The following is a 108,120-nucleotide window of genomic DNA, read 5'->3' on the forward strand; positions in this document are numbered from 1 at the left end:
CCGCGGCCGTGGCAGGTCGATGGAGAAGGTCTGCTTCACAGTGGCCGGTCCGGCGGTCATCACCACGACCTTGTCGGCCAGCGCGATGGACTCCTCCAGGTCGTGGGTGACGAAGACGACCGAGGCGCGCGTGCCCTCCCACAGTTCGAGCAGTTCGTCCGACATCAGCGCCCTTGTCTGCACGTCGAGCGCCGAGAACGGCTCGTCCATGAGCAGGATCTCGGGGTCGTTGACGAAGGTCGCGGCGAGTGCGACGCGTTTGCGCTGGCCGCCGGAGAGCTGGTGCGGGTAACGGTCCTCGAAGGCCGCGAGTCCGACCCGGGCCAGCCACTCGCTCGCCCTCCGCTTCGCCTCCGCCTTGGGCACGCCCCTGAAGCGCGGGCCCGCCATCACGTTGGACAGGACCGTGCGCCAGGGGAAGGTGGCGTCCTGCTGGAAGACGAAACCGACCTTGTCGCCGACGCCGCGCACCGGCTCCCCGGCGACCAGCACCTCGCCCTCGGAGGGTTCCTCCAGGCCGCTGACCAGGGTCAGCGTGGTCGACTTGCCGCAACCCGTGGGGCCGACGACCGCGACGAACTCCCCCCGGCCGACCGTGAGATCCAGGTTCCGGACGGCGGTGTGCAGGCCGCCCGACGGAGTCCTGAACGTCTTGCTCGCGCCCCGCAGTTCGATGGCGGGGCTGGTGTCTGCGCTCATGGCCGGGGACGGTAGATCCGGTTCCGGATGCGGCATCAGTCTTGTGAGCGCATACCGTTCTTTTGCTCGCAAGGGCCTGTTGTGCTCGTTTTCCCCGGGTTACAACAACGGAGCCGAAACACGGGCCTGACGCCCGCGTGGCCTTGACGGAAAGAGGCCCGATGATTGACGTCCTGGTCGTGGACGACGACTTCCGTGTCGCCGAGATCAACGCCAAGTACGTGGGGAAGGTACCCGGCTTCCGGGTGGCCGCTCGTGCGCACAGCGCTGCCCAGGCGCTGGCGCGGGTGCAGCGCGGAGGCATCGATCTGATGCTGCTGGACCACTACCTGCCCGACCAGACGGGCCTCGAACTCGTCCACCGCATGCGGGACCAGGGCCACGGCACCGACGTCATCATGATCACCGCGGCCGGGGACGTGGCGACCATCCAGGCCGCCATGCGCCTGGGCGCCCTGCACTACCTGGTCAAGCCCTTCACCTTCGCCGCGCTGCACACCCGCCTCGACTCCTATGCCGCCCTGCGCCGCACCGTCGAGCGGGTCGGCAGCGGCCGCGGCGTCGCCGCCCAGGAGCAGGTCGACCGGATCTTCAGCGCGCTGCGTACCACCCCGGTCTCGACGCCCCCTGGTCTGCCGAGCGGTCACTCGGAGCCCACCACGGAACTGATCTGCCGTGTCCTGCACCGCGCGGACCATCCGCTCTCCGCCCACGAGGTCGCCGCCGAGACGGGCCTGAGCCGCTCCACGGCCCAGCGCTACCTGCGCCGTCTGGAACAGTCCGGTCGGCTGCGCCTCTCCCTCCGGTACGGCGACACGGGCCGGCCGGAGCACCGCTACGCGTGGGTGGCACCGTAGCCGCCGCCGGCGGGAGGGGCGTGCGCCTCACGCCGCTCCGGCCCCGGTCAGCGACCGCACCTCGGTCTCCGCGTGCCGGGCCTCGTCCGGGACCTCCGCCGAGGTGACCGTGCCCAGCCAGCCCGCGAGGAAGCCCAGGGGGATCGAGACCAGACCCGGGTTCTGCAGCGGGAAGTACTGGAGGTCGACGCCCGGGAACAGCGAGTCGGGGCTGCCTGAGACCACCGGGGAGAGCACCACGAGCACCACGGCCGGAACGAGACCGCCGTAGACGGCCCACACGGCGCCACGTGTGGTGAAACCGCGCCAGAACAGGGAGTACAGCAGCACCGGAAGGTTCGCCGACGCGGCGACCGCGAAGGCGAGGCCCACGAGGAAGGCGACGTTGAGGTCCCTGGCCAGCAGGCTGAGGGCGATCGCCACCACGCCGACGCCGACGGCCGCGACCCGGGCCACGGCCACCTCGCTGCGCGGCTTGCCGCCCCGGCGCCGCAGGGACGCGTAGAGGTCGTGGGCCACGGACGCCGAGGATGCGAGCGTGATGCCGGCGACCACGGCGAGGATCGTGGCGAAGGCGACCGCGGCGACGATCGCGAAGAGAACCGTTCCCCCCGTGGACCCGGCGCCACCGCCCAGATCGAGCGCCAGCAACGGAACCGCCGTGTTCCCGGCCGCGTTCGACCCGCGCACCGCGTCCGGCCCCACGATGGCGGCCGCGCCGAATCCCAGCACGATCGTCATCAGGTAGAAGCCGCCGATGAGCCCCACGGCCCAGACGACCGAGCGGCGTGCGGCGCGCGCCGTGGGCACGGTGTAGAAGCGGGACAGGATGTGCGGCAGCCCCGCCGTGCCCAGTACCAGGGCCAGGCCCAGGCTGATGAAGTCGAAACGGGCGGTCCAGTCCCCTCCGTACTTCAGCCCCGGCGCCAGGAACGCCTCGCCGTGCCCGCTGCGCTCCGCGGCCGTGAGCAGCAGCCGGTCAAGATCGCCGTGGAAGCGCACCAGGACGAGCGCCGTCAGCGCGATGGTGCCGCCGAGCAGCAGGACGGCCTTGACGATCTGGATCCAGGTGGTCGCCCGCATCCCTCCCAACGACACATAGATCACCATGAGCGCCCCGACACCGATGACCGTCCACGCCCGTGCCGCCTCGCTCGTACCTCCGAGCAGCAGCGCCACGAGGCTTCCGGCTCCGACCATCTGCGCCACCAGATACAGAACGGACACGGTCACCGAGGAGGTTCCCGCCGCGATCCGTACCGGCCGCTCCCGCATCCGCGCCGCCACGACGTCGGCGAGGGTGAACCGGCCGCAGTTGCGGACCAGTTCCGCGACGAAGAACAGCACCACCAGCCACGCCACGAGGAATCCGACGACGTAGAGCAGCCCGTCGTAGCCGAACAGGGCGATGAGCCCGGTGACCCCCAGGAAGGAGGCGGCCGACATGTAGTCGCCCGCGATGGCAAAACCATTCTCCATGGGTGAGAAGAGCCGCCCGCCCGCGTAGAACTCCTCCGCCGAGCCGCGCCTGTGACGGCTGACCCACGTCGTGATCGCCAGCGTGACCGCGACGAACGCGCTGAACAGCAGGAGCGCCAGCGTCTGGTGTCCACCTGTCACGAGGCACTGCCGTTCACGCCACGCGTCAGTTCCTGCGTGTCCCAGCGCAGTTCCAGCGCCGCCCGGTCCCGGCGCAGCCGCGCGTGCCGCGCGTACGCCCAGGTGAACAGGAAGGTGGTCAGGAACTGCCCGAGCCCGGCCAGCATCGCCACGTTCACCGCTCCCGCCACGGGCCGGGCCATCAGCTCCGGTGCGGTCGTGGCAGCCACCACGTAGCCCACGTACCAGGCGAAGAAGGCCGCGAAGGCCGGCACCACGAACCTGCGGTATCGCCGCCTGACCTCCTGGAAGGCCTCGCTGCGCTGCACCTCCAGGTACACGTCGGCCGCCGCGACCCCGGCCTTCCCCTCCCCGCGCGCCGACGGCACCGCCGCCGGAGCGGGCGCCCCGGCACCGGTCGACTCGCCCCAGCCGGAGGCGAGCGCGTCGTACCAGGGGTCGTCGTACCTGAGCTGTCCGGCCTCCTCGGCCGGGACCGGGACTTGACGGTCGAAAGGCCCGACCGAACTCTCCTGACCAGCCCCGACTCCGCGGGGACGGCCCTTGCTTGGCTGCATGCCCAAGGATGGACAGAACGGGAAGATCCCCGACTCTTCTTCCCCTCCCTCTTCACCCCATCAGGTGACTCAACCCGCTGGTGGCCGCACCAGCCCCTGCACGTACGCGTAACGCACCGCCTGCGCACGGTCCTTGAGCCCCGTCTTGGTGAACATGTTGTTGATGTGCGTCTTCACGGTCGCGGTGGAGACATGCAGCCTTCGGGCGATCTCCTGGTTGCTGAGCCCCTCGGCGATGAGGACCAGCACCTCCGTCTCCCGGGCGGTGAGCCCGTCCGGCGCCTCCCGGGGCGCGGCCGGTCTGGGGTCGGCCTCCGTCAGGCGCTCCAGGAGCCGTCTCTGGATGCCCGGCGAGAGTCCCGCGTCCCCGGACAGCACGCTGTGCACCGCCCGCACGATGTCCTCTCCGCCCGCGTCCTTGGTGAGATAGCCGCGTGCCCCCGCCGCCAGCGCCGGGAACAGCGAGTCGTCGTCGGCGAACGTCGTGAGCACCACGACCTGCGTCCCGGGGTGCTCCGCGCGGATCCTGCGGGTCGCCTCCACGCCGTCGCAGCGGGGCATGCGCAGGTCCATGAGCACTACGTCCGGGGCGACTTCCCCGACCAGCCGCACCGCCTCCTCCCCGTCTCCCGCGGCCCCGACGACCTCGATCCCGGGCAGCAGGCCGAGCAGCATCACGATGCCCTCCCGCACCACCGTCTGGTCGTCCGCGACCACCACCCGAGCGGTTCTCCGCTCGGCCTCCTCGGTCATGCCGGCACCTTCAACGTCACCACAAACCCCTCCTTTCCCGGCCCCGCCTCGAGCGAGCCGCCCAGCAGCTCGGCACGCTCCCGCATGCCGAGCAGACCGTACCCGGCGCCCGTCCCGGTCAGCTCGCCCGGCGAGCCGCCCGAGTCCCGTACGTCCAGGGTCACTTCGTGCGGGCGGTAGTCGAGCCGAAGGCGCACCTTGGCGCCCGGGGCGTGCTTGCGGGCGTTCGTCAGAGCCTCCTGGGCTGCTCTGCGCACGGTCTGCGAGGCCTCGGCCGGCAGTGTCCTACGTTCACCCGTGATGGTGATCTCCGCGCCGTCGGACGTACCCACCAGCTGGTTCAGGAAGTCCTCCAGCGGGGTCAGCTCGCCGCGCAGGGCGGAGAGCGCCTGGCGTGTCTCGGCGAGCCCGCCGCGCGCCATCTCCCGTGCCGCCACCACTCGTTGGAGGATCTGCTCCCGTTCCCCGCCGCGCTCGATGAGCAGCCGGGCCGCCTCCAGGTGCACGAGCTGGGCCGAGAGGCTGTGGGCGAGCACGTCGTGGATCTCCCGCGCTATGCGGGCCCGCTCCGCGAGCGCCGCCGTCTCCGCCTCGGCCGCCCGCGCGACCCGCTCCTGGGCGAGCAGCCGCTGGGCGCTGCCACGCGCCTCGGCGTCGAGACGCAGTGTGTAGCCGGCCAGGGCGAGGCCGACGCCGCTCACCACGGTCGTCAGGGGGTCGCTGTCGTTGACGAGCCCGTACGAACCGAGTGCCAGGCCCGCGGCGGTGAGGGCGATGGCGGGTGGCAGCCGCTCCAGTGCCGAAACGGCGCAGCCGCACCATACGACGAGGGCCGCCACCTCGAACCCCGACAGCTGCGCCGCGACGGCGACGCCTTGGAGCAGCGCGAGCGACGCCAGCGACGGCCACAGCCGGTGCTGGAGCGTGGTCCGGAAGAACGCCCAGGCGAGCAGTGCCGCCAGGAGCACTCCTCCGGCCCCGGCAACCGTCTTCCAGCCGCCCACGCGGCTGTCGGCGAGAGTGCCCCACAGCAGCACGCCGAGTACCAGGGTCCGCACCGTCCAGGCCAGCAGGCACCGGGAGCGGGAGAGCCCCTCACGGCCCAGCGCCTCCCGGGAAGGCCAGCGTGTCCAGACGTTGTCCTTCACACGCGCTCCTTCCCCGCAGGCCGGGTCGTGCTGTCACCGTACGCTCCGCTCGACATCGCGTCAGCGCGCAGGGACTGGGCTCGCCAGGCCAGGATTCCGGACCGGACGAGCAGAGTGCCGGCGAGCCCCAGCAGCAGGGCGGAGCTGTCCTGCTGGACGCCGACCGCCGCACCGAGGGCGAAGAAGCCGACGCGCAGTCCGATGCCGACGGCCCAGACTGCGGCGCTCGCCTTGCTGCTCCGGCACCAGACGGAGCCGTCCGGTTCCGACCAGATGCGGGTGGTCCAGGCCCAGCCGGCGCCGGTGGCCAGGCCGACGAGCAGTTCGGCGCTGAGCAGCAGCGCCGAGGCAGTGGGGTGCTGGGAATCGAGTATGCCCGGCTCGCGCAGCGCGACAACGGTCAGGATCGCGGGCAGGAGCCACCAGCGGCGCTCCCCGTCTATCCGGTCGGCGCGGAACTGCCGGGCGATCACCAGGACGGCCACGGCCACGATCACCAACGCGTCGACGAGCCCGGACATCACAGCCTCCGTGGGCGAGCAAGGGAGCGCCGGCAGCGGGTGCTGCCGACGCCTTCGACGCTACGGAAAATGCCAGGTCACAGGATCGGATCCCGGGTGGATCATGGGTGGAGTCCCGACGGGCGCATCTCCACCCAGAGGTGGAGATGCGGTCCGCGGGCAGCCGAAGCCGACGCGTGTTCCGGCGCTGACCGAGCCCTGCGGCAACGCCTCACACGGACATCGCCGTGCCGCTCCTGAACGAGCGCGGCACGGCGGTGTCCACGAGACGGCAGACGGGGCAGCATGCGCAGGTGGCGCAGTTCACGCCGTGGTCCGGCACCGTCGGACCACGGCAGGCTGAGACCAGGTCACTGACGCCCCAGCCCGCCCGGCGCAGCCGCTACGCGTCGATGCGGGACCGGTCCAGCGTCGCCGCGGAGTTCGAGATGAACTCCTTGCGCGGAGCGACGTCGTTGCCCATCAGCAGGTCGAAGACCTGCTCGGCCGCTTCCAGGTCAGAGAGGTTGATCCGGCGCAGGGTGCGGTGGCGCGGGTCCATGGTCGTCTCGGCCAGTTGGTCGGCGTCCATCTCACCGAGACCCTTGTAGCGCTGGATCGAGTCCTTGTAGCGGATGCCCTTGCTCTGGAACTCCATGAGCTTGTCGCGCAGTTCCCGGTCCGAGTACGTGTACACGTACTTGTCCTGGCCCTTCTTGGGCTGGACGATCTCGATCCGGTGCAGGGGCGGCACCGCGGCGAAGACCCGGCCGGCCTCGACCATGGGCCGCATGTAGCGGTGGAACAGGGTCAGCAGCAGCGTGCGGATGTGGGAGCCGTCGACATCGGCGTCGGTCATCATGATGATCTTGCCGTAGCGGGCCGTGTCGATGTCGAAGGTCCGGCCCGAACCGGCTCCTATGACCTGGATGATCGCGCCGCACTCGGCGTTCTTCAGCATGTCGGTCACGGACGACTTCTGGACGTTGAGGATCTTGCCCCGGATCGGCAGCAGCGCCTGGAACTCGGAGTTCCGGGCGAGCTTCGCCGTACCGAGCGCGGAGTCGCCCTCGACGATGAACAGCTCGCTGCGGTCGACGTCGTCGCTGCGGCAGTCGGCGAGCTTGGCCGGCAGCGAGGAGGACTCCAGGGCCGTCTTGCGCCGCTGCGCGTCCTTGTGCTGCCGAGCGGCGATGCGCGTCCGGGCGGCGGCGACGGCCTTCTCCATCACGACCCGGGCCTGCTGGGCGGCGTCCCGCTTCGTGGAGGTCAGGAACGCCTTCAGTTCCTTGCTGATCACGTTGTTCACGATGCGGCGGGCCGCCGAGGTCCCCAGGACTTCCTTGGTCTGGCCTTCGAACTGGGGCTCGGCCAGGCGCACGGTGACGACCGCGGTCAGGCCTTCCAGGGCGTCGTCCTTGACGATGTCGTCCTCGGCGACGCGCAGGAGCTTCTTGGCCCGCAGCACCTCGTTCATCGTGCTGGTCACGGCCTGCTCGAAGCCGGCCACGTGGGTGCCGCCCTTGGGAGTGGCGATGATGTTCACGAACGACCTCAGGGTCGTGTCGTACCCCGTGCCCCACCGCAGCGCGACGTCGACGTCGAGCTCGCGGGTGACCTGGGTGGGTGTCATCTGGCCATGCTCGTCCAGGACCGGGACGGTCTCTCTGAACGTGCCCTGACCGGAGAAGCGGAGGACGTCGCAGACCGGCTTGTCACTGGCCAGGTACTCGCAGAACTCGCTGATCCCGCCATCGAAGCGGAAGGACTCCTCGCCCTTGCTGCCGCCCTCGCCGAGCCCGTACTCGTCGCGCACGACAATGGTCAGGCCGGGCACCAGGAACGCGGTCTGGCGGGCGCGCTGGTGCAGCGCCTCCAGGGAGAGCTTGGCGTCCTTGAGGAAGATCTGGCGGTCGGCCCAGTAGCGCACGCGCGTGCCGGTGCGGGTCTTGGGGATCTTCTTGGCCTTGCGCAGGCCGCTCTTGGCCTCGAACTTGGCGTCCGGGCCGGTCGCGGCGAAGGCGCCGGGGACGCCACGCCGGAAGCTGATCGCGTGGGTGTGCCCGCCGCGATCCACCTCGACGTCGAGGCGGGCGGACAGGGCGTTCACAACGGAGGCGCCGACGCCGTGCAGACCGCCGGAGGCGGCGTACGAGCCGCCGCCGAACTTGCCGCCGGCGTGCAGCTTGGTCATGACGACCTCGACGCCGGAGAGGCCGGTCTTGGGCTCGACATCGACCGGGATGCCCCGGCCGTTGTCCCGGACCTCGACCGAGCCGTCGTCGTGGAGGATGACCTCGATGTGATCGCAGTAACCGCCGAGGGCCTCGTCGACGGAATTGTCGATGATCTCCCAGAGGCAGTGCGACAGGCCGCGGCTGTCGGTCGACCCGATGTACATGCCCGGGCGCTTCCGCACGGCCTCGAGCCCCTCGAGGACGAGCAGGTGCCGCGCGGTGTAGTTGGAACCGTCCCGGTCTGCTCCTGCCAGCAGAGCTGTGGACGGCACGGACGTCTCGGCGGTCACGCGGTTCGCTCCTCGCTGAATTTCAGATGGGGCCCTCTTGGGTAAGGGCGCGACTTCAGTCACCGGTGAGAGGGTACCGAGGCCTGGTAGAGCCGCTGTAACGCCACCCTCGTCGGAAACTCACACTAGTCCAGACTCGCATGCATGTTCGATCCCTCGATGGAGTGAAGTACACATCACGTTCCCTTCCAGGCATGAACCATTTAGGCTCCGGGCACGTCCTCATGAACAACCGGCAACCCAGCCGGGAGGACCGACCACCGATATAACGCGAAGCCCCGTAAGACACATAGACACGCAATACGGCACATTCGCCGCCAACCGGCAGCAGACAGCCGCCTCGCAAAGATTTTTTCGAGGAGAAGCCACGAGCGGGAACGTTTTGGGGCTGGTTGGATGTTGACCCTGGTACGACAGCTCGTCGAGCTAGAGAAGAGGCGACGTGACTACTGTTCTGACCCCTGCGAGCCAGTTGACGGCCGCTGATCGCTGCGACCGCTGCGGCGCCCAGGCGTACCTGCGCGTCGTCCTGCTCAGCGGCGGAGAGCTGCTCTTCTGCGCCCACCACGGGCGCAAGTTCGAGCCGGAACTCAAGAAGATCGCCGCTGAGATACAGGACGAGACGGAGCGGCTCACGGCCGCTCCCGCGACCGCCTCCGAAGAAGAGCGCTGACACCTCGCGTCCGACGACGAGCCAGCCGGCACAGGCCGGTGAACGGGCGGCTGCCTCTGTTCGAGAGGCAGCCGCCCGTCCTCGTCCCCACAAGTCCTCAGCAGGCCCTGCCGTACGCCCGGCCCCGCGTCCTCACACCCGTGGCCAGCCGAGCGTCCGCATGATGTCGGACACACGCATGTACACCCCGGGGCTGCCGGCCCGTCCGCAGCCCGTCCCCCAGGAGACGAGTCCGATCAACCGCCCCTGGGCCACCAGCGGCCCCCCGCTGTCGCCCTGGCAGGCATCCCGGCCTCCCTCCGTCTCCCCGGCGCACAGCATGCTCCTGGCGTCGTAGGTGCCCTCGGCACCGCCCGGGTAGGCGTCCTCGCAGAGCGCGTCGGGGAGTACGCGCACGCGTGCCGCCCGCAGGCCGCCGGGGTACTCGCCGGCGCCCGAGATGTCGCCCCAGCCGTACACGGTCGCGGTCCCGCCCACTTCGTACGCGGGGTCACCGTCGGCCGCCATGCCGATCACCGAGCCGGCCGGAAGAGGTTCGGCCAGGGTCAGTACGGCGAAGTCCCCGAAGTTGCTGACACCGTCGTACGCCGGGTTCACCCAGCTGTCTCGCACGGCGATCTCCTGACCGCCTCGATCCGAGAGCAGGTCCGTGCGCCCCGCTATGACCTTGAGATCACGGACCCGCTCCGGAGGCCCGCCCAGGACGTCTTCGTCCAGGCAGTGGGCCGCGGTGAGCACGGTGCTGCGGCCGACCGCCACACCGCCGCAGAACTGCCCCGCGCGCGTACCTCCGAACCGGTCACGACTGGACAGGGCCACCGTCCACGGGCTCTCCGACGCGTCGACGGGAAATCCGCCTATGACCACACTGTCGGCGGCCACAGGGGCGGTGGAACCCATGGATACGGCGGATGCCGCGGCTGCCAGGACCAGTGACCGGGCCAGGGCTCGGACTAGGCGACGACGCATACGTACTCCTCACTCCGTGGGGTCGGTGAGACACCCAGGGTGATTCACCCGGAGACACCCCGCACCTGCGGAGAGACGGCAGCACGAAGGCCCGGTCCCCTCGGGGAACCGGGCCTTCCGCGTCGTACTACCTCGACTAGTCGAGGTAGTCGCGCAGCACCTGCGAGCGCGACGGGTGGCGCAGCTTCGACATGGTCTTGGACTCGATCTGGCGGATGCGCTCGCGCGTGACGCCGTACACCTTGCCGATCTCGTCGAGGGTCTTCGGCTGACCGTCGGTGAGACCGAAGCGCATCGAGACGACGCCCGCCTCGCGCTCGGACAAGGTGTCCAGGACGGAGTGCAACTGCTCCTGGAGGAGCGTGAAGCTGACCGCGTCGGCCGGGACGACCGCCTCGGAGTCCTCGATGAGGTCACCGAACTCGCTGTCGCCGTCCTCGCCGAGCGGGGTGTGCAGCGAGATGGGCTCGCGGCCGTACTTCTGGACCTCGATGACCTTCTCCGGGGTCATGTCGAGCTCCTTGGCCAGCTCCTCCGGGGTGGGCTCGCGGCCCAGGTCCTGGAGCATCTGGCGCTGCACGCGCGCGAGCTTGTTGATGACCTCGACCATGTGCACCGGGATACGGATGGTGCGGGCCTGGTCGGCCATGGCGCGGGTGATCGCCTGACGGATCCACCAGGTGGCGTACGTGGAGAACTTGTAGCCCTTGGTGTAGTCGAACTTCTCGACCGCGCGGATCAGACCGAGGTTGCCCTCCTGGATCAGGTCCAGGAAGAGCATGCCGCGGCCGGTGTAGCGCTTGGCCAGGGAGACCACCAGACGGAGGTTGGCCTCCAGCAGGTGGTTCTTGGCGCGGCGGCCGTCCTCGGCGATGATCTCCAGCTCGCGCTTCAGCTTGGGCGCCAGCTTGTCGGCGTTGGCCAGCTTGTCCTCGGCGAACAGGCCCGCCTCGATGCGCTTGGCGAGCTCGACCTCCTGCTCGGCGTTGAGCAGGGGGACCTTGCCGATCTGCTTGAGGTAGTCCTTGACCGGGTCCGCGGTGGCACCGGCGGCCGCGACCTGCTGCGCGGGCGCGTCGTCCTCGTCCTCGTCGGACAGCACGAAGCCCGCGGCCTCGGTGCCCTCGGGCTCCTCGCCGGCCTTGCCGGGGGCTGCTTCCTCGAGCACCTCCTCCTCGAGGAGCTCGACGTCGTCCTTCTTGGCGCTGGTCTTCTTGGCCGCCGTCTTCTTGGCGACGGTCTTCTTCGCGGCCGCCTTCTTGGCGGTCGTCTTCTTGGCTGCCGCCTTCTTGGCGGGCGCCTCTTCCTCGACGGCGGGCTCGGCGGCGGGTGCCGCCGGCGTGGCGGTGGCGGTGGCCTTCCTGGTGGTCACCGCCTTGGCCGCGACCGTCTTGGTGGCGGTGCGCTTGGCGGGACTCTTCGCTGCGACGCTCTTTCGGGTGCGCTTGGGCTCTGCGGCACTGACCATCAGCGTCACACCCTCTTCCTCGAGGATCTGGTTGAGGCTGCGCAGTACGTTCTTCCACTGAGTGGCCGGAATCTGGTCAGCTTCGAAGGCCCGACGCACGTCATCGCCGGCGATCTGCCCCTCAGCCTTTCCCCGCTCAATGAGCGCCATGACAGAGACGGACTCGGCGATCTCCGGCGGGAGCGTACGGGATGTGCTGGCCGACACGAACAACCTCTCGGAACGTTGGAAAACGGCTTCCGGCACCGTCCACAGGGGACAGGAGCCGACCGCCGGCTTGGGGATGGGCCGACGGCGCGGGCGGGGGCCGGGAAGATGCACAGCGCCATGAACGGCGTCCGTATTCCCTCCGCGGCTGTCACCTCTTAGGTCATCGCGTTCTTCCCGCGAGCGTTACGCCCAATCTGCGTGGCCCGAGTCACACCCCGTAAGCGAATAAAAACGGTCAGACGCGGGCAGAGGCGGTCACCTCTGTTACGACCGGCCGCTCCGGTGGATCCACGATGCGCGCGTGGCGCACCGCACCAGGGCGGCCACGGCCCGTTCGCGCCGTCGGACCCCGCGGGATCACCGAAGATCCCGCGGGGTCCGACGGGAGGCGGTTCACCGATCGGGCACTGCCACAGGAGGGGGGTGGCACACCCGGCCGCGCCGCCCGCGGAACGCGGTCAGTGCTCGCGCGGGGCGGGCACCACCCGTTCCACCTCGGGGTGGACCGTGAGGAGTTGGCGCATCGCCGCCTCGGCCGCGGCTCCGTCACCGGTGGCGAGGGCGTCACAGATGCGGCCGTGGTGCGCCAGCGACGCCTCGTTCGGCCGGTCACAGCCTGTAACCGGGCCGCCCGAGACCTGGAGGGCCGCGGACACGATCCCGGAGAGGTGCTCCAGCATGCGGTTGCCCGCGATCTGGATGAGCAGCGAGTGGAACTCGGAGTCGGCACGGGAGAAGGTGAGCGCGTCACCCTGGGCCATCGCGTGCCCCATGATCTCGACCATGTCCACGAGACGCTGCTGGATGTCCTCGCGCCCGTGCCCGGCGGCGAGGCGGGCGGCGAGCGGCTCGATCGTCCACCGCAGCTCGCTCAGCTCGCGGCGCTGGTCGTCGCGCTGCGGCCCGAAGGCCCGCCACTCGATGATGTCCGGGTCGAGGAGGTTCCAGTCACTGACGGGGCGCACGCGCGTGCCGACGTTCGGGCGGGCGCTCACCAGGCCCTTGGCTTCCAGGACGCGGAGCGACTCGCGGACGACGGTGCGGGAGACCTCGAAGCGCTGGCCGATCTCCTCGGGCACCAGTGGGCGGTCGGCTCCCAGGTCTCCGGAGACGATCATCTGACCGAGCTGCTGGACGAGTTGGCCGTGCAGCCCGCGTCCGCGGCTGCCCCCGGCTCGTCGGCCCACACGGCCGAGCTCGGGGTCCGCGCCGTCCCAGGCAGGGGCCCCGACACGGTCGACGGCGGGCGCCTCGGCGTAGGGGTAGCGGTCGAGTTCGCCCGGGCTCGCGAGGCCGGAGTCAGCGGAGCGGGCGGCGGTCATCATGGTGTGCGCAAGGGTACTCACGCATCCTTTGTCGGCGCCGTCTCCAACTCCCTTGAGGTCTTTGGTGAAAAGCACACGAAAGGGTGATCGCTCACCCCGTCGCAATTGACGCCTTATCGGAAAGAAATGGGCGCTCTGCGGGGAGTTGTGCGCATGGCCGGACGAAGCGTTACGGACAGTCGTCACCGGAATCTGCTCCGCATCGTCGTGAGCAGATACGCGCAGAGCAGAGCGGTCAGCGACAACGTCAGTGCGCCGCCGACCGGTTGGGAGATCACCCTGAGCGCGGTCTCCAGGTAACGCTCTCCCCCGAAGGGCCACCTCGGCAGGAGAGCCTCTCGCAGCCGCGTCGGAAGCCCGGCCGCGGTCCGTACGGACGGTCCGTCCAGGAGCCAGTGCACGACGGGTACGACGAGGAGGGGTACGGCGGCCACCGCGGCGAGCCCGGCCGTGGTGGACCGGAAGACCCCTGCGGCCAGTACGCCCGCCCAGGCGCAGCCGACCACGAGCCCGAGCCAACTCGCACTCAGCGCGATCCAGTCGGCGGGAACCTGGGCGAGTTCCCGTCCGTAGACGAGATAGAGCACTTCGGCGTCGCAACCGACGGTGAGGACGGCCAGCACCAGCGCGGTGACCGAGGCGACGAGCAGTTTCGCGGCGAGCAGCCCCAGCCGGCGGGGCACGGTGCCGCGGTCCGCCGCCAGGGCGGGGTGGCGGAATTCATCGCCGAAGGCCAGCGCGCCGAGCAGTCCCGCGCCGAGCGCCGCGGGCGGCAGAGGCAGTTCCCGCGGCCACGCGGCCAGCAGGCGCGGCTGCGGGGTGTGCCCGATACGGGCGAGCACGACGGCGGTCACGGCGGATACGACGAGCACGACGGCCCCGGTGAGGAAGCCAGTGCCGATCCCGGCGGCACGGCGGATCTCGTAGCGGAGGGGGCGCAGGGGGCTGGGGGCGGGGCGGACGGAGATGGGGGGCGGCAGAGGAGGCAGAGCGTCGAGCGTGCGGGCCGTGCGGGCAGGGGCGGGGCGGAGCGCACGGGGCGGTGAGGTCGAGGCCGTCGCCTTCTGCGGCGAGGCTGCGGCGTTGCCCGGGTCGTCGGCCATGAGGACGTCGGAGCGCTCGTGCGGCTCGGTGGAAGGCTGCGCCTGACCGGAAGAGGGTGCCGATCCGTCGGAGGCCCGTCCCTGGGTGTCCGTGGCTGGTTGCGGCTCAAGTGTGGGTCGCGGCTCGGCGGGCGCGGTCCCGGGGGTCGCGGCGGCCGGCAGAGGCGTGCCGAGGGACGGTTCCGGCTCACCGGCCCGGGGGGCAGCGATGGCCCAGTGCGCGTCAGGAGTGCGTTCTGGCCCGACCGTGGCGTGCTCCGGCCCCACATCGGCGCGCTCCTGCTCGGCCCCGTCACGTTCCCGACCGACACCGGGTCGTCCTGGATCACCCCCGTCACGTCCGACACCGGATCGTCCTGGATCACCCCCGTCACGTCCCAGACCGACTCCGGCGCGCTCCGGCTCGACCCCGGCGTGTTCCACCTGCTCGGCGTACCTTCCCGATGCACCGCCCCGGCAGCGGTCATCCACTTCTCCCTGCGCCGCATCGACGAAGCGGCGGCCGGAGCCCGGCGCACCCACCGGAGTGGCACCCACTCCGGGCCCCATGTCTCCGACTTCCTCGGCGAGTTGATGGACGACGATGCCGTTCCGGAACGCGGTCTCGCCGATGTCCGCACACGTACTGCCGTACACGGAGAGGCGGTTGCCGCCCTCTCGCACGACTTCGACGGAGCGCTGCGCGGTGCGGGCCTGCTTGGCCAGGAGAGCCGCCAGGCGGGCCGCGTGCGGGCTGCGGACGGCGACACGGGGACGCAGGCGGGTGCGGGAGAACTCGGCGGCCTCCTGGTCGGCCACGAGCCTGCCCTGCTCCAGCGTGACGACCCGGTCGGCGGTGCGGGCGGCCTCCTTGGGGTCGGCTGTGGTGAACAGGACCGTGCCGCCGTGGGTTGCGTGGGCACGGAGCACGCCGTGCAACCAGTTGGCCTCGCGGCCGGACAGCCCGTCGGCAGGGTCGTCGAGGACGAGGGTGTGCGGGTCGGCCAGGAGGGCGCAGGCCAGGCCGAGGCGGCGGTCCATGCCGCGTGAGAGGGTGCCGAGGCGTTCGTCGCGCAGGCTCACCAGGCCGACCGTCTCCAGGACTTCGTCGGCACGCCGGACCGGCACCCCCGCCGCGGCGCACAGCATGCGCAGATGCCCCCGGACGGTGCGGGCCGGGTGGCCGGGCACGTCGCCCAGCAGCACGCCGACCTCACGTGAGGGGTGGGCGATGCGATGCAGGGGGCGGCCGCGGAAGTAGGTGACGCCACGGCCCTGTTGGAGTTCGAGCATGAGTCTGAGGACCGTCGTCTTGCCGGCGCCCGGTGCCCCCAGCAGCGCGGTGACGCGGCCCGCTCGCGCCTCGAAGGAGACGTCGTCGGCTGCGGGCGGAAGCTCTTTGCGGGGGTTGCTGGTCAATCCGAAGGCCTGGATCACCCGAAGCAAGATAGCGCGCTATGTCCGGTTTTTCGGGCACCCCAAGGCCTATCTCGGGTACAGCGACGATGCCTTGCCGGAACTGCGGGCCGATCGCGTTCCGGACCTGGCGACGATCGTGCCCTCGCTGGGGCCGCCGGTCATACCTCGGGGCGCAGCATCGGGGGGTTGAGCAGAGTCGCGCCACCGGCACGGAAGAGCTGCGCCGGGCGGCCGCCCTGGCGTGTGGTCGTCCCGCCGGTGGGGACGAGGAAGCCCGGGGTGCCCGTGACCTTGCGATGGAAGTTGCGCGGGTCGAGCGCCACGCCCCAGACCGCCTCGTAGACGCGGCGCAGCTCTCCGACGGTGAACTCGGGCGGGCAGAAGGCGGTGGCCAGCGACGAGTACTCGATCTTGGAACGAGCGCGCTCCACGCCGTCGGCCAGGATCTGCGCGTGGTCGAAGGCGAGCGGCGCGACCGGCTCGGCGTCCCGCCCGTAGCCGCCCTGCTGCAGCAGTTCCTCGACCGGGGCCCAGCGCGCGTTGCTGGCGTCGCCGCCTGCCCTGGGCGCGGGCAGGTCGGGAGCGAGGGCGAGGTGGGCGACACTGACGACCCGCATTCTGGGGTCCCGCTTGGGGTCGCCGTAGGTGGCGAGCTGCTCCAGATGTGCGCCGTTGTCCTGCGCGGGGACGGACGGGTCGTGGACACGCAGTCCGGTCTCCTCGGCCAGCTCGCGTGCCGCGGCCTGCGCCAAGTCCTCATCGGCCCGTACGAAGCCACCGGGGAGCGCCCAGCGCCCCTGGAACGGCGGTTCCCCCCTGCGTACCGCCAGCGCGCACAGGGCATGGCGGCGCACGGTCAGCACGACCAGGTCCACGGTGACGGCGAAGGGCGGAAAGGCTGACGGGTCGTAGGGCATGCCGCGATCATAGTCGTCTGCCTGACGATAAACACTCCCTTCGGCGTCGCTTCGCTTACTGATCCACTTCGGTGCGGTACGGGCTGCGGTGTCTGTGCCCGGTCATCCGGCGGTGGTCGGTCGTACCAGGTCACACCCCCAGTTGCAGTCCGTCGGCTGCCTCCTCGACCATGGCGAGGCCGAGTCGGCTGACCCGCACGGAGAAGGGTGCCCCGGCCACCCGCAGCCCCATGAGGCCGATCTCGCCCAGAGGGGCGCTGCGCACGGGGCGCAGGGTGACCGTCCCGGCCGGGGCGTCGGGGCGGATGCCGGCAAGCGTGGTCAGCAGCAGGACTCCGGCGGCCGCCGACGTGGCCGCCGGGCGGCAGGCCGCCGGGTGCGGGAGAGGGGCGCTCCCCTCCGTGCGCTGTTCCCCCGCGTACATCTCGGGCAGGCGGTGGCCGAAGGCCTCGGCGGCTGCGAGGACGCCGCGCAGCAGCGAACTCGCCTCCTTCTCGTAGCCCGCGGCGGCCAGACCGGCGACGGCGAGTGCCGTCTCCTGGACCCGTACGGCCCCGGCGCGGTGGCCGAACGGGTTGTATCCCGCTTCCTTCGCGCCCAGACCGCGCATGCCCCAGCCCGAGTCCATGACCGGGCTGCCGAGCAGCCGGGCGAGGTGCTCCGTTTGAACCTTGTCGAGCAGACCGGGTGCCGACGCGCCCCCGCCCAGCAAGCCGGTGTCGAGCAGGTGCACGGCGGCCGCGCCCAGGTGGGGTACGGGTCTGCCGTCCGGGGCACGGGCCACGGCAGGCCGGCCGCCTCCGAGGTCATCGACCCAGAAATCCTTCCGGAAGGCGGTCCGTAATTCCTGCGCCCATTGCCGGAGCGCTGTCGCCCCTGTGCGTCCGCAGGCGTCCAGCAGATCGGCGCCGAGCAGGGCGGCGCGGTGGGCGTGGGCTTGTGTCTCGCAGCGGACGGGCCCGCCGCGTTGCGGGTCGCGCAGGTAGGTGTCGTCACCCGCGGTGGTCCGCAGCCAGGTCAGGCAGCGCTCGGCGGCGGGCAGCAGTTCCTCCGTCTCCTGCTCGGAGAGGCCCCAGCGGCGGGCCTCTCCGAGCAGCGCCGGGAAGAGCAGCGTGGCTTCGGTGCCGGTGCAGTGGGGCGGAAGGTGCGGCCCGGCGTCCCGTCTCGGGCCGGGGATCATCCCGGACTGCGGTCCTCCCGTGATTTGGGTCCGGGCGAGGATGCGCAGGGTCCCCGCGGCGAGGCCGGTGCCGAGGGGCAGGGCCATCCGTGCGGCGACGAGCGCGTCGGCGGGGGCCAGTCCGCAACGCCAGGGTGCCCCGGCGGCGAGGTGGGTATCGGCGGGGTTGGCGGCGTCGCGCAGCAAGAGGGCCTGGAGGTCCTCAATGCTGGTCCGTAGCAGCGCGGGGACTCTGGGATCGTCGCCTTCCGCGCGTGCCGCGGCGAGGGGGCTGGTCGCCGCGCGGCCCACGGCTCGCAGGGGACCCGCTCCGTCCGGCCGCACCCTCAGTTCGACGCTTCTGCTCCCTCCCGGCGGCAGGTCGAGCTCCCACCGCAGCAGCCCGGCCGAGGCCAGGGCGTCCGAGGGAGGCGGCGCGGCCGTGACGGACGCGTTGCCGGTGGCGCAGGACCAGCGCAGGCCGGAGTCGTGGACGCTGGCGGGGAGTTCGGGGCCCGCGCTGCCGGAGGCGATCGCCCCGAGGTCGGCCAGGTCCGTGCCCAGGGACACCTCGACCGGCAGGCGCAGCGGCCGGGGAGCCGCGCTGTGCAGGGTGATCCGCTCCGTACCGTCCGCGTACCGGTTCCGTTCCACGAGCACGTCCGGGTCGGGACCGGCCTGCGGGGAGGTGCGGAGCGTGCCCACGAACCTGGCGCAGTCGGCCGTGGCCATCCGTGCCTGGACTGCGAGGGGTTCCCGCCCGGCCACGCGGATCTCGCACCGGGAGAGCACCCGTCGGCCGGCGCGATAGAACCCTTCGAGACCCCGGCCGGTCATCTGCCCTTCCTCCGTCGAGATGGCCAGGCCGGGAAGGGCGACACAGATCAGCACGGTGTGGGCGGGCGGCAGGTCGGCGGACCAGCGCAGCCCGGGGATCGTGGCACCCCGGGGCGGGGGCGCCTGCCCCGGGGGCGATGGAGGCCTGCCCTGGGCAGGGGGCGGCGAGGCCGAGCCGTGACCAGGGGGAAGACCGGGGCGACGGCTCTGGGCCGCCCATCGGGCAGACGGACGGTCCGTGCCGGGCGGGTCGGGCGGTCGTGGGGCCGGCCCCGAGGGTGGTGAGCCGGGCGAGACAGGTGCGGCCGGCGAGGTGCCTCCAGGGAACCTGGGACCGAAACCGTCGACCCGGGCCGCCGGTCGCGGAGCGACATCCTGGTCCCCCGGCCGCGGAGTGCCGGACCCGGTCAGGTCACGGCTTGGCCGGAGGGGCGGCGGGGGTACGTCCGGGGAACGGCGGTCGTCGGCGGCGGAGGGCGGAGTCGGCTGTTGCATGGGAAGGCTTCCTCTGCGCTCTGTGCGCCTCGATCGAGTTCGGCGCCGGTGCCGGAGGGCTCCGACGGGGCAGGGGCAGTGCGGCGTCACGGCCCGTCCAGCCGTTCCGCCACTCAGGTGAACGGCGTGGACGTCCTCCGAGTCACGCCCGTGCACCTGCCCCCTGCGCCTCCCGGCCGCCAGGCGGACACTCACTCCTCCCCCTCCGCGCTGCGGCCGGACTGCCCACCTTCCCGCCCGGTGTCTGCGCAGGGCATGGCCGCCTTGCGCGCCGCACGCGCACGCGTACCTCCTGTGCGCGCACTCTTGGATCCCGCCGAACCCGCCTGCGTGGCACGCCCGGGGCGCGTTTGCGCTTCCGCAGCAGCGGCAGGGCGCGCGGTACCCGTCGGCGTACGCCGGTGGGACGGCCGCGTGCTCGGGTCAGGGCCTGCCGCCCGGGCACGGGCAGGGGCACCGCCGGACGCACCGGCGGGACGGGGGCGGCGTCGACGGCGCGGGGGCACCGCCGCGGGTGAGGGCTCTGACTGGGGCTCAGTGCGCGGCTCGGGGTGCGGCGCCAGTTCGGGCAGGGCTGTCCCGCGCCTGGCGACTTGGTCGCCGTCTGCCTGTGCCTCAGGGCCGACCGGTGAAGTGTCAGTGCCGGGCACTCGTGTGGCGCTGCCGGTGGTCCGAGCCTCGGTGTCGTCCTCCCGAGTGACGGAGCCGCCCGCCCGAGGTTCGGCGCCGAGCGCTCGGGTGGCGCTGCTGATTGCCCGAGCCTCGGTGCCGTCCTGCCGTGCATCGGCGCCGTTCGCCCAACCCTCGGCGCCGTCCTCCCGAGCAACCGAGCCGTCCTCCCAAGTGACGGAGCCGCCCGAGCCCGATGCGGTTCCGTCCACCCCCGCTTCCGAGCCCTCGGTCAGCGCGCGCCCACGGCCTTCCCGCTCCGCTCGCAGGCACGTGCGGATCGACTCGGGGTCGAGTCCGTCGTTGCAGGCCTGGTGCAGCAGCCGGGCGAAGAGGTAGTCCGGGTCGGCACCCAGGGCCATGGCGAGGGCTTCCCGGGCCTCCAGTTCGTCGCCGGTGGACCAGGCGACCCAGCCGGCGAGGGTGAGCGGTGCGGCGGCGTGTTCGCCGTACGGCCCGACGCAGCGGCGGGCCAGGGTCCGCCAGAGGCGAAGGGCGCGTGCGGCCTCGTCGCCCTCCATCCACTCGGCCGCTCGGTCGCGGGTCGCGCGGTCCTGGAGGCCGAGGATCAACCGGGCGGCCTCATCGTGCCCGAGCAGTTCGTCGTCGCGGATATCCGCCAGGAGCACGCCTGAGACGGGCTGTGCCTCGGCGAAACGGTCCAGGGCCTTCCCGGCCAGTTCCAGCGTTTCGTCGGCCACCTCGGCGCGGCCCGCGTCGTCCAGGATCCTCGGGACCAGCGCCATGCTGGCGGTGTCCAGGGCCGCTTCCTGCTGGAGGGCGGCGGCGTTCTCCCAGGGCTGCAGCCGGGCCCGCAGCTCTCGCAGCGTGCCGCGCACCTGGATCCCTGCGTAGGTGGCCGCGGCGGCCAGCACGGACGTACCGGGCAGGCCCATGGGGGCTCCCTCACGCGGGCAGCATGCCGCGTTGTCACAGCAGTACGACCAGTAGCGGCCCTCCGAGATGCACAACGCCTCGACCACCACAACGTCCAGAGATCCGCACTCGACGCGCAGCCTGTGGGCCAGGGGCCTCAGCCGCTCCATCACCTGCTGCCCGGACTGGCCCTTCTCCGGTTCCTGGCACAGGAAGGCGACCATCGACTCGGGGCGGGCCCCTCGGCGCTCGCTGCCTTTCACCAGGCCGTGGGCCAGTTGCCTGGCCGCGGACGGCCAGTCGTCCGGGTTCGCGGGGATGCCCAGCCGGGCCCGGCCCCCGAACCGCCCTCGACCGTCCCTGTCGTGCAGGGCGACCAGAACGATGCTGTCCTCGGGGCGGTATCCGAGCAGATACGGCAGTGCGTCGGCCAGTTCGGCCGGGGTGCGCAAGGTGACCTGGTGCTCGCCGCCGTGGCCGTCGGACGCGGGACCGAGGGCGTACGGCCCGGCCGGGTCGCTCCCCGGCCTCGCGTGTCCGCTTTTCTCATGCCCACCCCGCGCCTCAGGCCCGGTGATGTCGCCGTTTTCGGAGGATCCAGTCGCTTCGCTGTGATTCGTCATGCGGAGACGATCTCGCGGAATCCAAACCTCCGCTTGGCCCTGTGGATAAGTCCGATCAGGGACACGTCACTCGAGGTCGGAACGGCATCCGATCGCACGGTCCACCGCTCCGGCTGTCAGTGCCGTCCTGTTGTATGGAACGCATGGAGCACACGAGCAACGCGGATCTCAGGGCGGCGGCCGACGCGGTCCTCGCCCGTCTCGTCGGGGACGTCTCGGGAGCGGCCCGGCTGCGCGAGGACCAGTGGCGGGCTATCGAGGCGCTGGTCGCCGACAGACGCCGTGCCCTGGTCGTCCAGCGCACGGGCTGGGGCAAGTCCGCGGTGTATTTCGTGGCGACCTCGCTGCTGCGGGCGCGGGGCAGCGGTCCGACCGTGATCGTGTCCCCGCTGCTCGCGCTCATGCGGAACCAGGTCGAGGCAGCGGCACGGGCCGGCATCCACGCCCGGACGATCAACTCCTCCAACACCGAGGAGTGGGAGGCCGTCCAGGACGAGATCGCCGCGGGTCAGGTCGACGTCCTGCTGGTGAGCCCCGAGCGGCTCAACAACCCGGACTTCCGGGACGAGGTGCTGCCCCGGCTCGCGGCCGCCACCGGGCTCCTGGTGGTGGACGAGGCCCACTGCATCTCCGACTGGGGCCACGACTTCCGGCCGGACTACCGCCGGCTGCGGACGATGCTCGCCGACCTCCCGCCCGGTGTGCCGGTGCTCGCGACCACGGCCACGGCCAACGCGCGCGTAACGGCCGACGTCGCGGAGCAGCTCGGCACCGGCGGCAGCTCGGACGCCTTGGTGCTGCGGGGTCCGCTGGACCGGGACAGCCTGAGTCTGAGCGTGCTGCGGCTGTCGGACGCCGCCCACCGGATGGCCTGGCTCGCCGAGCACCTGGACGAACTGCCGGGTTCCGGGATCATCTACACGCTCACCGTGGCCGCCGCCGAAGAGGTCACCGCCTTCCTCCGGCAGCGCGGGCACACGGTCGCGTCGTACACGGGCAAGACGGAGAACGCCGACCGCCAGCAGGCCGAGGAGGACCTGCTCGCCAACAAGGTGAAGGCGCTGGTCGCCACCTCCGCGCTCGGCATGGGCTTCGACAAGCCCGACCTGGGATTCGTGGTGCACCTCGGCTCGCCCTCCTCCCCCATCGCCTACTACCAGCAGGTGGGCCGAGCGGGGCGGGGTGTGGAGCACGCCGAGGTACTGCTGCTCCCGGGGAAGGAGGACGAGGCGATCTGGAAGTACTTCGCGTCGCTCGCCTTCCCCTCGGAAGACCTGGTGCGCCGCACGCTGGACATCCTCGCGCACGCGGAGAAACCCCTGTCCCTGCCCGCCCTGGAGCCCCTCGTGGAGCTGCGCCGCTCCCGCTTGGAGACCATGCTCAAGGTCCTCGACGTGGACGGGGCGGTCAGGCGGGTCAAGGGCGGCTGGATCGCGACCGGACAACCGTGGACGTACGACGCCGAGCGGTACGCCTGGGTGGCGCGTCAGCGCGAGGCCGAGCAGCAGGCCATGCGCGCGTACGCGTCGACGACGGACTGCCGCATGGAGTTCCTGCAGCGCCAGCTGGACGACGAGGCCGCCAAGCCGTGCGGTCGCTGCGACAACTGCGCGGGTCCGCGCTTCGCGGCGGACACCTCCGCGGAGGCGCTCGACGCCGCGCGCGTGGACTTGGGGCGGGCGGGTGTCGAGGTGGAACCCCGCCGGATGTGGCCCACCGGTCTGCCGGCGATCGGAGTGGACCTCAAGGGACGCATCCCGGTCGGCGAACAGGCTGCGCCGGGACGCGCGTTGGGGCGGCTGTCGGACATCGGCTGGGGCAACCGGCTGCGGCCCATGTTCGCCCCCCAGGCCCCCGACGAATCCGTGCCGGACGACGTGGCGAAGGCCGTCGTGGAAGTGCTGGCCGACTGGGCCAAGGGCCCTGGAGGCTGGGCTGCGGGCGGACCGGACGCCCAGCCCCGCCCGGTCGGCGTCGTCACGGTCGCCTCCCGCAGCCGGCCCCGCCTGATCCAATCCCTCGGGGCGCACATCGCCGACGTCGGCCGGCTGCCGCTGCTGGGGACCGTCGAGTACACGGGCGACGCGCACCCGGGTTCCCGGAGCAACAGCGCCCAGCGCCTCAAGGCGCTCGACGGGGCCTTGGTCGTGCCGCCCGCCCTGGCATCCGCCCTCGCCGAGTCCGGAGGGCCGGTCCTCCTCGTGGACGACTACACGGAGACCGGCTGGACCCTGGCGGTCGCGGCCCGCCTGCTCCGACGCTCCGGCGCGCAGGGGGTGTTGCCGCTGGTGCTGGCCGTCCAGGGCTGACGGCATGGCCGGGCCAGCGACCGTCCCGCTCCCACCCGCCGGTGCCCTGCCGGGCACAGAGTCCGGGCCGGGTACGGGACACCGGCCGCCTGCCCGCTTGCGCACGACTCTGGACGCCGCACGCCCCCATGGCGTACGAACGTGTCGTGCTCGAACGCCCCATGGGTGGCCCGGCAGCGCACGGGGTGGGGATATTAGCCGCGCATCATCTGATAACGGTCGGCTGCCTCAATTGCTCGTTGCCGCATTCAAGTTCGACAGGAAGAATTGAAGTCCGCTCCCGCACGGAACGCCCGCTCCTCCGGCTGGGCTTCGCTGCGGTGCGCGCTCCCAGGAATCCGACCCCGCCCGCAGTGTGGGCGCGTAGCCGAAGGGAGGACCGTGACCTTCGGATTCGCTCCGGCCTCGGCAGCGGCGTCGACGTCCGCCGCTTCCGCCAACCGCATGCTCGAACCCGCGGAATGGGCCGCCGCCGGGATCCCGCTGCTGCGTAACCCCCGTGAGGTGGTCAGTGGACTCCACGCCCGGCACCATCCGCAGCCGGCGACCGCTGTCATCGCCGTGCTCGACCCGGACGAGCGGCTGCGGGCGAGCGCCTCGTTCGTCCGCCGCCCGGCCCCGGCCGACGGCTGGATGTTCCGCAACGTGCTGCTGGCCCAGCTCCGCCGGGTCATCCCGCACGATCTGCGGCGCCGCACACCGGTGCGGACCGCGGTGCTGCTCTACTGCCGCGAAGGCGATGCCCGCTGGACGGAGGAGGACGGCGCCTGGATGTGGGGGCTGCGCGACGCCTGCACCCTGCACGGGCTGCGCTGCGGGGCGTACATCACGCTGACCCGTGACGGCTGGCAGGTCCTCGGCGAGGGCCGGGGCGGACGCCGTCCTCACTCGGGCTCGGCACCGGAGCCGTTCGACACCTCGGAGGCACCGCCACCGCCGCCGCGCACCGGTGGCGCCGCCTCCGAGGTCCTGCGCCGCGCGGCGGCGGCACGCTGAGACTCGGGACGGACCGCGTCACGGCACAAACCCAGGGCCCTGCCCATAGCCGTACGGCCCAATAGCCGTACGGCACGCACGATCGACGCCGGGGGCGGTCGCAGCGAGCGGCCCGAGCCTTCCCCCGGCAACTCGGCCCGACGGTCGCAGGCGACCCCGGCGAGCAATTCCCGGGGCACGGACCGACAGTCGTAGTGACCTCCTCGAGCAGCGCCCGGGCCAAGACCCACCTCACCCGAGGTACGCCCGACCGGCTGTTCTCGCGTCACCGCAGAGCGGCCCCTGACGAGTCCGCGTGTGCTCCGACCCGGCCAGGGCAGCAGACCGCGCCTCTCGAACCCACAGGCCAGTACGCAGCCCCGTGGCACCGGCCCTCGGGCACGTCGAACCGCCCACCGTGCGGGACCCCGCCGAAGCGGCGCCCGAAGTCAACTCCCAACGCCGTGCCGGGCGCTGCGGAACCGGCTCAGACGCCCGCGCCCAGCACCGAGTTGATCCGCTGCGGATCACCGCAGACGATCAGCAGGGCGCCGGCCCGGGAGTGGGCCAGGGACAGGGCGCTCGCGGCTGCGGCCTCGGTACCGCCGTTGACGGCGACCACGACCACGGGGCGCGCCGCGGCGCGGGCCGCGACGGTGGCGTCCGTGTAGAAGACGTCGTCTCCGGCGTCGTGCTGGGCCCAATAGGAGGTTTCGCCGAAGGACAGCTCGTGGGCGGCCCACGGGTGCTGTTCGCCGGTCGTGATCACCAGGACGTCGCCGGGTGCGCGACCGGAGTCCAGCAGCAGGTCCACGGCCTCCTCGGCGGCGTCGAGCGCACCCTCGACGGAAGCCGGGATCAGCTGGATCTGCGGGGTGGTCGCAGGGGCGGCACTCGACGGGCCGGGCTTGGCGGCGGCCACCTCACGCGGCGTACGTTGCACCGGCGGCGTCGGCCGGACAGGGCCGGGACGACCGGGACGCGACGGAGCCGCGGGACGGGGGCCGGGTACGGGGCGAGGGGTCGGCGCGGTGCGGCCGCTGGCCGGAGTGGCGCGGGGACCCTGGGCACTCTCGTGAATCTGAGGCTCCTCGGGAATGAGAGGCATGGGTTGATATTTATCAAACGTTGGTACGACCCGCGTCGGCGGGTGGCGCGTGCGTGCGGACGAAACCGTCAGAAATCGAAGCCGAGCTGGCCCTCGATTTCCGGAACGCTTCCGTCCGTACTGCTGCGGACCTTCTTGAGGTGCCGCCACTGGGGCAGCGCATCAAGATACGCCCACGACAACCGGTGGTAGGGGGTGGGCCCCCGCTCCGCCAGTGCGGCCTTGTGCACGGGTGAGGGATACCCGGCGTTGTCCGCAAAACCGAAGTCTGCATGGTCGATACCCAGTTCGGCCATCATTTTGTCGCGCTGGACCTTGGCGATCACCGAAGCCGCGGCGACCGCCACGCACGACTGATCACCCTTGATCACCGTACGGACCCGCCAAGGCGCACCGAGATAGTCGTGCTTGCCGTCGAGGATGACCGCGTCGGGCCGGACCGGCAGGGCGACCAGAGCACGCTCCGCCGCGAGCCGCAGCGCGGCCGTCATCCCCAGATCGTCTATCTCCTCCGGGGAGGCGTGCCCCAAGGCGTACGACGTCACCCACTTGCGCAGCTCCTCGGCGAGTTCGGTGCGCCTCTTGATGGTGAGGAGCTTCGAGTCCGTGAGGCCCTCGGGCGGTCGACGGAGTCCGGTGATCGCCGCGCAGACGGTGACAGGGCCGGCCCACGCGCCGCGCCCCACCTCGTCGACACCTGCAACGATCTTCGCTCCGGTCGTGGCTCGAAGGGAGCGCTCGACGGTGTGAGTAGGCGGTTCGTACGGCATGGCGCCCCTAGGTTACGCCGCCCGGAACCGCCCGCGACACCCTGGCCTCCCCGGGCGGGGTCACGACCCCCGCCGGCCGCCGTCAGGCGCCGCTCGGCCGCAGCAGCGGAACCACCAACTGGTCGATCATCTCCTCGATTTCCTGGTCCTGCCATTCACAGCCGCACATCTTGGACGGGTACATCATCATCGCCGGGATGGCGTCGAAGACGTACCCGTTCGCGGCGTCCGGACGCACTTCCCCTCGCTCGACCCCACGCTCGACCACTTCCCAGAACATCCTGATGGTGGGCCCCACGACACCGTCGAAGATCACGGCATGGAGGCGCTCGGCCTGCATCGTGTCGCATTCGTGAATCACGGAGCGAAGCGCGAACCCGGGTCGGGAGAACACGGCGTCGCGCGCCCTCAGGCACAGCACCAACAGGTCCCCGCGCGCGCCTTTCCGCACGGCGTGCGCAGGCGCCCCACCAACGAACCAGGACAGCGAGCAAGACTTCCATGACCACCCCCGTTGCGCTCCCGCCTGTACCTCAGATCCACCTGGGCCTCTGACGGCTCACACTGCGGATGTCACGACAACGCGCGACCGTTCACGGAGAGTTCCCGGAGTGTACGGAGAGTTGCGACCGCTAGGCCGACGTGGGCACCCAGTCGGGAAGCGGCTCCGTCCGCTCCAACCACTCGGCGGGCGGCGTCCCCGCCTTCCCCGAGGCGATCACACCGCCCACGATGGCGCAGGTCGTGTCGACGTCCCCGCCGGCCTGGGCCGTCGTCCAGAACGCCTGCTCGTAGTCGCCGAGGCTTCTCGCGGCCGACCAGAGGGCGAAGGGCACGGTGTCATGGGCGGTCGTGCGCCGTCCGCAGCCCAGCACGGCCGCGACCGTCGCCGCGTCGCCGTAGTCGAGCATGTCCCGAGCCCGGCGCAGCCCCGCGCCGACCGCGCTCTTCTGCGGCACCAGCTCGATGACCCCGTCGAGGAGGGCCCCGGCGCCGGGCGGGCCGCCCGGTGCGGCGGCGAACGCGGCGGCTGCGGCGACAGCCATGGCGCCGACGACGGCCTCGCGGTGCTGGTGGGTGGGATAGGCCGAGATCTCCGCCTGGTGGGTCGCCTGCTCCGGGTCGTCCGCGTACCAGGCACCCAGGGGCGCGATCCGCATCGCGGCGCCGTTGCCCCAGGACCCCTGTCCGTTGAAGAGCCCGGCGGCGAGTTCGCGCCAGTCGCCGCCCTCGCGGACGAGCCGCAGGAGGCGGTTGACCGCGGGACCGTAGCCCCGGTCGACATCGTGGTGCTCGGCGAGGGAACGGGCCAGGGCGTCCTGGTCGATGCGGTGGTGGGCGGCCAGGACGGCGACGACGGAACACGCCATTTCCGTGTCGTCGGTCCACTGCCACGGCCCGGACGGCACCTCGCGCCGCTTCAGCAGCGGGTAGTTCACCGGCACGAAGTACTGGGAGCCCAGGGAGTCCCCCACGGACAGTCCGCGCAGGGCTGCCAGGGCGCGGTCCAGGCGCGCGTCGAGGGAGGAGTCAGCGGTCATCGCCCTGCCACTCTATCCAGTGATCCCGTACGGCTCGGGATCTCGCCAGCGGTCGAACGGCCGGTCAAGCGTGTACTTGCCGTCGTCTCCCAGAACGAGCATCCGCACCTCGCCGTTCCCCGGGTTCGACAGCGACTCGAACTCCGCGACCGTCCAGTGGAACCACCGCATGCAGAACAGCCGCATGGCCAGGCCATGGGTCACGATCAGCACGTTCGGCGGGTGGTCGGGGTCCTCGAAGCTGCGGAACAGGCTCTCCAGGAACCCGCCGACCCGGTCGTAGACGTCGGCGCCGGACTCGCCCTGGGCGAATCGGTAGAAGAAGTGGCCGTACGCGTCGCGGTAGGCCTTCTGGAGGCGGACCTCGTCCCGGTCCTGCCAGTTGCCCCAGTCCTGCTCGCGCAGCCGGGGTTCCTCGCGGACGCGTATGAGTCCGGGGTCGAGGCGAAAGGCCCGCAGCGTCTCGTGCGTACGGCGGTACGGGGAGACGTAGACGCTGACGCGCTCGTCGCCGAACAGTTCGCGCAACCGGTCGCCGGTCGCCGCCGCCTGCCGCCGGCCGCGCTCGGTCAGCGCCAGGGCGTGGTCGGGTTCACGCTCGTACACGGAGTCATCAACATTGCCCGTTGACTCGCCGTGCCGGACAAGGACGATGCGCCGTGGTCGTGCCATGCCAAAACCCTAGATCGGGTGAGGGCCCATCGAGCACACGTACCGCGCCCTTGGAGCGTAGGTCACACAGATCCTGCAGCCACAGGCCACATTGACCGCGCACGCGTTCGAGTAGACATCATCTGGAATCACACCGTCCAGCTCGGCTCCATGTCCACGACGTCCCCGGTGAGCGCCGCCACGTCCGCCTCCGTCTGGGCCCTCAGGGCGAGCCGTTCCACTCGCTCGGTGCGGTACTTGCCGTGCTCCGCGGCCGAGCGCCACATCGACAGCACCAGGTACTCGTGCCCCGGCGCCTCGCCGAACAGCCCGCGCACCATCCCGGGCGAACCCGCCATGGCCGGGTTCCACACCTTCTCCTGCATCAGCACGAAGTGCTCGGCCCGCTCCTCGTGGACCCGGCACAGCGCCACCCGCAGCAGGTCGGCGTCCGTGAAGCGCGGTTCGAAGCCCGTCTTCACATCGAAGCGGTAGTCGAAGAGCCTGACCTGCGCGTCCTTGAAGGTGCCCGACTGGGCCGACGCGAGCCGGTCGTGGGACCGCGCCATGAACGAGTCGTAGAAGGCACGGCTCTCCCAGAACGCGAAGATGTGCGCCACGTCCGGCCGCCCCCGGCTCCAGCCACCCCCCTGCCCGCGAAACCCCGGCTCCCCCAGAAGCCCCGCCCACTTCCGCTGCCCCCGCTCGAAACCGCGGCGGTCCACCACGGTGCAGCGAATCCACTTGACCAGCACCGCGCCATGGTAAGGCCACGGAGCGTGGCGCCGGTCACTCTCGGCTGGACCGCTCCCCCACGCGCGCACCCGTGCGCGTGGCAGGATGGACAAACAGTCGTGAGTGCCCGGCAGTTGAGGCGAACGGGCGGGTCGGTACGGGGAAGGGGACGCTGGTGGACGGGCTCAACAAGGGACTTCGCAAGGTGGAGATCGCGGTGCGGTGGGATCCCAGTCCGGCGGGACAGCCGTCCACCGACCTGGACCTCGTCGCGGCGACCTATCCGGCCGTCGACCCGCACGGCGATCCCGCCTACGTGGTGCACTTCGACAGCCGCTCCCCCGACGGCACCATCTACCTCAACCGGGACAGCAAGGACGGCCAGGGCTTCGGCTACGACGAGGTCATGACGCTCGAACTCGACCGGCTCGACGGCCGGTACGCGCGCGTGGTGGTGGGAGTCGCCATCCAGCAGCGCCCGGCGGAACGCACCTTCGTCAGCGTGGTCAACCCCGGCCTGCGCATCCGCGAGGGATACGACGTCCTCGCCGAGGACGACTTCGGCGGCGTCCTGGGAGCGACGGCGGCGACGGTCGCGGAGTTCACCCGGGACGGCTCCGGCGCGTGGACCTTCCGGCCCGGCCTCCACGGCTTCGAAGGCGACCCGGTGTCCTTCGCCAGGACGATGGGCGCGGCACACCGCCCGTAGGCCACGCGCCGCCAACGACAAGAGGGGCACCGTCCCGTGGACCGTGCCCCTCTGTCATCTCCTCAGGCTCTCGGCATCAGCTGCAGCCGCTGGTCGAGCCGCAGCCCTCGCAGATGTAGCAGGAACCGGCGCGCTGCATCTTCGTACCGCAGGAGAAGCACAGCGGGGCGTCCGCCTGGATGCCCAGCTGCATCTCGACCAGTTCGGCACTGGTGTGAGCCTGCTGCGGGGCGGGCTTGGTCGCCTCGTCGTTCTTCGGCGCGGTGACGGCCTTCAGCTCCTGGGCCCGCGGGGCCGACTGGGCCAGGCCCTCCACGTCGACCTCGTCCTCGTTCGGCTCGTACGAGCCGGTCTCCAGGTGACGCTGGCGCTCCTCGGCGGAGTGGATGCCGAGCGCGGACCGCGTCTCGAAGGGCAGGAAGTCCAGCGCCAGGCGGCGGAAGATGTAGTCGACGATCGACTGCGCCATCCGCACGTCCGGGTCGTCCGTCATACCGGCCGGCTCGAAACGCATGTTCGTGAACTTCGAGACGTACGTCTCCAGGGGCACGCCGTACTGGAGGCCGACGGAGACCGCGATGGAGAAGGCGTCCATCATGCCCGCGAGGGTCGAGCCCTGCTTGGACATCTTCAGGAAGACCTCACCGAGACCGTCGTCCGGGTAGGAGTTGGCGGTCATGTAGCCCTCGGCACCGCCGACGGTGAAGGACGTGGTGATGCCGGGACGTCCCTTCGGGAGGCGCTTGCGGACCGGGCGGTACTCGACGACCTTCTCGACCTTGGTCTCGACGACGGCGGGCTCCTCGGCCTTCTTCTCCTCCTTCTTCTTGGCGGAGAGCGGCTGGCCGACCTTGCAGTTGTCGCGGTAGATCGCGAGGGCCTTGACGCCGAGCTTCCAGGCCTCGAAGTAGATCTCCTCGACCTCCTCGACGGTCGCCGTCTCCGGCATGTTGACCGTCTTGGAGATGGCGCCGGAGATCCAGGGCTGGATCGCGGCCATCATGCGGACGTGGCCCATCGGGGAGATGGCCCGCTCGCCCATGGCGCAGTCGAACACCTCGTAGTGCTCGGGCTTGAGACCAGGGGCGTCGATCACGTTGCCGTGCTCGGCGATGTGGGCGACGATCGCCTCGATCTGCTCCTCCTGGTAGCCCAGGCGGCGCAGGGCCTGCGGAACGGTGCCGTTGACGATCTGCATCGAGCCGCCGCCGACCAGCTTCTTGAACTTGACCAGCGCGAGGTCGGGCTCGACACCGGTGGTGTCGCAGGACATCGCGAGGCCGATGGTGCCGGTCGGGGCGAGCACGGACGCCTGGGAGTTACGGAAACCGTTCTTCTCACCGAGGCGCAGCACGTCTCCCCAGGCCTCGCTGGCGGCGGCCCACACCGGGGTGTCCAGGTCGTCCATGCGGACGGCCTTGTCGTTGGCGTCCGAGTGCTGCTTCATGACGCGCTTGTGGGCGTCGGCGTTGCGGGCGTAGCCGTCGTACGGGCCGACGACCGCGGCCAGCTCGGCGGAGCGGCGGTACGCCGTACCGGTCATCAGGGAGGTGATGGCGCCGGCGAGGGCGCGGCCGCCGTCGGAGTCGTAGGCGTGGCCGGTGGCCATCAGCAGGGCACCGAGGTTGGCGTAGCCGATGCCCAGCTGGCGGAACGCGCGCGTGTTCTCGCCGATCTTCTGCGTCGGGAAGTCCGCGAAGCAGATCGAGATGTCCATCGCGGTGATGACCAGCTCGACGACCTTCTGGAAGCGCTCGGCCTCGAAGGACTGGTTGCCCTTGCCGTCGTCCTTCAGGAACTTCATCAGGTTCAGCGAGGCCAGGTTGCAGGACGTGTTGTCCAGGTGCATGTACTCGCTGCACGGGTTCGACGCGGTGATCCGGCCGGACTCGGGGCAGGTGTGCCAGTTGTTGATCGTGTCGTCGTACTGGATGCCGGGGTCGGCGCAGGCCCAGGCGGCCTCGGCGATCTTGCGGAAGAGCGCCTTGGCGTCGACCTCCTCGATGACCTCGCCGGTCATCCGGCCGCGCAGCCCGAACTGGCCGCCTTGCTCGACCGCCTTCATGAACTCGTCGTTCACACGGACGGAGTTGTTGGCGTTCTGGTACTGGACGGACGCGATGTCGTCGCCGCCCAGGTCCATGTCGAAGCCCGCGTCGCGCAGGACGCGGATCTTCTCCTCTTCCTTGACCTTGGTCTCGATGAAGTCCTCGATGTCCGGGTGGTCCACGTCGAGGACGACCATCTTGGCGGCTCGGCGGGTGGCGCCACCGGACTTGATCGTTCCTGCGGAGGCGTCGGCTCCGCGCATGAAGGAGACCGGGCCGGAGGCGTTGCCACCGGAGGACAGCAGTTCCTTGGAGGAGCGGATCCGGGAGAGGTTCAGGCCGGCGCCGGAGCCGCCCTTGAAGATCATGCCCTCTTCCTTGTACCAGTCGAGGATCGACTCCATGGAGTCGTCGACGGACAGGATGAAGCAGGCGGAGACCTGCTGGGGCTGCTTGGTGCCGACGTTGAACCAGACAGGGCTGTTGAAGCTGAAGATCTGGTGCAGGAGGGCGTACGCCAGCTCGTGCTCGAAGATCTCGGCGTCGGCGGGCGAGGCGAAGTACTTGTGGTCCTCCCCGGCCTTCCGGTAGGTCTTCACGATGCGGTCGATCAGCTGCTTGAGGCTGGTCTCGCGCTGCGGGGTGCCCACGGCACCGCGGAAGTACTTGCTGGTGACGATGTTGACCGCGTTCACCGACCAGAAGTCGGGGAACTCGACGCCGCGCTGCTCGAAGTTGACCGAGCCGTCGCGCCAGTTGGTCATGACGACGTCACGGCTTTCCCAGGCCACCTCGTCGTAGGGGTGGACCCCCGGGGTGGTGTGGATGCGCTCGACACGCAGGCCCTTGCTCGCCTTGGTGCTCCTGGCGCGGGAACTCCGTGCCGGACCGCTCGCCGTCTCTGTCATGCCGCCTCCCTGTACGGGCGAAAACGCCCTGAAGTGCCCCGTTGTTCCCGTGGCACGGTGTTCTGTCTGGTGTTGCGGACACCCACTCACATCGCCCGCAACAGGTCTTCACATCGCCGCCGCCCGGCCGGGCCCGGAGCTGCCGCCCGGGTCCGGCCCGCCGGTCAGTCGGCGGCGCCTGCGGGCTCGGGGACCTGTGCCGTCCCTCCGGGCCCGCGGTCGTCTTCCTGGCTCCCCGCGGCCGTGTCCTCGCGGTCGCCGTCGTCCGCGTCGGGGCGTCCCGTCTCTTCTCTGAGCTCCGCGATGGCCGCCTCGAAGTCCTCGAGCGAGTCGAACGCCCGGTAGACGGAGGCGAAGCGCAGATAGGCGACGAGGTCGAGCTCCTGCAACGGGCCGAGTATGGCCAGCCCCACGTCGTGGGTGGTCAGCTCGGCGCTTCCGGTGGCCCGCACCGCTTCCTCGACCCGCTGCCCGAGCTGGGCGAGCGCGTCCTCGGTCACGGGCCGCCCCTGGCACGCCTTGCGCACCCCGTTGATGATCTTCGTACGGCTGAAGGGCTCGGTGACTCCGGACCGCTTCACCACCATGAGCGAGCACGTCTCCACGGTCGTGAAACGACGGGAGCAGTCAGGGCACTGGCGGCGCCTGCGGATCGACGTGCCGTCGTCGGTCGTACGACTGTCGACGACACGGCTGTCGGGGTGCCTGCAGAAGGGGCAGTGCATGAACTCCAACCCTCCTCACAGCAGACTCAATAGCCTCGCGGGCCTCTTGCGCCCCACGAAGCAGCCCCAAGCATAGGCGATGACCATGGGCACTCAGACCCGGGGGACCACAACTTCTGGGCTGCTGCCGCAATCCAACCACTAGATGTGGGGGATGGCTCATACATCCACGCAGTGCGCGCGTGTCGCGCGAGTAGACGCAGGTAGCGCGTGGCGGACGATGTCGCGTCACCCTCGCACGCCTTCCACGGCACCGCCGTTCACGGCCTCATCCGACTGCGGCCGCATCCCTTGATGCACAGCAGTATCGCTACGGCGCATGCGGAGATACCGTGGGCGCCGCGAGGAGGGGACGTGGGACTCCCGCACAGATGAGCGCTGACCCCGGGGCAGGGGAATGCCGGATGGCAGACTGGGGCAGCAGTCCACGAGGCGATCACCCCGGCGGTGAAGAGTACAGCAATGGGCCCTTTTGCCCGCCAGGTGACGCGGCCGCCAATACACCCGGACACATGATCGCGTCCGGTGATTCGCGTTTTTTCACTCGAACGTGTGTTTGGCGCAACCTTTCGAAAGCAACTACCGTTGGCTAGCAGGGAGACCATCGAGAGGGGCCGACGTGACCACCACCGCAGACAGTGCCGCCATCACTGCCCAGGACCGCTCCCAGGGCCGACTGGAGCCGGTGCATGCGATGAACGAAGCCACGAACCCTGAGGGGCACAAGCGCTCCCTGCCGGGCCGACCTCCCGGCATCCGGGCGGACAGTTCCGGGCTCACCGACCGCCAGCGCCGCGTGATCGAGGTCATCAGGGACTCCGTGCAGCGACGCGGCTACCCGCCGTCCATGCGGGAGATCGGCCAAGCCGTCGGCCTCTCCAGCACCTCTTCCGTGGCACACCAGCTGATGGCACTGGAGCGCAAGGGCTTCCTGCGCCGCGACCCGCACCGCCCGCGCGCGTACGAGGTGCGCGGTTCCGACCAGGCCGCCTCGGTGCAGCCCACGGACACCGCGGGCAAGCCGGCCGCGTCCTACGTCCCGCTGGTCGGCCGCATCGCCGCCGGTGGCCCGATCCTCGCCGAGGAATCCGTCGAGGACGTGTTCCCACTCCCCCGCCAGCTCGTCGGCGACGGTGAGCTGTTCGTCCTGAAGGTCGTGGGCGACTCCATGATCGAGGCCGCGATCTGCGACGGCGACTGGGTCACGGTGCGCCGCCAGCCGGTCGCCGAGAACGGCGACATCGTGGCCGCGATGCTCGACGGAGAGGCCACCGTCAAGCGCTTCAAGCGCGAGGACGGCCATGTCTGGCTCCTGCCGCACAACGCGGCGTACGAGCCGATCCCCGGCGACGACGCGACCATTCTCGGCAAGGTGGTGGCCGTACTGCGCCGCGTCTGACGCGCGACCTCCGACGCCGCGCGCCGCGTCGGGCGGGCCCAGTAGGCCCGCTCCCTGACCGGGCCCCGGAACCCCTGCGCCGGTTCCGGGGTCCTGCGCTGTCCGGACGGACCGGTGCCCCCGGATGCCCGCCTCGGGGTCGGTCAGTGGCTCGCCGCCACCGACCGACCCCGAGGTTCATCCGGCTTCCGCCTGCTTCGCCACCGCGTCGATCGCCGCCAGCGACTTCCGCACCTGGTTACGGTCCGTCGTGCACCAGAAGTCGGGCAGTGACGCCTTGAGATAACCGCCGTAACGGGCCGTCGCCAGACGCTGGTCCAGGACGGCGACCACACCGCGGTCCCCCGACGCCCGTACGAGGCGGCCGGCGCCCTGGGCCATCAGAAGCGCGGCATGGGTAGCGGCGACCGCCATGAAGCCGTTGCCGCCCGCCTCCTCCACGGCCTTCTGGCGAGCGCTCATAAGAGGGTCGTCCGGACGCGGGAACGGGATCTTGTCCATGACGACGAGCTGGCAACTGGGCCCGGGTACGTCCACGCCCTGCCACAGCGACAGCGTGCCGAAGAGGCAGGTCTTCGGGTCGGCCGCGAAGTTCTTGATCAGCTCGCCGAGCGTCTCCTCGCCCTGGAGGAGGATCGGGAACTCCGGGATGCGGGAACGCAACTCCTCGGCGGCGACCTGCGCCCCGCGCATGGAGGAGAACAGGCCCAGGGTGCGGCCGCCGGCCGCCTGGATCAGCTCCGTGAGCTCGTCGAGCATGTCCGCGCGGTCGCCGTCCCGCGCGGGACGCGCCAAGTGCTTGGCGACGTACAGGATGCCCTGCTTGCGGTAGTCGAAGGGCGAGCCGACGTCGATGCCCTTCCACTTCGGGAAGTCGTCCCCCTCGGTGCCCTCGGGAGCGAGGCCCAGGGAGGCGCCGACACCGTTGAAATCGCCGCCCAGCTTGAGCGTCGCGGACGTCAGGACCACGGAGCGGTCCGCGAAGAGCTTCTCCCGCAGCAGCCCCGAGACGGACATGGGAGCGACGCGCAGGGAGGCACCGAAGCGGTCGTGGCGCTCATACCAGACGACGTCCCATTCGGAACCGTTCGTGATCCGCTCCGCCACGTCGTGCACGTTCTCCACGGAGGCCAGGGCCTGTTTGCGGACCGCGTCCTCGTCCTGGACGGACTTGTCGCGGGTCGCGCCGATCGCGGAGATGACCGTGCGGCACGCGTCGCGCAACGCCATGAGCGCGTACGAGAGGTCCTCGGGGATCTCCTCCAGACGGCCCGGCAGCGCCAGCTCCATCAGCCGCTCGAAACCCTCGGCGGCGGTCTGGAGCTGGTCGGCGGCCTTCTCGTTGGCGAGTTTCGCGGCCCGGCGCACCGCACGGTTGACCTGGCCGGGAGTGAGCTCGCCGGTGGCGACTCCGGTGACCCGGGAGACGAGTTCATGGGCCTCGTCGACGATCAGCACCTCATGCTGCGGCAGGACCGGGGCACCCTCGATGGCGTCGATCGCGAGCAGCGCGTGGTTCGTGACCACGACCTCGGAGAGCTTGGCCCGCTCGCGGGCCATCTCGGCGAAGCACTCCGCGCCGTAGGCGCACTTCGAGGCCCCCAGGCACTCTCGCGACGACACCGACACCTGGGCCCAGGCCCGGTCCGAGATACCGGGCGTGAGGTCGTCACGGTCGCCGGTCTCGGTCTCGTCTGCCCAGTCGCGCACCCGCAGCAGGTCCTGGCCCAGCTTGCTGGTGGGCGCGGCAGCCTCGAACTGGTCGAAGAGGCCCTCCTCCTCGTCCTGCGGGACGCCCTCGTGCAGGCGGTGCAGACAGAGGTAGTTCGACCGGCCCTTGAGCATCGCGAATTCCGGGCGGCGGCGCAGCAGGGGGTGCAGCGACTCGACCGTTCTCGGCAGGTCGCGCTCCACCAGCTGGCGCTGCAGGGCCAGGGTCGCGGTCGCGACGACCACACGCTCCCCGTGCGCGAGCGCGGGCACCAGGTAGCCCAGCGACTTGCCGGTGCCGGTGCCGGCCTGGACCAGCAGGTGGGAGCCGTCGTCGATCGCCTCCGCGACGGCTTCGGCCATGGCCACCTGGCCGGGGCGCTCCGTACCGCCGACGGCAGTGACGGCAGCATGCAGGAGTTCGGGGAGTGAGGGCTTCGTCATAGCGCGACCACCCTACGACCCGGCACTGACAAACGGGTGATCAAGGCGGGGACGGGGGACGGGATCAAGACCGTGGGCTCCTCGGCGAGGGTAGGGGCGGGCGGACGGACAGGTGGCGTGGCCAGTGGTTCGCGTGGGTTGTGGGTAGGGCGGTTTCGGGTGGGGTTCCGGGTGGGATGAGGACCGGTTCCGCATGGATGCGCCGCGCCGGTGGGTCGGTGAGCAGCCCGAGAAATCCGGAGAAGAAGTCGTGCGGCTGGTGGGAACTGCCGCGGCTCCGCCTGCGTTCGATGAGTGATGGCGGGGTGACACAGCGCTACAGAAGGTGCCGGAGGGACCGGTCTCGGACCATGAGGGCGGCCCGCTTGGCGGGCAGGTCGACCTCGGCGGAGAACCGGAAGCCGGCGGTCAGGAAGGCAGCGATGGAGGGGGTGTTGCGAATGTCGGGTTCCGCGATGACGCGTGCGCAGGAGGGGCGCCGCACCAGAACCAGATCCGCTACGGCCCTGAGCAGCAGACCACCGAGACCGCGCCCCCGGTCGGCGACCGCGCCGACCAGGAGGTGGACTCCCGTGTCGTGAGGCCGGGCGGGATAGTGACGGGCCAGCGGGTCCAGATCCGCCCGGTAGATCTCCCAATAGCTCATGGGCGTTCCGTCCAGCACACCGATGCACGGCACGCTGCGCCCGTCGCCGGCGAGCTGGGCCCGCAGATGGACCTCGGTCACGTCCTGCGGTCCGGACAACTCCCAGAACGCCGCGGTGGCCGGGTCGTTCATCCAGCGGCTGATGAGCGGCAGGTCGCGTTCGACGCGCACGGGGACGAGGTGGAAGACGCCCGCGGGTGTGTCGGTCGGGCCCCAGTCGGCGACGTGGTCGAGGAGGTCGTCGTGGTGTGGGAGGGCCGGGCGGGCGGATGGGTCGCGGTGCGCGGTGCCGGCGGAGGGCTGTGCGGTGTCCTCCTGGTCCCACCTCCGTGCTCCCTGGCCGTCCGGCTCCTCACGCGCGATGAGGGCGACGAGTTCGTCGGGGAGCCGCAGATCCATGGTGTCCTCGCCGTGCCCGCCCGTGCCGGGACCGGTGCCGGTGCTGTGCCGGACCGTGCCGGTGTCCGCAGCGGGACCGGCTCCGCGTGCGGCTCCCGAATCCGCCTCGGTTCCGCCGCGGGAGTCGACGTCCGCGCCCACGCCTGAGCCGGCACCGCACTGCGTGCCGGGCTGGGATGCCGGCGCCCCTGGCCCGGGAGCACCGGTCCTCCGGTGTCCGTCGCACTCGGCGGCGGGCGCGCAGCCGGTGGCGGCCGTACCACGGTCAGCCGCGTCGGTAGCGGCATCGGCATCGGCATCGGCATCGGCACCGCTACTGATACCGCTACAGGTACCGGTAGCGGCGGTCGGATCGGCGGGAAGCACCAAACGCTCCTCTCAGAAAGGGGGTAGGGCACGTCCTCAGCGAGGAAGGAGGTCGGTTGTGATCAGGGACGGTCAGGGTGATCAGGAGTGCAGGGGGCTGGCGATGGTGACGTAGACGGACTGGGTGTCGACCGGGCCGATGAGTTCGTCCAGGCCGTGCAGCCGGGTCAGGAGGTTGGCCTTGCAGCGCAGGACGGGTGAGTCGAGCAACAGGGCGGGCAGCGAGGTGCGCAGCCGGGCCGGGCCGGAGGCGACGTGTCCGAGGAAACGGCGGAAGGCGGCGAGCAGCAGCCGCTCGTCGGCCAGTTGCTGGGATCCGAAGGCGCCGATGAGGCCGAACACGTTGTTGATGGCCAGGTAGTACGCGAGGCGCTCGTCGACGACCTCGTCGCAGACGAACGTGTCGCTCTGCTCGCCGACGCCGGGCAGCCGGGCGTCGAGGTCCGCACGCCGGGACTCCCGGAAGTAGTAGCCCTGGTTGTCGCGGTAGCGGCCGCCCGTGGGCCAGCCCTCGGCGTCCAGCAGGAGCAGCGTGTTCTGCTGGTGGGCCTCCAGGGCGATGCCGGCCTCGCCGTCCAGCCACAGGACCGGGCGCACGACGTGTTCGAGGTAGCGCAGGAACCACTCGGCGGCCACGGCTCCGCGGGGGCGGCCGGTCCTGCGGGCGAGGCCGGTGACGACCTCGGCCAGGCGGGACGACAGAGGGGGGACCGGGGGGACCGGGTTCCCTGCCTCCGGCCGGTCGGCGACCGCTCCTGACCGGCTCGGTTCTGATCGGATCGTCCCCGACCGGGTCGCCCCCGGCTGGGTCGTCTCCGGCTGGGTCGTCTCCGACCGGATCGCGGAGCACGGGCGAGGCGAGACGAGTCCGGCGACGCAGGAGACGTCGTCCGCGGGGCTGAACGGATTGTGGCGGATCACCACGTCCAGCCCGGGCAACGGGGCGCCGTCGGGGCCGTCGACAGCAAGCCAGGCCGGGTCGCGCACGATGTCGAAGTCCGGATGCACGGCCCGCCACTGCTGCGCGAGGCCGCCGCGGAGCAGGCGATGGACCTCGACACCGCGGTGGAGTTCCTTGCGGAGATTCTCGCGGCGGGAGTTGGTGATGCGCAGGCCCAGCGACAGTTTGAGCATCGCGGGGGCACCGGAGCGGTAGACGGTGCGTACGGAGGAGGTGGGGTGCCAGGGAGTGCCGTGGGGGCCGAGGTCGCGGAGCAGTCCGCTGTCCAGCAGGGCGGCTGTCTCGGGACGGTGCCGGACGTCGTGCGCCTGCCAGGGGTGCAGGGGCAGTAGGACGTAGCCGTCCGGCAGCGGCAGTCCGGTCCCGGCCAGGCGTGCGGTGAGCCGGGGTGCGGCGACAGGGCGGCCGCGTTCGGTCCAGGAGGAGTCGGTGGCGAGGACGGAGGGGGCGACAGCCATCCAGTGCAGAGGGAAGAGACCGCGCGTTTCGGGTGAGTACCGCCGGGCTTCGTTCTCGGAGAGTCCTTCGCGGCTCTTCGGAGCAGGGTGCAGGGGGTGTCCGAGGACGAGTGCCTGTTCGGCGGCAAGGAAGAGGTCGGGTGCGTCGGCCGGGTGTTCCCGGCGGTCGCGGACGAACGTGGCGACGCGGCGGAGTGAGTCGGCGACATTGGCGACGAGGTCGATGACCTCGTCGGCGTCGGCGTCGGCCAGGAGACTGGTCGCGAGGGCGCCGCTGGGGGCGGAAGCGCAGGCAGCCGCCGTCCTCGCCCTGGACGAAGTGAGCGCCTCCCTGCCGAGCAGGGCGGCGACCGTGACGGCGTCGGCCGGCGGGGCGTGGTCGGGAGCGTCGGCCAGACGCGGAAGGCCGAAGCGGTGCCAGCCCGTCGGGGACCAGTAGCGGACCGGAGCGAGGAGGGCGGTGCCGCTGGCGGGAAGGGGGATGCGGAGGACGCCGTCGGAGGGGGCGGGCGGGCCGGTCTCGCGGACCCAGCAGCGCAGCAGGTTCTCCATGGCTGCCGCCTGGCCTGCGATGTTCGGGTCGGGGTGGTCCAGGAGGTCGGGGGTGGGGCCGGCGCCCATGCCTCCGGTGGGAGGCGCCGTGGGCCTCTGGCGGGGAACTAGGGAGGTCACCGACGTCTCCGGCGTCCGGGCATCGAGGGGGCCTGCTCCCCGCGTCGCGGCGTGGGCGTCGGGCTCGGGGATGGCGTTCAAGACGGCTACCTCGTGGGGTGGTTCCTGATCGTGCGGTCGGGGTCTGCGCGCGGTGAGCTTGCGGCTTGGCGCGCGGGTAGGAGCGCGAAGTCCCGCGGTGGGGTCGCTCATGCGTGAAGTCGCGCGCTGTCGACGCTCACTCGCGGGTACGGCGCTGCTGCCGCACGACCTGACGGCACCGAGCCGCGGCCCGGACGGCGTCGGCCAGACGGTCCAGTACGGCGGCCGCCTGTTCGTCGGAGATCGTCAGGGGCGGCAGCAGCCGTACGACGCTCGTGTGACGGCCGCCGAGTCCGACGATGAGGCCGCGCCGCAGGCACTCCCGCTGGACATCGGCGGCCAGGTCGGGGGCGGCGGGATGCGGGCGGCGCACGCTGTCCGTCATCACCGGCGGACCCCCGTCACCGTCTCCCGCGGCCCCGGTCACTCGCCCCGCTCCCGGCTCCGTCTCCGGATCCACCAGCTCGACGCCGATCATCAGCCCCCGCCCCCGCACTTCGCCCACGCACGGGAACTCCCCGGCTAGCTCCTGAAGTTGGTCGAGCATCCGCGCGCCGAGTGTCGCCGCGCGTTCGGCGAGACGGTTCTTCCGGACGTGGGCGAGGGTCGCCGTGCCGGCGGCCATGGCGAGCTGGTTGCCGCGGAAGGAACCGGCGTGGGCACCGGGTTCCCAGGCGTCGAGGTCGTCGCGGTAGACGACGACGGCCAGCGGCAGGCTGCCCCCGATGGCCTTGGAGAGGACCATCACATCGGGGGTCACGCCGCTGTGCTCCACGGCCCAGAAGGCGCCGGTCCGTCCGACGCCCGTCTCGATCTCGTCGGCGATCAGCGGGACGGACCGGTCGGCCGTGAGCTGCCGCATGCGCCGCAGCCAGGCGTCCGGTGCGGGGACCACCCCGCCCTCGCCCGGGACGGGCTCGACGATCACCCCGGCGGGATGCGGCCCGCCGGAGCCGGGGTCGTCGAGCACGGATTCGGTCCAGCGGGCGGCGAGGTCGGCCCCGCGTTCGCCCCCGACACCGAACGGGCAGCGGTAGTCCTGCGGGTAGGGCAGGCGGACGACCTGGTCGAGGACACCGGCGGATGCCTCAAGCGGCCCGGGGTCCCTTGCGTGGCTAGCGCCGGTGAACGCGATGAGGCCGGTCCGCCCGGTCGCCGCGCGTACGAGTTCGCAGGCGGTCTCCATGGCGTCGCTGCCCGCCGGTCCGCAGAACCGTACGCGTGCCCGATCGGCGAGCCCTGGCGGCAGGGTGTGGAACAGCTCGGTGATGAAGGCGTCCTTGACGGGCGTGGCCAGGTCGAGGACGTTCAGGGGCGCACCGGAGTCGAGGACCTTGCGGATGGCGTCCAGCACGACCGGGTGGTTGTGCCCGAGCGCGAGTGTGCCGGCGCCCGAGAGGCAGTCCAGGTAGCGGCGGCCGTCCGCGCCCTCGATCGTGAGCCCCCGCGCCCGTACCGGAACGATCGGCAGGGCCCGGGCGTAGGTCCGGGCCGCGGACTCACGCGCGGACTGGCGGCGCAGGATTCCCTCGTGCGCGGATCGCGCACCGGGTGCGGTGCCGTCGACGGCATCGTCGGGAAGGGTCTTCACCGGCATACGCCCCACAGCGGCCTCCTCCGACGCGTGTCCCCCCTGGGTGGATTCCGCCACGACTTCCCTGACCTCCCACTGGGCACGGGCACACAGGGCCGCGTGCAGACAGCAGGACCCCCACCGCTACCAACCCCGGACTGCTCACGCGGTTACGGGTTGCCTCAAGATCCTTGCCGGGGCATGTCCTGGGCGGGGTCCCGCTGCGACCCGAGGTGGCCGACGGGGCGTCTCACCTTCCGAGGAGGTCGTGGAGCTCCGCGGCCTGTGCCGCACCGAGGTCGGTGTACTCCGCCAAGGCCTGTTCCAGGTCCTCCCTGGCCGCCGGCTCCGCTCCTTGCAGCGGGCGGAGTTTGCCGCGTGCCATCAGGGCCCGGGCTGCACCCGGTCTCGCGTGGGCGGGCCAGGCGTGGCCGTTGCGGTCCGACGCTGTCCAGCCGCGGGCGATGGCCGGCCGAGGGGCAGGCCGGCCAGGGCGGCGGCGACCTCGCCGGTGACGTGGCGGCCCGGGTGGAGGGCCATCCTGCGGAGGACCAAGTGGTCCGCCGGGTCGAGTTCCTGGATCGTCGAGCGCATCGCCTCCAGCCCTTGGTCCTGGTCGGGTGGGTGCGGCTCGGTGCGCAGGGCGGACGGAGTCCGGTCGGCGACGATCCGGTCCGCGATGTGCCGGATGGTCAGCGGCAGCCGGTGGGTGGCCACGGCGTCGTTCGCGGTGTCGTCGACCGTGAACGAGCCCCGGCGCAGGATGTCGCCGGCCGTCGCACGGGCGGCGCTCTCGCGGAGGGCGTCCATCTCGACGTGCACGTCCGCGTCGAGCCGGGCAGCATGCGCCGGGCTGGTGATGATGACCATCCAAGGCGTGTTTCGGAAGTTGAAGTAGCGGAGCTGTTCGAGCCTGACGCGGGTTCAGGCGGGTTCGGCGAGAAGGGCGATCACCGCGTTGAGGACCATTCCGATGCCGATTCCCCCGACGGTCCAGCCGAGCGCCTTGGCGCTGTTGCGGGTGAACCAGTCGTTGATCCGCTGCAGCACCGGCTCGGCCCGGTCGTGCGCGGCGATCCGGACGGCGCCGAGGAGGACCGCCGGGAGGATCATCACGACGCAATAGCCGGCCAGCGCCCCGCCGATGACCTGCCAGGTCAGATCGGCGTTCGCGAGTAAGCCCACGGCCGCCAGGTAGGGCACCATCGTGACGACCTCCAGCGCCGTGGCCACCAACGCGAGGCTCATCAGGCCGCGCACCCCTCCGCCCCGCGTGTCCCGGCGGTCCAGGCCTTGGCCGTCCGGCACGGCACCCGACATCGCCGCCGTCCGCCAGCGCTGCAGCCGGCCCGGCTTGCCTGCCCGGCTGAGGGCGCGGGCCTCCAGCCGGTAGCTCAAGGCGATGACGATCAAACCGAGGACGAGCTGTGCGATCCGAAGGTGCGTCGGGGCAACGTCGGCGAAGGCCGCCCGAACGGCCTCCAGCACCGCATCGGCCCCCAGCACCAGGAGCACGCCGACGCAGAAGTAGAACGTCGCGACCGTAGCCAGGTAGACGGCGATCCGGCCGGCGCGCACCCGCCCCGGGGTGAGCAACAGCCAGATCGGGATCAGCAGGGTGCCGAAGCTTGTGCTGTCCAGCAGCCCCAGCCCGGCCAGCGCCAGCACCAGCGTGGCGCTCATCAGTCGAACAGCCGGTCGACGTAGGCGTCCAGCGCGGCGCTGAGGCGGGACGCGCCGAACCCGTTACCGGTCGCCGCGTGGTGCAGGCACAGCCCGTCCACGAACGCGACCAGTGCCGCCGCCTCCGCCTCGGTGTCGACGTCCGCGGCGAGTTCGCCGGCCCGTTGAGCGCCCCGGAGTGCCTCCTCGACGCCCCGCAGGAGCCGCTCGGTAGCGTCCCGGTGGATCGCAGCCATGTCGGCGTCGGTCAGCGACGCCTGCACGAAGCTCAGCCAGACCCGCAGCTCGGCGCGCCGCTCGGCCGTCAGCGGCAGGAACGTCTCCATCAACCGCACGACGAACTCACGGATCGGCGGCTCGACCGGGATGGCGGCGATGCGCTCCTCGGCGCGCCGGTAGACATACTCGATGCCGAACCTCAGCAGCTCGTCCTTCGAGCGGAAATAGCGCTGGACGAGCCCTACGGAGACACCCGCCGTGCGCGCCACGTCAGCGAGGGTGGTCCGCGCCAGTCCCCGCTCGGCGACCACGCTCATCAGCGCGGAGGCGACCTGGCTGCGTCTTGTGTCAGCGTCGGCGTGCTGCGTCATAAAAAAATAGTACCGCAATATTATATTGGCCATGCGTCACAGCCGCTCGTGATGACGGCGACGAAGGTGGATGCCGCACTCGACCGCGTGACGCCCGCGGTAGTCGACCGGGGCGAATGCCGGTAGCCGACCGCCCCGGGGGGCCTTGCTTCCTGAGGTTGCGAGCTTGGTCGGCTCTTCTGAAGGTCACCACGCCGCCGGACCAGCCGCGTGCTGAGATCGGCCCGGCACTGGAGGTCGAAGAGGATCCGGTGCCAGGTGCCATCCCGCTGCCACCGGCGGAGCAAGTCGTGGATCCGAGTCGCCGGAGCCGCCCCGACCGTGACCAGGTCGGATCCCGTACGGGTTGCCTCAAGATCCTTTCCGTGACGGAACTGTTGCGGTTCCGTCGGGCCTCCCCCACAGCCACCCCATAGGGTGTGGTGCCGTTCCCGGACGCGGTGAGTCGGCCCGAAGTCCCCGTGCAGCGGTGGAAAACGGCGGCCGAAGCACCGGTTTCGTCCATGTTCGTCAATATCAGGGGGAGTCAGATCATGCGATCCACACGGCCGTCGTCCACCACCAGCCGAGGGGGGAGTGCGCGCCGCAGGATCTCCCCCGTACTGGCCGCCGTGGCGCTCGCCTCGGCGCTCGCGCTGACCGCCACCGGCTGCGAGTCGGGGGACGCCGCGGCGGGCGGGGAGGCCTCCGCGTCCGCCACCGCCACCGCCTCCGACGACGGCAAGCTCAGGATCCCGGACGACAACAGGGACCGGCTCCGTGAGCACGGGATCGACATCGACAAGTGGAAGAACGGCGCCTGGAAGAACTGGGACCGCGACGACTGGCTGCGCGAGGCCCACGAGTACGTCAACCCCATCATCGAGGGGCTCTGGAACCCGGACCGCATGCGCGAGGCCGAGGAGCCCGACCAGGGCGTCGACGACAGCGACCTCTCGGGTGACCAGGGCGTCACCGACCCCACGCCCGAGCCGGTCGAGGCGCGGGCGGTGCCGCCGTCGTACCACGCCGCCGTGCCCACGGCCGGGAAGGTGTTCTTCGACTCCCCCAAGGGCTCGGCCGTCTGCTCGGCGACGGTGGTGAAGGACCCGGCCCACCCGGGCAAGTCCAACCTGGTGTGGACGGCGGGCCACTGCGTGCACGCGGGCAAGAAGGGCGGCTGGTACCGCAACATCGCGTTCGTGCCGTCGTACAACGACGACGGCAAGTCGGTCGCGGAGCTGGAGAACGCCACCCGTGAGGACGTCGCGCCCTACGGCGTCTGGTGGGGTGACTGGGCGCAGACCTCCGACCAGTGGATCGAGCAGGGCGGCTCGACGGGCGGGGACGGCGCCCCCTACGACTTCGCGGTCATCCACGTGACGCCGGAGAAGGGCAGCGGCGGCAAGTCGCTGGAGGAGACGGTCGGTTCGGCGCTGCCGGTGGACTTCGACTCGCCCGCCGTGCCGAAGGTCGACAGTGTCACGGCGATCGGCTACCCGGCCGCGCCGCCGTACGACGGGCAGAAGCTGTACCGGTGCCAGGACCGGCCCGGCCGGCTCTCGGTCACCGCGTCGGATCCGACGATGTACCGCATCGGCTGCAGCATGACCGGCGGTTCGTCCGGCGGCGGCTGGGTCGCGGCCGGCGCGGACGGCAAGCCGGCGCTGGTGTCCAACACCTCGATCGGCCCGGTGACGTCGGGTTGGCTGGCCGGCCCGCGGCTGGGCGAGGCGGCGAAGGGCGTGTACGACTCGGTGAGCGAGAAGTTCGCGGGCCGGTGAGCGCCGGCTCAACGCCCCGGCGGGCCGGTGAGCCCCTGCTGAACCCCTCGGCGGTCCGGTGAGCGCGCCGGCCTGAACATCTCGCGGTGGGGTGGCGCCCGGCGCATCGGCAACGCGCCGGGCGCCACCCCCCTGGGAACGCGCCCGACGCCCCACCCGACATGACCCCGGCGCCTGCCACCGGCCTCACGCCCGCCCCCCTCCGTACGCGCCCGGCACCCCACCGACCACCCCCCGGCGCCCCCCCGGGCTCACGGAAACCTTCACCACGCCACCCCGGTACGCCCTCAACTCCACGGGCATAGTGGGGTGTCGCGCCGGGCCCGAGGGCTTCGGCGGCAGGCGCGTGACATGCGCACGCAGCACCACATCTCGTACGCACCAACGGGGGTCATCGCACCATGCGTTCCACACGTACGCCCGCGGCACCGAGGCGCGGGCGGCGTTCCGCGCTCGCCGCGGCCGGGCTCGTCGCCGCCCTGGCGCTCACCGCCACCGCCTGTGGCGGTTCGGCGGACCCGGCGAGCGACAAGCCCGACGCCACCGCCTCCCCGGCCTCCCCAGCCGCCGCGGACGGCGGCGGCAAGGTACGGCTCCCGGCCGACCTCGCGGGCAAGCTCAAGGAGCACGGCATCGACGTCGACCGGTGGAAGGACGGCGGCTGGAAGGACTGGGACAAGGACAAGTGGCTCAGTGAGGCCAAGGACTTCGTCAACCCGGTGATCGAGGGCCTCTGGAAGCCGGACCGGATGCGGTCCGCCCAGGAGGCGAACAAGACGGTCACGACGAAGGACGCGTCGGCCGGCCAGGGCGTCAGCGACCCGGACCCGGCACCCGTCCGGGCACAGGCCGAGAAGACCCCGTACCACCGCAACGCGGCGCCGGTCGGGAAGGTCTTCTTCGACTCTCCCGACGGCCCGGCGGTCTGCTCGGGCACGGTGATCAAGGATGTCAACCGCCCGGGCAAGTCCAACCTGGTCTGGACGGCGGGCCACTGCGTGCACGCCGGCGGCAACGGCGGCTGGTACCGCAACATCGTGTTCGTCCCGGCCTACAACGACCTCGGCAAGTCCGAGGCCGAGCTGAGCAACGCGAACCCGGCCGAGATCGCCCCGTACGGCAACTGGTGGGCGGACTGGGCGTCGACCTCGAACCAGTGGATCCAGGGCGGCTCGGAGACCGGCGGGGACGGCGCCGCCTACGACTACGCCGTGCTGCACGTGAAGCCCGAGCAGGGGGCGAAGTCCCTGGAGGAGACGGTCGGCGCCGCCCTGGACGTGGACTTCTCCGCCCCGTCCGCCGCCGAGGCCGCCGAGATGGGCGCCTGGGGCTACCCGGCCGCGCCGCCCTACAACGGCCTGGAAATGTTCAAGTGCGTCGACGTCCCCGGCCGGTTCTCGCTCTCCCCGGCCCTGCCGACGATGTACCGCATCGGCTGCACGATGACCGGCGGTTCGTCCGGCGGCGGCTGGTTCCGGGTGCTGAACGGCAAGTCCGTGCTGGTCTCCAACACCTCGATCGGCCCGGCCGACAACAGCTGGCTGGCGGGCCCGCAACTGGGCCGGGGCGCCGAGGCGCTCTACCAGAACATGAGCAAGACGTACGGCGGCCGCTGACCGGCGCGCACGAAGAAGGCCCGTCCCCGATCGACTCGGGGACGGGCCTTTTCGGTCGGCCGGTCGGGCCGGCGGGCGTCAGGCCGGTCAGGCCAGCGGCGCCGGGACGTACGGCGTGAGCTCCGCCGCCAGTTCCTCGTGGACCCGCACCTTGAGCAGGGTGCCCTCCGGGGTGTGCTCCTCGGAGATCACGTCGCCCTCGTCGTGGGCACGGGCGACCAGCTTGCCGTGCGTGTACGGCACGAGCGCCTCGATCTCGACCGAGGGGCGGGGCAGCTCGTCGTCGATGAGAGCGAGCAGCTGGTCGATGTTCCGGCCGGTGCGGGCCGAGACGGCGATGGAGCGCTTCTCGACGCGCAGCAGCCGCTGGAGCGTCAGCGGGTCGGCCGCGTCCGCCTTGTTGATCACGACGATCTCGGGTACGTCGGTGGCGCCGACGTCCCTGATCACCTCGCGCACGGCGGCCAGCTGCTCCTCCGGGTTCGGGTGCGAACCGTCCACCACGTGCAGGATCAGGTCGGAGTCGCCGACCTCCTCCATCGTGGAGCGGAACGCCTCGACCAGGTGGTGCGGCAGGTGGCGTACGAAACCGACCGTGTCGGCCAGTGTGTACAGCCGTCCGCTCGGGGTCTCGGCCCGGCGCACGGTCGGGTCGAGGGTCGCGAACAGGGCGTTCTCGACCAGTACTCCCGCGCCCGTGAGGCGGTTGAGCAGCGAGGACTTGCCCGCGTTGGTGTAGCCCGCGATGGCCACGGACGGCACCTTGTGGCGCTTGCGCTCCTGGCGCTTGATCTCGCGGCCGGTCTTCATCTCCGCGATCTCCCGGCGCATCTTCGCCATCTTCTCGCGGATCCGCCGCCGGTCCGTCTCGATCTTGGTCTCACCGGGACCACGGGTGGCGAGGCCGCCGCCCTTGCCGCCGCCCATCTGCCGGGACAGCGACTGACCCCAGCCGCGGAGCCTCGGCAGCATGTACTGCATCTGCGCGAGCGCGACCTGCGCCTTGCCCTCTCGGGACTTGGCGTGCTGGGCGAAGATGTCCAGGATCAGGGCCGTACGGTCGATGACCTTGACCTTGACGACGTCTTCGAGGTGGATGAGCTGGCCCGGGCTGAGCTCACCGTCGCAGATGACGGTGTCCGCGCCCGTCTCGAGGACGACGTCGCGCAGCTCCTCGGCCTTGCCGGAGCCGATGTAGGTGGCCGCGTCGGGCTTGTCGCGGCGCTGGATCACACCGTCGAGCACCAGCGCGCCCGCCGTCTCCGCGAGGGCGGCGAGCTCCGCGAGGGAGTTCTCCGCGTCCTGCACGGTTCCCGTGGTCCAGACGCCGACGAGGACGACCCGCTCCAGGCGGAGCTGGCGGTACTCGACCTCGGTGACGTCCTCGAGCTCGGTGGAGAGGCCCGCCACGCGGCGCAGAGCCGCGCGGTCGGAGCGGTCGAACTGGTCGCCGTCCCGCTCTCCGTCGATCTCGTGGCTCCAGGCGACGTCCTCTTCCATCAGGGCATCGGCCCGAAGACCCTCGGGGTGGCTGTGCGCGAAGCGCTTGGTGTCCTGGGAAGGGGAAGAAGAGGAGGTCATTGGATCCTTACGTAGCTGGGAAACCGTTGGGGGTGACGGAGAGCTCGGAGCTGTTCCGTCACAGTCGACAACGCACGAGCGGGCCGGGAGATTCCCGGCTCTCGGTGCCGCGCCGACCTGAAGATGGTCGCACGGCACGGGGCGTCTCGTCACTGGGTTATCGAGCCGCTGCTCCCGCGGACGCCGTTGTCCTCTCAGCCGCGGCTGCTCTCTCAGGCGCGGCTGCCCTGTCAGGGGCGGCCGGCTTCGTCGCCCCGGTCCGTTCCACGGGCGCGGCCGGCTTCGCGGGCGTCTCCGGCTTCCACTCCGGGTGCCCCGGCATCGGCGGGGTCCGCTCGCCGTACAGCCAGCCCTGGAAGAAGGCGTCCAGGTCGCGCCCGGAGATCTCGGCGGCGAGCCGGACGAAGTCCTCGGTTGTGGCGTTGTCGTCCTGGTGGCGGCCGACCCAGGCGCGTTGCAGGGCTTCGAAGGCCGGGCGGCCGATCTCCTGGCGCAGGGCGTACAGGACGAGCGCGGCGCCGTCGTAGACGTTGGGCCGGAAGATGCCGGTCTTGCGGCCGGGCTCGGGTGCCTTGGGGGCGGCGGGCGGTCCCCCGGCGGCGCGCCAGCGGTCGGAGGCGCCGTACGCGGCCTTCATGCGGTCCCGCAGCGGCTTGCCGGCCTGCTCCTCGGCGTACAGCGCCTCGTACCAGGTGGCGTGGCCCTCGCTGAGCCACAGGTCGGACCAGGTGCGGGGGGTGACGCTGTCGCCGAACCACTGGTGGGCCAGCTCGTGGACCATGATCGATTCGACGTACCAGGCGGGGTAGGCGGGCTCGGTGAAGAGCTCGCGTTCGAAGAGGGAGAGCGTCTGGGTCTCCAGTTCGAAGCCGGTGGAGACGTCGGCCATGAGCAGGCCGTACGTCTCGAAGGGGTAGCGGCCGACCTTGCTCTCCATCCAGGCGAGCTGGCCGGGGGTCTTCTCCAGCCAGGGTTCGAGGGCCTTGCGGTACCGGGTCGGTACGACGTCCCGTACGGGCAGGGCGTGCGGGCCGGTGCGGTGCAGGACCGTGGAGCGGCCGATGGAGACCTGGGCGAGTTCGGTGGCCATGGGGTGCTGCGTGCGGTACGTCCAGGTGGTCGCGCCGCCGGACCGGTCGACTCCGGCGGACAGGCCGTTGGCGACGGCGGTGTGGCCGTCGGGCGCGGTGACCCGGATGGTGAACATCGCCTTGTCGGAGGGGTGGTCGTTGCAGGGGAACACCAGGTGCGCGGCGTCGGCCTGGTTCGCCATGGCGAGGCCGTCCGCGGTGCGCACCCAGCCGCCCTCGCGGCCCTTGGCCGGGACGGGGTCACTGGTGTGCCGCACGGTGATCCGCATCCAGGTGCCGTCCGACACGGAGTCCTCGGGCGTGATCACCAGGTCCTCGCCGGCGGTGCGGTACGCGGCGGGCTCGCCGTCGACCTCGATCGAGTGGACCGTGCCGTGGGCGAAGTCCAGGTTGATCCGGTCCAGGTCGGCGGTGGTCCAGGCGTCGATGGTGGTGACGGCGCGCAGCGGCTCGCTGTTGTTGCCGGGGTACGTGAAGGAGAGGTCGTACGACGCGACGTCGTAGCCGGGGTTGCCGAGGTGCGGGTAGAGGCGGTCGCCGACGCCGAGGGGGACGGCGGGCGCGCTCGCGGCGAGGAGGCAGACGGAGACGGCCGAGGCGAGCAGGGCGGCGGCCGTCCGGCGCCGATGGGTGGGGACGGCGGCCGTCCGACGCGGATGGGTGGGAGAGGCGGCTGTCCGGCGCCGATGGGTGGGGGTGGCGGCCTGGCTGTGGGGGGTCGGGAGCATGCCCCACGGCTACCAGCGCGCGCGTGCGCGGCACGGACGACGCGCGCCCGGCCCACCCGAACCGGGGACCGGGGCCTGCGCCGCCTGCCGCCTCAGCCGCCCTGCGGCTGCGGCTGTGCCCGGCTCACGTCGTACACCCCCGCCACATTGCGCATGGCGCGCATGAGGGCGGGCAGCCGGGCCGCGTCCGGGAGCTCCACGGTGTACGTGTGGCGCACCTGCTGCTGGGTCGGGGGCTCAACGGTCGCGGAGACGATCTCGGCGCCTTCGAGGGCCATGGCCTCGGTGAGGTCCGCGAGCAGATGGGGACGGACGAACGATTCGGCGACGAGCGTGACCCGGCACTCGGTGGCCTCCCCCCAGCGCACGCCGACCTCCGCACGCCCCCCGTCCCGCATGCGCGCCACCGCGGCGCACTCGGCACGGTGCACGGTGACCGCTCCCCCGCGTACGGCGAAGCCCGCGATCTCGTCGGGCGGTACGGGAGTGCAGCAGCGGGCGAGCCGGACGGCCGCGCCGGGCCGGTCCGTGAGGACGCTGCCCGCGGCGGGCCGGGCGGCGGGCTGCTCGGCGGCCGCGTCCGGGTCGGGTACGCCGGCGCCCGGCCGGTGAGCGGCCCGGTCCTGGGCGTTCTGCGCGTCGGTCCGCTGGGCCTCGGCCTGTGCCGGGTGGGCGGCGAGCCACCGCTGGATGGCGATCCGGGCCGCGGGCGTGTGGGCGTGCTCCAGCCATTCCCGGGAGGGCTCGGAGGCCGGGTCCTGGCCCATGAGGAGCTGGACGGTGTCGCCGTCCCTCAGGACCGTGCTCAGGGTCGCCAGGCGGCCGTTGACGCGGGCGCCGATGCACGCGTGCGCGTCCTCGCCGTACTGCGCGTACGCGGCGTCCACACAGGTCGCCCCCTCGGGCAGGCCGAGCGTGCCGCCGTCGGGCCGGAACACCGTGATCTCGCGGTCCTGGGCGAGGTCCTCGCGCAGGGTCGACCAGAAGTGGTCGGGGTCGGGTGCCGCTTCCTGCCAGTCGAGGAGCCGGGAGAGCCAGCCGGGGCGGGTGGGGTCGACGCGCTCGCCGTCGGCCGGGTCGTCGGGGGCGGGGGCGTACGGGTTGCCAAGGGCGACGACGCCGGCCTCGGCGACCTTGTGCATCTGGTGCGTGCGGATGAGGACTTCGACGACCTGGCCGTCCTCACGGGCGACGGCGGTGTGCAGCGACTGGTAGAGGTTGAACTTGGGGACGGCGATGAAGTCCTTGAACTCCGAGACCACGGGCGTCATGCAGGTGTGGAGTTCGCCCAGGACGCCGTAGCAGTCGGCGTCCTCGTTGACCAGGACCAGCAGGCGGCCGAAGTCGGAGCCGCGGAGCCGGCCGCGTTTGCGCGAGACCCGGTGCACGGAGACGAAGTGGCGGGGCCGGATGAGGACTTCGGCCGGGATGTCCGCCTCGCGCAGGACGGTGCGCATCTCGTCGGCGACCTCGGCGAGCGGGTCGTCCGAGCGGGCGGCGTTGCGGACGATCAGCTCCCTGGTGTGCGCGTACTCCTCGGGGTGCAGGATCGCGAAGACCAGGTCTTCCAGTTCCGTCTTGAGCGCCTGGACGCCGAGCCGCTCGGCGAGCGGGATGAGCACGTCACGTGTCACCTTCGCGATGCGCTCCTGTTTCTCGGGGCGCATGACACCGAGGGTGCGCATGTTGTGCAGCCGGTCGGCGAGTTTGATCGACATGACGCGGACGTCGTTGCCGGTGGCGACGAGCATCTTGCGGAAGGTCTCGGGCTCGGCGGCGGCGCCGTAGTCGACCTTCTCGAGTTTGGTGACGCCGTCGACGAGGTAGCGGACCTCCTCGCCGAACTGGTCGCGGACCTGGTCGAGCGTCACGTCCGTGTCCTCGACGGTGTCGTGGAGCAGGGACGCGGTCAACGTCGTGGTCTCGGCGCCGAGTTCGGCGAGGATGAGCGTCACGGCGAGCGGGTGCGTGATGTACGGCTCGCCGCTCTTGCGCATCTGGCCGCGGTGCGAGGACTCGGCCAGGACGTAGGCGCGGCGCAGGGGCTCGAGGTCAGCGTCGGGGTGGTGCGCGCGGTGCGCGTCGACGACGTGGCTGATGGCGTCGGGCAGCCGGCCGCGGGCGGCGGGGCCGAGCAGCGCGGCTCTGCCGAGGCGGCGCAGGTCGATCCGGGGGCGGGCCTTTCTGCGCGGGGCTGTCGGCGTCACCGGTCCCGACACCGCGCCCGGCATCGGGCCTGGGGTCACGGAATTCGTGGCCTCCGCACTCATGGGCACCTCCGGCTGCGTCAACCGGCGGACGGGGTGCCCCAGGGCGGACACGGCTCAGGGGGCGGCTTCGGTCCCCCGTCCGGGCCGGTGCTTGATGCTATCGAGCCCACCACGCCCGGCTGACCGCCTCTCGCCGAGCGTGAAACTGATCACCCATTCGAGGGACGAATGTGAGGTTTGTACCCCCACATCTGTGGACCCTGCGGCTCTCTTCCCGCCAAGTGGCCGATTATCAACGGCCGTTTCGCGCCGAGCGGCCGGAGACGTGGCGCTGCTTCAGGCCGGTTGCGTCCTGCTCATGCGGCTGCGGCGGCCGTCAGCCAGTCCGCGTCGATCTCGCCCTCGGCCACGATCACGGCCGGGCCTGTCATCTCGATCTCGCCGTCGGGGCGCTCGGTGATCACCAGGGTGCCGCCGGGGACGTCCACGGTGTACGTCGCCGGGGCGCCGGTGACCGCCGGGTCGGCGCCGTCGCGGCGGGCGGTGGCCACGGCGACCGCGCACGCGCCCGTGCCGCACGAGCGGGTCTCGCCGGCGCCGCGCTCGTGCACGCGCAGCGCGACGTGCCGGGGGCCGCGGTCGACCACGAACTCGACGTTCACGCCGTCCGGGTAGGCGGTGGCCGGGCTGAAGGGCGGCGGGGAGAGCAGGTCGCCGGCGTGGGACAGGTCGTCGACGAAGGCCACCGCGTGCGGGTTGCCCATGTTGACGTTGCGCGCGGGCCAGCTGCGCTCGCCGACGCTCACCGTGACGTCGCCCGCCGGGAGCAGCGCCCTGCCCATGCCGACGGTGACGTCACCGTCCTTGGCGATGTGGACGGTCTTCACGCCCCCGCGCGTGGCGACCGCGAGGTCCCCCTCGGTCACGTGCCCGGCGCGCTGGAGGTAGCACGCGAACACGCGCACGCCGTTGCCGCACATCTCGGCGATCGAGCCGTCGCCGTTGCGGTAGTCCATGAACCACTCCGCCTCGGCCGCCAGGTGCCGGGCCTCGGGGTGCGCGGCGGACCGCACGACGTGCAGCAGGCCGTCGCCGCCGATGCCCGCGCGGCGGTCGCACAGGGCGGCGACGGCGGCCGGGGGCAGGTCGATGACGTTCTCGGGGTCCGGGACGATCACGAAGTCGTTCTCGGTGCCGTGGCCCTTGAGGAAGGCGATCCGCGTGCTCATGCCTTCGATCGTACGGGGCGCTGCGCGAGCAGGGCCGGGAGAGGGTGCCAGGGGTGTCCGGCCGTGCATACGTGCGGGCTCTCTCTGCGGCTTGTCGCGCCCACGCGGCGGAGCCGCACATCGACACAGCCCCGCGCCCCCTACGGGGGGCGCTTTCAGCGGAGCCGGGCCACCCGCCACACGGCCAGGGCGACCACTGCCGTCACCATCACGGCGTACGCGAGGACGACGCGCCAGTCCGGTCTGCGGCCGGAGCCCTTGGCCGGCAGACCCGGCCAGGTGTAGCCGACGCGGCGGGCCGCCATCATGCCCCAGCCGGCCGCGCAGGAGCAGATCAGCAGGCCGAGCATGGCGATGACGGCCCCGCTGTCGCCGAAGTCGAAGGCGAGCGGGAACGCGAACATCAGGGAGCCGAGCGCCGCCAGGCTCACGATGGGCGCGAGCTGCCAGATGCGCAGCCGGCGCTGCGGGCGCAGCTCGACCTCGACCTCGCCCGCGAACATCTCGTCGGGCTCGGGGCCGTCGTCCGTCACACTCGGCGTCTCGTCGGGCCCGTCGGAGCTGAGACGGTCCGTCTCCTGCTCCGGTCCGTCCTCGTGCTCCGGCACATCCCGCTCGGCGGTGATGTGATCGGTGCCTTGTGCGGTGTCGCGAGGGCCGGCCTCCATCGCCACGCGCCCTCCCAACTAGGACTCAACTCGGTCGATCGAAGCTCGATGATGGCACGCCGCCGAAGGACCGGATGACGGCCTGGGCGTCCCGATGCCATGACGTGATCAGGCTGTAACCGGTCGTTCGACCAAAGACAGCGCGAGCTGCGGAAGTTCCGTGAGGTCGGCCGCGGCCCCACTCAACCAGTGCACCCGCGGATCCCGCCTGAACCATGAATCCTGACGGCGCGCGAAGCGCTTGGTGGCACGTACGGTCTCGGCCCGCGCTTCGTCGAGAGTGCACTCCCCGGCGAGCGCCGCGAGCACCTGCTGGTAGCCGAGCGCGCGCGAGGCCGTACGCCCTTCACGCAACCCCTGCGCCTCCAGTGCGCGCACTTCGTCGACGAGACCGGCGTCCCACATCCGGTCGACCCGGCGTGCGATGCGCTCGTCCAGCTCGGGACGGGCCACGTCCACGCCGATCTGGAGCGTGTCGTACACCGAGTCGTGGCCGGGGAGGTTCGCGGTGAAGGGCCTGCCGGTGATCTCGATCACCTCCAGGGCACGGACGACCCTGCGGCCGTTGCTCGGCAGGATCGCGCGAGCGGCCTCGGGGTCGGCGGCGGCCAGCCGGGCGTGCAGCGCGCCCGAGCCGCGGAGGGTGAGTTCCTCCTCCAGGCGGGCGCGGACCTCGGGGTCGGTGCCGGGGAACTCCAGGTTGTCGACGGCCCCGCGCACGTACAGTCCGGAGCCGCCGACCAGGATCGGCCAGCGGTTCTCGGCGAGCAGCGCCTCGATCCGCTCCCGGGCCAGGCGCTGGTACTCGGCGACGGACGCCGTGACGGTCACGTCCCAGATGTCCAGGAGGTGGTGCGGGACTCCGCCGCGCTCCTCGGGCGTCAGCTTGGCGGTGCCGATGTCCATCCCTCGGTAGAGCTGCATGGAGTCGGCGTTGACGACCTCGCCGCCGAGACGCTGGGCCAGGAAAACGCCCAGATCGGACTTTCCGGCCGCAGTTGGGCCGACGACGGCGATGACGCGGGGGGCGGGGGGTGCACTGCTCACCGCCCCAGTCTCGCAAACCTCCCACCCCACTCTCGAACGAGTTACGTGACGCCACGGCCCCGGGGTCGTTGCCCGTTGCGAGGTTCCTGCCGCCGGATCACAGAGGCGGTGGCCCGGGCCGCGCAAACGGACGCACCGGGCAACGCGGGATTTCGCCCGCACGAGTAACGTATGGAGTGGATATGGGCGTTTTTGCACGACTTCTCCGGCGGTCGAAGGCCACAACGGAGGCGTCGTCTGCCGCCGAGGCACAGGCCGACACGGCGAAGGCCGGGTCCGAGGCGGAGGAGGCGGCCGAGACTGCGGAGGCGAAGGGGGCTGACGGAGCCAAGGAGGCGGACAAGCCCGCCACCGAGGCCGGCGCCGAGGTCACCGAGACCGAAGGCGTCGACATCCCCAAGCAGCAGTCCTCCGACAAGGCGGCCGACAACGAGGCCGGCGAGGGCGCCCGCACCTGAGCGCCCCGCGCGAGGAAAGGTGAACCATGGGTCTCCTGGACAACGTGAAGGCCAAGCTGGGCCCGGCCAAGAGCAAGGTCTCGGACCTCGCGCAGCGGCACGAGGACAAGATCCAGCACGGTCTCGACAAGGCCGCGCAGGTCGTCGACAAGAGGACCAAGGGCAAGTACAGCGACAGGATCCAGTCGGGCACGGGCAGGGCCAAGGGCGCCATGGACCGACTCGCGCACCAGGGCGACAGCGGACGGGACGCGGGCGGCACGACGCCGCCGCCCGGCACGCGCGGCACGACGCCACCACCCGGCACGAGCGGCACCACCCCGCCGCCCGGCACCAGCGGCATGACACCGCCGCCGGACGCGCCACCGCCCGCTTCCTGAACGCACAACGGCACACTGAAGGGCACATCGGCGGACGGCCGTGGAGCAGGAGCGCTCCCGGCCGTCCGCCGTTTCCCGCGCCCGGGCGCCCGCAGGCCCGTAGGCCCGCAGTCGCGCCGCCGTCCCCACCGTCCCCGCCGGCGGCCCGTCTACGACCAGGCAGCGACGAGGTATCCCACTCCGTACGGCGCGTCCTCGTACAGCAGTGATCCGCCGAGGCCCGCGCCCTCGGCCGCGCCCGCCAGGATCTGCCAGGGGGCCCGGCCGGACACCTTCAGCTCGCGGGCGAGCCCGGGGTCCAGCGCGGTGAGCGCGGCCAGGTCCACGGCGCCCAGCGCACGCGCGATCTCCGCGTCGAAGGGCGCCGCCCGTTCGTCGAGATAGCCCGGGGCCTTGAGCGTCCGGCACGCGCTGGCGTCACCCATCACCAGCAGGGCCACCCGCTCGGCCCGTCCGGCGACGTCCCTGCCCGTCCGGACACACCGCGCGGGCGCGAGCTCGTCCCCCACGCCGAGCCCTTCTAGCGGGGCGTGCGACCACCCGGTCCGCGCCAGTAGCCAGGCGGCCACCGCCAGCGAGTACGGCAGCGGCCGTTCCGCGGTGGCGGCCTCGCCCGGCCCCAGTCGTACGTCGAGGTCGACGCCGAAGCCCCGGAACGACCCCGGAGTGCCCTGCGGGTACGGCTGGGGCCCGGAGCCGTCCACCGGCCCGACGACCACGAGCCGGTCGGGCCGGGCGGCGGCGAGCACGCCCAGCGCGTCCGTACAGGCGGCTCGCGCGGCGTCCAGCTCCGGAGCGGCGCCCGCGGCGACCTCGGGGACGAGCAGGGGCGGGCAGGGGCAGACAGCGGCGGCGACAAGCATGATCGGCAGGGTAACCCTCAGGGTCCGCCCCCACGCACGCCGATCATGACGGCGTCGCACCTCCTACGGGTGCCCGGGGAACCCGTGAGCCGTGTTCTACGGCTCACGCGGCCGCAACGGCCCACACAGCCACAGTGGCTGACGCAGCCGCGCTCAGTCGCAGCCGCAGCCGCTCGCCGCGACCGGCAGGGGCTCCGGGGCGCCGATCTTCGGCAGGCCCAGCATCACACCGGCCGGCTTGGCCTGCTCGGCCGCGTTCCGCTTCTCCCAGGCGTCGCCCGCGCGCGTGCGGCGCACGTCGAGGACGGGGCCCTCGGCGAGCAGGTGGTGCGGGGCCGCGTAGGTGATCTCGACCGTGACGACGTCGCCGGGGCGGACCTCCTGGTCCGGCTTGGTGAAGTGGACCAGGCGGTTGTCGGGGGCGCGGCCGGACAGGCGGTGGGTCGTGTCGTCCTTGCGGCCCTCGCCCTCGGCGACCATCAGCTCCAGCGTGCGGCCGACCTGCTTCTTGTTCTCCTCCCAGGAGATCTCCTCCTGGAGGGCGACGAGCCGCTCGTAGCGCTCCTGGACGACCTTCTTCGGGATCTGGCCGTCCATCTCGGCGGCCGGGGTGCCGGGCCGCTTGGAGTACTGGAAGGTGAAGGCCTGCGCGAAGCGGGCCTCACGGACCACGTGCAGCGTCTGCTCGAAGTCCTCCTCGGTCTCGCCGGGGAAGCCCACGATGATGTCCGTGCTGATCGCGGCGTGCGGGATGGCGGCGCGGACCTTCTCGATGATCCCGAGGAAGCGCTCCTGGCGGTAGGAGCGGCGCATCGCCTTCAGGACCGGGTCGGAGCCGGACTGCAGCGGCATGTGCAGCTGCGGCATCACGTTCGGCGTCTCGGCCATGGCGGCGATGACGTCGTCGGTGAAGTCGCGCGGGTGCGGAGAGGTGAAGCGGACGCGCTCCAGGCCGTCGATCTTCCCGCAGGCGCGCAGCAGCTTGCTGAAGGCCTCGCGGTCACCGATGTCCGAGCCGTACGCGTTGACGTTCTGCCCGAGCAGAGTGACCTCGGAGACGCCCTCGGCGACCAGGGCCTCGATCTCGGCGAGGATGTCGCCGGGGCGGCGGTCCTTCTCCTTGCCGCGCAGGGCCGGGACGATGCAGAACGTGCAGGTGTTGTTGCAGCCGACGGAGATCGACACCCAGGCCGCGTACGCGCTCTCGCGGCGCGTCGGCAGCGTCGAGGGGAACGCCTCCAGGGATTCGGCGATCTCGACCTGCGCCTCCTCCTGGACGCGGGCGCGCTCCAGCAGGACCGGCAGCTTGCCGATGTTGTGCGTGCCGAAGACGACGTCCACCCAGGGCGCCTTCTTCACAATCGTGTCGCGGTCCTTCTGTGCCAGGCAGCCGCCGACCGCGATCTGCATGCCGGGGCGGGCGGCCTTCTTCGGCGCGAGATGGCCGAGGTTGCCGTAGAGCTTGTTGTCGGCGTTCTCCCGCACGGCGCAGGTGTTGAAGACGACGACGTCGGCCGCGTCGGCGTCCTCGGGGGCGCGGACGTACCCCGCGTCCTCCAGCAGCCCGGCCAATCGCTCGGAGTCGTGGACGTTCATCTGGCACCCGTAGGTGCGTACCTCGTACGTGCGCGTGCCGCCCACTGACTGGCTCCGGTCGATGCTGCTCATGGGGACAAGGGTAGGCGGTCGGCGGAAGTGGCTCGGCCGCCTGTGGACAACCCGGCCCCGGAACCCCGCCCGGGGCTCAGGGCTCGATGAGTCCGGCCCTGATGGCGTACCGGGTCAGCTCCAGGCGGTCGCGCATGCCGAGCTTCTGCAGGAGGTTGGCGCGGTGGCGTTCGACCGTCTTGGCGCTGATGAAGAGGAGTTCGGCGATCTCCTTCGAGGTGTGGCCCTCGGCGACCAGCTTGAGGATCTCCTCCTCGCGCTCGGTGATGGCGCGGGCCGGCAGGCCGTCGCCCCGGCGCAGGCGCTCCAGGTAGGAGCGGACGAGGGTCCGTTCGGCGCCGGGGTAGATGAACGGCTCGTCGCGCACGGCCGCGCGGCAGGCCTCGACCAGGTCGCGGTCGGCGACGGACTTGAGGACGTAGCCGCTGGCCCCGGCCCTGAGCGCCTCGAAGAAGTACTCCTCGTTGTCGTACATCGTCAGGATCAGGATGTGCAGGCCGGGCAGTCGGCGGGACAGCTCGCGGGCTGCCTGGAGGCCGGTCATGCGGGGCATGGCCACGTCCAGGACGGCCAGGTCGACGGGGGTTTCCCGGGCCCGTGCGACGGCCTCGGCCCCGTCCCCGGCCTCGGCGACCACGGTCAGGTCCGGTTCCCCGTCGAGGATGAGGCGCACGCCCCGGCGCACGAGGGTGTGGTCGTCGGCGAGCAGGACGCGGATCGGGGTGGGGGTGGGCATCAGCGGGGTCCTTGGGGTCCTTGGGGTCCTTCGGTCACGGGGATGCGCAGCCGTACGTCGGTGCCCCGGCCCGGGGCCGGCTCCACGGTGAGGGCGGCGCCGACCAGGAGGGCGCGCTCGCGCATCCCCGTGATGCCGGCGCCCTCGGGTGCGCTGCCGAGGCCCCTGCCGTTGTCGCGTACGAGGAGTTCGACACCGCCGGGCACCGGCTGGAGCCGGAGTTCCGCTCGGTCGGCGGCGGCGTGCCGGGCGGTGTTGGTGAGGCCTTCCTGGGCCACCCGGTAGACGACGAGTTCCGATTCCGGGGTCAGGGCGGGGAGGTCGGCGGTGACGTGGTGGCGCACGGTCAGCCCATGGGTCGTGAACTCGGCGGCGAGCGAGCGCAGGGCGCTGGCCAGTCCGAGTTCCTCCAGGACTCCGGGGCGCAGCCGGCGGGCGATGCGGCGGATCTCGTCCAGTCCGGCCCGGGTGGCCTCCTGCGCCTGGCCCACGTCCTCGCGCAGGTCCTCGGGCACCCGGTCGGCGACGCGCTTGAGCTGGAGGAGGACGGCGGTCAGGGTCTGCCCGACCTCGTCGTGGAGCTCCCGGGCGATCCGGTGCCGTTCGCTCTCCTGCGCGGAGAGTGCCCGGGCGGCGCCCGCGGCCCGCTCGGCCTCCAGCCGGTCGAGCATCCTGTTGTACGTCGTGATCAGCCCGGCCGTCTCCGCCGGGCCGGCGACCACCGGGCGGGATCCCGGTCGCAGCAGGTCGGCGGTGGCCATGGCCCGGCCCAGGCGTTGCAGGGGTGCGAGGCCGAAGCGCAGCACGAGCGCGTTGCCCGCGAGCAGCAGCGCCAGGCCGCCGAGCAGGACGACCGCCTCGCCCGCCAGGACCGGGGTGGAGACGGTGACCGGGCCGAGCAGCAGCGCGGTGGCCACGACCAGTCCCGCGGCGTTGAGCGAGAAGATCCGCCAGAACAAGGACACGTTCCTGGATCCGTCCCTTCCGGCCTTCGCGTACGACATCGCCCCCTCCACCCTCTCCGGCGACCGGCCGCTGCGTATATCCGTCACGACACCCATGTCGTCACCGTACGGCCGGATGGCAGCATGCGGAGTCGACCGTTTGATGATCGACACCGGTCATCACCACACCGACAAGAAGCGCTACACACCACACGAGCTAGGGGAAAGAAACGTGTCAGCACCGCGCCTGAGGGCGACGCCGCTGCCGGGGATCGGGGTCCAGTACGACCTGGAGACCCGGGAACACCGCCATCTGTCGGTGGTGGCGCACCGCGACGGGACGCGCACGGTCAACGTGTACCGGGCCGACGATCCCGACTCCTGCGCGCAGTCGCTGCGGCTGACCAGTTCGGAGGCGGGGTCGCTGATCGACGCGCTGAAGCCGTCGCACCACAGTCCGAGCCTGCTGTACACCACGGACCTGGGGCTGGTCGCCGAGCGTGTCGAGGTGGCCGCGACCTCGCGCTGGAACGGGCGGGTGCTGGGTGACACGCGGATGCGGACGGACACGGGCGCGTCGGTCGTGGCCGTGCTGCGCCGGGCCGAGGCGATCCCGTCGCCGGCACCCGATTTCCGGCTGGCGGGTGGGGACACGCTGATCGTCGTCGGCACCCGTGAGGGCGTGGACGCGGCCGCGACGATACTCGGTCGGGAGTGAGCCGGTGCACTCCGCGGTCCTGCTGATCGAGTTCGGTTCCATCATCCTCGGCCTCGGCCTGCTCGGCCGGTTCGCCGCCCGTTTCCAGCTGTCGCCCATACCGCTGTACCTCCTGGCCGGCCTGGCGTTCGGCGAGGGCGGTCTGCTGCCGCTGGGCGCGAGCGAGGAGTTCATCGCCACGGGCGCCGAGATCGGCGTCATCCTGCTGCTGTTGATGCTGGGCCTGGAGTACACGGCGACCGACCTGGTCTCCAACCTCAAGACCCACTACCCGTCCGGTCTGGTCGACTGCGCGCTCAACGCCCTGCCGGGGGCGGCGGTGGCGCTGCTGCTCGGCTGGGGGCCGGTGGCCGCCGTCGTCCTGGCCGGTGTCACCTGGATCTCGTCGTCGGGCGTGATCGCGAAGGTGCTCGGCGATCTGGGCCGGGTCGGCAACCGGGAGACGCCGGTGATCCTCAGCGTGCTGGTGCTGGAGGACCTGGCGATGGCGGTGTACCTGCCCATCGTGACGGCGCTGGTGGCGGGGGCCGGCCTGATGGCCGGGAGCGTGACCCTGGCGATCGCGCTGGGCGCGGCGGGGCTCGTGCTGTTCCTGGCGGTGCGCTACGGCAGGGTCATCTCACGGTTCGTCTCCAGCGACGATCCGGAGAAGCTGCTGCTGGTCGTGCTGGGCCTGACGATCCTGGTCGCGGGTGTCGCGCAGCAGCTCCAGGTGTCGGCGGCGGTGGGGGCCTTCTTGGTGGGCATCGCGCTGTCGGGCGAGGTGGCGGAGGGTGCGCACACCCTGCTGAGTCCGCTGCGCGACCTGTTCGCGGCGGTCTTCTTCGTCTTCTTCGGGCTGCACACCGACCCGTCGAGCATCCCGCCCGTCCTGCTGCCGGCCCTGGGCCTGGCCGTCGTCACCGCGCTGACGAAGATCGCCACCGGCTACTGGGCCGCCCGGCGGGCCGGGATCTCCGTCAAGGGCCGCTGGCGGGCGGGGGGTGCGCTGGTCGCCCGCGGCGAGTTCTCGATCGTCATCGCGGGGCTCGCGGTCGCGGCCGGCATCGAACCGTCCCTCGGCCCCCTGGCCACGGCGTACGTCCTGATCCTGGTCGTCCTGGGGCCGCTCACCGCGCGGTACACGGAGCCGGTGGCGACCTGGTGGAGCCGACGCCGTGAGCCGGGCCGGCCGGAGCGCGCGCCCCGGGCGGCGGAAGCGGAGGCTCCGGTCGCCGAGTGAGGCAGCGGTCCTGGGCGGGCCCGGGCGGGCCGGTGGGCAGGTGAGTCATCCGCCGGCAGGCCAGATGGGTCGTCCGCCGGAACGGCCCAGGTCACTCACCCCCACCCGGCACCCACCCCTGCTTCCGCAGCACCCCCGGCACATCCGGTGCCTCGTAGTGCTCGCCCTTGAGGACCTTGCCGTCCGCGCGGCGGGAGACCGAGCCGTCGGGGCCGATCTTGGTCATGTTGGAGCGGTGGACCTCGGCGAGCACCGCGTCGAGGTCGATGCCGTGGACGAGGGCGGTGCCGTACGCGACGTAGACGACGTCCGCCAGCTCGTGCGCGAGCCGGTCCAGCGGGCCCGTCACCGACACCTCGGCGACCTCCGCGGCCTCCTCCGCGAGGAGTTCGCCGCGGTGGGCGGCGAGTTCCGGGGAGATCTCCGTCGGGGCGCTGCGGACGTCCAGGCCGAAGGCGCGGTGGAATTCACGGACCAGGTCAGCGGGCGAGGAGCTCATGACGGCGACTGTAGTGGCCGCCACTGACACCCCGTCCGCCCGGCCCGGGGGACCCGCCCTGGTCAGACCGGCCCCACGGCTGGCAGGATCTCGCGCATGTCCAGGACGCTCCCCCGTATCGGCAGGCACCGGGCCCTGCAGGGCGGTGCCGCCTCCCTCGTGGTGCTCGGGCTGCTGCTGTGGTGGCTGCGCCCCTGGGCCGAGGAGCCGCCGGCCGGGACGATCAGGTTCAGCACGGGCACGCGCGCGGGGGTCTACCACGAGTACGGCGAGCTCCTGCGCGCCGAGATCGACAGGGACATGCCGGATCTGAAGGTGCGGCTGCTGACCAGTGCCGGCTCGCAGGAGAACGTGGCGGACGTGGCGACGGGCAAGGCCGACTTCGCGATCGCCGCGGCCGACGCGGTCGCCACGTACCAGTTCGACAACGGCGCGGGCGCCGACCGGCTGCGTGGTGTCGCGCGCCTGTACGACGACTACGTCCAGCTGGTCGTGCCGCCCGACTCGGACATCCGCTCCGTCGCGGACCTGCGCGGCAAGCGCGTGGCCATAGGGCTGCCCGACTCCGGTGTGCGGCTGATCGCGAACGGCGTGCTCAAGGCGGCCGGTATCGACCCGGAGAAGGACATCGAGCCGTCCTCGGACGGCATCGACACCGGGCCGAAGCGGCTGGGGCACGGCCTCGACGCGTTCTTCTGGTCGGGCGGGCTGCCCACGGACGGGCTCAGCCGGCTGGCCAAGAAGTCGGCGTCGGCCTTCCGGTTCGTGCCGATCGACGCCTCACTCGTGGCCAAGCTGCACGACCAGGGCGGTGCCACGCGGTACTACCGCGCCACCAAGATGCCGGAGTCGGCCTACCCCACCATCCAGCGCGGCGAGCCGGTGCCCACGCTGGCGGTGTCCAACCTGCTGGTGACGCGCACCGACATGGATCCCCGGCTCACCGAGTGGCTGACCCGTACGGTGATCGACAGCCGGGACGGCATCGGCGCGACCGTCCACTCCGCCCAGCTGGTCGACGTCCGCACGGCGATCTACACCGACCCGCTCCAGCTGCACGTCGGCGCCCAGCGCTACTACCAGTCGGTCAAGCCGTAGGCCCCGACCTGGGCACGCGCAGGGTCACCCGGAGTCCGTGCGGTTCGTTGCGGTCGAAGGCGATGGAGCCGCCGCCGGCGGCGAGCAGCGCCCGGGAGATGGACAGTCCTAGGCCCGAGCCCTTGATGTTCTGGTGCCGGCCGCTGCGCCAGAAGCGGTCGCCGATGCGGGCCAGTTCCTCGTCGGTGAGGCCGGGGCCGTGGTCGGTGACGACGATGGTGGAGGTGTTGCCGTTGGAGGCGACGCCCACCTCGACGGTCTGGTCCTCGGGCGTGAACTTCACCGCGTTGTCGATGACGGCGTCCAGCGCGCTGGAGAGCGCGACCGGGTCGGCCCACGCGGTCGTGGGCGGGCAGTCGCCGACCAGCCGTACGCCCCTGGCCTCGGCGGTCGGCGCCCAGGCCGCGACGCGTTCGGCGGCGAGCTCGCCGATGTCGGTGATCTTCAGGTCGGCCTCGGTGTGCTCGGCCAGCGCCAGGTCGAGCAGGTCGTCCAGGACCTGCGCGAGGCGCTTGCCCTCGGCCTGGACCGAGGCGATCTCCTGGTTGCCCTCGGGCAGTTCGAAGGAGAGCAGCTCGATGCGGAGCAGCAGCGCCGCGAGCGGATTGCGCAGCTGGTGCGAGGCGTCGGCGACGAAGGCGCGCTGCTGCTCCAGCACGTCCTCGACGTTGTCCGCCATCTCGTTGAACGACCGGGCCAGGCGTCGCAGTTCCGGTGGCCCTCCGGCGGCGGCGACCCGGGACTTCAGCCGTCCGGTGGCGATGTCGTGGGTGGTGGCGTCCAGGACCCGCACCGGCTTGAGCACCCAGCCGGTCAGCCGCAGGGCGGCGCCGACGGCCAGCAGCATCGCGGCGAACTCGCCGGCGCCGATGACCAGCCAGCCGTGCAGCGTGCGCGAGCGCATCTGCCCGGTGGGCGAGTCGGTGACGACGACCGCGACGACGTCCCCGTCCCGGATGACCGGCGAGGCGACCACGAGGTTGCGGCGCTGCCAGGGCCACACCTGCTTCGGGTCGTGGCTGCGGCGGCTGAGCAGCGCCTCGTCGAAGGCCTCACGCACCTCGCCCTCCTCCGGCAGGGACCACCTGGCCGGGGCGTGGGCCATGGCACGGCCGCTGCGGTAGAAGACACCGGCCCGGATGCCGTAGACCTCGTGGTAGCTGTCGAGTTCGCTGCTGAGCGTCGCCAGGCGCTCGTTCTCGAACGCGCCGGCGGTCCCGTCGGGCGAGTCGGTGACGAACTGGGCGAGGGCCGCGAAACGCGCGGTGTCGTCGATACGGTCCACGACGACCTTCTGCTGCTGGGCGCCGGCCAGGCTGACGGCGAGCGGCACGCCGAGCGCGAGCAGCACGGCCGCCATCAGGACGATCAGCAGCGGGAGCAGACGAGTGCGCACCCGGCCCCGCTATCCGGCAGGCGCGACGAGCCGGTAGCCGACTCCGCGTACGGTCTCGATGAGGGCGGGCATGCGCAGCTTGGCGCGCAGGGACGCGACGTGCACCTCCAGGGTGCGGCCGGTCCCCTCCCAGCTGGTCCGCCACACCTCGCTGATGATCTGCTCCCGGCGGAAGACCACCCCGGGCCGCTGCGCGAGCAGGGCCAGCAGGTCGAACTCCTTGCGGGTCAGCTGGATCACCGTTCCGTCCACGCTGACCCGGCGCGTGGGCAGCTCGATGTGCACCGGGCCGAGCCGCAGCTCGGTCTCGATGCCGCTGGAGGTGTCCTCGTGGGAGGTGCGCCGGCTGACCGCGTGGATCCGGGCGAGCAGCTCGCCGGTGTCGTACGGCTTCACCACGTAGTCGTCGGCGCCGAGGTTGAGGCCGTGGATGCGGGAGCGCACGTCGGAGCGGGCCGTCACCATGATCACGGGGGTGCTGGTGCGCTTGCGGATCTTGCCGCAGACCTCGTACCCGTCCTGGTCGGGCAGGCCCAGGTCGAGCAGGACGACACCGAAGCCGTCGACCTCGGGGACGAGGGCCTGGAGGGCCTCCTCACCGCTGCGCGCGTGCGTGACGTCGAAGCCGTGCCGCGCCAGGACCGCCGACAGGGCGGCGGCGACGTGGTTGTCGTCCTCGACGAGCAGCAGTCTCACCCGGGCCCCCTTCGGTTCACTGGCCGTACGATCTGTTTGTGTACAAAAACGCGTGCACGCGCGCGTGCACCTTGTGCAGTCACGCTGATGGATGAGGACGGCGTCAAGAGGGTTCCGGTTGCGGAGCCCTTCCGTTACCCGGCCGATATGAGCACTGCTCGCAAGTGCTACGACACGTGTCCGATTGCTATCGGATCGTGATGCTCAGATTCCCCTCAGATGTAATGACGCAGGTCGTAGAGGGTTACTACTGTCCTCCGAAACCGAGGAGGACGGAGCCTGAGAGCGATGACCGAAGTATCGGTGGCCAAGGAAGATGTGGCCGCGACCGGCGAACTGGTCGTCCTGAAGAGCGTCAACAAGCACTTCGGCGCGTTGCACGTACTCCAGGACATCGACCTGACGATCGCCCGCGGTGAAGTCGTCGTGGTCATCGGACCCTCCGGGTCCGGCAAGTCCACCCTGTGCCGCACCATCAACCGCCTGGAGACGATCGACTCCGGCTCGATCACGATCGACGGCAAGCCGCTGCCCGCCGAGGGCAAGGCCCTGGCGAAGCTGCGCGCCGACGTCGGAATGGTCTTCCAGTCCTTCAACCTCTTCGCGCACAAGACCGTGCTCGAGAACGTGATGCTCGGCCAGATCAAGGTCCGCAAGAAGGGCAAGCAGGCGGCCGAGGAGCGGGCCCGTGCCCTGCTCGACCGGGTGGGCGTGGGCGCGCAGGCCGACAAGTACCCGGCACAGCTCTCCGGCGGCCAGCAGCAGCGCGTGGCGATCGCGCGGGCGCTGGCCATGGAGCCGAAGGTGATGCTCTTCGACGAGCCCACCTCCGCGCTCGACCCCGAGATGATCAACGAGGTGCTGGAGGTCATGCAGCAGCTCGCCCGCGACGGCATGACGATGATCGTCGTCACCCATGAGATGGGTTTCGCACGATCGGCGGCAAACCGCGTGGTGTTCATGGCGGACGGCCGAATCGTCGAGGAGGCTGCGCCCGACCAGTTCTTCAGCAATCCGCGCAGCGACCGCGCCAAGGACTTCCTTTCGAAGATCCTGCATCACTGAGGCGCGCGTCGCCCCCGCGACGGCCCGCGTCACCCGCAACGACGGTTTCTCTTCACGGCAAAGGATGTTCCCCATGAAGCTCCGCAAGGTCTCCGCTGCGGCCGCCACCGCTCTCGTCCTCGCCCTCACCGCCACTGCCTGTGGAGGCGACAACGGCGGCGACTCGAACGGCTCCGGCTCCGGCGGCGGCGACAAGATCAAGATCGGCATCAAGTACGACCAGCCCGGTCTGGGCCTGAAGGAGCCCGACGGTTCCTTCTCCGGCTTCGACGTGGACGTGGCGACGTACGTTGCCAAGGAACTGGGCTACGAGCCCAACCAGATCGAGTGGGTCGAGACCAAGAGCGCCGACCGCGAGAACGCGCTGTCCCGCGGTGACGTGAAGATGATCGCGGCCACGTACTCGATCACCGACGAGCGCAAGCAGAAGGTCGACTTCGCCGGTCCGTACCTGCTGGCCCACCAGGACCTGCTGGTGAAGAAGGACTCGGACATCACCAAGGCCACGGACCTGAACGAGAAGAAGCTGTGCTCGGTGGCCGGGTCGACCTCGGCGCAGAACGTCAAGGACGACTTCGCGCCGAAGGCCCAGCTGACTCAGCGCGGCGGCTACTCGGAGTGCCTGTCCGCTCTGCAGAGCGGCGCCGTGGACGCGCTGACCACCGACGACTCGATCCTCGCGGGTTACGCCGCGCAGGACCAGTACAAGGGTCAGTTCAAGCTGGCCGGCCTGAAGCTGAGCAACGAGAACTACGGCATCGGCGTCAAGAAGGGCGACAAGGCGACCCTCGACAAGATCAACGCCGCCCTCGAGAAGATGGTCAGCGACGGTTCCTGGCAGAAGGCCGTCGACAAGAACTTCGGCCCGGCGAACTACAAGAACGAGCGCGCCCCGAAGATCGGCCAGATCGTCCAGTAACGCGGGACTCCGCCGACGCAGGATCCCCGCAGTCGCTGCGGGGATCCGCAGGCGCGCCGCCATCACGTCACTGACGGCGGCGCGCCACGTCCGCCACCTACGCCACCCACCCGGAAGCGCGGGAGATCGTGTTCGACTTTCTTTCAAAATATGACGACCCGTCCGTGCTGGGCGCTTTCTGGGTCACCATTCAGCTCACCGTCTTCTCGGCCATCGGTTCCCTGATCTGGGGCACCCTGCTGGCGGCCATGCGGGTCAGCCCCGTCCCGCTGATGCGCGGTTTCGGCACTGCCTACGTGAACATCGTCCGGAACATCCCGCTGACCGTCATCATCGTCTTCACGTCGCTCGGCCTCGCCGACATCTTCGGCGTGACGATGGGTGCGCCCGACGACTTCGAGCTCAAGTACTTCCGACTGGCTGTGCTCGGCCTCATCGCCTATACAGCCGCCTTCGTCTGCGAGGCCATCCGCTCCGGCATCAACACCGTGCCCGTCGGGCAGGCCGAGGCAGCACGGGCCATCGGGCTCAGCTTCAGCCAGGTGTTGAGGCTCGTGGTACTGCCGCAGGCGTTCCGCTCCGTCATCGGCCCGCTGGCCAACGTGCTCATCGCGTTGACGAAGAACACCACCGTGGCGGCCGCGATCGGCGTGGCGGAGGCCGCCCTCCTGATGAAGGAAATGATCGAGAACGAGGCACAGACGCTGCTCATCGGCGCGATCTTCGCCTTCGGGTTCGTGGTTCTGACCCTGCCCACCGGCCTGTTCCTCGGCTGGCTGAGCAAGCGACTGGCGGTGAAGCGATGACGTCCGTTCTTTACGACGCCCCCGGCCCCAAGGCCAAGCGGCGCAACCTGCTGTTCTCTGTGGTCTTCTTCGTCCTGCTCGCCCTGCTCCTGTGGTGGGTCTGGCAGACGCTGGACGACAAGAACCAGCTCGAATGGTCCCTGTGGAAGCCGTTCACCACGTCCGAGGCGTGGACGACCTACCTGCTTCCGGGCCTGGCCGACACACTGAAGGCGGCGGCGCTCTCCATGGTCATCGCCCTCCCGCTGGGCGCCGTCCTCGGCATCGCACGCATGTCCGACCACCGCTGGGTACGCATCCCGGCCGGCGCGGTGGTCGAGTTCTTCCGGGCCATCCCGGTGCTGCTGCTGATGCTGTTCGCCAACGAGTTCTACGTCCGCTCCACGGGCATCCCCAGCGATGAGCGGCCCCTGTACGCGGTCGTCACAGGCCTGGTGCTCTACAACGCGTCGGTCCTCGCCGAGGTCGTCCGCGCGGGCATCCTCTCCCTGCCCAAGGGGCAGTCGGAGGCGGCGATGGCGATCGGCCTGCGCAAGAGCCAGACGATGACCAGCATCCTGCTGCCGCAGGCCGTCACCGCCATGCTGCCGGCCATCGTCAGCCAGCTGGTCGTCATCGTGAAGGACACCGCGCTGGGCGGCGTGATGCTCGGGTTCACCGAGCTCCTCAACACGCGGAGCACTCTCGCGGCCAACTACGCGAACGTCATCCCCAGCTTCATCGTGGTGGCGGTCATCTTCATCGTGCTGAACTTCATCCTCACGTCCTTCGCGTCCTGGCTGGAGGGCAGGCTGCGGCGGAGCAAGCGGAGCACGGGGGCTGTTCTGGGCGCCGACAAGGTCGACGACGTGAACGCAGCTGAGGTGGGCGACACCTTCGGCACGGGTGCCGAAGGCAGGATCTGACCGCTCGACAACCACTACGTTTGTGGCCCGCCGGGGATCTGGCGGGCCACAGGCATGCCGAGCTCGAAACATCCGGATCGGGCCGACCCTGACACCCCATCAAGTGAAGGACGCGTCACCCCGCTACCCTTGTGACGGCGGCATGATCGCCACCGCCCCCTGGTCACTTGACGCAAGCACCGGCAATGGGTTGCATACGTTCTGTGATCGTGCACCCTGCTCCAACTTCCTGTTCACCTACGTCTCTCAGGACATCACCACGGGCAGGGGGCGCCGCGCCGTGGACCCGGTGATCATTGTCGGAGCGGGGCCCGTCGGGCTCACGCTCGCCCTGGCCCTGGCGCGTCAGGAGGTGCCGTGCGTCGTGCTCGACGAGGGGCCGGGCAAGGACGAACCCCGTGCGGCGCGCACCGTCGTCCTGCGCGAGGACACCGCCGCCCTCATGGAACGCCTGACCGGTGTGCCCCTGGACGAGGTCGGTGCCCAATGGGCCGGATGGCGGTCGGTACGGCGCAAGCAGGTGATGCGCGAGGTCTTTTTCGACGGCAGCGAGCCGATCCCGCTGCACATCACCCAGCACGTCCTGACAGGCGTCCTGCGTTCCGCCCTCGCGAGCGAACGGCTCGTCAAGATCGCCGTGGACAGCCGCCTCGACGGCATCGAACAGGAGTCCTCGGGCGTCACGGCCCACACCCGTGGCCCCAAAGGCACGTACTGGCGCGGCAGTTACCTGGTCGGCTGCGACGGCCCCCGTTCCACCGTGCGCAAGCTCCAGGACATCCGCTTCCCGGGCCGTACGGCGGTGGAACGTCACGCCGTCGCGGCCCTGCGTACGGAACTGCCCTGGCACAACGAAGCGTTGCTGCACCGCATGCCGCCCTGGCGCATGTCGGGCCCCTCGGCCGGCGAGGTCACCGCACGCCCCTTGCCGGACGGCGTCTGGCGCCTGGACTGGCTCCTGCCCCCCGGCAAGGACCTGGTCACCCCTGAGCTTCTGCTGACCCGCATCCGGGAGACCCTGGCCGGCTGGTCCGGCGGCACCACCCCGCCCTACGAGCTGCTGGACACCGGCGTCCACACGGTCCACCACCGTCTGGCCCGCCGCTGGCGCGCCGACCGCGTCTTCCTCGCCGGGGACGCGGCCCACCTGCTCGGCGCCCTGGGCACGCACGGGCTGGACGAGGGGCTGCTGGACGCCGACAACCTTGCCTGGAAGCTGGCCCTGGCCTGGCACCACGGTCCGCACGAGACGCTCCTCGACAGCTACCAGACCGAACGCCGGGCGGTCGTCGCCGCCCGGCTGCGCGCCGCCGACCAGGCGCTGCCGCTGCTGCGCGGCGGCGGAGGCCTGCGCTCCTACGTCCCCGGCTCGTCCCGCGGCCACGACGCCCTCCTCACGGACGGTCACTTGGGGCACGGCCAGCTGGGCGCGCCGGGGGCGTACGCCGATTCGCCGCTCGCACCTCAACGCCTCGAAGGAGAGGTTCCCGTCGACACACCGCCGGGAGCGCCGGTCACCGACGTCCGCGTCACCGCGGAGGACGGCACCTTCGTACGGCTGCGGGACCGGCTCGGCCGCGGCGCCCTGCTCGTGGTGCTGATCGCGCCGGGCACGGGCGTGTGGGAGCGCAAGCACTGGGCCAGGGCGGGCATCATGCCGAGGCTCGCGGCGGCCGTCACGGCGCTGCCGCACCCCGCCGAACTGCTGGTCGCCGAGAGCTACCCGGGCGCGGCCGCGCACACGGTGCTCCTGGTCCGCCCCGACGGGCACCTCGTCACCGCCCTGAGCGGAGTACGCCCGGAAGACCTGTACACGGCGGCGGAGGCCGCGGTCGGAGGACCCGCTAAAGCCCAGGCGGGAGCCGGTGCCTCGACCGCCTCACCCTGACGTCCACACCGGGTGACGTGCTCGCTGTCACCGTGCGTCCGCATGGTGACAGCGAGTTGACCGGCCCGGATGGTCATGGTGTACTCCGGTGCGTGACCGACACCTGTGTGCGCCTGTGGCGGAGGGTCCATATGGACCTCCTCCGCTATGCGGGCTGTGTGTGTCGTCCGTCCTGCTGACCTCGCATCCTTCTTCCTCCTGTGCGCGCGCCGCGCTCTCTCCGCGTCGGCTGCCGCGCCTCCTTCGCGAACCCTCATCAGGACCCTCAGGACGGCACCCGTGTCTGTATCCCCATCCCCTTCCGCGCCCCCCTCCGCCTCCTCCGCCCGTTCGGCTCCCACGCAGGCCGACCTCTTCGACTTCGTCCGGCGCACGGCCGCCGACCGTGAGCTGATCGCCTCCCTGCCGCTCGACCCGGAAGGCCGCACCTGGGTGCGGCTCGACGGCCCCGGCGGCAGCGAGGCCTGGCTGATCGGCTGGCCGCCCGGCACCGGCACCGGCTGGCACGACCACGCCGACTCCGTGGGCGCCTTCCTGACCGCGGCGGGCGAACTCAAGGAGAACGCGCTCGCCGCGCGGCTGCCCACCGACGGCTGGAAGACCCTGGAACTCACCGACGGCGTCGACCGGGAGCGCCGGCTGCCGGCCGGTCAGGGCCGCGCCTTCGGACGCCACCACGTCCACGAGGTCCTCAACGAGTCCTCCGACCGGCACGCGATCTCCGTCCACGCCTACTACCCGCCCCTGCCGCAGATCCGCCGCTACAGCCGCAGCGGGCCGATCCTGCGCCTCGAGCAGGTGGAACGACCGGAGGACTGGCAGTGAGCATCCCTGCGTCCGCCAACGGCGAGGCCCAACCCCCGCTGGGAATCGACGAGTTGCTGGAGCGCGTACGCGCGGGCTACGAGCGGATCGAGCCGCGGGAGGCGTACGAGGCCGCCCGGGCCGGCGAGGCACTGCTGGTGGACATCCGCTACGCCGCCCTGCGCGAACGGGACGGCCTCATCCCCGGCGCCCTCGTCGTCGAGCGCAACGAACTGGAGTGGCGACTCGACCCCCAGGGCAGCCACCGCCTCCCCGAGGCCACGAGCCACGCCCTGCGCATCGTCGTGATCTGCAACGAGGGGTACGCCTCCAGCCTGGCGGTCCAGTCCCTGCACCAGTTGGGGCTGTATCGGGCCACGGATCTGGTCGGGGGGTTTCAGGCTTGGCGGGGGGCGGGGTTTCCGGTGGGGTGAATGGGTGATCGGCGATAGGGCTTCTCGGGGGGCCCCTCCCCCCGCCCCCTCCCCACCCTCCCCCTCAGAACCGCGTCGGCAGCACAGCTGCCTCAGATCCCCTCGTCCCCCAGAAACTCCGTGTCCTCCCCCTCCTCCTCCAGCGCCTGCCGGACCACGCGCAGGGCCATGCCCTCGGGGTAGCCCTTGCGGGCGAGCATGCCCGCCAGGCGGCGGAGTCGCTTGTCGCGGTCGAGCCCTCGGGTGGAGCGGAGCTTGCGCGCGACGAGTTCACGCGCGGTCGCCTCTTCCTGCTCGGAGTCGAGTTGGGAGACGGCCTCGTCGATGAGGGTCGAGTCCACGCCCTTGGTGCGCAGTTCCCGGGCGAGGGCGCGCCGGGCCAGTCCTCGGCCGTGGTGGCGTGACTCCACCCAGGCGTCCGCGAAGGCACTGTCGTTGATCAGGCCGACCTCTTCGAACCGCGACAGCACCTCCTCGGCGGCGTCGTCCGGGATCTGCCGCTTGCGCAGGGCGTCGGCGAGCTGCTTCCGGGTCCGCGGGGTCCCGGTGAGCAGGCGCAGACAGATCGCCCGAGCCTGCTCGACCGGGTCCCCTGGAGGTGTCCCCTGCTCGGCCCTCGACGAGGAGAGGCCACCTCCGTCCTCGGCGTCGGTCGCCTCACCGAAGCCGCGTCGGCGCCGCCCGCGCCCACGACGCGGCCCGCCGTCACGCGAGCCGCCCCCCGGTGAGCCGCTCCCGTACGACTGCTCGCCCCCGAAGGGCGCCACCCCGTGCCCGTCCTCCCCGTCCACGGCTGAGCCCGTGTCGCCTCCGGTGCCCCTCCCCCGTGGGGCGCCGGAGGCGGTGTACTCGTACTCCGCCCAGTCGGTTCGCCGTGTCACGGGTCAGCTCTTGGCGGCAGCGGCCTTGGTCTTGGCCGTCTTGGCCGCCGCCGGGGCGGGCACCGTCTTCGCGTCGTCCGGTGCGGCGGAGACCGCGGCGTCCGCGCCCGGCTCGGCGGCCGGCTCCTCCGGTCGCACGCCGACGCCCAGCTTCTCCTTGATCTTCTTCTCGATCTCGTTGGCCAGGTCGGGGTTGTCCTTCAGGAAGTTGCGCGCGTTCTCCTTGCCCTGGCCGAGCTGGTCGCCCTCGTACGTGTACCAGGCGCCGGCCTTGCGGACGAAGCCGTGCTCCACGCCCATGTCGATGAGGCCGCCCTCGCGGCTGATGCCCTGGCCGTAGAGGATGTCGAACTCGGCCTGCTTGAAGGGCGGCGCGACCTTGTTCTTGACGACCTTGCAGCGGGTGCGGTTGCCGACCGCCTCGGTGCCGTCCTTCAGGGTCTCGATGCGGCGGATGTCGATGCGCACCGAGGCGTAGAACTTCAGGGCCCGGCCACCGGTCGTGGTCTCCGGGGAGCCGAACATCACGCCGATCTTCTCGCGGAGCTGGTTGATGAAGATCGCGGTGGTCTTGGACTGGTTGAGCGCGCTGGTGATCTTCCGCAGGGCCTGGCTCATCAGGCGGGCCTGCAGACCCACGTGGCTGTCGCCCATCTCGCCTTCGATCTCCGCGCGCGGGACGAGCGCGGCGACGGAGTCGATGACGATGAGGTCGAGGGCGCCGGAGCGGACCAGCATGTCCACGATCTCCAGGGCCTGCTCGCCGTTGTCCGGCTGGGAGAGGATGAGGTTGTCGATGTCGACGCCGAGCTTCTTCGCGTACTCGGGGTCGAGGGCGTGCTCCGCGTCGACGAAGGCGACCTGGCCTCCGGCCTTCTGCGCGTTCGCCACGGCGTGCAGGGTGAGGGTGGTCTTACCGGAGGACTCCGGTCCGTAGATCTCCACGACGCGGCCGCGCGGCAGGCCGCCCACGCCGAGGGCCACGTCCAGGGCGGTGGATCCGGTCGAGATGACCTCGATGGGCTCCTTGGACCGCTCGCCCATGCGCATGACCGCGCCCTTGCCGAATTGCCGTTCAATCTGTGCGAGTGCGGCATCCAGGGCCTTCTCGCGGTCGGTTCCTGCCATGGGTTCCACCCGATTTGCTTGAGTCGATCGCTTCACGTCAAAGACGCTAACGCCTGCCACTGACAATGCGCCCCGACGCCCGTCCGGCCTGTGGATAACTCGGGCACTTCTCCACCCAAAGTACGTCGAAACGCCCTTCGTTGAGCCTCACCGGAGACTCCATAAGAATGGATGTTCGATTTTCGTGTCAAGCGCACCACGCGGCCCTTCCGGCACGGGCCGCACGGTGGCCCTGCCGGAGTACCGTGCCCTGACAGCCGAGGCCTGCCTCGGGGAGGGGGAGACGGATGTGCCGGATCGACGCGGCGGCCAAGGAGGCCGCCGTCGCACGGTTCCTCGAGGAGTTCCCGCGAGCCCCACGGGCCGGCCGGGACCACCCCGCGCTGCGCGGCTGCGAGGACATCGCCTGGACGCAGTTCCCCGGCTGTCCCGCCGGGATCCCGGCCCTGCTGCGCGCACTGCTCGATCCGGCCGCGGCTCCGGAGGCCGAGCGGGTGCTCGGCAACGTCCTGATGGACGGTGTCTTCCACATGGGCCCCGCCATGCCGGCGGCCCTGCCGTTCCTGCTCCGCCTGGCGGCCGGTCCAAAGGCTCCGCTGCGGACCGGGCTGGTCGAGCTCCTGCTCGTCGTCGCCGAGCTCTCATCGCCCGTGGACGGGAGCAGCGAGCGAGCGGTCCGGGCCTTCGGCAGCGACCGTGATCACCCGGAACGCGCACAGTGCCGGGCCGTGTTCGCCGAACATGCCGGCCTGGTGCACGGTCTGCTGGACGGCAGGACGCTGCCCGACGGATTCCTCGGCCCCGACGATCGGGCGAGCCTGCTGCGGGCGGCGACACCGTGAGGGGCGGGGCGGCATCCGGCCTCAGGAGGAGTTCTCGCCGGAGCCCGGGTCCTCGGGCCGCTGCGCCCCCGGCCGCCGGGACCACAGCAGCCTCGCTCGCGTGATCACGCCCGGCCCCTCCCCGCGGCGGTGGTGCCCGTGCACCCGGGGGTCGTCCGTGACGTCGTACCGCTTCACGTACGCCCCCAGGAAGGCCTGGAGCGTGGCGATGGCGGGGATGGCGATCAGCGCGCCGACGGCACCGAGGAGCGCCGTGCCCGCGATGACCGAGCCGAAGGCGACCGCGGGGTGGATGTCGACGGTCTTGGCGGTCAGCTTGGGCTGCAGCACGTAGTTCTCGAACTGCTGGTAGATCACCACGAAGATCAGCACCCACAGCGCGTACCAGGGGTTCACCGTGAACGCGATCAGCATGGGCAGGGCGCCCGCGAGATACGTGCCGATCGTGGGGATGAACTGCGACACCAGGCCCACCCACACCGCGAGCACGGGCGCGTAGGGCACGTCCAGGACCTGCAGCAGGACGAAGTGCGCTATGCCGGAGATCAGCGCCATCAGGCCGCGGGAGTAGATGTAGCCGCCGGTCTTGTTCACCGCGATCTCCCACGCGCGCAGCACCTCGGCCTGCCGGGCGGGCGGCAGGACGGAGCACAGCGCGCGGCGCAGTCGCGGACCGTCGGCGGCGAAGTAGAACGAGAACAGCGCGATCGTCAGGAGCTGGAAGAGGCCACCGATGACCTGGGCGGACACGTCCAGCACGCCTGTGGCGCTGTTCTGCACGTAGTTGCGCAGCCAGTCGGAACGGAGCAGGCCCTCCTGGATGTCCACGCGCTTCAGGTCGGTCTTGAAGTGCGTGTTGATCCAGTGGATGACGGAGTCGAGGTACGCGGGGAAGCCCTCGATCATCTTGATGATCTGGTCCGCGAGGATGGAACCGAGCAGCGTGACGAAACCGGCCGCCACGATCATCACGCCGATGAAGACGACGAACGTGGCCAGCCCTCGGCGCATGCCGCGCGAGGCCATCCAGCTCACCGCGGGTTCGATGGCGAGCGCCAGGAAGAACGCGATGAGGATGTTGATCAGCAGGCCGGTGAGCTGGTGGAAGGCCCAGCTGCCCAGCTGGAACACAGCGACGAGAGCCAGCGCGAGCACCATGGCACGCGGCAGCCAGCGGGGCATGCGGCCGTTCGGCCCGGCGGCCCCGCCGACCGGGGGGCGGGTGGGCGGGGTCGTACCGAACGGGGACTGCTGGGCTGCCGGCCCGGTCTCGTCAGTGGGTGCCACGCACCAAGTCTCGCCCACGCCACCGACAGCCGTCTGCCCGCCTGCGATCTTCGTGGCCGACTGGCGGTCTTCGTGCGGCTGGCGGTCTTCGTGGCCGGCTGGCGGTCTGCAAGCCGGCCGGCGATCTGCGAGGACGGCCGGCAGCGGTCAGCGCTTCTCCCGGGGCACGTCCATCACCGCGCAGACCACCTGCCAGACGTCCTTGGCGTCCCAGCCGGCCGCCAGCGCCTCGTGCACGGTGCGTCCGCCGAGCTCCGACATCACGTGGTCGCGCGCGAAGGTGTCGGTGTAGCCCGGACCGAAGTGCTCCGCCATCCGCTGCCAGAAGACCGTCAACCGCATGACTCCAGTATCCCGCCCCTGGGGGTGGGCCTGAGCCGGGACCGCCTGCCGGCGCCGCTTTGCGCCCTACGGTCTGACCCATGGCCGAAACAGGAGCTACCGCACTCCCCCCGACGCCCCCGCCGCACACCCCCGTGGCCCGCGCCGAACGCTTCGTCTGGCTCACCGCGCGCGTGCTGGAGCAACGCCTCTTCGCCCATCACTTCCGGGGCGGCGCCGCCGACCCGGTGGAAACCGCCCTGGACGCCTACCGCAACGACGACGGCGGGTACGGCCACGCCCTGGAGCCCGATCTGCGCGGTCCGGTCAGCCAGCCGCTGCACACCGCCCACGCCCTGCGCGTCCTGGACGCCGTCGGGCGCTGCGCCGGCCAGCGCGTGGAGCGCATGTGCCGCTATCTGACATCCGTCTCCACGGCGGACGGCGCGCTCCCGGCGATCCGTCCCAGCCAGCGCGACTACCCGACGGCCCCCTTCGTGCCGGTCGTGGACGACCCGCCCAGCGACCTGCTGGCCACCGGCCCGGTGGTGGGGCTGCTGCACCGCAACGAGGTGTGGCACGCCTGGCTGTTCCGGGCCACGGACTTCTGCTGGCAGGCGGTCGAGTCCCTGGAGAAGTCGCACCCGTACGAGATCGAGGCCGCCGTGGCGTTCCTGGACTCCGCCCCCGACCGCCCGCGCGCGGAGGCGGCCGCCGACCGCCTGGGCCGCCTGGTGCGCGCACAGGGCCTGGCGGCTCTGGACCCCGACGACCTGGACGCGCATCCGGTCTCCCCGGGGTACGCCCCGGGCGAGCACCACTTCCCGTACGACTACGCGAGGACACCGCGGTCCCTGGCGCGTGCGTGGTTCACGGACGACGAGATGGCCCGCTCCCTGGATCACCTCGAGGCCCAGCAGAGGGAGGACGGCGGCTGGCCGGTGCGCTGGCGACAGTGGGCCCCGGCACCCGCGCTGGAGGCCCGTCCGATCGTGACGATCGAGGCCCTGCGCGCCCTCAGCGCGTACGGCCGCGCCATCGGCTGATCAGGCCCCCAGGGCCCGCGCCCCCGCGGTCACCGCCACGGCCGCCGCGACGACGAGCAGGAACGGCGCGCGCAGCACCAGTGCCACGGCCGCTGCCGCGAGCCCGGCGGCCCGGGCGTCCAGCACCAGCGTCTGCCCGTCGGCGAAGGTCTGCTGGGCGGTGAGGGCCGCGAGCAGCGCGACGGGCAGCAGCGCGGCGAGACGCTTGACGACAGGGCGCTCCAGGGCTGCCGCGGGCACCAGCAGCCCGGCCAGCTTGACGGCGTAGCACCCGAGGACGGTCACACCGATCGCGATCCAGACGTTCACCGCTCGTCCTCCCGTCCCCGGCGCCGGCCGTCCGCCCACAGCACGATCGGTGCTGCCAGCGCGGCCGCCAGCACCGGCACCCCGGCGGGCAGGACGGGCAGCAGCCCGAGCCCCAGCAGTACGGCGAGCCCGGCGACGGCCCTCTCGGCCACGGTCTTCAGCATCGGCGCGAGCAGCGCCAGGAACACCGCGGGGCCCGCGGCGTCCAGCCCCCACGCGTCGGTGTCCCCGAGGGCGCCGGCGCCCAGGGCGCCGAGCAGTGTGGTGAGGTTCCACAGGACGTACAGGCTCAGCCCGGTCACCAGGAACCCGAGCCGCGCAGCGCGCCGGGTGGGCTGGGCGAGCGCGACCGCGGCCGTCTCGTCGATCACCCACTGGGCGGCGAACGGCCGCACCGCGCGCGGGAGGGCCAGCAACTGCGACAGGCGCAAGCCGTAGAAGGCGTTCCGCACGCCCAGGAAGAAGGCCCCGGCGGCGGCCGTGAACGGGCCTCCGCCGGCCGCGAGAGCCCCCACCAGGGCGAACTGGGACGCCCCGGTGAACACCAGGAGGCTGAGCGCGCAGGTCTGGAGCAGCGAGAGCCCGCTGCCGGCCGAGGTCACTCCGAAGGCGAATCCGGACAGCCCCACGGCGACCCCGACGCCCAGAGCGTCCCGCACGACCGCGCTGTCCGGTCTCCCCATGACCGCGCTGTCCGGCTTCCCCTCCGTTCCTGAGTCCCCGTCCGTTCCTGAGTCCCCGTCTGTTCCTGAGCCTGTGAGAGCTGTCGGTTCTGCCACGCACCGCAACCTACGGCCGGTCCCTACGGCACGTCTTGTACGTTCTTGCGCTCCCGCTGGTAGGCCCCAGGAGGGACCCCGACGATCCGGCTGAAGTGCCGGTTGAGATGTGGCTGGTCGGTGAACCCCACGGTCACGGCCACCTCCGAAGGCGCCGTGCCCGCGTCGAGCAGGCGCCGCGCCCTGCGGACCCGTGCGTCCGTGAGCCACGTGTGCGGCGGCATCCCGTAGGCGTCCCGGAAGGCCCGCAGCAGGGCGAACGGGCTGGTCCCGAGGTCAGCCGCCAACTGCTCCAGGGTCGGCGGCCGTGCCATCCGCTCCTCGAGCACACCACGCGCGCGTGCCGCGATCCGGGCACCGGCCGTCCGCACCCTGCGCTGCGGCATCGGCCCGCCGTTCAACCGCAGCAACCTGGTGACGGCGACTCTGAGCAGCGTGTCCGCGGCCAGCGCGTTGCCCTCGTCGGCGGCCCGCAGCACCTGGTGCACCAGACCGACGGCGTACGGATCGTCCAGCACCGGGCTGACGAATCCCGGCGTCCCTCGCAGTGCCGTCGTCTCGGCCGCGATCTCCGCCACGACGTCCGCCGACGGGTACAGGGCCCCGTACCGCCACCCCTCGGGCACGCCGGCCCGCCCGGTGTGCGGGGTGTCCGGGTTGACCAGTGCGAGGGCTCCGGCCCCCGCGTACTGATCGGCTCCGCCGTGGTGGAACACCTCCACCCCGTCGGCGATGGCGGCGATCACGAAGTTCTCGTGCGTGTGCCGCACGAACGTCTTCCGCACGTACCGCGCCCGCAGCAGGTCGACCCCGGGCAGCTCGTCGTACCGCCAGTGCCGCGCTCGCTCGCTCACAGGACCATTGTCCGCCGCGACGGCATCCCCCGGCGCGGCCCCGCCCGCGCCGGGCCGACGGACCCGTTTCGGCCCGCCCGCGCCGAAACGGCCGACGGCCCCACGGCGGCTCGCCCCGTCGAAACGGCCGGTGAACCCGCGGCGGCCCGCCGTTGTCAGTGCCGGGGTGCACGATGGACGCATGCCCAGCAACACGCACCGAGCCCTGGACGGCTTCTCCCCCGCGACCCGCGCCTGGTTCACGGGTGCCTTCCCCGCGCCCACCACGGCCCAGGCGGGCGCGTGGCAGGCCATCCACGAGGGCTCGGACGTGCTGGTCGTCGCCCCCACCGGTTCCGGCAAGACCCTGGCCGCCTTCCTCGCCGCCCTGGACCAGCTGGCGTCGACCCCTCCCCCGGCCGACTCCAAGAAGCGCTGCCGGGTGCTGTACGTGTCCCCCCTGAAGGCCCTGGCGGTGGACGTCGAGCGCAATCTCCGCAGCCCCCTGACCGGCATCCGCCAGGAGTCCGTACGGATGGGCCTGCCCGAGCCCGAGGTCAGGGTGGGCATCCGCTCGGGCGACACCCCCGCCGCCGAGCGTCGCGCCCTGTCCACGCGCCCGCCGGACATCCTGATCACGACCCCCGAGTCGCTGTTCCTGATGCTGACGTCGGCCACGCGCGAGGCGCTGACCGGCATCGAGACGGTGATCCTGGACGAGGTGCACGCGGTCGCCGGCACCAAGCGCGGCGCCCACCTCGCGCTCTCCCTGGAGCGGCTGGACGACCTCCTGCCGAAGCCCGCCCGCCGCATCGGCCTGTCGGCGACGGTCCGCCCGGTCGACGAGGTCGCCCGCTTCCTCTCCCCCCGCCGCAAGGTGGAGATCGTCCAGCCGGAGTCGGGCAAGGAGTTCGACCTCTCCGTGGTCGTCCCGGTCGAGGACCTGGGCGAGCTGGGCGGCTCCCCGGTGTCGGACGGCTCGGAGGGCGCCGAGCGGCCGTCGATCTGGCCGCATGTCGAGGAGCGGATCACCGACCTGGTCCAGTCCCACCGCTCCACGATCGTCTTCGCGAACTCGCGGCGCCTCGCGGAGCGCCTGTGCAACCGCCTGAACGAGATCGCGTACGAGCGGGCCACGGGCGAGCCCTTGGAGGAGCACCACTCCCCCGCCGAACTCATGGGCGGGTCCGGAGCCGCCCAGGGCGCGCCCCAGGTCATCGCCCGGGCCCATCACGGCTCGGTGTCCAAGGAGCAGCGCGCCCTGGTCGAGGAGGACCTCAAGGCGGGCCGCCTGCCCGCGGTCGTGGCGACGTCCAGTCTCGAACTGGGCATCGACATGGGCGCGGTCGACCTCGTGGTGCAGGTGGAGTCGCCCCCCTCGGTGGCCTCCGGTCTCCAGCGCGTGGGCCGGGCGGGCCACCAGGTGGGCGCGGTCTCCACCGGCGTGGTGTTCCCGAAGTACCGCGGCGACCTGGTCCAGGCTGCGGTGGTCACCGAGCGGATGCGCACCGGTGCCATCGAGTCCCTGAAGGTCCCGGCCAACCCCTTGGACGTGCTGGCCCAGCAGGTCGTCGCGATGACGGCCATGGACACCTGGCAGTTCGACGACCTCCTCGCCGCCGTCCGGCGGGCCGCCCCCTTCGCCTCACTGCCCGAGTCGGCCTTCACGGCGGTCCTCGACATGCTGGCCGGCCGCTACCCGTCGGACGCGTTCGCGGAGCTGCGCCCGCGCGTGGTGTGGGACCGCGTCACCGGTGAGATCACCGGCCGCCCCGGCGCCCAGCGCCTCGCCGTCACCTCCGGCGGCACGATCCCCGACCGCGGCCTGTTCGGCGTCTTCCTCGCGGGCGCCGACCCGAAGAAGGGCGGCGGCCGGGTCGGCGAGCTCGACGAGGAGATGGTCTACGAGTCCCGCGTCGGCGACGTCTTCACGCTGGGCACGAGTTCCTGGCGCATCGAGGACATCACCCGCGACCGCGTCCTGGTCTCCCCGGCCCCGGGCGTGCCGGGCCGGCTGCCCTTCTGGAAGGGCGACCAGCTGGGCCGCCCGCTCGAACTGGGCCGGGCGGTGGGCGCGTTCCTGCGGGAGGTCGGCTCGCTGCCCAAGGACGACGCCCGGCTGCGTCTGCTCGCCGCCGGTCTGGACGCCTGGGCGGCGGACAACGTGCTCTCGTACCTGGACGAGCAGCGCGAGGCCTGCGGCCACGTCCCGGACGACCGGACGATCGTCGTGGAGCGCTTCCGCGACGAGCTGGGCGACTGGCGCGTGGTCGTCCACTCCCCCTTCGGCGCGCAGGTGCACGCCCCCTGGGCGCTCGCCCTGGGCGCCAAGCTCTCCGAGCGGTACGGCATGGACGCGCAGGTCATGCACGCCGACGACGGCATCGTCCTGCGCCTGCCGGACGCCGACCTGATGGGCCTGGACCTGCTGGACCAGGACCCGGTCAAGACGGGCCGGGAGTACGACGCCGAGCAGGCTCCCGTGGGCGCCGCCGACGTCGTCTTCGACAAGGGCGAGGTCGACCAGGTCGTCACCGACCAGGTGGGCAGCTCGGCCTTGTTCGCCTCCCGTTTCCGCGAGTGCGCGGCCCGCGCGCTGCTGCTGCCGCGCCGCAACCCGGGCAAGCGCACGCCGCTGTGGCAGCAGCGGCAGCGCGCGTCCCAGCTGCTGCAGGTGGCGAGCGAGTTCGGCTCGTTCCCGATCGTCCTGGAGGCCGTCCGCGAGTGCCTCCAGGACGTCTTCGACGTCCCGGGGCTCGTCGAGCTGATGGGCGACCTGGAGTCCCGCAAGGTGCGCCTCGTCGAGGTCACCACCCCCGAACCCTCCCCCTTCGCGCGTTCCCTCCTGTTCGGTTACGTCGCCCAGTTCCTGTACGAGGGGGACTCACCGCTCGCCGAGCGCCGGGCCGCCGCCCTGTCCCTGGACTCCCGGCTGCTGGCCGAGCTGCTGGGCCAGGCGGAGTTGCGCGAGCTGCTCGACGCGGACGTGCTGACGGAGCTGGAGCGCGAGCTTCAGTGGCTCACGGAGGACCGCCGCGCCAAGGACGCCGAGGGTGTCGCCGACCTCCTCCGCCTCCTCGGCCCGCTCAGGGACGCGGAGCTGGCCGAGCGGGGCGCCGAACCGCAGTGGGCCCAGGAGCTGGCCGGTGCCCGCCGCGCCATCCGGGTCCGCATCGCCGGTGCCGACCACTGGGCGGCGATCGAGGACGCGGGCCGCCTGCGCGACGCCCTGGGCACAGCGCTCCCGGTCGGCGTCCCGGAAGCCTTCACGGAGCCGGTCAAGGACCCGCTCGGCGACCTCCTCGCGCGCTACGCCCGCACGCACGGCCCGTTCACGTCGGCCACGGCGGCGGCCCGCTTCGGTCTGGGCGTCGCCGTCACCGAGGGCGCCCTCCAGCGACTCGCCGCGGCCGGCCGGATCGTCCAGGGCGAGTTCCATCCGGCCGGGATCGGCCAGGAGTGGTGTGACGCGGCGGTGCTGCGCCGACTGCGCCGCCGCTCCCTGGCCGCCCTGCGGCACGAGCTGGAGCCGGTGCCGCCGGCCGCGCTCGCCCAGTTCCTCCCCCAGTGGCAGCACATCGGCAAGGGGCACTCCCTGCGCGGCATCGACGGGCTGGTGCGCGCCATCGAGCAGCTCCAGGGCGCGTCCGTGCCGGCCTCCGCCCTGGAAAAGCTGGTCCTGCCCTCCCGGGTCGTGAACTACACGCCCGCGCTGCTGGACGAGCTCACCGCCGCCGGAGAGGTGGTCTGGGCCGGGGCGGGCTCCCTGCCCGGCAAAGACGGCTGGGTCTCCCTCTACGTGGCGGACGCGGCCCCGCTGCTCCTGCCGCCCCCGCACCCCTTGGAGCTGACGGCCCTCCACCAGTCCGTCCTGGACGCGCTCTCCGGCGGCTACGGCCTGTTCTTCCGCCAGATCGCCGACCGGGTCCGCGCCACCACCCACCCCGACGCCACGGATCCCCAGCTGGCCGACGCCCTGTGGGACCTGGCCTGGTCGGGCCGCCTGACGAACGACACGCTCTCCCCCATGCGTTCCCTGCTCGGCTCGGGCCGTACGGCGGGTTCCACGGCCCACCGCGCCAAGCGCACGGTCCCGCGCGGCCGCTACGGCTCCCTGACGGCCGCGGCCCGCCCGGCGTCCCGCTCCGGCCCGCCGACCGTCGCCGGCCGCTGGTCCCTGCTCCCGGCCCACGAGCCGGACCCCACGGTCCGGGCACACGCCCTCGCCCGCACCCTCCTCGACCGGCACGGCGTGGTCACCAGGGGCGCGGTCGCGGCGGAGGGCGTCGAGGGCGGCTTCTCGGCGACGTACCGCGTCCTGTCCGTCTTCGAGGAGAGCGGCCAGGCCCGCCGCGGCTACGTGGTGGAGGGCCTGGGCGCGGCGCAGTTCGCGATGGACGGGGCCGTGGACCGCCTGCGCGCGGTGTCCAACGCCCGCGACCGGGGCGAGGACCTGCCCGGTCCCCCTCCGGGCCGGGACCCCGACCCGTTCCCGGCCCACGACTTCGCCGACCCCTACGACTCGCCGCCCTCCACCGACCACACCGACGCCCCGGGCCACGACGGCTTCCCCGGCCAGGGCTCCGCCTACGACGACCAGGGTTCCGCCCACGACACCCCGGAGCCGTCCCCGGGCGAGTGGGTCTCGCCCCGCGACCACACCCCGCAGGGGACCTCGCCCTGGCAGAGCGGCGCACGCGCGGGGTACGACGGGTTCCCGGGCCGCCGCACCCGCCCGGACGCCACCGCCCGGGCCGTCGTCCTGGCCGCCGCCGACCCGGCGAACGCGTACGGCGCCGCCCTGCCCTGGCCCGAGCCCCCGACCGGCGCCGGGCACAAGCCGGGCCGCAAGGCGGGCTCCCTGGTGGTGCTGGTCGACGGCGAGCTGACGCTCTACATGGAGCGCGGCGGCAAGACCCTGCTCGCCTGGACCGCCGACCCGGACGGCGACCCCACCGGCGACCCCCGCCTGACCGCTGCAGCGGAGGCACTCGCGGCAGCCGCCCGAGCGGGCTCCCTCGGCACGGTCACGGTGGAGCGCGTCAACGGCGCCCAGGCCCTGACCTCCCCCATCGGCACGCTCCTGGAAGGAGCGGGCTTCATCGCGACACCCCGAGGACTCCGCCTGCGCGCCTGACGGCCCCACCGCCCGCCGGCGCCCCGGGGCATCCACCCCCGACCCCGTGCCACCCTTGACCCATGCCCGAAGGAGACACGGTCTGGCAGACCGCGAGACGGCTGCACAGCGCCCTCGCCGGCAAGGTGCTGACCCGCAGCGACCTCCGGGTGCCCCGCTTGGCCACAGCCGACCTCACGGGCCGTGCGGTCCTCGACGTCACCCCGCGTGGCAAGCACCTCCTGACCCGCGTCGAGGGCGGCCTGACTCTCCACTCCCACCTGCGGATGGACGGCTCCTGGAAGGTCTACGACAATGGCCGGCGCTGGACCGGCGGCCCCGGCCACCAGATCCGCGCGATCCTCGGCACCACCGACCGCACGGCCGTCGGCTACCGCCTCCCCGTCCTGGAACTCCTGCGCACCACCGACGAGCACCGCGCGGTCGGCCACCTCGGGCCCGACCTCCTGGGCCCCGACTGGGACCCCGACCGGGCCCTCGCCAACCTCCTCCAGGACCCGGCCCGCCCCCTCGGCGAGGCCCTGCTCGACCAGCGCAACCTCGCCGGCATCGGCAATGTCTACAAGAGCGAGCTCTGCTTCCTCCTGGGCGTCACCCCCTGGCTCCCCGTGGGCGACCTGCCCGCCGAGCGCGCCGCGAAGCTGCCCGCCCTCGCCAAGAAGCTGCTGGAGACCAACCGCGACCGCCCGATCCGCAGCACGACCGGCCGCCGCGGCCAGGACCTCTTCGTGTACGGCCGGGCACCCCGCCCCTGCCTGCGGTGCCGCACCTCCGTCCGGGTGGCCGACCAGGGCGACGGCTCCCGCGAACGCCCCACCTACTGGTGCCCCACCTGCCAGCCAGGCCCCGCCCCGGCGCCGACCGGACGCAGCCGGACCCGACCCAGCAATTGACGGGCCGTCAGAAACGCTCGTACCGTCCCTGTATGCCCGTCACGGCGTACGACCTCACCGGCCGGACCGCGTTCGTCACCGGCGCCGCGAGCGGCATCGGCCGGGCCTCGGCGCTCCTGCTCGCCGAGGCGGGCGCGACCGTGCACTGCGCGGACCGCGACGCCGAGGGCCTGCACGAGACGGCGACCCTGATCAAGGCCGCCGGCGGCACCGTCCACACGCACGTCCTCGATGTCACCGACCGTTCCCGGCTGCGGCAGGCCATCACCTCCTGCGAACGCCTGGAGGTCCTGGCCGCGATTGCCGGCATCATGCACAGCAGCCCCGTACTGGAGACCCGGGACGAGGACCTCGACCGGGTGCTGAACGTGAACTTCAAGGGAGTGCTGTACGCCTGCCAGGAGGCGGCCCGCCTGATGATCGCCCGCGGCACCCGGGGCAGCATCGTCACCATGGCCTCGGGCGCCGTCGACACCGGCGGGCCCGGGCTCCTCTGCTACGGAGCGGCCAAGGCGGCGGTCGTCCAGCTGACGAAGACCCTCGCGACCGAGGTCGGCCGGCACGGCATCCGCGTCAACGCGGTCGCCCCGGGCTGGATCCGTACGCCGATGACCGACCGCCACGACAGCGAGACCCAGACGCGCACGGAGTCCCTCATGGCCCGCATGTCACCCCTGGGCCGGGTCGGCGAGCCCGAGGACATCGCCCACGCGGTCCTGCACCTGGCATCCGACGCCTCGGCCTTCACCACGGGCCAGATCCTCCGCCCGAACGGTGGCGTGGCCATGCCGTGGTAGCCCGCCCCCTCGGCCGATCAGACAGCCACTGCCCCACCACTCAACCACGGCCGGCCACACACCCGCGCGGCGCGACCTCCGACAGCCACCCACCCCCGCGGCCCCACTACCGGCAGCCGCACTCCCGCCGCGCGATCACCACCAGCCACCCACGACCACTTCCACTCACCCCCGCCGCACCACCACTCCCCGCCCCCGCGCCACCACTCCCCGACCCCCCACTCCCCAGACCCTCCGCCACCGCCCCGAACCAACCGCCCCCCGCGCCCGCCCCTTCGCCACGCAGTGCACCGGCAGCACACTCAGACCCCACCCACCGGCCGCGACCGCCGCCTCCAGCACCCCCGCGCCGGGCACCACCGCCAACCGGAGCACAGCCCACCACCACAGCACCCCCAGCCCGAGCAGACCCCCGCGCATCCCCCAGCGCCGGACCCCCCAGCGCTCTATCCCCGCCATGGCCGCCACCTCCGGCCCGACGCTATTCGGCCGCCCGGCCCCGCGGGCAGGGCGCACCACGGGCACACAGGCGCACCGCGCACCCCTCCCCGCCGAGCGGCGGCGCCCCCGCCCGGCCCCGCGCCCGCACCCGCTGCCGCGCCGGCTCCGGTCACCCGTTCTCGGCCTGGAACATCCAGTGATGCTTCTCCAGGTCCGCGGTGATCCCGATGAAGATGTCCTGGCTCACCGGATCCGGGTCCCCGGTCGCCTCCACCCGCTCCCGCATCCGCGCGATCACCGCGCCCAGCGCCTCGACGAGCGTGCCGACGGCGGTCGTGTCGTCGACCCACCCCTCGGGCGTCACTCCGATCCCACTGCCGACGGCCACCGTCGCGGCCCGCCCGTCCGGCGGGATCCCGAGCGCGGCGGCGCGCTCCGCCACGGTGTCGGAGTGCTTCCGCGCGGTGTCGACGACCTCGTCCAGCTGGAGGTGCACGGAACGGAAGCGCGGCCCCACCACGTTCCAGTGGATCTGCTTCGCCACGAGGGCGAGGTCCACCAGGTCGACGAGGGCACCTTGCAGCGCCTCGGACACGGTCTTCAGGCTCGCGTCCGACAACGGGCTCTTCACGACGTACATCCGCACCTCCGTGGACTGCCCCCCGCCATCCCCTCAACGATGACGGCCGCACGCCCCACGGGCAAACGCACACAAACCAGACAAAGCGGCGTCAGGCCGTCCGCAGGGAAGCTCCGGAGGCCATCTCCGCAGACAGGCTCCGCAGGCAAGCGAAAACCCCGACCGACACCCCTCCGGATCACCCGGAGAACCCCGGCCGGGGCCTCACCACGTCTCGGCGCCCGATCAGCGCCGTTCGTTCATGCCACGCACGCGCGAACGCTCACGCGGCGACGACGTCCACCGCCTCGGCGGGCGCCTTGATGGTCACCCGTTCCGGTGGCACACCGGTCACCGAAACGGAGCCCAGCATCGGCCGAACCGGCGTGGGCACAGGCTCGCTGGGGGTGGCCGCAGCAGACTGGGCCAGCTCGGCGAGGGCGAGTTCGTCGCTCACTTCCCGCATGAGCTCGGACATCCGTACGTCCAGCGCGTCGCAGATGGCGGAGAGCAGCTCGGAGGAAGCCTCCTTCTGCCCCCGCTCCACCTCGGAGAGATAGCCGAGTGAGACTCGGGCGGACGAGGAGACTTCGCGCAGAGTACGGCCCTGGCGCTGGCGCTGCCGACGCAGCACGTCACCCAGCAGGCGACGGAGCAGAATCATCGGTGGCTCCCTCCTCGGACCGCGTAGCCGCATCCATTACGCCCCACCGTACCGCCTTGCGCCGCGGCCGTGCGGGGAGCGATGTCGTGTTCACTCAGGGCTGCAAACATCAAAACCCCCCGTTCCGTTCCGTATCCTGTGCCCGCTCATTCCCAGTCTGTTCGCTCGCAAGCTCCTCCAGGAGCAGTGCGAGTACGCTCCGTACACTCTCTCTACGAATTTCCGCGCGGTCGCCGTTCAACCGCAGACCCTCCACTTTTCCGCCGCCGGCGGAACCGGAATCGGCCCCGGCGGGTCCGTCCACGGCCACGAAGACCGTGCCGACGGCCTGTCCGTCCTGCGGATCAGGACCCGCCACACCAGTGGTCGCGATGCCCCAGTCGGCGCCGAGCGCCTTGCGTACGCCGACCGCCATCTGGGCCGCGACCTGCGGGTCCACCGCTCCGCTCGCCGCCAGCAGAGTGGCGTCGACACCGAGCAGTTCATGCTTCAGTTCAGTGGCGTAGGCGGTCACCGAGCCCCGGAAGACCTTGGACGCCCCGGGGACGGATGTGATCTCCGCCGCAACGAGGCCACCGGTCAACGACTCCGCGACGGCGAGCGTCTCGCCCTTCACCGTGAGTAGTCGCACCACGTCGGTGGCCGTGGAACTCACGCTTCCTTCTCCTCCAACGCGGCCTTGCGCTCGGCGATTCCCCGCCTGCGCAGCACAATGGCCTGTTTCACATAGTCGAGCCCGGTCACCACGGTGAGAACGACTGCCGCGGCCATCACCCACCACCGCAGGGTGGCCAGCCACCCGGTCAGCGCCAGCACGTACATGCCCACGGCCACGCCCTGGGTGAGCGTCTTGAGCTTGCCTCCGCGGCTGGCGGGGATGACCCCGTACCGGATGACGAGGAAACGCAGCAGGGTGACCCCGAGTTCCCGCCCGAGGATGACCCCGGTCACCCACCACGGCAGATCACCGAGCGCGGACAGACAGATCAGCGCCGCCCCCATGATCGCCTTGTCGGCGATGGGGTCGGCGATCTTCCCGAAGTCCGTGACCAGGTTGTAGGTGCGCGCCAGGTGGCCGTCGAAGAGGTCGGTGATCATGGCGATGGCGAAGGCCGCCCAGGCGAGGGACCGCCACGCCGGGTCGTATCCGCCGTCGGCGAGCATCAGCGCGACGAAGGCCGGTACGAGGACCAGCCGGAGCATCGTCAGGAGGTTGGCGATGTTCCAGACACTGGCCTGGTTGACCGCAGCCGCCGCCAGCTTCCCGCCCCGCGCCGGCCGCTCCTCACCCTGCACGCCGTCGACGCTCTCCGAAGCCCCGCCTACGCCGCCCCCGTCTACGCCGGCCCTGCCCAGGCCGGCCCCATCTGCGGCAGCTCCGCCCAGGCCGGCCCCATCCACGCCAGCCCCGCCTGCTCCGGCCCCGGCCTCACCGGAAGCCGCACCGCCGTGACCCGCAGCGGACGACGCGCCGTGACCCGCTCCGGTCGCCCCGCCCTCGGCCGACCGCGCGGCCGCACGCCCCACCGCCGCCCCGGGAACCTTCCCCGAGGCCGCGGAGGCCGCAGGGGCCGCACCAGCCACGGCCCTCCTCGCGCCGGAGGGGCCTCCCGCCGCGGATGCCGGGACACCGGTCATCTGCCCGCCTCCTCACTCCACGCAGGCGACGCGAACGAGCTCTGCAGCGGCTCGGCCACCAGGTCGACACCCTCCGTACCGACCACCTTCGCCTCGACCATACGGCCGACACCCAGGCCCGCGCCGCTCGTGAGCAGCACCTGGCCGTCCGTCTCGGGCGCCTGGTGCGCCGCGCGGCCGTACACGCCGTCCTCGTCGTCGACGGACTCGACGAGCACGTGCACCGTCTGGCCGACGCGCTCCTCGGCGCGCTGCGAGACGAGTTCCTCGGCGAGCCGTGAGACGCGGGCCAGCCGCTCGGCGACGACGTCCTCGTCGAGCTTGTTGTCGTAGGTCGCCGCCTCGGTGCCCTCCTCGTCGGAATAGCCGAAGACACCGATGGCGTCCAGCCGCGCGCCGTTCAGGAAGCGCTCCAGTTCGGCGAGGTCGGCCTCGCTCTCGCCGGGGAAGCCGACGATGAAGTTGGAGCGCACGCCGGCCTCGGGCGCCTTGCCGCGGATCGTGTCGAGCAGCTCCAGGAACCGGTCGGTGTCGCCGAAGCGGCGCATCGCGCGCAGCACGCCGGGCGCGGAGTGCTGGAAGGACAGGTCGAAGTAGGGCGCGACCTTCGGGGTCGACGTCAGGACGTCGATGAGGCCGGGCCGCATCTCGGCCGGCTGGAGGTAGCTGACGCGCACCCGCTCGATGCCGTCGACCTCGGCGAGCTCGGGCAGCAGCGACTCCAGCAGGCGGATGTCGCCCAGGTCCTTGCCGTAGGAGGTGTTGTTCTCGGAGACCAGCATGATCTCCTTCACGCCCTGCTCGGCGAGCCACCGCGTCTCGTTCAGCACGTCGCTCGGGCGGCGGGAGATGAAGGAGCCGCGGAAGGACGGGATGGCGCAGAAGGTGCAGCGCCGGTCGCAGCCGGAGGCGAGCTTCACGGAGGCGACCGGGGAGCCGTCCAGCCGGCGGCGCAGGGGCGCGCGGGGGCCGGAGGCCGGAGCGAGGCCTTCCGGAAGGTCGGCGGGGGCGTGCCCGGGCAGCGCGACGCCGGTGGCCGACTCCTGCCGCTCCGCCGGGCTGATCGGCAGCAGCTTGCGGCGGTCGCGCGGGGTGTGCGCGGCGTGGATGCCGCCGTTCAGGATGGTCTGGAGGCGGTCGGAGATGTTCGCGTAGTCGTCGAAGCCGAGCACGCCGTCGGCCTCGGGGAGGGCCTCGGCGAGTTCCTTGCCGTACCGCTCGGCCATGCAGCCCACCGCCACGACGGCCTGGGTTCTGCCGTGTCCCTTGAGGTCGTTGGCTTCCAGGAGGGCGTCGACGGAGTCCTTCTTGGCGGCTTCCACGAAGCCACAGGTGTTCACGACGGCGACGTCCGCGGCCTCGGCGTCCTCGACGAGCTGCCAGCCGTCCGCCTCCAAACGGCCTGCGAGCTCCTCCGAGTCCACCTCGTTACGGGCGCAGCCAAGGGTGACAAGTGCGACGGTACGGCGTTCAGGCATGGGCTCAAGACTACTTCGTCCCGCTGACACCCCACGTCGACGGGGTTGGCCGATCATGGCCAACCCCGTACGTCCTGCACCCCTTCGGCCGAGTTACCCGGCCTCGGGGTCGCCCTTGGTGTACGTCAGGCGTTCGACGGAGCCGGGCTGGAAGTCGTCCTCGATCTTCTTGCCGTTGACGAAGAGGTCGATCGCGCCGGCGTCGCCGAGGACGAGATGGATCTTGGAGCTGTCCTGGAAGGTCTTGGAGTCGCCCTGCTTGAGGACGCCGTCGAAGAGCATCCGGTTGTTGTGGTCGCGCGCGGCGATCCAGCTGCGGCCGTCGGTGGCGGCCACCTGGACCGTCACCTTGTCCTGCGGCGCGGCCGCGATGGCGCTGTCGGAGGGCTCGGGCTTGGGGTCGGCGGGCTTCTTGGTCTTGGTGGTGGGAGAGGCGGAGGCGTCGGGCGTGGAGCCCTCGGCCACGTTGGCCTCGCCGGAGCCGTCGTCGCCGCCCTGGAACATCGTGAACCCGACGAAACCGATCACGGCGACGATCGCGGCGACCATGGCCGCGGTCCAGTTGGGCCCCCGCCGCTCCGGACGGATACGTTCCGCCTCGAAGAGGGGGGCTGCCGGGGTCGGTGCCGGACGCCCGCCGTGCTCGTCGCCGTACTGGGCGAGCAGCGGGGCCGGGTCGAGGTGGACGGCCTTGGCCAGGGTCCTGATGTGTCCGCGGGCGTACACGTCCCCACCGCAGGCGGTGAAGTCGTCCGCCTCGATGGCGTGCACGATGTTCATGCGGACCCGGGTGGCGCTACTGACGTCGTCGACGGTCAGCCCGGCGGCGATACGAGCCTGCTGCAGGGCACGGCCGATGGAGGGGCGGGCTTCCTCGCGGTCTTCTTCGACGCGCTCGTCTTCGAACGGACGCTCGTCTTCAGGGGAGTTGCCGATGGACACGGGGGCGCCTTTCGAGCGTGTAGCCGCCTGTGCTGGAGGTTCAGTCTAGGGGGGGTGCAAAAGGGTGGGGCAACCGGGCGGTGGCACTTTGTACGCCATCGGAATGGCCCGACATCCCGATGGCGGGGTCGCTGCTTTCGCTTCCCTCAACTTGACGTACGCCGAACGGAAACGGTTGCTCGATGACCCCTTACGGGTGAGTCACGATCCGGACACCCGATTGCCGTACACCGCCCCGCGAGGCGACCACCGTGTCCCGCTTCCCTACCCTTCAGACTCCCCGCGGATCAGGGCGAGCACGCCATCCAGCTCATCAGGCTTCACAAGAACGTCACGTGCCTTGGAACCCTCGCTCGGTCCGACGATGTTCCGGGACTCCATGAGGTCCATCAGCCGCCCGGCCTTAGCGAAGCCGACGCGCAGTTTGCGCTGGAGCATGGACGTCGACCCGAACTGCGTGGAGACGACCAGTTCGGCCGCCTGGCACAGCAGGTCGAGGTCGTCGCCGATGTCCTCGTCGATCTCCTTCTTCTGCTTGGTGCCCACGACGACGTCGTCCCGGAAGACGGGCGTCATCTGCTCCTTGCAGTGCCGGACGACGCCCGCGATCTCCTCCTCGGTGACGAAGGCGCCCTGCATACGGGTGGGCTTGTTGGCCCCCATCGGCAGGAACAGGCCGTCACCCTTGCCGATGAGCTTCTCGGCACCCGGCTGGTCGAGGATGACCCGCGAGTCGGCCAGCGAGGACGTGGCGAAGGCGAGCCGCGACGGCACGTTCGCCTTGATCAGGCCGGTGACGACGTCCACCGAGGGCCGCTGTGTGGCGAGCACCAGGTGGATGCCGGCCGCGCGCGCGAGCTGCGTGATGCGCACGATCGCGTCCTCGACGTCCCTGGGCGCGACCATCATCAGGTCGGCCAGCTCGTCCACGATGACCAGCAGGTAGGGGTACGGCTGGAGCTCGCGCTCGCTGCCCTCGGGCGGCTTGACCTTGCCCTCGCGCACGGCCTTGTTGAAGTCGTCGATGTGCCGGTAGCCGTAGGCGGCCAGGTCGTCGTAGCGCAGGTCCATCTCGCGGACGACCCACTGGAGCGCCTCGGCGGCCCGCTTGGGGTTGGTGATGATCGGCGTGATCAGGTGCGGGATGCCCTCGTAGGCGGTCAGCTCGACCCGCTTGGGGTCGACCAGGATCATGCGGACGTCCTCGGGGGTCGCCCGCATCATGACCGAGGTGATCAGGCAGTTGATGCAGGACGACTTGCCGGAGCCGGTGGCGCCGGCGACCAGCATGTGCGGCATCTTCGCCAGCGAGTGCATGACGTAGCCGCCCTCGACGTCCTTGCCGAAGGCGACCAGCATCGGGTCGTCGTCCTCCGCGGACTCCGCGAGCCGCAGGACGTCGCCGAGGTTGACCATCTCCCGGTCGGTGTTCGGGATCTCGATGCCGACCGCGGACTTGCCGGGGATCGGGCTGATGATCCGCACGTCCGGGCTGGCGACCGCGTAGGCGATGTTCTTGGCCAGCGCGGTGATCCGCTCGACCTTCACGGCGGGGCCGAGCTCGATCTCGTAGCGCGTGACCGTAGGCCCGCGGGTGAAGCCGGTGACGGTGGCGTCCACCTTGAACTCGGTGAAGACGTTGGTCAGCGCGGCGACTATGGCGTCGTTGGCGGCGCTGCGCGCCTTGCCCGGGCCGCCGCGCTCCAGCAGGTCGAGCGACGGCAGGGAGTACGTGATGTCGCCGGAGAGCTGGAGCTGCTCCGCGCGCGGGGGCAGGTCGCGGGGCTCGGCGGGCGGGGCCTTGGTGAGGTCGCGGACGCCGGCCTTCGGCTTCTGCGGCTCGGGCTTGTCCTGCTGGGGCTTCTCCTGCTGGGGCCGGGCGGCCGGGACGGGCGTCGGCGTGGTCGGCTCCTGATCGCCCACCCGCACGCCCTGGGTGAGGTCGGCGACGATCGGCGAGGGCGGCATGCCGTGCAGCACGGCGCCGTCGAGCGCGGCGGCGGCCGCCGCGGCGACGTCCACGGCGTCCTTGGGCCGGTCCATGTCGGGCTGCGGCACGGCCGAGCGCCGGGGACGGCCGCGGCGCCGCTGGAGGGCCTCCTGCTCGGCGCTGTCGGGGTCGTACGCCGCGGGCGCCGGCGCGCGCCTGCCGCGCGGGCGCGCGGGCAACGCCTCACGCCACTGCTCCTCGTACCGCTCGTCGTCCTCGGCGAGGCCGTACTCGTACTCGTACTCGGCCGGGTCGCGGACGATCCCGAGCCGCACACCGAGCAGCCGCAGCCGCTGCGGGATGGCGTTGACCGGGGTGGCCGTGACGACCAGCAACCCGAAGATCGTCAGCAGCACGAGCAGCGGCACGGCGAGCACGTCGCCCATGGCGTAGGACAGCGGGGTGGCCATGGCCCAGCCGATGAGCCCGCCGGCGTCCCTTATGGCCTGCATGCCGTCCCCGCGCGCGGGCGAGCCGCACGCGATGTGCACCTGGCCGAGCACGCCGATGACGAGTGCGGACAGGCCGATGACGATCCGTCCGTTGGCCTCGGGCTGCTCCGGGTGGCGGATGAAGCGGACGGCGATGACGGCGACCAGTATCGGCACGAGCAGGTCGAGCCGGCCGAAGGCACCGGTCACCAGGATCTCGACCAGATCGCCCACGGGACCCTTCAGGTCGGCCCAGGTGCCGGCGGCGACGATCAGCGCGATGGCGAGCAGCAGCAGAGCGACGCCGTCCTTGCGATGGGCCGGGTCGAGGTTCTTGGCGCCCTGCCCTATGCCGCGGAACACGGCACCGACCGCGTGCGCGACGCCGAGCCACACGGCGCGCACGAGCCGGTAGATGCCTCCGGTCGGGCTGGGTGCCGGTTTGGGCGCGGGTTTCTTCGCCGCGGCCTTCTTGGCGGGCGCCTTCTTCGCGGGGGCCTTCTTGGCAGCGGCCTTCTTCGCCGGAGCCTTCGCTGAAGCGGCCGCCTTCTTCGCGGGCGACTTCTTGGCTGCGGAGGGACGTGAGGCCATGGGTGTGAGGTTACCGGTGGAGACGACAGGGGACACGTGTGCCTACGGCTTCACCCGTTCGTGTCGCTCCGGGAGAGGCCCGAAACTGACGCGCGCTCACAGGGCGGGCAACCCCGCATGCCCGCGCGTCAGTTCTGCGAGGTCACCGAAGACGTGCTTCCGGTGCCCGGCTCCAGCGCGTCCAGCGCCCGCCGCAACCCCGTGAGCTTGCGCTCCAGATGAGCCGCCGTGGCCACCGCGGCGGCGTCCGTCGACTCGTCGTTGAGCTGCTTGGTCAGCGCCTCGGCCTGCTCCTCGACGGCCGCGAGCCGCGCGGAGAGCTCGGCGAGCAGCCCGGCCGACTCCTTGGCCTCGCCGTCCGCCTCCTTGCCGCCGCCCTCCAACTGGAGCCGCAGCAGCGACGCCTGCTCACGGAGCTGGCAGTTCTTCATGTACAGCTCGACGAAGACGGAGACCTTCGCGCGCAGCACCCACGGGTCGAACGGCTTGGAGATGTAGTCGACCGCGCCCGCCGCGTAGCCCCGGAAGGTGTGGTGCGGGCCGTGGTTGATCGCCGTGAGGAAGATGATCGGGATGTCCCGGGTCCGCTCGCGCCGCTTGATGTGCGCGGCCGTCTCGAAGCCGTCCATCCCCGGCATCTGGACGTCCAGCAGGATCACCGCGAAGTCGTCCGTGAGCAGCGCTTTGAGCGCTTCCTCCCCGGACGATGCCCGCACCAGCGTCTGATCGAGCGCAGAGAGGATCGCCTCCAGCGCCAGCAGATTCTCCGGCCGGTCATCGACCAGGAGGATCTTGGCCTTCTGCACCATGGCCCGCCCTCCTCGCCCCGGCGTGGGGCCTCCCCTGTCCGCAGGACCTGGGGTCGCACCGGTGGGTGCCGCCCCAGGGGACGACTCCCTTGCGCCGCCCGTCCTTGTGCCGGTCATCGTAGCCGCACCCCGCCCGTCGCCACACCCTGTCACCGCGATGTCACTGTGCACGTAGCAGAAACGCAGCAGGAGACCAGAAGGTTCCCCAGATCTCGTACTTCTACACGACTATGCGCACACCGAGTCGACAACTCCGTGTGAACACCGAACCTTCCCGCCACGGTTGCGTAAGAGCCCAACGTTCCCCTCATTCCCCTCGCATCCACTGAGCCATCACCGTCAGGAGGTGATCGGGGTCGACCGGCTTGGTGACGTAGTCGGAGGCGCCCGACTCGATCGCCTTCTCCCGGTCGCCCTTCATCGCCTTCGCCGTGAGCGCGATGATCGGCAGCCCGGCGAACTGCGGCATCCTGCGGATCGCCGTGGTTGTCGCGTACCCGTCCATCTCGGGCATCATGATGTCCATCAGGACGACCGCCACGTCCTCGTGCTGCTCCAGGACCTCGATGCCCTCACGGCCGTTCTCGGCGTACAGCACGGACAGGCCGTGCTGCTCCAGGACGCTGGTCAGCGCGAAGACGTTGCGGATGTCGTCGTCGACGATCAGGACCTTCTCGCCGCCGAACCGGATACCGCGCTGCGGCTTCGGCGCCGCCTCCTGCTCCGCGGGCGCCCACTGCTCCGGCTGCGCCGGGCGCGCCTCCAGCTCGGGCATCCGGCGCCGCCGCCGGAACAGGGCGGCCGGCCCGCTCTGCGTCTCGCGGTACGACTTCACCTCGGCCGGCGTCTCGACCTCGACTTCCGACAGCTCGGACAGGTCGGACGTCGACGCCACCAGGTCACCGGCCTCCAGGGCGGGCAGCTGCTGCTGGTAGCCCTGCGGCGGCAGCTCGCTGGGGTGCAGCGGCAGGTACAGCGTGAACGTCGAGCCGCGGCCCGGCTCGCTCTGGGCGTGGATCTCACCGCCGAGCAGCTGGGCGATCTCCCGCGAGATGGACAGCCCGAGGCCCGTGCCGCCGTACTTGCGGCTGGTCGTGCCGTCGGCCTGCTTGAACGCCTCGAAGATCACCCGCATCTTGCTGGACGCGATGCCGATCCCGGTGTCGGTCACGGAGAACGCGATCAGCTCGGCCTCCGGGTCGGTCAGCGACCCGGTCTCCAGCAGCTGCTCCCTGATCTTCTGCGGCACGTCGTCCCGCGCCGGCCTGATGACCAGCTCCACCGACCCGGAGTCGGTGAACTTCACCGCGTTGGACAGCAGGTTGCGCAGCACCTGCAGCAGCCGCTGCTCGTCGGTGTGCAGGGTGGCGGGCAGCTCCGGCGACACCCGCACGGACAGGTCCAGGCCCTTCTCGGCGGTCAGCGGCCGGAAGGTGGCCTCCACGTAGTCCACGAGCTGGACGAGCGCGATCCGCGTCGGGGAGACGTCCATCTTGCCCGCCTCGACCTTCGACAGGTCGAGGATGTCGTTGATGAGCTGGAGCAGGTCGGAACCGGCCCCGTGGATCGTCTCGGCGAACTCGACCTGCTTCGGGGAGAGGTTCCCCTCGGCGTTGTCCGCGAGGAGCTTGGCCAGGATCAGCAGCGAGTTCAGCGGCGTCCGCAGCTCGTGCGACATGTTCGCCAGGAACTCGCTCTTGTAGCGCATGGAGACCGCGAGCTGCTCGGCACGCTCCTCCAAGACCTGCCGCGCCTCCTCGATCTCGGTGTTCTTCACCTCGATGTCGCGGTTCTGCTGGGCCAGCAGCTCGGCCTTCTCCTCCAGTTCGGCGTTGGACGCCTGGAGGGCCTTCTGCCGCTGCTCCAACTCTGCGGAGCGCTCGCGCAGTTGCTCGGTCAGCTCCTGCGACTGCGCGAGCAGCAGCTCCGTCTTGGTGTTGACGGAGATGGTGTTGACGCTCGTCGCGATCATCTCGGCGATCTGGTTGAGGAAGTCCTTCTGGATCTGGGTGAACGGCGTGAAGGACGCCAGTTCGATGACGCCGAGCACCTTCCCCTCGAACAGCACCGGCAGCACGATCACCTGCGCGGGCGGCGCCTCACCGAGCCCCGAGGAGATCTTCAGATAGCCGCTGGGCGCGTTCTCCACGAGGATCGTGCGCTTCTCCGTGGCGGCCGTCCCGATCAGCGCCTCACCGGGCTGGAACGACGTCGGCATGGAACCCATCGAATACCCGTACGAGCCCAGCATGCGCAGCTCGTACTGGTCCTCGTCCGCGGCGTTCATGTCCTCGCCGTCGACCAGCGGCATGGCGAGGAAGAACGCGCCGTGCTGGGCCGAGACCACCGGCGTCAGCTCGCTCATGATCAGCGAGGCCACGTCCTCCAGGTCCCGGCGGCCCTGCATCAGCGCGGAGATGCGGGCCAGGTTGCCCTTGAGCCAGTCCTGCTCCTTGTTGGCGATCGTGGTGTCGCGCAGGTTGGCGATCATCTTGTTGATGTAGTCCTGGAGCTCCTGGATCTCCCCGGACGCGTCCACGTCGATCTTCAGGTTCAGGTCGCCCCGGGTCACCGCGGTCGCCACGCGCGCGATGGCCCGCACCTGCCGGGTCAGGTTCCCGGCCATCTCGTTCACGGACTCGGTCAGGTCCCGCCAGGTGCCGTCGACGTCACGCACGCGTGCCTGGCCGCCCAGCTGTCCTTCCGTGCCCACCTCGCGGGCGACCCGGGTGACCTCCTCGGCGAAGGAGGACAGCTGGTCGACCATCGTGTTGATGGTCGTCTTCAGCTCCAGGATCTCGCCGCGCGCGTCGATGTCGATCTTCTTCGTCAGGTCACCCTTGGCGATGGCCGTGGTCACCATGGCGATGTTGCGCACCTGGCCGGTCAGGTTGGACGCCATCTGGTTCACGGACTCGGTGAGGTCCTTCCACGTACCGGCCACACCGGGTACGTGCGCCTGCCCGCCGAGGATGCCGTCCGTGCCCACCTCACGGGCCACCTTGGTGACCTGCTCGGCGAACGAACTCAGCGTCTTCACCATCGTGTTGATGGTGTCGGCGAGCTGCGCGACCTCGCCGCGCGCCTCGATGGTGACCTGTCGCGTGAGGTCACCGTTGGCGACCGCCGCCGAGACCTGGGAGATGTTCCGCACCTGAGTGGTGAGGTTCTTGGCCATCAGGTTGACGTTGTCGCTCAGGTCCTTCCAGATGCCCGTGACACCCGGAACGTGCGCCTGCCCGCCCAGGATGCCCTCGGTGCCCACCTCGCGGGCCACCCGGGTCACCTGCTCGGCGAAGGACGACAGCTGGTCGACCATCGTGTTGACGGTCGTGACGAGCTCGAGGATCTCGCCCTTGGCGTCGACAGTGATCTTCTTCGACAGATCGCCCCGGGCCACCGCCGTCGTGACCTCGGCGATGTTGCGCACCTGGATGGTCAGGTTGTTGGCCATGCCGTTCACGGACTGGGTGAGGTCCTTCCAGGTGCCGGAGACGCCCTGCACCTCGGCCTGGCCGCCCAGGATGCCCTCCGTGCCCACCTCACGGGCCACCCGCGTGACCTCCTGGGCGAACGACGACAGCTGGTCCACCATCGTGTTCAGGGTGTTCTTCAGCTCCAGGATCTCCCCGCGCGCGTCCACGGTGATCTTCTGCGACAGGTCACCCCGGGCCACCGCGGTCGCCACCTGGGCGATGTTGCGCACCTGCGCGGTGAGGTTGCCGGCCATACCGTTCACGGAGTCCGTCAGGTCACGCCACACACCGGCGACCCCGGGCACCTGCGCCTGACCGCCCAGCCGCCCGTCCGTACCCACCTCGCGGGCGACCCGGGTCACCTGGTCGGCGAAGGCCGACAGCTGGTCGACCATCGTGTTGATGGTGTTCTTCAGCTCCAGGATCTCGCCGCGCGCGTCCACGTCGATCTTCTGCGACAGGTCACCCCGGGCCACGGCAGTCGTCACCTGCGCGATGTTCCGCACCTGGGAGGTGAGATTGCCGGCCATCGAGTTGACGGAGTCGGTGAGTTCCTTCCAGGTGCCCGACACGCCGTCGACCCGGGCCTGACCGCCCAGCCGGCCCTCCGTGCCCACGTCCCGGGCCATCCGCGTCACCTGGTCGGCGAAGCTCGACAGCTGGTCCACCATCGTGTTCACGGTGTTCTTCAGCTTGAGCATCTCGCCGGAGACGTCGACCGTGACCTTCTGCGACAGGTCGCCGTTGGCCACCGCCGTCGTCACCTGGGCGATGTTGCGCACCTGACCGGTGAGGTTCCGGAACGCCGTGTTGACGGAGTCCGTCAGGTCCTTCCACGTCCCCGCCGCGCCCGGCACCTGCGCCTGGCCGCCCAGCTCACCCTCAACACCGATCTCCCGCGCCACACGCGTGACCTCGGCACCGAAGGCGGACAGCTGGTCCACCATGGTGTTGACGGTGTTCTTCAGCTCCAGCATCTCGCCGGCCACGTCGACGGTGACCTTCTGCGACAGATCACCGTTGGCCACCGCCGTCGTCACGGCGGCGATGTCCCGCACCTGGGTGGTCAGGTTCCGGAAGACCGTGTTCACCGAATCGGTGAGGTCCTTCCACGTTCCCGCCGCACCCGGCACGTTCGCCTGACCGCCCAGCCGCCCCTCGGCCCCGACCTCGTTGGCCACGCGCGTGACCTCGTCCGCGAAGATCCGCAGCGTCTCGGTCATCTGGTTGATCGTGTCGGCGAGCTGCGCGACCTCACCGCGCGCCGGGACGGTCACCTTGCGGGACAGGTCACCGTTGGCGACCGCGGTCGTCACCTCGGCGATCCCGCGCACCTGGGCCGTGAGGTTCCCGGCCATGGTGTTCACCGAATCGGTGAGTTCCTTCCACACGCCGTCGACGCCGGGCACCTGCGCCTGGCCGCCCAGCGCGCCCTCCGTGCCCACCTCACGGGCCACCCGGGTCACCTCGGAGGAGAACGCCGACAGCTGGTCCACCATCGTGTTGACGGTGTTCTTCAGCTCCAGCATCTCGCCGGCCACCTGAACGGTGACCTTCCGGGACAGATCACCCTTGGCGACCGCCGTCGTCACCAGGGCGATATCCCTCACCTGGGCTGTCAGCCGGTACGCCATCGTGTTGACGGAGTCCGTGAGGTCCCGCCACGAACCCGACATGCCACGCACGCGTGCCTGCCCGCCCAGCTTGCCCTCGGTGCCCACCTCACTGGCCACGCGAGTGACCTCGTCGGTGAACGTCGACAGCTGGTCGACCAGGTTGTTGACGGTCCGCCCGACCTTCAGGAACTCGCCCCGCAGCGGCTGGCTGTTCCCGTCCGCCGCCTGCGTCCGCAGCTCCATGCGCGGCGACAGATCACCCTCCGCCACCGCCGACAGCACCCGGCCGACCTCGGAAACCGGCCGCACCAGGTCGTCCACCAGGGCGTTCGAGTTGTCGATCGCGGTCGCCCAGGAACCCTCGCAGGCGCCCGTCTCCAGCCGCTCGGTCAGCTTGCCCTCACGACCGACCATCCGCCGCACTCGCGACAGCTCACCCGTCAGATGCAGGTTCCGGTCGGCCACCTCGTTGAAGACCGCCGCGATCTCGGCCATCACGCCGTCGCCCGACACCGTGAGCCGCTTGCGGAAGTTCCCGTCCCGCATGGACACCAGGGCCGCCATCAGCCGGTTCAGGGCTGCCGTGTCCACCTCAGTGGTGCCGTTGCGCACTTTTCCCTGGTTCCTCGGGGACTGTCCGCCTTTCGCGCGCGTCTTCGTGCCACGCGTCGCTGCGCCAGACTCCACTGTGTCCCTCCCGCAGGGGTCGACCGTCACTCTGTGCTCGCGGTACCGCTCGGCGTACCAGTTACTACTGCGTATTCTCTGCCCTGCATACCAGGCCGGTTCCAGGGGGCTGCTGCCCGCCGCACGCCTCCGGCACTCAGCCGGCCCGGACCTTCACAAGAAGCTTGCCCAGTGTTTCACCCCGGCCGAACCAGGCCATAACAGTTCGGCAGCTTCGCACATCGTCCGCACACCCTCCGGACGGAAACACTGCAGACCGGCATCCGCATGGACCGCGAAGGTAAGTAACCTTGCATCCGGCTGTCCAGCCGCGCCGGTCCGTCCGGCCTGGGCGGTGGCACGAAGACGAGCGGGCATCGGAGGGGCGGCCGCACACATGACCACCGGACTGATCCCGGGGGGACAGCCCCCGGACCCCCGGCCGACGGGCGGCCTGCCGCATCAGCGGCGCGAGCCGGTCGGCCCCGCAGCCCAGCACGTCGAGAACCGGTCGAGGAGTTCTGTGATCACCGCGCGCGCGGCCGCCAGTTTCGAGCCCGTCGGACGATCGGTCGCGAGCGCCCGCTCCTTCGTCCGCGACACCCTCCAGGGCTGGGGATTCGCGGACATCGTCGACGACGCCGTCGTTCTCACGAGCGAACTGGTGACCAACGCCGTGGTCCACGCCGGCACCTCCGCCGACGTGCTGTGCCTGCGCAGCGACGAGGGCGTGCGCATCGAGGTGGCCGACCGCTACCCCGAGCGGGAGATCCCGCTCCAGGGCGCGGCGATCAACATGGGCAGCCCCGACCGCGAGGGCGGCCGCGGCCTCCAGCTCTGCGCGGCCCTCGCCGGCCGCTGGGGCGTCGAGTACACGCCCACCCACAAGACGGTCTGGTTCCAACTCGACCTCCCCGCGCGCGTGGTGGGCACCCGCGCGGCCGGCCCGGCCCTCCCCGCCGACCTCCTCCCGCTCGCCGACGGCCGGGTCCGCGTGGCCGTCATCCAGATCGACCGCACGGGCCACATCACGGCCTGGAACGAGGACGCGGAGGAACTCTTCGGCTACCCGGCCGAGCAGGTCACCGGCAAGCCCCTGACCGACCTCGCGGCCTGGCCGCACACCCCCGGCACCAGCACCGGCATCGCGGAGGCGCTCCGCCTCTCCCGCTGGGAGGGCAGCTACGGCATCCGCGCCGCCACCGGCCGCGTGACCCCGGTCTACGCCTCCCACCTGCGCGTCCGCGACACCGGCGGCGAACCGTCAACCGTGTGCCTCCTGGTACGCGACCACGAACGGGCCGTTCTGCAGACGCCCCTGCGCGTCCCCGCCTCGGACACCTCGACCGGCTCCGAGGGCCAGAGCACCGACCCCTTCGAGGTGTTCATCGGCTCCCCGGCCCCGGACGACCTCGACGGCCTCCTCCAGCGCACGGTCGAACGCGCCCGCGACATGCTCGACGGCGACTCGGCGTTCCTCCTGCTCGCCACGGACGACGAGACGGAACTGGAGGTCCGCGCCTCCACTGGCCTGCCCTCGGCCCGCCAGCGCTTCGCCCGCGTCCCCGTCGAGGCGGGCCCGGGCCGCTACGGCTCGGCCCGCATGCCCGCCGTCCACGACGACCTCACGGCCGTCCAGGGCGCGGTGCCGCTGCTGAACGGCACGGGCATGCGCTCGGTCGTCACGGTCCCGCTGAAGGTCGAGGGCCGCCTCACCGGCTCCCTCGGCGTCGCCGCCGAGGCCCCGGGCAGATACTCCAACGAGGAGGCGCTGCGCCTCCAGTTCGCCGCCGACCGCATCGCCCTCGCCGTCGAGTCGGCCCGCCTGGGCGAACTGGAGCGCCTGCGCCGCGGCTCCCTGAGCTTCCTGGTCGAGGCGTCGGACCTGCTGGCCGGCACCCTGGACCGCGACCAGACCCTGGCCCTGATGGCCCAGATGACGGTCCCGACCCTCGCCACCTGGTGCGCCGTCTACACGATCGCCGACCAGGCCTCCGAGCCGTACCTCTCGTACGTGCTGCACGAGGACGAGGAGCTCATCGACGGCATCAAGTCCCTGCTGTCGAAGGTCCCGCCGCCGGACCCGGTGCCGACGCCCGGAGCCCGCGTCTGGACGGCCCCCGGCGAGGTCGCCCACCAGGCGGCCCTGCGCAGCTCCATGCGCAGCCTGGGCCTCAGCGGCGGCCCGACCCGCCAGGTCACGCCTGGCATCGGCCCGACGCTCGCCACGGCCGGCGCCGTCGGCGGCGAGACGGTCGTCCTCCCCCTGGTCGCCCGAAACCGCGTCATCGGCATGCTGACGCTGGGCAAGCCGACCGACGAGCACTTCCGCCAGGAGATTCTGGAACTGGCCGAGGACCTGTCCCGCAGGGCCGCCCTGGCCTTGGACAACGCCCGTCTCTATTCGGAGCGCACGGCGATCAGCCAGTCCCTCCAGCGCAGCCTCCTGCCCCCGGAACTCCCCGACATCGAGGGCGTCGAGGTCGAGGTCATCTACCGCGCGGCCGGCGAGGGCAACGAGGTCGGCGGCGACTTCTACGACGTCTTCCCCATCCGCGACGGCGCTTACGGCTTCGCCATCGGCGACGTGTGCGGCACGGGCCCGAACGCGGCAGCGGTGACGGGCCTGGCCCGCCATGCCCTGCGCCTCCTGGCCCGCGAGGGCCTCAGCGGCCCGACGGTCCTGGAGCGCCTCAACTCCGCGATCCTCGACGAAGGCGCCCGCAGCCGCTTCCTCACGCTCCTCTACGGCGAGATGCGTCCCCAGGAGGACGGCAGCGCCGAGTTGAAGGTCGTCTGCGCCGGCCACCCGCTCCCCCTGCGCCTGCGCCAGGACGGCACGGTGGAACCGGCCGCCGAACCCCAGCCGCTCCTCGGCGTCATCGAGGACCTGGAGCTGTACGAGCAGACGGTCACCCTCGACCCGGGCGATGTCCTGCTGTGCGTCACGGACGGCGTCACCGAACGCCGTGAGGGCGCCCGCATGCTGGGCGACGACGGCCTCGCAGATGTCCTGACGACCTGCACGGGCCTTACGGCCGGCGCGGTCGCGGCGCGCATCATGCGCGCGGTGGAGCGTTTCGCCTCGGACGCCCCGTCGGACGACATGGCGATCCTGGCAATGCGCGTCCCGGGTCTCCACAAGGACTAGGGAATGAAGGACTAGGGCATGGAAAAGGCCCCACCCGCGAGGGGTGGGGCCTTTTTGCCGGAGCCCCCAAACGGAATCGAACCGTTGACCTTCTCCTTACCATGGAGACGCTCTGCCGACTGAGCTATAGGGGCCTGTCGCTTGCGGGGTTTCCCCCGTGGCAACGGAATAGATCATACCCCGAACAGACCCGTGCTCCCAACCACGTCAGAAGGCGGGCTGGAGAAGCCCTCCGAGGGCATTACAGGCGGACACGATGCGCTGCATGTCCCGCATGGTCAGACTGGCGTCCACCGGCAGTGCGAGCGTCTCGTCGGCAGCTCGTTCCGTTTCCGGAAGGGACACACAGCGACGGAATTCGGGCAGGCGGTGCACCGGCGTCTTCACCGGCACCCGCGCCTCGACTCCCCTGGCCCGCACGGCCCGTGCGAAGGCATCCCGGTCGGGTCGCCCGTTGCCCGGGACCCGCACGACGTACTGCTGGTATGTGTGCCCGTCACCGTCGTCGGGCGTCCGCACACCCCGCAGCTTCGCATCGAGGTAGGCGGCCCGTTCCCGACGCTGGGCTATCTCGTCGTACGGCGCCTCGGACTCGCCCTGTTCCAGCACGAGCAGTCCGTGCCGCTGTCCCACCTCGTGCAGCCGCGCGATGTCAGCGAGCCGCCCGAAGCGGTGTACGACAACCACGGCGGCGGTCCGCGGAGTTACGGCCGCTTCCACAGCGGAGGGGTCGAGGCAGTAGGTGACGGGGTCTATGTCGGCGAACACCGGCAGCGCCCCGGCCGTGGCCACGGCCTCGGCGACTTCGACGTTCCCGAAGGCCGGCACGACGACCTCGTCACCGAGTCCGACACCGGCGGCCCTGAGCATTGCAGCAGTACCCATGCTGTGGATGCTGGTTGCGCAACGTGAACTTCAAGTAACGCACAACAAAAAAGGGTTGGACCCGGAACCGAAGTTCCAGGTCCAACCCTGTCAATAATTGTTCGGCGGCGTCCTACTCTCCCACAGGGTCCCCCCTGCAGTACCATCGGCGCTGTAAGGCTTAGCTTCCGGGTTCGGAATGTAACCGGGCGTTT

86 protein-coding genes, 1 tRNA gene, 1 rRNA gene and 1 pseudogene (1 of these 89 cut by a window edge) are annotated in these 108,120 nt (G+C 71.5%); 27 read left to right on the forward strand and 62 right to left on the reverse strand.

The window, feature by feature from the left end:
- Nucleotides 1-699, reverse strand: the 5' portion of a protein-coding gene (locus ABZ386_RS15160; RefSeq protein WP_351347769.1) for an ABC transporter ATP-binding protein. It extends 117 nt beyond the left edge of the window; the window shows 699 of its 816 coding nt (coding positions 1-699); its start codon is at nucleotides 697-699; its stop codon lies off the left edge, out of view.
- A gap of 161 nt (nucleotides 700-860) precedes the next feature.
- On the opposite strand from ABZ386_RS15160, the gene ABZ386_RS15165 reads away from it, so the two are divergent.
- Nucleotides 861-1,556 carry a response regulator gene (locus ABZ386_RS15165; protein ID WP_356615519.1) on the forward strand — a complete coding sequence of 232 codons (696 nt, stop codon included), beginning with the start codon at nucleotides 861-863 and terminating at the stop codon, nucleotides 1,554-1,556.
- A gap of 27 nt (nucleotides 1,557-1,583) precedes the next feature.
- Here ABZ386_RS15165 and ABZ386_RS15170 read toward each other — a convergent pair whose 3' ends face one another.
- From ABZ386_RS15170 to ABZ386_RS15195, 6 genes are all read right to left on the reverse strand, one after another.
- Nucleotides 1,584-3,176, reverse strand: coding sequence for a cation acetate symporter (locus ABZ386_RS15170; protein WP_356500079.1), 1,593 nt, complete (start codon nucleotides 3,174-3,176; stop codon nucleotides 1,584-1,586).
- The gene (locus tag ABZ386_RS15175) at nucleotides 3,173-3,733 is read right to left on the reverse strand and encodes a DUF485 domain-containing protein (RefSeq protein WP_358964871.1); all 561 of its coding nucleotides are present in this window, start codon (nucleotides 3,731-3,733) and stop codon (nucleotides 3,173-3,175) included. Before ABZ386_RS15175 ends, ABZ386_RS15170 begins: the two co-directional genes overlap by 4 nt.
- A 69-nt stretch (nucleotides 3,734-3,802) precedes the next feature.
- A complete protein-coding gene (locus ABZ386_RS15180; RefSeq protein WP_356615521.1) occupies nucleotides 3,803-4,486 on the reverse strand; it encodes a response regulator transcription factor in 684 nt (227 codons plus the stop codon).
- Nucleotides 4,483-5,634, reverse strand: coding sequence for a histidine kinase (locus ABZ386_RS15185; RefSeq protein ID WP_358964872.1), 1,152 nt, complete (start codon nucleotides 5,632-5,634; stop codon nucleotides 4,483-4,485). The genes ABZ386_RS15180 and ABZ386_RS15185 overlap by 4 nt, the downstream gene beginning before the upstream one ends.
- A complete protein-coding gene (locus ABZ386_RS15190; protein WP_351347781.1) occupies nucleotides 5,631-6,155 on the reverse strand; it encodes a DUF1453 domain-containing protein in 525 nt (174 codons plus the stop codon). Before ABZ386_RS15190 ends, ABZ386_RS15185 begins: the two co-directional genes overlap by 4 nt.
- A gap of 382 nt (nucleotides 6,156-6,537) precedes the next feature.
- Entirely contained in the window at nucleotides 6,538-8,661 is a 2,124-nt protein-coding gene (locus tag ABZ386_RS15195) for a DNA topoisomerase IV subunit B (protein WP_358964873.1), read from the reverse strand.
- Nucleotides 8,662-9,103: 442 nt separating this feature from the next.
- Between ABZ386_RS15195 and ABZ386_RS15200 the strand changes: the two genes are divergently transcribed.
- The gene (locus ABZ386_RS15200) at nucleotides 9,104-9,334 is read left to right on the forward strand and encodes a hypothetical protein (RefSeq protein ID WP_094053871.1); all 231 of its coding nucleotides are present in this window, start codon (nucleotides 9,104-9,106) and stop codon (nucleotides 9,332-9,334) included.
- A gap of 132 nt (nucleotides 9,335-9,466) precedes the next feature.
- Here the strand turns inward: ABZ386_RS15200 and ABZ386_RS15205 are convergent, their stop codons facing one another.
- From ABZ386_RS15205 to ABZ386_RS15235, 7 genes are all read right to left on the reverse strand, one after another.
- Nucleotides 9,467-10,303 carry a serine protease gene (locus ABZ386_RS15205; protein WP_351347785.1) on the reverse strand — a complete coding sequence of 279 codons (837 nt, stop codon included), beginning with the start codon at nucleotides 10,301-10,303 and terminating at the stop codon, nucleotides 9,467-9,469.
- 136 nt (nucleotides 10,304-10,439) lie between these two features.
- Nucleotides 10,440-11,978 (reverse strand): RNA polymerase sigma factor, encoded by a 1,539-nt coding sequence (locus tag ABZ386_RS15210; RefSeq protein WP_351347787.1) that lies wholly within the window; start codon nucleotides 11,976-11,978, stop codon nucleotides 10,440-10,442.
- 461 nt (nucleotides 11,979-12,439) lie between these two features.
- Nucleotides 12,440-13,327 (reverse strand): FadR/GntR family transcriptional regulator, encoded by an 888-nt coding sequence (locus tag ABZ386_RS15215; protein ID WP_358964874.1) that lies wholly within the window; start codon nucleotides 13,325-13,327, stop codon nucleotides 12,440-12,442.
- A gap of 161 nt (nucleotides 13,328-13,488) precedes the next feature.
- Complete coding sequence (locus ABZ386_RS15220; protein ID WP_358964875.1) at nucleotides 13,489-15,825, reverse strand: ATP-binding cassette domain-containing protein; 2,337 nt, start codon at nucleotides 15,823-15,825, stop codon at nucleotides 13,489-13,491.
- A 140-nt stretch (nucleotides 15,826-15,965) separates the two neighbouring features.
- Complete coding sequence (locus ABZ386_RS15225) at nucleotides 15,966-16,724, reverse strand: NUDIX hydrolase (RefSeq protein WP_031116901.1); 759 nt, start codon at nucleotides 16,722-16,724, stop codon at nucleotides 15,966-15,968.
- Between the two features lie 130 nt (nucleotides 16,725-16,854).
- Nucleotides 16,855-19,215, reverse strand: coding sequence for a glycogen debranching N-terminal domain-containing protein (locus tag ABZ386_RS15230; protein ID WP_358964876.1), 2,361 nt, complete (start codon nucleotides 19,213-19,215; stop codon nucleotides 16,855-16,857).
- A gap of 191 nt (nucleotides 19,216-19,406) precedes the next feature.
- Nucleotides 19,407-21,383 (reverse strand): DUF4192 family protein, encoded by a 1,977-nt coding sequence (locus ABZ386_RS15235; RefSeq protein ID WP_358964877.1) that lies wholly within the window; start codon nucleotides 21,381-21,383, stop codon nucleotides 19,407-19,409.
- A 143-nt stretch (nucleotides 21,384-21,526) separates the two neighbouring features.
- On the opposite strand from ABZ386_RS15235, the gene ABZ386_RS15240 reads away from it, so the two are divergent.
- Together ABZ386_RS15240 and ABZ386_RS15245 are read left to right on the forward strand one after the other, a co-directional pair.
- Nucleotides 21,527-23,692 carry a RecQ family ATP-dependent DNA helicase gene (locus ABZ386_RS15240; protein ID WP_358964878.1) on the forward strand — a complete coding sequence of 722 codons (2,166 nt, stop codon included), beginning with the start codon at nucleotides 21,527-21,529 and terminating at the stop codon, nucleotides 23,690-23,692.
- Nucleotides 23,693-24,073: 381 nt separating this feature from the next.
- On the forward strand, nucleotides 24,074-24,688 hold the full coding sequence (locus ABZ386_RS15245; RefSeq protein ID WP_358964879.1) for a hypothetical protein: 615 nt from the start codon (nucleotides 24,074-24,076) through the stop codon (nucleotides 24,686-24,688).
- A gap of 466 nt (nucleotides 24,689-25,154) precedes the next feature.
- Here ABZ386_RS15245 and ABZ386_RS15250 read toward each other — a convergent pair whose 3' ends face one another.
- From ABZ386_RS15250 to ABZ386_RS15275, 6 genes and pseudogenes are all read right to left on the reverse strand, one after another.
- A complete protein-coding gene (locus ABZ386_RS15250) occupies nucleotides 25,155-25,775 on the reverse strand; it encodes a hypothetical protein (protein WP_351347800.1) in 621 nt (206 codons plus the stop codon).
- A 68-nt stretch (nucleotides 25,776-25,843) separates the two neighbouring features.
- Complete coding sequence (locus tag ABZ386_RS15255) at nucleotides 25,844-26,545, reverse strand: ribonuclease HII (protein WP_351347802.1); 702 nt, start codon at nucleotides 26,543-26,545, stop codon at nucleotides 25,844-25,846.
- A gap of 82 nt (nucleotides 26,546-26,627) precedes the next feature.
- Nucleotides 26,628-26,981, reverse strand: a pseudogene (locus tag ABZ386_RS15260) (TetR-like C-terminal domain-containing protein); the annotation flags it as partial.
- A 196-nt stretch (nucleotides 26,982-27,177) separates the two neighbouring features.
- On the reverse strand, nucleotides 27,178-28,086 hold the full coding sequence (locus ABZ386_RS15265) for an ADP-ribosylglycohydrolase family protein (protein ID WP_358964880.1): 909 nt from the start codon (nucleotides 28,084-28,086) through the stop codon (nucleotides 27,178-27,180).
- Nucleotides 28,087-28,098: 12 nt separating this feature from the next.
- Nucleotides 28,099-28,758: a histidine phosphatase family protein gene (locus tag ABZ386_RS15270; RefSeq protein WP_351347808.1), complete on the reverse strand. Its 660-nt coding sequence runs from the start codon at nucleotides 28,756-28,758 to the stop codon at nucleotides 28,099-28,101.
- Between the two features lie 128 nt (nucleotides 28,759-28,886).
- A complete protein-coding gene (locus tag ABZ386_RS15275; protein ID WP_114255709.1) occupies nucleotides 28,887-29,492 on the reverse strand; it encodes a YdbC family protein in 606 nt (201 codons plus the stop codon).
- Nucleotides 29,493-29,647: 155 nt separating this feature from the next.
- On the opposite strand from ABZ386_RS15275, the gene ABZ386_RS15280 reads away from it, so the two are divergent.
- Nucleotides 29,648-30,181 (forward strand): TerD family protein, encoded by a 534-nt coding sequence (locus ABZ386_RS15280; protein ID WP_358964881.1) that lies wholly within the window; start codon nucleotides 29,648-29,650, stop codon nucleotides 30,179-30,181.
- 76 nt (nucleotides 30,182-30,257) lie between these two features.
- On the opposite strand, the gene ABZ386_RS15285 is transcribed toward ABZ386_RS15280, so the two are convergent.
- Together ABZ386_RS15285 and nrdR are read right to left on the reverse strand one after the other, a co-directional pair.
- On the reverse strand, nucleotides 30,258-33,137 hold the full coding sequence (locus ABZ386_RS15285) for a vitamin B12-dependent ribonucleotide reductase (protein WP_114255707.1): 2,880 nt from the start codon (nucleotides 33,135-33,137) through the stop codon (nucleotides 30,258-30,260).
- A gap of 164 nt (nucleotides 33,138-33,301) precedes the next feature.
- Nucleotides 33,302-33,862 (reverse strand): transcriptional regulator NrdR, encoded by a 561-nt coding sequence (gene nrdR / locus ABZ386_RS15290; protein ID WP_351347813.1) that lies wholly within the window; start codon nucleotides 33,860-33,862, stop codon nucleotides 33,302-33,304.
- A gap of 619 nt (nucleotides 33,863-34,481) precedes the next feature.
- Here nrdR and lexA point away from each other — a divergent pair.
- On the forward strand, nucleotides 34,482-35,261 hold the full coding sequence (gene lexA, locus ABZ386_RS15295) for a transcriptional repressor LexA (protein WP_030845416.1): 780 nt from the start codon (nucleotides 34,482-34,484) through the stop codon (nucleotides 35,259-35,261).
- Nucleotides 35,262-35,438: 177 nt separating this feature from the next.
- Here lexA and ABZ386_RS15300 read toward each other — a convergent pair whose 3' ends face one another.
- The 7 genes from ABZ386_RS15300 to ABZ386_RS15330 form a co-directional block, all read right to left on the reverse strand.
- Nucleotides 35,439-37,415, reverse strand: a complete 1,977-nt coding sequence (locus tag ABZ386_RS15300; protein WP_358964882.1) for an ATP-dependent DNA helicase — start codon at nucleotides 37,413-37,415, stop codon at nucleotides 35,439-35,441.
- 316 nt (nucleotides 37,416-37,731) lie between these two features.
- Entirely contained in the window at nucleotides 37,732-38,460 is a 729-nt protein-coding gene (locus tag ABZ386_RS15305; protein WP_358964908.1) for a GNAT family N-acetyltransferase, read from the reverse strand.
- A 447-nt stretch (nucleotides 38,461-38,907) separates the two neighbouring features.
- Entirely contained in the window at nucleotides 38,908-40,866 is a 1,959-nt protein-coding gene (locus tag ABZ386_RS15310; protein ID WP_358964883.1) for an IucA/IucC family protein, read from the reverse strand.
- A 268-nt stretch (nucleotides 40,867-41,134) separates the two neighbouring features.
- Nucleotides 41,135-42,595 (reverse strand): aminotransferase class III-fold pyridoxal phosphate-dependent enzyme, encoded by a 1,461-nt coding sequence (locus ABZ386_RS15315; protein WP_351347835.1) that lies wholly within the window; start codon nucleotides 42,593-42,595, stop codon nucleotides 41,135-41,137.
- Between the two features lie 360 nt (nucleotides 42,596-42,955).
- Complete coding sequence (locus ABZ386_RS15320; protein ID WP_358964884.1) at nucleotides 42,956-43,441, reverse strand: hypothetical protein; 486 nt, start codon at nucleotides 43,439-43,441, stop codon at nucleotides 42,956-42,958.
- A 54-nt stretch (nucleotides 43,442-43,495) separates the two neighbouring features.
- Nucleotides 43,496-44,254: a GAP family protein gene (locus ABZ386_RS15325; protein WP_356615542.1), complete on the reverse strand. Its 759-nt coding sequence runs from the start codon at nucleotides 44,252-44,254 to the stop codon at nucleotides 43,496-43,498.
- Nucleotides 44,254-44,844: a TetR/AcrR family transcriptional regulator gene (locus ABZ386_RS15330; RefSeq protein ID WP_351347823.1), complete on the reverse strand. Its 591-nt coding sequence runs from the start codon at nucleotides 44,842-44,844 to the stop codon at nucleotides 44,254-44,256. Before ABZ386_RS15330 ends, ABZ386_RS15325 begins: the two co-directional genes overlap by 1 nt.
- A gap of 533 nt (nucleotides 44,845-45,377) precedes the next feature.
- On the opposite strand from ABZ386_RS15330, the gene ABZ386_RS15335 reads away from it, so the two are divergent.
- Together ABZ386_RS15335 and ABZ386_RS15340 are read left to right on the forward strand one after the other, a co-directional pair.
- On the forward strand, nucleotides 45,378-46,607 hold the full coding sequence (locus tag ABZ386_RS15335; RefSeq protein ID WP_358964885.1) for a hypothetical protein: 1,230 nt from the start codon (nucleotides 45,378-45,380) through the stop codon (nucleotides 46,605-46,607).
- A 401-nt stretch (nucleotides 46,608-47,008) separates the two neighbouring features.
- Nucleotides 47,009-48,223 carry a hypothetical protein gene (locus ABZ386_RS15340; RefSeq protein ID WP_358964886.1) on the forward strand — a complete coding sequence of 405 codons (1,215 nt, stop codon included), beginning with the start codon at nucleotides 47,009-47,011 and terminating at the stop codon, nucleotides 48,221-48,223.
- Between the two features lie 87 nt (nucleotides 48,224-48,310).
- Here the strand turns inward: ABZ386_RS15340 and hflX are convergent, their stop codons facing one another.
- The 6 genes from hflX to miaA form a co-directional block, all read right to left on the reverse strand.
- Nucleotides 48,311-49,804, reverse strand: a complete 1,494-nt coding sequence (gene hflX, locus ABZ386_RS15345; RefSeq protein ID WP_114255698.1) for a GTPase HflX — start codon at nucleotides 49,802-49,804, stop codon at nucleotides 48,311-48,313.
- A gap of 157 nt (nucleotides 49,805-49,961) precedes the next feature.
- Complete coding sequence (locus ABZ386_RS15350; protein ID WP_351348626.1) at nucleotides 49,962-51,623, reverse strand: M1 family metallopeptidase; 1,662 nt, start codon at nucleotides 51,621-51,623, stop codon at nucleotides 49,962-49,964.
- Between the two features lie 92 nt (nucleotides 51,624-51,715).
- Nucleotides 51,716-53,893 (reverse strand): HD domain-containing protein, encoded by a 2,178-nt coding sequence (locus ABZ386_RS15355; protein WP_358964887.1) that lies wholly within the window; start codon nucleotides 53,891-53,893, stop codon nucleotides 51,716-51,718.
- A 296-nt stretch (nucleotides 53,894-54,189) separates the two neighbouring features.
- On the reverse strand, nucleotides 54,190-55,062 hold the full coding sequence (gene dapF, locus ABZ386_RS15360; RefSeq protein ID WP_358964888.1) for a diaminopimelate epimerase: 873 nt from the start codon (nucleotides 55,060-55,062) through the stop codon (nucleotides 54,190-54,192).
- 155 nt (nucleotides 55,063-55,217) lie between these two features.
- Nucleotides 55,218-55,730: a hypothetical protein gene (locus ABZ386_RS15365; RefSeq protein WP_198678305.1), complete on the reverse strand. Its 513-nt coding sequence runs from the start codon at nucleotides 55,728-55,730 to the stop codon at nucleotides 55,218-55,220.
- A gap of 108 nt (nucleotides 55,731-55,838) precedes the next feature.
- Nucleotides 55,839-56,777 (reverse strand): tRNA (adenosine(37)-N6)-dimethylallyltransferase MiaA, encoded by a 939-nt coding sequence (gene miaA, locus ABZ386_RS15370; protein WP_351348617.1) that lies wholly within the window; start codon nucleotides 56,775-56,777, stop codon nucleotides 55,839-55,841.
- 182 nt (nucleotides 56,778-56,959) lie between these two features.
- Between miaA and ABZ386_RS15375 the strand changes: the two genes are divergently transcribed.
- On the forward strand, nucleotides 56,960-57,235 hold the full coding sequence (locus ABZ386_RS15375; RefSeq protein ID WP_351348614.1) for a hypothetical protein: 276 nt from the start codon (nucleotides 56,960-56,962) through the stop codon (nucleotides 57,233-57,235).
- A gap of 26 nt (nucleotides 57,236-57,261) precedes the next feature.
- Nucleotides 57,262-57,615, forward strand: a complete 354-nt coding sequence (locus tag ABZ386_RS15380; RefSeq protein WP_351348611.1) for an antitoxin — start codon at nucleotides 57,262-57,264, stop codon at nucleotides 57,613-57,615.
- A 149-nt stretch (nucleotides 57,616-57,764) separates the two neighbouring features.
- Here the strand turns inward: ABZ386_RS15380 and ABZ386_RS15385 are convergent, their stop codons facing one another.
- From ABZ386_RS15385 to ABZ386_RS15400, 4 genes are all read right to left on the reverse strand, one after another.
- Entirely contained in the window at nucleotides 57,765-58,478 is a 714-nt protein-coding gene (locus tag ABZ386_RS15385) for a class III extradiol dioxygenase subunit B-like domain-containing protein (protein WP_358964889.1), read from the reverse strand.
- 153 nt (nucleotides 58,479-58,631) lie between these two features.
- Nucleotides 58,632-60,146, reverse strand: coding sequence for a tRNA (N6-isopentenyl adenosine(37)-C2)-methylthiotransferase MiaB (miaB, locus tag ABZ386_RS15390; protein WP_356500109.1), 1,515 nt, complete (start codon nucleotides 60,144-60,146; stop codon nucleotides 58,632-58,634).
- A 76-nt stretch (nucleotides 60,147-60,222) separates the two neighbouring features.
- Complete coding sequence (locus ABZ386_RS15395) at nucleotides 60,223-60,882, reverse strand: response regulator transcription factor (protein ID WP_114255688.1); 660 nt, start codon at nucleotides 60,880-60,882, stop codon at nucleotides 60,223-60,225.
- On the reverse strand, nucleotides 60,882-61,847 hold the full coding sequence (locus ABZ386_RS15400) for a sensor histidine kinase (RefSeq protein WP_355714215.1): 966 nt from the start codon (nucleotides 61,845-61,847) through the stop codon (nucleotides 60,882-60,884). The genes ABZ386_RS15395 and ABZ386_RS15400 overlap by 1 nt, the downstream gene beginning before the upstream one ends.
- A 211-nt stretch (nucleotides 61,848-62,058) precedes the next feature.
- Between ABZ386_RS15400 and ABZ386_RS15405 the strand changes: the two genes are divergently transcribed.
- A complete protein-coding gene (locus tag ABZ386_RS15405; protein ID WP_114255686.1) occupies nucleotides 62,059-62,544 on the forward strand; it encodes a TrkA C-terminal domain-containing protein in 486 nt (161 codons plus the stop codon).
- Nucleotides 62,545-62,548: 4 nt separating this feature from the next.
- A complete protein-coding gene (locus ABZ386_RS15410; RefSeq protein ID WP_351348596.1) occupies nucleotides 62,549-63,766 on the forward strand; it encodes a cation:proton antiporter in 1,218 nt (405 codons plus the stop codon).
- A gap of 91 nt (nucleotides 63,767-63,857) precedes the next feature.
- Here the strand turns inward: ABZ386_RS15410 and ABZ386_RS15415 are convergent, their stop codons facing one another.
- On the reverse strand, nucleotides 63,858-64,265 hold the full coding sequence (locus ABZ386_RS15415; RefSeq protein ID WP_351348593.1) for a MazG nucleotide pyrophosphohydrolase domain-containing protein: 408 nt from the start codon (nucleotides 64,263-64,265) through the stop codon (nucleotides 63,858-63,860).
- 96 nt (nucleotides 64,266-64,361) lie between these two features.
- Between ABZ386_RS15415 and ABZ386_RS15420 the strand changes: the two genes are divergently transcribed.
- Nucleotides 64,362-65,363 carry a TAXI family TRAP transporter solute-binding subunit gene (locus ABZ386_RS15420; protein ID WP_351348591.1) on the forward strand — a complete coding sequence of 334 codons (1,002 nt, stop codon included), beginning with the start codon at nucleotides 64,362-64,364 and terminating at the stop codon, nucleotides 65,361-65,363.
- Here the strand turns inward: ABZ386_RS15420 and ABZ386_RS15425 are convergent.
- On the reverse strand, nucleotides 65,353-66,759 hold the full coding sequence (locus ABZ386_RS15425; RefSeq protein ID WP_358964890.1) for a HAMP domain-containing sensor histidine kinase: 1,407 nt from the start codon (nucleotides 66,757-66,759) through the stop codon (nucleotides 65,353-65,355). The genes ABZ386_RS15420 and ABZ386_RS15425 overlap by 11 nt on opposite strands.
- Nucleotides 66,760-66,768: 9 nt before the next feature.
- Entirely contained in the window at nucleotides 66,769-67,455 is a 687-nt protein-coding gene (locus tag ABZ386_RS15430; RefSeq protein WP_010034790.1) for a response regulator transcription factor, read from the reverse strand.
- 288 nt (nucleotides 67,456-67,743) lie between these two features.
- On the opposite strand from ABZ386_RS15430, the gene ABZ386_RS15435 reads away from it, so the two are divergent.
- The 8 genes from ABZ386_RS15435 (at nucleotide 67,744) to ABZ386_RS15470 (ending at nucleotide 74,276) form a co-directional block, all read left to right on the forward strand.
- Nucleotides 67,744-68,520, forward strand: coding sequence for an amino acid ABC transporter ATP-binding protein (locus ABZ386_RS15435; protein WP_355714228.1), 777 nt, complete (start codon nucleotides 67,744-67,746; stop codon nucleotides 68,518-68,520).
- Nucleotides 68,521-68,593: 73 nt separating this feature from the next.
- Nucleotides 68,594-69,439: a glutamate ABC transporter substrate-binding protein gene (locus tag ABZ386_RS15440; protein WP_358964891.1), complete on the forward strand. Its 846-nt coding sequence runs from the start codon at nucleotides 68,594-68,596 to the stop codon at nucleotides 69,437-69,439.
- A gap of 128 nt (nucleotides 69,440-69,567) precedes the next feature.
- Nucleotides 69,568-70,245 (forward strand): amino acid ABC transporter permease, encoded by a 678-nt coding sequence (locus ABZ386_RS15445; protein WP_351348578.1) that lies wholly within the window; start codon nucleotides 69,568-69,570, stop codon nucleotides 70,243-70,245.
- Nucleotides 70,242-71,150 carry an amino acid ABC transporter permease gene (locus tag ABZ386_RS15450; RefSeq protein WP_351348575.1) on the forward strand — a complete coding sequence of 303 codons (909 nt, stop codon included), beginning with the start codon at nucleotides 70,242-70,244 and terminating at the stop codon, nucleotides 71,148-71,150. Before ABZ386_RS15445 ends, ABZ386_RS15450 begins: the two co-directional genes overlap by 4 nt.
- Before the next feature lie 280 nt (nucleotides 71,151-71,430).
- Nucleotides 71,431-73,038 (forward strand): FAD-dependent monooxygenase, encoded by a 1,608-nt coding sequence (locus ABZ386_RS15455; RefSeq protein WP_356500121.1) that lies wholly within the window; start codon nucleotides 71,431-71,433, stop codon nucleotides 73,036-73,038.
- A 107-nt stretch (nucleotides 73,039-73,145) separates the two neighbouring features.
- The gene (locus ABZ386_RS15460) at nucleotides 73,146-73,217 is read left to right on the forward strand and encodes a putative leader peptide (RefSeq protein ID WP_310851512.1); all 72 of its coding nucleotides are present in this window, start codon (nucleotides 73,146-73,148) and stop codon (nucleotides 73,215-73,217) included.
- A 100-nt stretch (nucleotides 73,218-73,317) separates the two neighbouring features.
- Entirely contained in the window at nucleotides 73,318-73,863 is a 546-nt protein-coding gene (locus ABZ386_RS15465) for a cysteine dioxygenase (protein WP_356500123.1), read from the forward strand.
- On the forward strand, nucleotides 73,860-74,276 hold the full coding sequence (locus tag ABZ386_RS15470; protein WP_355714245.1) for a rhodanese-like domain-containing protein: 417 nt from the start codon (nucleotides 73,860-73,862) through the stop codon (nucleotides 74,274-74,276). The genes ABZ386_RS15465 and ABZ386_RS15470 overlap by 4 nt, the downstream gene beginning before the upstream one ends.
- Before the next feature lie 92 nt (nucleotides 74,277-74,368).
- On the opposite strand, the gene recX is transcribed toward ABZ386_RS15470, so the two are convergent.
- Nucleotides 74,369-75,157, reverse strand: a complete 789-nt coding sequence (recX, locus tag ABZ386_RS15475; protein WP_351348560.1) for a recombination regulator RecX — start codon at nucleotides 75,155-75,157, stop codon at nucleotides 74,369-74,371.
- Nucleotides 75,158-75,160: 3 nt separating this feature from the next.
- Nucleotides 75,161-76,285, reverse strand: coding sequence for a recombinase RecA (gene recA, locus ABZ386_RS15480; protein ID WP_351348557.1), 1,125 nt, complete (start codon nucleotides 76,283-76,285; stop codon nucleotides 75,161-75,163).
- 287 nt (nucleotides 76,286-76,572) lie between these two features.
- Between recA and ABZ386_RS15485 the strand changes: the two genes are divergently transcribed.
- Nucleotides 76,573-77,127: a hypothetical protein gene (locus ABZ386_RS15485; protein ID WP_358964892.1), complete on the forward strand. Its 555-nt coding sequence runs from the start codon at nucleotides 76,573-76,575 to the stop codon at nucleotides 77,125-77,127.
- A 21-nt stretch (nucleotides 77,128-77,148) separates the two neighbouring features.
- On the opposite strand, the gene ABZ386_RS15490 is transcribed toward ABZ386_RS15485, so the two are convergent.
- Nucleotides 77,149-78,414, reverse strand: coding sequence for an AI-2E family transporter (locus ABZ386_RS15490; protein WP_351348551.1), 1,266 nt, complete (start codon nucleotides 78,412-78,414; stop codon nucleotides 77,149-77,151).
- Between the two features lie 147 nt (nucleotides 78,415-78,561).
- Nucleotides 78,562-78,756 carry a DUF3046 domain-containing protein gene (locus ABZ386_RS15495; protein WP_356670350.1) on the reverse strand — a complete coding sequence of 65 codons (195 nt, stop codon included), beginning with the start codon at nucleotides 78,754-78,756 and terminating at the stop codon, nucleotides 78,562-78,564.
- 80 nt (nucleotides 78,757-78,836) lie between these two features.
- On the opposite strand from ABZ386_RS15495, the gene ABZ386_RS15500 reads away from it, so the two are divergent.
- Nucleotides 78,837-79,781, forward strand: a complete 945-nt coding sequence (locus tag ABZ386_RS15500; protein ID WP_356670352.1) for a hypothetical protein — start codon at nucleotides 78,837-78,839, stop codon at nucleotides 79,779-79,781.
- Here the strand turns inward: ABZ386_RS15500 and ABZ386_RS15505 are convergent, their stop codons facing one another.
- The 3 genes from ABZ386_RS15505 to ABZ386_RS15515 all read right to left on the reverse strand — a co-directional run bounded on the left by ABZ386_RS15505 (nucleotide 79,782) and on the right by ABZ386_RS15515 (nucleotide 81,723).
- Nucleotides 79,782-80,090, reverse strand: coding sequence for an AzlD domain-containing protein (locus tag ABZ386_RS15505; RefSeq protein ID WP_355723645.1), 309 nt, complete (start codon nucleotides 80,088-80,090; stop codon nucleotides 79,782-79,784).
- Complete coding sequence (locus ABZ386_RS15510) at nucleotides 80,087-80,773, reverse strand: AzlC family ABC transporter permease (RefSeq protein WP_358964893.1); 687 nt, start codon at nucleotides 80,771-80,773, stop codon at nucleotides 80,087-80,089. Before ABZ386_RS15510 ends, ABZ386_RS15505 begins: the two co-directional genes overlap by 4 nt.
- Nucleotides 80,774-80,892: 119 nt before the next feature.
- Nucleotides 80,893-81,723 carry an AraC family transcriptional regulator gene (locus ABZ386_RS15515; RefSeq protein WP_351348538.1) on the reverse strand — a complete coding sequence of 277 codons (831 nt, stop codon included), beginning with the start codon at nucleotides 81,721-81,723 and terminating at the stop codon, nucleotides 80,893-80,895.
- 181 nt (nucleotides 81,724-81,904) lie between these two features.
- Here ABZ386_RS15515 and ABZ386_RS15520 point away from each other — a divergent pair, with 181 nt between their 5' ends.
- From ABZ386_RS15520 to ABZ386_RS15530, 3 genes are all read left to right on the forward strand, one after another.
- Nucleotides 81,905-86,839, forward strand: coding sequence for an ATP-dependent helicase (locus ABZ386_RS15520; RefSeq protein WP_358964894.1), 4,935 nt, complete (start codon nucleotides 81,905-81,907; stop codon nucleotides 86,837-86,839).
- A gap of 62 nt (nucleotides 86,840-86,901) precedes the next feature.
- Nucleotides 86,902-87,732 (forward strand): DNA-formamidopyrimidine glycosylase family protein, encoded by an 831-nt coding sequence (locus ABZ386_RS15525; protein WP_351348532.1) that lies wholly within the window; start codon nucleotides 86,902-86,904, stop codon nucleotides 87,730-87,732.
- A 32-nt stretch (nucleotides 87,733-87,764) separates the two neighbouring features.
- A complete protein-coding gene (locus ABZ386_RS15530) occupies nucleotides 87,765-88,529 on the forward strand; it encodes an SDR family NAD(P)-dependent oxidoreductase (protein WP_358964895.1) in 765 nt (254 codons plus the stop codon).
- Nucleotides 88,530-88,694: 165 nt separating this feature from the next.
- On the opposite strand, the gene ABZ386_RS15535 is transcribed toward ABZ386_RS15530, so the two are convergent.
- The 10 genes from ABZ386_RS15535 to ABZ386_RS15580 form a co-directional block, all read right to left on the reverse strand.
- Nucleotides 88,695-88,949, reverse strand: coding sequence for a hypothetical protein (locus ABZ386_RS15535; protein WP_351348635.1), 255 nt, complete (start codon nucleotides 88,947-88,949; stop codon nucleotides 88,695-88,697).
- A 190-nt stretch (nucleotides 88,950-89,139) separates the two neighbouring features.
- Entirely contained in the window at nucleotides 89,140-89,610 is a 471-nt protein-coding gene (locus ABZ386_RS15540; protein ID WP_356670876.1) for a DNA starvation/stationary phase protection protein, read from the reverse strand.
- Between the two features lie 262 nt (nucleotides 89,611-89,872).
- On the reverse strand, nucleotides 89,873-90,253 hold the full coding sequence (locus ABZ386_RS15545; protein ID WP_003993396.1) for a helix-turn-helix transcriptional regulator: 381 nt from the start codon (nucleotides 90,251-90,253) through the stop codon (nucleotides 89,873-89,875).
- Nucleotides 90,254-90,362: 109 nt separating this feature from the next.
- Nucleotides 90,363-90,908: a CinA family protein gene (locus ABZ386_RS15550; RefSeq protein ID WP_356670872.1), complete on the reverse strand. Its 546-nt coding sequence runs from the start codon at nucleotides 90,906-90,908 to the stop codon at nucleotides 90,363-90,365.
- Nucleotides 90,905-91,891 carry a CDP-diacylglycerol--glycerol-3-phosphate 3-phosphatidyltransferase gene (gene pgsA / locus ABZ386_RS15555; protein ID WP_351348524.1) on the reverse strand — a complete coding sequence of 329 codons (987 nt, stop codon included), beginning with the start codon at nucleotides 91,889-91,891 and terminating at the stop codon, nucleotides 90,905-90,907. Before pgsA ends, ABZ386_RS15550 begins: the two co-directional genes overlap by 4 nt.
- Nucleotides 91,888-93,369, reverse strand: a complete 1,482-nt coding sequence (rimO, locus tag ABZ386_RS15560) for a 30S ribosomal protein S12 methylthiotransferase RimO (RefSeq protein WP_351348521.1) — start codon at nucleotides 93,367-93,369, stop codon at nucleotides 91,888-91,890. The genes pgsA and rimO overlap by 4 nt, the downstream gene beginning before the upstream one ends.
- 93 nt (nucleotides 93,370-93,462) lie before the next feature.
- On the reverse strand, nucleotides 93,463-94,311 hold the full coding sequence (locus ABZ386_RS15565) for a RodZ domain-containing protein (protein ID WP_351348518.1): 849 nt from the start codon (nucleotides 94,309-94,311) through the stop codon (nucleotides 93,463-93,465).
- Between the two features lie 264 nt (nucleotides 94,312-94,575).
- Nucleotides 94,576-97,323: a DNA translocase FtsK gene (locus tag ABZ386_RS15570; RefSeq protein WP_358964896.1), complete on the reverse strand. Its 2,748-nt coding sequence runs from the start codon at nucleotides 97,321-97,323 to the stop codon at nucleotides 94,576-94,578.
- A 128-nt stretch (nucleotides 97,324-97,451) separates the two neighbouring features.
- Nucleotides 97,452-98,132 (reverse strand): response regulator, encoded by a 681-nt coding sequence (locus ABZ386_RS15575; RefSeq protein ID WP_351348512.1) that lies wholly within the window; start codon nucleotides 98,130-98,132, stop codon nucleotides 97,452-97,454.
- A 307-nt stretch (nucleotides 98,133-98,439) separates the two neighbouring features.
- Nucleotides 98,440-103,911 (reverse strand): HAMP domain-containing protein, encoded by a 5,472-nt coding sequence (locus ABZ386_RS15580; protein WP_351348509.1) that lies wholly within the window; start codon nucleotides 103,909-103,911, stop codon nucleotides 98,440-98,442.
- A 376-nt stretch (nucleotides 103,912-104,287) separates the two neighbouring features.
- On the opposite strand from ABZ386_RS15580, the gene ABZ386_RS15585 reads away from it, so the two are divergent.
- Nucleotides 104,288-107,041: a SpoIIE family protein phosphatase gene (locus ABZ386_RS15585; RefSeq protein WP_351348506.1), complete on the forward strand. Its 2,754-nt coding sequence runs from the start codon at nucleotides 104,288-104,290 to the stop codon at nucleotides 107,039-107,041.
- A gap of 61 nt (nucleotides 107,042-107,102) precedes the next feature.
- Here ABZ386_RS15585 and ABZ386_RS15590 read toward each other — a convergent pair.
- From ABZ386_RS15590 to rrf, 3 genes are all read right to left on the reverse strand, one after another.
- Nucleotides 107,103-107,175, reverse strand: a tRNA-Thr gene (locus ABZ386_RS15590).
- A gap of 73 nt (nucleotides 107,176-107,248) precedes the next feature.
- Nucleotides 107,249-107,911 carry a DegT/DnrJ/EryC1/StrS family aminotransferase gene (locus ABZ386_RS15595; protein WP_358964909.1) on the reverse strand — a complete coding sequence of 221 codons (663 nt, stop codon included), beginning with the start codon at nucleotides 107,909-107,911 and terminating at the stop codon, nucleotides 107,249-107,251.
- Between the two features lie 114 nt (nucleotides 107,912-108,025).
- Nucleotides 108,026-108,120 (reverse strand): 5S ribosomal RNA (gene rrf / locus ABZ386_RS15600); the annotation flags it as partial.

It is taken from the genome of Streptomyces sp. NPDC006140, from assembly GCF_040628815.1.
Lineage (GTDB): Bacteria > Actinomycetota > Actinomycetes > Streptomycetales > Streptomycetaceae > Streptomyces.

Bases quoted from the DNA above. Each gene is read 5' to 3' on its own strand.
- ABZ386_RS15570 (WP_358964896.1), bottom strand. From the start codon at position 97,323: ATGGCCTCACGTCCCTCCGCAGCCAAGAAGTCGCCCGCGAAGAAGGCG.
- ABZ386_RS15180 (WP_356615521.1), bottom strand. From the start codon at position 4,486: ATGACCGAGGAGGCCGAGCGGAGAACCGCTCGGGTGGTGGTCGCGGAC.
- ABZ386_RS15365 (WP_198678305.1), bottom strand. From the start codon at position 55,730: ATGGAGGCCGGCCCTCGCGACACCGCACAAGGCACCGATCACATCACC.
- pgsA (WP_351348524.1), bottom strand. From the start codon at position 91,891: ATGACCGGTGTCCCGGCATCCGCGGCGGGAGGCCCCTCCGGCGCGAGG.
- ABZ386_RS15305 (WP_358964908.1), bottom strand. From the start codon at position 38,460: ATGGATCTGCGGCTCCCCGACGAACTCGTCGCCCTCATCGCGCGTGAG.
- ABZ386_RS15335 (WP_358964885.1), top strand. From the start codon at position 45,378: ATGCGATCCACACGGCCGTCGTCCACCACCAGCCGAGGGGGGAGTGCG.
- ABZ386_RS15535 (WP_351348635.1), bottom strand. From the start codon at position 88,949: ATGCGCGGGGGTCTGCTCGGGCTGGGGGTGCTGTGGTGGTGGGCTGTG.
- ABZ386_RS15500 (WP_356670352.1), top strand. From the start codon at position 78,837: ATGGCCGAAACAGGAGCTACCGCACTCCCCCCGACGCCCCCGCCGCAC.
- dapF (WP_358964888.1), bottom strand. From the start codon at position 55,062: ATGAGCACGCGGATCGCCTTCCTCAAGGGCCACGGCACCGAGAACGAC.
- ABZ386_RS15375 (WP_351348614.1), top strand. From the start codon at position 56,960: ATGGGCGTTTTTGCACGACTTCTCCGGCGGTCGAAGGCCACAACGGAG.
- miaB (WP_356500109.1), bottom strand. From the start codon at position 60,146: ATGAGCAGCATCGACCGGAGCCAGTCAGTGGGCGGCACGCGCACGTAC.
- ABZ386_RS15300 (WP_358964882.1), bottom strand. From the start codon at position 37,415: ATGACGAAGCCCTCACTCCCCGAACTCCTGCATGCTGCCGTCACTGCC.
- ABZ386_RS15525 (WP_351348532.1), top strand. From the start codon at position 86,902: ATGCCCGAAGGAGACACGGTCTGGCAGACCGCGAGACGGCTGCACAGC.
- ABZ386_RS15450 (WP_351348575.1), top strand. From the start codon at position 70,242: ATGACGTCCGTTCTTTACGACGCCCCCGGCCCCAAGGCCAAGCGGCGC.
- ABZ386_RS15230 (WP_358964876.1), bottom strand. From the start codon at position 19,215: ATGCAACAGCCGACTCCGCCCTCCGCCGCCGACGACCGCCGTTCCCCG.
- ABZ386_RS15320 (WP_358964884.1), bottom strand. From the start codon at position 43,441: ATGGTCATCATCACCAGCCCGGCGCATGCTGCCCGGCTCGACGCGGAC.
- ABZ386_RS15315 (WP_351347835.1), bottom strand. From the start codon at position 42,595: ATGCCGGTGAAGACCCTTCCCGACGATGCCGTCGACGGCACCGCACCC.
- ABZ386_RS15595 (WP_358964909.1), bottom strand. From the start codon at position 107,911: ATGCTCAGGGCCGCCGGTGTCGGACTCGGTGACGAGGTCGTCGTGCCG.
- ABZ386_RS15520 (WP_358964894.1), top strand. From the start codon at position 81,905: ATGCCCAGCAACACGCACCGAGCCCTGGACGGCTTCTCCCCCGCGACC.
- ABZ386_RS15495 (WP_356670350.1), bottom strand. From the start codon at position 78,756: ATGCGGTTGACGGTCTTCTGGCAGCGGATGGCGGAGCACTTCGGTCCG.
- ABZ386_RS15395 (WP_114255688.1), bottom strand. From the start codon at position 60,882: ATGCCCACCCCCACCCCGATCCGCGTCCTGCTCGCCGACGACCACACC.
- ABZ386_RS15530 (WP_358964895.1), top strand. From the start codon at position 87,765: ATGCCCGTCACGGCGTACGACCTCACCGGCCGGACCGCGTTCGTCACC.
- ABZ386_RS15310 (WP_358964883.1), bottom strand. From the start codon at position 40,866: ATGGGCGCCGGCCCCACCCCCGACCTCCTGGACCACCCCGACCCGAAC.
- ABZ386_RS15270 (WP_351347808.1), bottom strand. From the start codon at position 28,758: ATGGCACGACCACGGCGCATCGTCCTTGTCCGGCACGGCGAGTCAACG.
- ABZ386_RS15330 (WP_351347823.1), bottom strand. From the start codon at position 44,844: ATGACGCAGCACGCCGACGCTGACACAAGACGCAGCCAGGTCGCCTCC.
- ABZ386_RS15355 (WP_358964887.1), bottom strand. From the start codon at position 53,893: ATGAGTGCGGAGGCCACGAATTCCGTGACCCCAGGCCCGATGCCGGGC.
- ABZ386_RS15545 (WP_003993396.1), bottom strand. From the start codon at position 90,253: ATGATTCTGCTCCGTCGCCTGCTGGGTGACGTGCTGCGTCGGCAGCGC.
- ABZ386_RS15265 (WP_358964880.1), bottom strand. From the start codon at position 28,086: ATGACCGCTGACTCCTCCCTCGACGCGCGCCTGGACCGCGCCCTGGCA.
- ABZ386_RS15585 (WP_351348506.1), top strand. From the start codon at position 104,288: ATGACCACCGGACTGATCCCGGGGGGACAGCCCCCGGACCCCCGGCCG.
- ABZ386_RS15165 (WP_356615519.1), top strand. From the start codon at position 861: ATGATTGACGTCCTGGTCGTGGACGACGACTTCCGTGTCGCCGAGATC.
- ABZ386_RS15540 (WP_356670876.1), bottom strand. From the start codon at position 89,610: ATGTACGTCGTGAAGAGCCCGTTGTCGGACGCGAGCCTGAAGACCGTG.
- ABZ386_RS15575 (WP_351348512.1), bottom strand. From the start codon at position 98,132: ATGGTGCAGAAGGCCAAGATCCTCCTGGTCGATGACCGGCCGGAGAAT.
- ABZ386_RS15205 (WP_351347785.1), bottom strand. From the start codon at position 10,303: ATGCGTCGTCGCCTAGTCCGAGCCCTGGCCCGGTCACTGGTCCTGGCA.
- ABZ386_RS15420 (WP_351348591.1), top strand. From the start codon at position 64,362: ATGTCCAGGACGCTCCCCCGTATCGGCAGGCACCGGGCCCTGCAGGGC.
- ABZ386_RS15385 (WP_358964889.1), bottom strand. From the start codon at position 58,478: ATGCTTGTCGCCGCCGCTGTCTGCCCCTGCCCGCCCCTGCTCGTCCCC.
- ABZ386_RS15350 (WP_351348626.1), bottom strand. From the start codon at position 51,623: ATGCTCCCGACCCCCCACAGCCAGGCCGCCACCCCCACCCATCGGCGC.
- rimO (WP_351348521.1), bottom strand. From the start codon at position 93,369: ATGCCTGAACGCCGTACCGTCGCACTTGTCACCCTTGGCTGCGCCCGT.
- ABZ386_RS15190 (WP_351347781.1), bottom strand. From the start codon at position 6,155: ATGTCCGGGCTCGTCGACGCGTTGGTGATCGTGGCCGTGGCCGTCCTG.
- ABZ386_RS15285 (WP_114255707.1), bottom strand. From the start codon at position 33,137: ATGACAGAGACGGCGAGCGGTCCGGCACGGAGTTCCCGCGCCAGGAGC.
- ABZ386_RS15235 (WP_358964877.1), bottom strand. From the start codon at position 21,383: ATGACGAATCACAGCGAAGCGACTGGATCCTCCGAAAACGGCGACATC.
- ABZ386_RS15380 (WP_351348611.1), top strand. From the start codon at position 57,262: ATGGGTCTCCTGGACAACGTGAAGGCCAAGCTGGGCCCGGCCAAGAGC.
- ABZ386_RS15340 (WP_358964886.1), top strand. From the start codon at position 47,009: ATGCGTTCCACACGTACGCCCGCGGCACCGAGGCGCGGGCGGCGTTCC.
- ABZ386_RS15240 (WP_358964878.1), top strand. From the start codon at position 21,527: ATGGAGCACACGAGCAACGCGGATCTCAGGGCGGCGGCCGACGCGGTC.
- hflX (WP_114255698.1), bottom strand. From the start codon at position 49,804: ATGACCTCCTCTTCTTCCCCTTCCCAGGACACCAAGCGCTTCGCGCAC.
- ABZ386_RS15175 (WP_358964871.1), bottom strand. From the start codon at position 3,733: ATGCAGCCAAGCAAGGGCCGTCCCCGCGGAGTCGGGGCTGGTCAGGAG.
- ABZ386_RS15485 (WP_358964892.1), top strand. From the start codon at position 76,573: ATGTGCCGGATCGACGCGGCGGCCAAGGAGGCCGCCGTCGCACGGTTC.
- ABZ386_RS15415 (WP_351348593.1), bottom strand. From the start codon at position 64,265: ATGAGCTCCTCGCCCGCTGACCTGGTCCGTGAATTCCACCGCGCCTTC.
- ABZ386_RS15510 (WP_358964893.1), bottom strand. From the start codon at position 80,773: ATGGGGAGACCGGACAGCGCGGTCGTGCGGGACGCTCTGGGCGTCGGG.
- ABZ386_RS15435 (WP_355714228.1), top strand. From the start codon at position 67,744: ATGACCGAAGTATCGGTGGCCAAGGAAGATGTGGCCGCGACCGGCGAA.
- nrdR (WP_351347813.1), bottom strand. From the start codon at position 33,862: ATGCACTGCCCCTTCTGCAGGCACCCCGACAGCCGTGTCGTCGACAGT.
- recA (WP_351348557.1), bottom strand. From the start codon at position 76,285: ATGGCAGGAACCGACCGCGAGAAGGCCCTGGATGCCGCACTCGCACAG.
- ABZ386_RS15440 (WP_358964891.1), top strand. From the start codon at position 68,594: ATGAAGCTCCGCAAGGTCTCCGCTGCGGCCGCCACCGCTCTCGTCCTC.
- ABZ386_RS15250 (WP_351347800.1), bottom strand. From the start codon at position 25,775: ATGCCTCTCATTCCCGAGGAGCCTCAGATTCACGAGAGTGCCCAGGGT.
- ABZ386_RS15225 (WP_031116901.1), bottom strand. From the start codon at position 16,724: ATGCCCTACGACCCGTCAGCCTTTCCGCCCTTCGCCGTCACCGTGGAC.
- ABZ386_RS15255 (WP_351347802.1), bottom strand. From the start codon at position 26,545: ATGCCGTACGAACCGCCTACTCACACCGTCGAGCGCTCCCTTCGAGCC.
- ABZ386_RS15325 (WP_356615542.1), bottom strand. From the start codon at position 44,254: ATGAGCGCCACGCTGGTGCTGGCGCTGGCCGGGCTGGGGCTGCTGGAC.